Source organism: Microbulbifer sp. SH-1, from assembly GCF_011326135.1.
Lineage (GTDB): Bacteria > Pseudomonadota > Gammaproteobacteria > Pseudomonadales > Cellvibrionaceae > Microbulbifer > Microbulbifer harenosus.
Map to the genome: position 1 here is coordinate 55,972 of NZ_CP046948.1, position 115,343 is coordinate 171,314.

The 115,343-nt window shown below is 58.3% G+C and carries 100 protein-coding genes, 1 other RNA gene and 1 pseudogene (2 of these 102 only partly in view); 67 read left to right on the plus strand and 35 right to left on the minus strand.

Annotated features, from left to right (window positions below; all coding sequences use genetic code 11):
- A protein-coding gene (locus GNX18_RS00315) for a Yip1 family protein (protein WP_138235816.1) crosses the window boundary here: on the plus strand, positions 1-558 show its 3' portion. It extends 57 nt beyond the left edge of the window; only the last 558 of its 615 coding nucleotides appear in the window; its start codon lies off the left edge, out of view; its stop codon occupies positions 556-558.
- A gap of 118 nt (positions 559-676) precedes the next feature.
- Here GNX18_RS00315 and GNX18_RS00320 read toward each other — a convergent pair whose 3' ends face one another.
- Together GNX18_RS00320 and GNX18_RS00325 are read right to left on the minus strand one after the other, a co-directional pair.
- Positions 677-2,686, minus strand: coding sequence for a M48 family metallopeptidase (locus GNX18_RS00320; protein ID WP_166214724.1), 2,010 nt, complete (start codon positions 2,684-2,686; stop codon positions 677-679).
- Positions 2,687-2,700: 14 nt separating this feature from the next.
- A complete protein-coding gene (locus GNX18_RS00325; RefSeq protein ID WP_205828020.1) occupies positions 2,701-3,297 on the minus strand; it encodes a LemA family protein in 597 nt (198 codons plus the stop codon).
- 368 nt (positions 3,298-3,665) lie between these two features.
- On the opposite strand from GNX18_RS00325, the gene GNX18_RS00330 reads away from it, so the two are divergent.
- The gene (locus tag GNX18_RS00330; RefSeq protein ID WP_305792238.1) at positions 3,666-4,844 is read left to right on the plus strand and encodes an acetyl-CoA C-acyltransferase; all 1,179 of its coding nucleotides are present in this window, start codon (positions 3,666-3,668) and stop codon (positions 4,842-4,844) included.
- 80 nt (positions 4,845-4,924) lie between these two features.
- On the opposite strand, the gene GNX18_RS00335 is transcribed toward GNX18_RS00330, so the two are convergent.
- The 4 genes from GNX18_RS00335 to GNX18_RS00350 are packed head-to-tail and all read right to left on the minus strand — an operon-like array spanning position 4,925 to position 8,481.
- A complete protein-coding gene (locus GNX18_RS00335; protein WP_138235819.1) occupies positions 4,925-5,524 on the minus strand; it encodes a BON domain-containing protein in 600 nt (199 codons plus the stop codon).
- 3 nt (positions 5,525-5,527) lie between these two features.
- A complete protein-coding gene (locus tag GNX18_RS00340) occupies positions 5,528-6,121 on the minus strand; it encodes an SIS domain-containing protein (RefSeq protein WP_105101674.1) in 594 nt (197 codons plus the stop codon).
- 28 nt (positions 6,122-6,149) lie between these two features.
- The gene (locus GNX18_RS00345; RefSeq protein WP_166214728.1) at positions 6,150-6,509 is read right to left on the minus strand and encodes a YraN family protein; all 360 of its coding nucleotides are present in this window, start codon (positions 6,507-6,509) and stop codon (positions 6,150-6,152) included.
- 55 nt (positions 6,510-6,564) lie between these two features.
- A complete protein-coding gene (locus GNX18_RS00350; protein WP_166214730.1) occupies positions 6,565-8,481 on the minus strand; it encodes a penicillin-binding protein activator in 1,917 nt (638 codons plus the stop codon).
- Positions 8,482-8,516: 35 nt separating this feature from the next.
- On the opposite strand from GNX18_RS00350, the gene rsmI reads away from it, so the two are divergent.
- Both rsmI and rnpB read left to right on the plus strand, forming a co-directional pair.
- Positions 8,517-9,359, plus strand: coding sequence for a 16S rRNA (cytidine(1402)-2'-O)-methyltransferase (gene rsmI / locus GNX18_RS00355; RefSeq protein ID WP_166214732.1), 843 nt, complete (start codon positions 8,517-8,519; stop codon positions 9,357-9,359).
- Between the two features lie 57 nt (positions 9,360-9,416).
- Positions 9,417-9,795, plus strand: an RNA gene (rnpB, locus tag GNX18_RS00360) — RNase P RNA component class A.
- Between the two features lie 55 nt (positions 9,796-9,850).
- Here rnpB and GNX18_RS00365 read toward each other — a convergent pair.
- Positions 9,851-10,528 carry a phosphoadenosine phosphosulfate reductase family protein gene (locus GNX18_RS00365; protein ID WP_171018964.1) on the minus strand — a complete coding sequence of 226 codons (678 nt, stop codon included), beginning with the start codon at positions 10,526-10,528 and terminating at the stop codon, positions 9,851-9,853.
- A 550-nt stretch (positions 10,529-11,078) separates the two neighbouring features.
- Here GNX18_RS00365 and mraZ point away from each other — a divergent pair.
- The 19 genes from mraZ (at position 11,079) to mutT (ending at position 34,757) form a co-directional block, all read left to right on the plus strand.
- Positions 11,079-11,519, plus strand: coding sequence for a division/cell wall cluster transcriptional repressor MraZ (mraZ, locus tag GNX18_RS00370; protein ID WP_138235824.1), 441 nt, complete (start codon positions 11,079-11,081; stop codon positions 11,517-11,519).
- Positions 11,520-11,581: 62 nt separating this feature from the next.
- A complete protein-coding gene (gene rsmH, locus GNX18_RS00375) occupies positions 11,582-12,508 on the plus strand; it encodes a 16S rRNA (cytosine(1402)-N(4))-methyltransferase RsmH (protein ID WP_166220219.1) in 927 nt (308 codons plus the stop codon).
- Between the two features lie 4 nt (positions 12,509-12,512).
- On the plus strand, positions 12,513-12,788 hold the full coding sequence (ftsL, locus tag GNX18_RS00380; RefSeq protein WP_240914121.1) for a cell division protein FtsL: 276 nt from the start codon (positions 12,513-12,515) through the stop codon (positions 12,786-12,788).
- 102 nt (positions 12,789-12,890) lie between these two features.
- A complete protein-coding gene (locus GNX18_RS00385) occupies positions 12,891-14,651 on the plus strand; it encodes a penicillin-binding protein 2 (RefSeq protein ID WP_138235825.1) in 1,761 nt (586 codons plus the stop codon).
- Positions 14,648-16,186 (plus strand): UDP-N-acetylmuramoyl-L-alanyl-D-glutamate--2,6-diaminopimelate ligase, encoded by a 1,539-nt coding sequence (locus tag GNX18_RS00390; protein ID WP_205828021.1) that lies wholly within the window; start codon positions 14,648-14,650, stop codon positions 16,184-16,186. Before GNX18_RS00385 ends, GNX18_RS00390 begins: the two co-directional genes overlap by 4 nt.
- On the plus strand, positions 16,183-17,553 hold the full coding sequence (gene murF / locus GNX18_RS00395; RefSeq protein WP_166214734.1) for a UDP-N-acetylmuramoyl-tripeptide--D-alanyl-D-alanine ligase: 1,371 nt from the start codon (positions 16,183-16,185) through the stop codon (positions 17,551-17,553). The genes GNX18_RS00390 and murF overlap by 4 nt, the downstream gene beginning before the upstream one ends.
- An 11-nt stretch (positions 17,554-17,564) precedes the next feature.
- Complete coding sequence (mraY, locus tag GNX18_RS00400; RefSeq protein WP_166214736.1) at positions 17,565-18,650, plus strand: phospho-N-acetylmuramoyl-pentapeptide-transferase; 1,086 nt, start codon at positions 17,565-17,567, stop codon at positions 18,648-18,650.
- 35 nt (positions 18,651-18,685) lie between these two features.
- The gene (murD, locus tag GNX18_RS00405; RefSeq protein ID WP_166214738.1) at positions 18,686-20,080 is read left to right on the plus strand and encodes a UDP-N-acetylmuramoyl-L-alanine--D-glutamate ligase; all 1,395 of its coding nucleotides are present in this window, start codon (positions 18,686-18,688) and stop codon (positions 20,078-20,080) included.
- The gene (gene ftsW, locus GNX18_RS00410; protein WP_166214740.1) at positions 20,073-21,314 is read left to right on the plus strand and encodes a putative lipid II flippase FtsW; all 1,242 of its coding nucleotides are present in this window, start codon (positions 20,073-20,075) and stop codon (positions 21,312-21,314) included. The genes murD and ftsW overlap by 8 nt, the downstream gene beginning before the upstream one ends.
- Positions 21,314-22,411 carry an undecaprenyldiphospho-muramoylpentapeptide beta-N-acetylglucosaminyltransferase gene (murG, locus tag GNX18_RS00415; RefSeq protein ID WP_166220225.1) on the plus strand — a complete coding sequence of 366 codons (1,098 nt, stop codon included), beginning with the start codon at positions 21,314-21,316 and terminating at the stop codon, positions 22,409-22,411. Before ftsW ends, murG begins: the two co-directional genes overlap by 1 nt.
- Positions 22,412-22,454: 43 nt before the next feature.
- Positions 22,455-23,912, plus strand: a complete 1,458-nt coding sequence (gene murC, locus GNX18_RS00420; RefSeq protein ID WP_138235831.1) for a UDP-N-acetylmuramate--L-alanine ligase — start codon at positions 22,455-22,457, stop codon at positions 23,910-23,912.
- A 36-nt stretch (positions 23,913-23,948) separates the two neighbouring features.
- Positions 23,949-24,761 (plus strand): cell division protein FtsQ/DivIB, encoded by an 813-nt coding sequence (locus GNX18_RS00425; RefSeq protein ID WP_240914123.1) that lies wholly within the window; start codon positions 23,949-23,951, stop codon positions 24,759-24,761.
- Between the two features lie 239 nt (positions 24,762-25,000).
- Positions 25,001-26,239: a cell division protein FtsA gene (gene ftsA / locus GNX18_RS00430; protein ID WP_138235833.1), complete on the plus strand. Its 1,239-nt coding sequence runs from the start codon at positions 25,001-25,003 to the stop codon at positions 26,237-26,239.
- 76 nt (positions 26,240-26,315) lie between these two features.
- Positions 26,316-27,527, plus strand: a complete 1,212-nt coding sequence (ftsZ, locus tag GNX18_RS00435) for a cell division protein FtsZ (RefSeq protein WP_138235834.1) — start codon at positions 26,316-26,318, stop codon at positions 27,525-27,527.
- Between the two features lie 457 nt (positions 27,528-27,984).
- Positions 27,985-28,899, plus strand: a complete 915-nt coding sequence (gene lpxC / locus GNX18_RS00440) for a UDP-3-O-acyl-N-acetylglucosamine deacetylase (RefSeq protein WP_138235835.1) — start codon at positions 27,985-27,987, stop codon at positions 28,897-28,899.
- A gap of 262 nt (positions 28,900-29,161) precedes the next feature.
- Complete coding sequence (locus tag GNX18_RS00445; RefSeq protein ID WP_138235836.1) at positions 29,162-30,100, plus strand: M23 family metallopeptidase; 939 nt, start codon at positions 29,162-29,164, stop codon at positions 30,098-30,100.
- 168 nt (positions 30,101-30,268) lie between these two features.
- Positions 30,269-33,004, plus strand: coding sequence for a preprotein translocase subunit SecA (gene secA, locus GNX18_RS00450; RefSeq protein ID WP_166214742.1), 2,736 nt, complete (start codon positions 30,269-30,271; stop codon positions 33,002-33,004).
- A gap of 125 nt (positions 33,005-33,129) precedes the next feature.
- Positions 33,130-34,329 (plus strand): bifunctional glutamate N-acetyltransferase/amino-acid acetyltransferase ArgJ, encoded by a 1,200-nt coding sequence (gene argJ / locus GNX18_RS00455; protein ID WP_166214744.1) that lies wholly within the window; start codon positions 33,130-33,132, stop codon positions 34,327-34,329.
- On the plus strand, positions 34,329-34,757 hold the full coding sequence (gene mutT / locus GNX18_RS00460; RefSeq protein WP_138235839.1) for an 8-oxo-dGTP diphosphatase MutT: 429 nt from the start codon (positions 34,329-34,331) through the stop codon (positions 34,755-34,757). The genes argJ and mutT overlap by 1 nt, the downstream gene beginning before the upstream one ends.
- 391 nt (positions 34,758-35,148) lie before the next feature.
- Here the strand turns inward: mutT and nagX are convergent, their stop codons facing one another.
- The 5 genes from nagX to GNX18_RS00485 form a co-directional block, all read right to left on the minus strand.
- The gene (nagX, locus tag GNX18_RS00465) at positions 35,149-36,246 is read right to left on the minus strand and encodes a transmembrane glucosamine N-acetyltransferase NagX (protein ID WP_166214746.1); all 1,098 of its coding nucleotides are present in this window, start codon (positions 36,244-36,246) and stop codon (positions 35,149-35,151) included.
- A gap of 93 nt (positions 36,247-36,339) precedes the next feature.
- The gene (locus GNX18_RS00470; RefSeq protein ID WP_166214748.1) at positions 36,340-37,335 is read right to left on the minus strand and encodes a glycoside hydrolase family 16 protein; all 996 of its coding nucleotides are present in this window, start codon (positions 37,333-37,335) and stop codon (positions 36,340-36,342) included.
- Positions 37,336-37,532: 197 nt separating this feature from the next.
- On the minus strand, positions 37,533-40,640 hold the full coding sequence (locus GNX18_RS00475; RefSeq protein ID WP_166214750.1) for a chitinase C-terminal domain-containing protein: 3,108 nt from the start codon (positions 40,638-40,640) through the stop codon (positions 37,533-37,535).
- A gap of 261 nt (positions 40,641-40,901) precedes the next feature.
- Positions 40,902-41,360 (minus strand): hypothetical protein, encoded by a 459-nt coding sequence (locus tag GNX18_RS00480; protein WP_138235843.1) that lies wholly within the window; start codon positions 41,358-41,360, stop codon positions 40,902-40,904.
- Between the two features lie 217 nt (positions 41,361-41,577).
- Positions 41,578-42,720, minus strand: coding sequence for a fatty acid desaturase (locus tag GNX18_RS00485; protein WP_138235844.1), 1,143 nt, complete (start codon positions 42,718-42,720; stop codon positions 41,578-41,580).
- A gap of 536 nt (positions 42,721-43,256) precedes the next feature.
- Between GNX18_RS00485 and GNX18_RS00490 the strand changes: the two genes are divergently transcribed.
- Together GNX18_RS00490 and GNX18_RS00495 are read left to right on the plus strand one after the other, a co-directional pair.
- Positions 43,257-45,275, plus strand: coding sequence for a hybrid sensor histidine kinase/response regulator (locus GNX18_RS00490; RefSeq protein WP_240914124.1), 2,019 nt, complete (start codon positions 43,257-43,259; stop codon positions 45,273-45,275).
- A 117-nt stretch (positions 45,276-45,392) separates the two neighbouring features.
- Complete coding sequence (locus GNX18_RS00495; RefSeq protein WP_166214752.1) at positions 45,393-48,836, plus strand: EAL domain-containing protein; 3,444 nt, start codon at positions 45,393-45,395, stop codon at positions 48,834-48,836.
- A 40-nt stretch (positions 48,837-48,876) separates the two neighbouring features.
- Here the strand turns inward: GNX18_RS00495 and GNX18_RS00500 are convergent, their stop codons facing one another.
- Positions 48,877-49,680, minus strand: a complete 804-nt coding sequence (locus GNX18_RS00500; RefSeq protein WP_166214754.1) for an inositol monophosphatase family protein — start codon at positions 49,678-49,680, stop codon at positions 48,877-48,879.
- Positions 49,681-49,858: 178 nt separating this feature from the next.
- Here GNX18_RS00500 and trmJ point away from each other — a divergent pair, with 178 nt between their 5' ends.
- From trmJ to GNX18_RS00615, 23 genes are all read left to right on the plus strand, one after another.
- Positions 49,859-50,671: a tRNA (cytosine(32)/uridine(32)-2'-O)-methyltransferase TrmJ gene (gene trmJ / locus GNX18_RS00505; protein WP_240914125.1), complete on the plus strand. Its 813-nt coding sequence runs from the start codon at positions 49,859-49,861 to the stop codon at positions 50,669-50,671.
- Positions 50,672-50,873: 202 nt separating this feature from the next.
- Positions 50,874-51,365, plus strand: a complete 492-nt coding sequence (iscR, locus tag GNX18_RS00510; protein WP_138235847.1) for a Fe-S cluster assembly transcriptional regulator IscR — start codon at positions 50,874-50,876, stop codon at positions 51,363-51,365.
- Positions 51,366-51,479: 114 nt separating this feature from the next.
- Complete coding sequence (locus GNX18_RS00515) at positions 51,480-52,694, plus strand: IscS subfamily cysteine desulfurase (protein WP_138235848.1); 1,215 nt, start codon at positions 51,480-51,482, stop codon at positions 52,692-52,694.
- A gap of 46 nt (positions 52,695-52,740) precedes the next feature.
- Positions 52,741-53,145, plus strand: a complete 405-nt coding sequence (iscU, locus tag GNX18_RS00520) for a Fe-S cluster assembly scaffold IscU (protein ID WP_138235849.1) — start codon at positions 52,741-52,743, stop codon at positions 53,143-53,145.
- A 46-nt stretch (positions 53,146-53,191) separates the two neighbouring features.
- Entirely contained in the window at positions 53,192-53,515 is a 324-nt protein-coding gene (gene iscA, locus GNX18_RS00525; protein ID WP_166214756.1) for an iron-sulfur cluster assembly protein IscA, read from the plus strand.
- Positions 53,516-53,609: 94 nt separating this feature from the next.
- Positions 53,610-54,134 (plus strand): Fe-S protein assembly co-chaperone HscB, encoded by a 525-nt coding sequence (gene hscB / locus GNX18_RS00530; RefSeq protein WP_166214758.1) that lies wholly within the window; start codon positions 53,610-53,612, stop codon positions 54,132-54,134.
- Between the two features lie 25 nt (positions 54,135-54,159).
- Positions 54,160-56,040: a Fe-S protein assembly chaperone HscA gene (gene hscA / locus GNX18_RS00535; protein ID WP_166214760.1), complete on the plus strand. Its 1,881-nt coding sequence runs from the start codon at positions 54,160-54,162 to the stop codon at positions 56,038-56,040.
- Between the two features lie 49 nt (positions 56,041-56,089).
- Positions 56,090-56,428: an ISC system 2Fe-2S type ferredoxin gene (gene fdx / locus GNX18_RS00540; protein WP_138235852.1), complete on the plus strand. Its 339-nt coding sequence runs from the start codon at positions 56,090-56,092 to the stop codon at positions 56,426-56,428.
- A gap of 12 nt (positions 56,429-56,440) precedes the next feature.
- Positions 56,441-56,635 (plus strand): Fe-S cluster assembly protein IscX, encoded by a 195-nt coding sequence (gene iscX / locus GNX18_RS00545; protein ID WP_166214762.1) that lies wholly within the window; start codon positions 56,441-56,443, stop codon positions 56,633-56,635.
- Between the two features lie 260 nt (positions 56,636-56,895).
- Complete coding sequence (gene ndk / locus GNX18_RS00550; RefSeq protein ID WP_138235854.1) at positions 56,896-57,321, plus strand: nucleoside-diphosphate kinase; 426 nt, start codon at positions 56,896-56,898, stop codon at positions 57,319-57,321.
- A 143-nt stretch (positions 57,322-57,464) separates the two neighbouring features.
- Complete coding sequence (rlmN, locus tag GNX18_RS00555; protein WP_166214764.1) at positions 57,465-58,646, plus strand: 23S rRNA (adenine(2503)-C(2))-methyltransferase RlmN; 1,182 nt, start codon at positions 57,465-57,467, stop codon at positions 58,644-58,646.
- 31 nt (positions 58,647-58,677) lie between these two features.
- On the plus strand, positions 58,678-59,499 hold the full coding sequence (gene pilW / locus GNX18_RS00560; RefSeq protein ID WP_240914126.1) for a type IV pilus biogenesis/stability protein PilW: 822 nt from the start codon (positions 58,678-58,680) through the stop codon (positions 59,497-59,499).
- On the plus strand, positions 59,486-60,538 hold the full coding sequence (locus GNX18_RS00565; RefSeq protein ID WP_166214766.1) for a RodZ domain-containing protein: 1,053 nt from the start codon (positions 59,486-59,488) through the stop codon (positions 60,536-60,538). The genes pilW and GNX18_RS00565 overlap by 14 nt, the downstream gene beginning before the upstream one ends.
- Before the next feature lie 207 nt (positions 60,539-60,745).
- Entirely contained in the window at positions 60,746-61,867 is a 1,122-nt protein-coding gene (ispG, locus tag GNX18_RS00570; RefSeq protein ID WP_138235857.1) for a flavodoxin-dependent (E)-4-hydroxy-3-methylbut-2-enyl-diphosphate synthase, read from the plus strand.
- Between the two features lie 270 nt (positions 61,868-62,137).
- A complete protein-coding gene (hisS, locus tag GNX18_RS00575) occupies positions 62,138-63,400 on the plus strand; it encodes a histidine--tRNA ligase (protein ID WP_166214768.1) in 1,263 nt (420 codons plus the stop codon).
- A 47-nt stretch (positions 63,401-63,447) separates the two neighbouring features.
- On the plus strand, positions 63,448-64,209 hold the full coding sequence (locus tag GNX18_RS00580) for a tetratricopeptide repeat protein (protein ID WP_166214770.1): 762 nt from the start codon (positions 63,448-63,450) through the stop codon (positions 64,207-64,209).
- Positions 64,206-65,366, plus strand: a complete 1,161-nt coding sequence (bamB, locus tag GNX18_RS00585) for an outer membrane protein assembly factor BamB (protein WP_166214772.1) — start codon at positions 64,206-64,208, stop codon at positions 65,364-65,366. The genes GNX18_RS00580 and bamB overlap by 4 nt, the downstream gene beginning before the upstream one ends.
- Positions 65,367-65,537: 171 nt before the next feature.
- Positions 65,538-66,932, plus strand: coding sequence for a ribosome biogenesis GTPase Der (der, locus tag GNX18_RS00590; RefSeq protein WP_166214774.1), 1,395 nt, complete (start codon positions 65,538-65,540; stop codon positions 66,930-66,932).
- Between the two features lie 206 nt (positions 66,933-67,138).
- The gene (locus GNX18_RS00595) at positions 67,139-68,596 is read left to right on the plus strand and encodes an NAD-dependent succinate-semialdehyde dehydrogenase (RefSeq protein WP_166214776.1); all 1,458 of its coding nucleotides are present in this window, start codon (positions 67,139-67,141) and stop codon (positions 68,594-68,596) included.
- 349 nt (positions 68,597-68,945) lie between these two features.
- Positions 68,946-69,653: a tRNA (N6-threonylcarbamoyladenosine(37)-N6)-methyltransferase TrmO gene (gene tsaA / locus GNX18_RS00600; protein ID WP_166214778.1), complete on the plus strand. Its 708-nt coding sequence runs from the start codon at positions 68,946-68,948 to the stop codon at positions 69,651-69,653.
- On the plus strand, positions 69,650-70,147 hold the full coding sequence (locus tag GNX18_RS00605) for a protein disulfide oxidoreductase (RefSeq protein WP_166214780.1): 498 nt from the start codon (positions 69,650-69,652) through the stop codon (positions 70,145-70,147). The genes tsaA and GNX18_RS00605 overlap by 4 nt, the downstream gene beginning before the upstream one ends.
- A gap of 358 nt (positions 70,148-70,505) precedes the next feature.
- Positions 70,506-71,792 (plus strand): hypothetical protein, encoded by a 1,287-nt coding sequence (locus GNX18_RS00610; RefSeq protein ID WP_166214782.1) that lies wholly within the window; start codon positions 70,506-70,508, stop codon positions 71,790-71,792.
- A 24-nt stretch (positions 71,793-71,816) separates the two neighbouring features.
- Entirely contained in the window at positions 71,817-72,914 is a 1,098-nt protein-coding gene (locus tag GNX18_RS00615; protein ID WP_166214784.1) for a hypothetical protein, read from the plus strand.
- A gap of 37 nt (positions 72,915-72,951) precedes the next feature.
- Here the strand turns inward: GNX18_RS00615 and yacG are convergent, their stop codons facing one another.
- From yacG to pilB, 7 genes are all read right to left on the minus strand, one after another.
- Positions 72,952-73,173, minus strand: coding sequence for a DNA gyrase inhibitor YacG (gene yacG / locus GNX18_RS00620; RefSeq protein ID WP_166214786.1), 222 nt, complete (start codon positions 73,171-73,173; stop codon positions 72,952-72,954).
- Positions 73,174-73,187: 14 nt separating this feature from the next.
- Positions 73,188-73,811, minus strand: coding sequence for a dephospho-CoA kinase (gene coaE / locus GNX18_RS00625; protein WP_166220233.1), 624 nt, complete (start codon positions 73,809-73,811; stop codon positions 73,188-73,190).
- Between the two features lie 186 nt (positions 73,812-73,997).
- Positions 73,998-74,291, minus strand: a complete 294-nt coding sequence (locus tag GNX18_RS00630) for a HigA family addiction module antitoxin (protein WP_166214788.1) — start codon at positions 74,289-74,291, stop codon at positions 73,998-74,000.
- Positions 74,291-74,476 carry a type II toxin-antitoxin system RelE/ParE family toxin gene (locus GNX18_RS19490; protein WP_256367352.1) on the minus strand — a complete coding sequence of 62 codons (186 nt, stop codon included), beginning with the start codon at positions 74,474-74,476 and terminating at the stop codon, positions 74,291-74,293. Before GNX18_RS19490 ends, GNX18_RS00630 begins: the two co-directional genes overlap by 1 nt.
- A gap of 134 nt (positions 74,477-74,610) precedes the next feature.
- Entirely contained in the window at positions 74,611-75,495 is an 885-nt protein-coding gene (locus GNX18_RS00640) for an A24 family peptidase (protein WP_166214790.1), read from the minus strand.
- 13 nt (positions 75,496-75,508) lie between these two features.
- Entirely contained in the window at positions 75,509-76,723 is a 1,215-nt protein-coding gene (locus tag GNX18_RS00645) for a type II secretion system F family protein (RefSeq protein ID WP_166214792.1), read from the minus strand.
- A gap of 51 nt (positions 76,724-76,774) precedes the next feature.
- Positions 76,775-78,484 carry a type IV-A pilus assembly ATPase PilB gene (gene pilB / locus GNX18_RS00650; protein ID WP_166214794.1) on the minus strand — a complete coding sequence of 570 codons (1,710 nt, stop codon included), beginning with the start codon at positions 78,482-78,484 and terminating at the stop codon, positions 76,775-76,777.
- Between the two features lie 491 nt (positions 78,485-78,975).
- On the opposite strand from pilB, the gene GNX18_RS00655 reads away from it, so the two are divergent.
- Positions 78,976-79,416 (plus strand): pilin, encoded by a 441-nt coding sequence (locus tag GNX18_RS00655; RefSeq protein ID WP_205828022.1) that lies wholly within the window; start codon positions 78,976-78,978, stop codon positions 79,414-79,416.
- Between the two features lie 50 nt (positions 79,417-79,466).
- Positions 79,467-81,215 (plus strand): DCC1-like thiol-disulfide oxidoreductase family protein, encoded by a 1,749-nt coding sequence (locus GNX18_RS00660; protein ID WP_166214798.1) that lies wholly within the window; start codon positions 79,467-79,469, stop codon positions 81,213-81,215.
- A 92-nt stretch (positions 81,216-81,307) separates the two neighbouring features.
- Here GNX18_RS00660 and GNX18_RS00665 read toward each other — a convergent pair whose 3' ends face one another.
- Entirely contained in the window at positions 81,308-81,598 is a 291-nt protein-coding gene (locus GNX18_RS00665; protein ID WP_166214799.1) for a DUF86 domain-containing protein, read from the minus strand.
- A 171-nt stretch (positions 81,599-81,769) separates the two neighbouring features.
- Here GNX18_RS00665 and GNX18_RS00670 point away from each other — a divergent pair, with 171 nt between their 5' ends.
- The 5 genes from GNX18_RS00670 to GNX18_RS00690 all read left to right on the plus strand — a co-directional run bounded on the left by GNX18_RS00670 (position 81,770) and on the right by GNX18_RS00690 (position 84,132).
- Positions 81,770-81,943 carry a hypothetical protein gene (locus GNX18_RS00670; protein WP_166214801.1) on the plus strand — a complete coding sequence of 58 codons (174 nt, stop codon included), beginning with the start codon at positions 81,770-81,772 and terminating at the stop codon, positions 81,941-81,943.
- Between the two features lie 334 nt (positions 81,944-82,277).
- Positions 82,278-82,451, plus strand: a complete 174-nt coding sequence (locus tag GNX18_RS00675) for a hypothetical protein (protein ID WP_166214801.1) — start codon at positions 82,278-82,280, stop codon at positions 82,449-82,451.
- Between the two features lie 24 nt (positions 82,452-82,475).
- Complete coding sequence (locus GNX18_RS00680) at positions 82,476-82,706, plus strand: hypothetical protein (RefSeq protein WP_166214803.1); 231 nt, start codon at positions 82,476-82,478, stop codon at positions 82,704-82,706.
- A gap of 102 nt (positions 82,707-82,808) precedes the next feature.
- Complete coding sequence (locus GNX18_RS00685; protein ID WP_166214805.1) at positions 82,809-83,084, plus strand: hypothetical protein; 276 nt, start codon at positions 82,809-82,811, stop codon at positions 83,082-83,084.
- A 367-nt stretch (positions 83,085-83,451) separates the two neighbouring features.
- Positions 83,452-84,132: a hypothetical protein gene (locus tag GNX18_RS00690; RefSeq protein ID WP_166214807.1), complete on the plus strand. Its 681-nt coding sequence runs from the start codon at positions 83,452-83,454 to the stop codon at positions 84,130-84,132.
- Positions 84,133-84,645: 513 nt separating this feature from the next.
- Here GNX18_RS00690 and GNX18_RS19500 read toward each other — a convergent pair.
- The 7 genes from GNX18_RS19500 to GNX18_RS00725 form a co-directional block, all read right to left on the minus strand.
- Positions 84,646-84,876, minus strand: coding sequence for a hypothetical protein (locus tag GNX18_RS19500; protein WP_240914129.1), 231 nt, complete (start codon positions 84,874-84,876; stop codon positions 84,646-84,648).
- Positions 84,873-85,202 carry a winged helix-turn-helix domain-containing protein gene (locus GNX18_RS00700; RefSeq protein ID WP_166214809.1) on the minus strand — a complete coding sequence of 110 codons (330 nt, stop codon included), beginning with the start codon at positions 85,200-85,202 and terminating at the stop codon, positions 84,873-84,875. The genes GNX18_RS19500 and GNX18_RS00700 overlap by 4 nt, the downstream gene beginning before the upstream one ends.
- Before the next feature lie 313 nt (positions 85,203-85,515).
- Complete coding sequence (locus GNX18_RS00705; RefSeq protein ID WP_166214811.1) at positions 85,516-85,803, minus strand: type II toxin-antitoxin system RelE/ParE family toxin; 288 nt, start codon at positions 85,801-85,803, stop codon at positions 85,516-85,518.
- 3 nt (positions 85,804-85,806) lie between these two features.
- Complete coding sequence (locus tag GNX18_RS00710) at positions 85,807-86,037, minus strand: CopG family transcriptional regulator (RefSeq protein ID WP_166214813.1); 231 nt, start codon at positions 86,035-86,037, stop codon at positions 85,807-85,809.
- A 171-nt stretch (positions 86,038-86,208) separates the two neighbouring features.
- Entirely contained in the window at positions 86,209-87,564 is a 1,356-nt protein-coding gene (locus tag GNX18_RS00715) for a Fic family protein (protein ID WP_166214815.1), read from the minus strand.
- Positions 87,565-87,799: 235 nt separating this feature from the next.
- Complete coding sequence (locus GNX18_RS00720) at positions 87,800-88,213, minus strand: DUF86 domain-containing protein (protein WP_166214817.1); 414 nt, start codon at positions 88,211-88,213, stop codon at positions 87,800-87,802.
- A complete protein-coding gene (locus GNX18_RS00725; protein ID WP_138235878.1) occupies positions 88,210-88,647 on the minus strand; it encodes a nucleotidyltransferase domain-containing protein in 438 nt (145 codons plus the stop codon). Before GNX18_RS00725 ends, GNX18_RS00720 begins: the two co-directional genes overlap by 4 nt.
- A gap of 174 nt (positions 88,648-88,821) precedes the next feature.
- Here GNX18_RS00725 and GNX18_RS00730 point away from each other — a divergent pair, with 174 nt between their 5' ends.
- Complete coding sequence (locus GNX18_RS00730; RefSeq protein WP_138235879.1) at positions 88,822-89,067, plus strand: YdcH family protein; 246 nt, start codon at positions 88,822-88,824, stop codon at positions 89,065-89,067.
- A gap of 108 nt (positions 89,068-89,175) precedes the next feature.
- Positions 89,176-91,032 carry a sodium:proton antiporter gene (locus GNX18_RS00735; protein ID WP_166214819.1) on the plus strand — a complete coding sequence of 619 codons (1,857 nt, stop codon included), beginning with the start codon at positions 89,176-89,178 and terminating at the stop codon, positions 91,030-91,032.
- 52 nt (positions 91,033-91,084) lie between these two features.
- Here the strand turns inward: GNX18_RS00735 and GNX18_RS19505 are convergent, their stop codons facing one another.
- The 5 genes from GNX18_RS19505 to imuA form a co-directional block, all read right to left on the minus strand.
- The gene (locus GNX18_RS19505) at positions 91,085-92,614 is read right to left on the minus strand and encodes an exodeoxyribonuclease VII large subunit (protein ID WP_240914131.1); all 1,530 of its coding nucleotides are present in this window, start codon (positions 92,612-92,614) and stop codon (positions 91,085-91,087) included.
- Positions 92,611-94,299: a PHP domain-containing protein gene (locus tag GNX18_RS00745; protein WP_240914132.1), complete on the minus strand. Its 1,689-nt coding sequence runs from the start codon at positions 94,297-94,299 to the stop codon at positions 92,611-92,613. The genes GNX18_RS19505 and GNX18_RS00745 overlap by 4 nt, the downstream gene beginning before the upstream one ends.
- A 526-nt stretch (positions 94,300-94,825) precedes the next feature.
- Complete coding sequence (locus tag GNX18_RS00750) at positions 94,826-95,134, minus strand: GIY-YIG nuclease family protein (protein ID WP_138235882.1); 309 nt, start codon at positions 95,132-95,134, stop codon at positions 94,826-94,828.
- Positions 95,118-96,623: a DNA polymerase Y family protein gene (locus GNX18_RS00755; protein WP_166214821.1), complete on the minus strand. Its 1,506-nt coding sequence runs from the start codon at positions 96,621-96,623 to the stop codon at positions 95,118-95,120. Before GNX18_RS00755 ends, GNX18_RS00750 begins: the two co-directional genes overlap by 17 nt.
- Positions 96,624-96,732: 109 nt before the next feature.
- Positions 96,733-97,449, minus strand: a complete 717-nt coding sequence (gene imuA / locus GNX18_RS00760) for a translesion DNA synthesis-associated protein ImuA (RefSeq protein ID WP_166214823.1) — start codon at positions 97,447-97,449, stop codon at positions 96,733-96,735.
- Positions 97,450-97,670: 221 nt separating this feature from the next.
- Between imuA and dcd the strand changes: the two genes are divergently transcribed.
- From dcd to GNX18_RS00775, 3 genes are all read left to right on the plus strand, one after another.
- Entirely contained in the window at positions 97,671-98,240 is a 570-nt protein-coding gene (dcd, locus tag GNX18_RS00765; RefSeq protein WP_138235885.1) for a dCTP deaminase, read from the plus strand.
- Positions 98,241-98,252: 12 nt separating this feature from the next.
- Positions 98,253-99,449, plus strand: coding sequence for an NAD(P)/FAD-dependent oxidoreductase (locus GNX18_RS00770; protein WP_166214825.1), 1,197 nt, complete (start codon positions 98,253-98,255; stop codon positions 99,447-99,449).
- Positions 99,450-99,550: 101 nt separating this feature from the next.
- Positions 99,551-99,736 (plus strand): hypothetical protein, encoded by a 186-nt coding sequence (locus GNX18_RS00775; protein WP_138235887.1) that lies wholly within the window; start codon positions 99,551-99,553, stop codon positions 99,734-99,736.
- A 145-nt stretch (positions 99,737-99,881) separates the two neighbouring features.
- On the opposite strand, the gene GNX18_RS00780 is transcribed toward GNX18_RS00775, so the two are convergent.
- Positions 99,882-102,194: a S46 family peptidase gene (locus GNX18_RS00780; RefSeq protein ID WP_371808080.1), complete on the minus strand. Its 2,313-nt coding sequence runs from the start codon at positions 102,192-102,194 to the stop codon at positions 99,882-99,884.
- A gap of 205 nt (positions 102,195-102,399) precedes the next feature.
- On the opposite strand from GNX18_RS00780, the gene GNX18_RS00785 reads away from it, so the two are divergent.
- On the plus strand, positions 102,400-102,618 hold the full coding sequence (locus tag GNX18_RS00785) for a DUF3820 family protein (protein WP_371808081.1): 219 nt from the start codon (positions 102,400-102,402) through the stop codon (positions 102,616-102,618).
- Between the two features lie 53 nt (positions 102,619-102,671).
- On the opposite strand, the gene GNX18_RS00790 is transcribed toward GNX18_RS00785, so the two are convergent.
- On the minus strand, positions 102,672-102,941 hold the full coding sequence (locus tag GNX18_RS00790) for a glycine zipper domain-containing protein (protein ID WP_166214827.1): 270 nt from the start codon (positions 102,939-102,941) through the stop codon (positions 102,672-102,674).
- 240 nt (positions 102,942-103,181) lie between these two features.
- Here GNX18_RS00790 and GNX18_RS00795 point away from each other — a divergent pair, with 240 nt between their 5' ends.
- From GNX18_RS00795 to GNX18_RS19395, 6 genes and pseudogenes are all read left to right on the plus strand, one after another.
- The gene (locus tag GNX18_RS00795) at positions 103,182-103,817 is read left to right on the plus strand and encodes a TetR/AcrR family transcriptional regulator (RefSeq protein WP_166214829.1); all 636 of its coding nucleotides are present in this window, start codon (positions 103,182-103,184) and stop codon (positions 103,815-103,817) included.
- 292 nt (positions 103,818-104,109) lie between these two features.
- A complete protein-coding gene (locus GNX18_RS00800) occupies positions 104,110-104,937 on the plus strand; it encodes an alpha/beta fold hydrolase (RefSeq protein ID WP_166214831.1) in 828 nt (275 codons plus the stop codon).
- A 35-nt stretch (positions 104,938-104,972) separates the two neighbouring features.
- A complete protein-coding gene (locus tag GNX18_RS00805; RefSeq protein WP_205828023.1) occupies positions 104,973-107,267 on the plus strand; it encodes a TonB-dependent receptor in 2,295 nt (764 codons plus the stop codon).
- 25 nt (positions 107,268-107,292) lie between these two features.
- Positions 107,293-107,748, plus strand: a pseudogene (locus GNX18_RS19790) (AMP-binding protein); the annotation flags it as partial.
- Between the two features lie 303 nt (positions 107,749-108,051).
- Positions 108,052-109,800 carry a carboxylesterase/lipase family protein gene (locus GNX18_RS00810; RefSeq protein ID WP_371808094.1) on the plus strand — a complete coding sequence of 583 codons (1,749 nt, stop codon included), beginning with the start codon at positions 108,052-108,054 and terminating at the stop codon, positions 109,798-109,800.
- Between the two features lie 491 nt (positions 109,801-110,291).
- Positions 110,292-115,343 carry the 5' portion of a BapA/Bap/LapF family large adhesin gene (locus GNX18_RS19395; protein ID WP_205828024.1) on the plus strand. It continues 663 nt past the right edge of the window, so only the first 5,052 of its 5,715 coding nucleotides appear in the window; it begins with the start codon at positions 110,292-110,294; its stop codon lies beyond the right edge, outside the window.

A 115,343-nucleotide genomic window follows, 5' to 3' on the forward strand; every position in this document is an offset into this window, starting at 1 on the left:
GCCATTCGTGCCGACAAGCATTCATTCGTCCAGGTATTCCTGAGCCATGTGCCGATTCTCGCACTGATTCCCGCTGTCGCCGGGTATATCGGTGTCACCCGGGTAGGGTTTGAGCTCGGTGGGCATGTTGCGAAACTGACACCGGCAAGTGCCGCTGCGCTGGCGGTAATTACTTATCTGGCACTTCTGATCGGAATTTACCTGGTGGGTGAGTTCATCAACTGGATGGCTAAGGCCTATGGTGTGGAGGGCGATGAACCCACGCGTCACTATGAGGGTACCGCGCTCGCTGTGTTCGTCACCACTCCAGTACTGCTGGCGGGCATTGTGCTGTTCTATCCCCATCTCTGGCTGGTGGTTGCGGTGATGGGGCTGGCGGCGCTCTACTCGGTCTACCTGTTGTACGAGGGCATTCCGATCCTGATGAACATGAGTAAGGAGCGGGCCTTCTTGTACGCCAGTGCAGTGCTGACCATCGGCCTGGTGGGATTGGTTACCATAATGATCTGTTCTGTGATCATCTGGAGCATGGGTGTCGGGCCTGTGTATCAGCACTAGGAGAGAAAAAGGGCTCCTTGCGCAATTCTTTTACGTCTTCTGCAACAAAGCCGGCGGTATGCCGGCTTTGTTGCTTTCACCATTCCACTCTTGATCTGCCATATACCGGGCTCCCGGATCAGGAGGTCGCCGCCGCAGAGATGCTGCGCTCGTCATGCTGCAGCGTTGAAGCAGGGATGTCGACCAGTGGTGGCATAGGGCAATCGAGGCAGTCGGCGATGGCTCGCAGCAGTTCGATTTCCTGTGCGCGAATTTCGCCGTCGTGCGCCAGCGTGGTGGCGAGCGCTTTCAGCAATACCGGTTTTTTCAGCGGTGCGGTGTCGCGGGCGATGGCGAGGGCTTTGTCCAGTCGCTGCAGGCTGATATCCCCTGCCGCGGGCAGTGGCACCGGAGTCTGTCCCAGTGCCGTGAGCCCCGCCTCGTAGGCGCGTTTGGCGCTCAAGTAGTCGGTATTCCCGGCATGCGCCATGGCCGCCAGCAGGAAACGCTGGGCGTCCGTCCGCGCGCTGTCGCGGCTGCCCGCGGTCGTTTTGCGCTGCTGGTCCGGATTGGCCTCCAGGCTGTGGATCAGCACCCGGTACAGGGCCCATTCCCAGATCTCCACTCTGCCATCGGCGCGCAGCAGTTTGATCAGGTTGCGTTTGAAGATCTGGTACTGCTGTGGTGCCAGTGCCTTGAGCGCGGGCACACACAGATCCAACAGTGGTAGTCGACTGGTCGCGGGCAATGGCGCGAGCGACGGCTGCAACCGGTCGAACTCGCGCAACACCGCCGGATGTGCGGACTTCTCCAGCACCGCGCGCTGCAGCGCAAACTGGCTGGGCGCCATCAAGAGCCCGTAGACAAGGGCGCGCGCCGCGAAAGGGTCGTGCGCGGCGGCTTTCAGGTCTGCCGGAATTTGCGCCAGCAGTACGCTGCCCAGCGTCACCTGCGCGGCGGATGGTTGTGCGACATTGTTGTCCACCGCCGTCAGAACCCGGCCGAGGCGCGCGCGGTACTGGCTGCCGGGGGCGGAGTCGGGAGAGGGGTGTCCTGCCGCCGTGGCGGCTGGCTGAATGTTCGCTGAGTGGATACCGGAGATCTGTTCGCTGTGCGAATCTCCGGTGGTTTCTGTAGCGGCGTAGTCCCAGCCTTTCCACTGGGGGTCCAGGCGGCCGATACGCTCGGCGAGCGGCGGGTGGGTGGCAAACAGACCCAGGAAGGAGTGTTTCAGGCCGTTGGCGAAATACATATGGCTGAATTCGCTGGCGTTAACGGCGCGCAGGTGCGAGCCCTGCTGGCGACCGCCAATCTTCTTCAGTGCGCCGGCGATGCCCTGATTGCTGCGGGTAAACTGCACCGCTGAGGCATCGGCCAGATATTCCCGCTGGCGGCTTACTGCCGACTTGATCAGATTGCCGAAAAAGGTGCCGGTGTAACCGATGGCGACGAGTCCGACACCCACGCCGAATAATGCCGCGCGACCGCGGCTGTCGCGGCCGCTGCCCCAGTAACTGCCGCGCAGCAGCCAGCTACCCACCAGACCGATGATCAGGATGCCGTGCAGCAGGCCGACAATGCGGATATTGAGGCGCATGTCGCCGTTGAATATATGGCTGAATTCGTGCGCGACTACGCCCTGCAGTTCGTCGCGGCTCAACTGTTCAATACTGCCTCGGGTAAGGCCGATCACCGCGTCTGACGGCTGGTAACCGGCGGCGAACGCATTGATGGCGTCGTCGTCGAGTACATACACCTCGGGTACCGGGGTACCGGAGGCGAGCGCCATTTCCTCCACCACATTCAGTGCGCGCTGCTCCGCCAGATCCCGCGGGGCGACGTTGATCTTGCGCCCCCCGAGCGACTCCGCTACCGCGCGGCCGCCGGCTGCCAGTTGGTGCAGCCGGTAAAAGCTGGCGAGCGCGATGACCGCAGTGATGGTGATGGCAATTCCGGCAATCGTGTTCCATCCCAGTGCAGCGAGCATCCCGGTGAGACTGCTTTCCGGCCCCGCTGCGCCGGAGGCGCGGCTGATAAAGGCGAAGAACACCGTGGTAATGGCGATAAGCACGAGTACCGCTGCGGCAAACAGCGCCACCAGCAGGGTGGTGTTGCGGCGCGCCTTGTCCTGATATTCAAAGAAGTTCATGGGCGGGCATCAGATCAGAACTGCACTCGGGGCGCGGCCTGAAACGCCTCTGAGTCCGCGAACTCCAGCAGCTTGCCGTTCTCGCGATGGCCAAAGAAGCCGGCAAAAAACACCGGCGGGAAGCTCTGGCGGTAGATGTTGTAGGCGGTGACGCCATCGTTGAATGCCTGTCGCGCGAAGGCCACCTTGTTCTCGGTGCTGGTCAGTTCTTCCATCATCTGCTGGATAGTCTGGTTGGCCTTCAGGTCCGGGTAGGCTTCCATCACCACGTTCAGGCGGCCGAGAGCGCTGGTGAGCAGGCTTTCGGCATTGGCCAGGTCGGCGATGGCGGCGGCGGAGCCGGGATTGTTGGCGGCGGCTTTCAGACCGGCGAGAGCCGAATTGCGCGCACTGATCACCGCTTCCAGGGTTTCCCGCTCGTGCTTGAGATAGCTCTTGGCGGATTCCACCAGATTGGGAATCAGATCATAGCGGCGCTTCAGCTGCACTTCGATTTGCGCAAAGGCGTTCTCGTAGCGGTTCTTGAGGGAAACCAGGCGGTTGTAGATGCTGATGACGTAGAACACCAGTGCAGCGAGAACTACCAGCCAGACAATGGTCGAAATATCCATAAATGCGCACTCTCTTTGGTTGTGCAGTTGTGCTTTTGCGGATGAAGCTGTTGTGATCGGTCAGGGCGATTGGGCCGGATGGGTTCATCCGGCAGTTGCGCCAGATACTAACATGGCGGCTATCGCCTCGGGGGCACGGCGGCTATCGCCTCGGGGGCATGGCGGCGCCCGCCTTGGGGCGCAGTGGCAATCGTTCTGGAGCGTGGCGTTTTTCGCCTGGCACATGGCGACTACAACGAAGGGTGGATGGTATTGATTGCCGGAGTGTGAGGTATAATCCACCGCAAAATAAACAATCATCGCAATACCGGTCAGCCTGAGGCGGCGAATTCCGTTACAACTGGAGAGGATTCAGCATGAGTGAGCAAATTAAAGATCCGGTGGTCATTGTCGGTCTTTCCCGTACCCCTCTGGGCGCGATGCAGGGTGCGCTATCGGGTTTGAGTGCACCGGAGCTCGGAGCTGTTGCCATCCGCGCCGCCCTCGCCGATGCCGCTGTGGCGCCGGAGGATGTAGATGAAGTGCTGATGGGGTGTGTCCTGCCCGCGGGTCTCGGCCAGGCGCCGGCGCGCCAGGCGGCGCTGGGAGCCGGTATTCCCGAGGGCACACCCACGACCACCGTCAACAAGGTGTGCGGCTCAGGCATGAAAACCGTAATGATGGCCCGCGACGCACTGCTCGCCGGTGACGCCAAAGTGATCGTGGCCGGGGGTATGGAAAGTATGAGCAACGCGCCCTACCTGTTGCCAAAGGCTCGCGGCGGCATACGTCTGGGCCACGGCGAAGTGCTGGATCACATGTTTACCGACGGACTGGAAAACGCCTACGACGGCCAGTTGATGGGCAATTTTGCCGAGTGTACCGCGGACAAGTACAGCTTCACCCGCGAAGAGCAGGACAATTTTGCCCTGGAATCCCTGGCGCGGGCCAATACCGCGATTGAGACCGGAGCCTTCAAGCGGGAGATCGCTGCGGTGACCGTGTGCGGCCGCGGTGGAGAGGTGGAAGTGACCGTGGACGAGGGACCAGGCAATGCGCGCCCGGAAAAAATCCCGCAACTGCGTCCCGCCTTTCGCAAGGACGGCACGGTGACGGCTGCCAATGCCAGTTCCATTTCCGACGGTGCCGCGGCACTGGTGCTGATGCGTGAGAGCGAGGCCAAGGCGCGCGGCTTGAAAATACTGGCGGTACTGCGCGGTCAGAGCCAGTTTGCGCATGCGCCGGAGTGGTTTACCACCGCGCCGGTGTCCGCCATGGCCAGCCTGCTGAAGAAGGTCGGCTGGCAGGCGAGTGATGTGGACCTGTTTGAAATCAACGAGGCCTTTGCCGTGGTCACTATGGCGGCGATGAAGGAGCTGGATCTGCCCCGCGACAAGGTCAATGTGAATGGCGGGGCCTGCGCGCTCGGACATCCTCTGGGTGCCAGCGGTGCGCGGGTGATCGTCACACTGCTGGCGGCACTGGAAAACCGCGATCTGAAAAAAGGTGTTGCGAGCCTGTGTATCGGCGGTGGTGAGGCAACGGCAGTCGCGATCGAACGTCCCTGATCTGTTCTTTTCGCTAGGGAACACCAACAAAAAACGGAGGCTGCAGCCTCCGTTTTTTGTTGGTGGCGTGGATGATCAATCTAGTCGATATACTCCACGGCCTTCACCACTTTCTGCACGCCGCCCACCGTGCGTGCCACTTCCGCGGCGTTCTCCGCTTCCTGCCGGGTAAGCAGTCCCATCAGGTAGACCACACCATTTTCGGTGACCACCTTGATACGCCCGCTGTCGACTTCCTTATCTGCCATCAATACGCTCTTGACCTTGGTGGTCAGCCACGCGTCGCTGGTGCGTGCGAGCATGGAGGTGGAGCCGCGTACCTGAATCTCGTTGTAGACCTGGCGCACCGTGTGCACTTGCTGTGCGGTGCGCCCGGCGAGATCGCGCAGTTCATTGCTGGATACCTGACCAGTGAGCAGCACCACCCCGTTAAATGCCACTACATCGATATTTGCGGCTTTCAGGTCCGGATGCGCTTTTCCGATGTTCACCTTGGTGATGGTTTCCAGCCGCTGGTCGTCAATATAGGTGCCGAAGGTCCGCTCACCCGGATCCGGTTGTATCGGGCCGTCGTGGGTGGCATCCAGCACCGTGGCGCAGCCGGCGAGCGCAGAAATTACGCACGCGGCGACGGCGAGCTTGAGCGGGTTGAAAATTTTGGTTCCTGTTGTTGATTGCATGGTTCAGTCCTCGTATCCACCAAACAGGCTGCTGTCGATGAGATCGCACAGGCAGAACAGGGTGAGCATATGTACCTGATGTACCTCGGAGGGAACCTCGGAAGGCACATGCAGCTCAATATCGTGCACATCCAGCAGTGCCGTGCAGTCTCCCTCGCCCTCACCACCGGTCAGCGCGAGTACGCCCATATCGCGATCGTGAGCAGCGCGAATTGCTTGCACCAGGTTGGAGTCGCGGCCGTCGGTGCTGATAATTACCAGTAGGTCACCGGGATGGCCGAGTGCGCGAACCTGGCGCGCATAGGATTCGGCGCGGCCGTGATTGCGGGCCACGGTGCCAGTGGTGATGGCGTCGCCATTCAGGGCCAACGCTGGCAGCCCGGGGCGCTCGCGCTCGAATCCGCCCATCAGCTGCGCAGAGAAACTCTGCGCGAGCGCGCCGCTGAGCCCATTACCACAGATCAGTAGTTTGTTTTCAGCGAGCAGCGTGTGCACGATCATTTCGCTGGCTTCGGCAATCAAAGGTGCCAAAAGTTCACCGGCATTCATGGTGGCTTCAATGCTGCGGTGAAACAGGGTTACAACGCGCTGTTCCATCGTTTCTGTGGTTTCCTTTTGGGTAAGCCTATTGCCCGAAGGCATTTTTAATCCAGTCGATATTCAGTGTGCCGGCGATTTTATCCTGTTCGATGCTGATCACATCAAACCGGCAGGGGCAGTCGAGACGGCGATACTGCAGGTAGCCGCTGGCGGTGGCGAGCAGTTTCTTCTGCTTGCGATAGTCAACGGATACACCGGCGCCGCCAAAACTGCGGTTGCGCCGGAAACGCACTTCTACAAACACCAGCGTGGTGCCGTCGCGGGCGATAAGGTCTATTTCGCCAAAGCGACCGCGAAAACTCCGTTCGACGATGCGCAGGCCGGCTCCGGCAAGGTGCCTCTCCGCCAGCGCTTCCATCTGGTTTCCAATACTCGTGGTATCCATGAAATTCCCTTTCTATGGATTGTTGCGTCTACTGTTATGTCATTTCCCGCTGCGATCAATCAATGCGCGCGCTGCTATCGGAGATGGGGGTTCCGCTTGCAGACGTAGTGATTGGTACCGGCTTGCCGTCGTCGATTTTCGCCCAGATCTGCTCGCGCACTATGCGCCCATCGGCTGCCAGACTGAGCGAGCCGGTGAGCCCATACACTCGCTGGTTGGGGAACTGACGCAGCATCGGCAGGCGCGGATAGAGACGAAAGGCATCGGCACCCAGTGCGTACAGGCGCGCGAAGGCCGGTGACGGGTTTGCCTGTTTCACGATGTTGCGCTTGGTCTGGTTGTCGTCTTCAAACAGCCACGGCAGCGCGGTGAAGCGCACCCCGTTGATATCGCGGTCGCGCTGCGGGTCCACATTGCCGGCAAATACTTGCGAGGTGGAAAACACCGGCAGTGCACCAGCGTAGAAGAAAGACAGCATGGGTTTTATCTGGCGCGCCTGCTGCGGCTGGGCCAGCACGAACAGCATATCTACATCGCCGCGGCGGCGAGGTGTGAATTTGAGTGGGGCGGCGAGCTTGCGGCGCAACTCCGCTTCGCGATTTTTACTCTCCGGAATCAGCAGCGCGTCGCTCACCAACTGGGAAAAATTGCTGTTGTCGGTGTAATTGCGGCTAATACTGATGGTGCCGCCGAGACTGTTCCACTCTTCGGTAAATGCCTCGAGGCCGCGTTGCCCCCAGCTGGACTCGGGAGCCAGGATCATCGCCTGGCGGTGACCCAGGCGGTAGGCCTGCTGTGCAACCTGGCGCGCCTCGTCCTCAATGGCCAGGCCGAATTGCACCAGATCATCGGTGAGGCGGGCTGAGTCACCCCAGTCTCCGGCATAGTTCAGCGCCAGGGTGGGAACCGGCAGTTTTTCCGTGGCCAGCAGATTGGCCACCTTGTCCTTGTCCAGCGGACCGACAATGGCCTGGGCGCCATTGTTGATGGCGGTCTGATAGATCTCGTCAAACGGCTGCTCGGTTCCGGTGTCGTAGACCTGCACCTGTGGCGTGGGTGCGCCGGCGTCCAGCGCGCTGTAGTAGGCCGCCATGAATCCGTCGCGAATGGCGCGGCCGGCAGAGCCCAGCGGGCCCGACAGCGGCAGCAACAGGGCGACATTCTGTGCGCGTTGGGACGCCAAATGCTCGAGCAGCTGCAGGGCCTGGGGTGGGTGGCTGACCGCGGTGTGTCCGGGCCACTGCTGGCGCCAGCGGCTGAGCGCGGTGAGCTGGGTACTGATGTCTGCCTGAGTGTCGCGGCCGAGCAGCGCGAGCTGGTACCAGGCGCGCATTTTTGAGTCGAGGGAGTCGTCCGCGCGGTGGCGCAGCTCACTGGAGGGCAGCTGGGTCAGCAGTTGCCACAGGCCGTCGTTGTTGCGGCGGATGGCGTCGTCTTCCCGCGCCAGGGTGGCGATGCGCTGGCGCTCGGCGATACCGCTGTCGATGTCGCCCATCAGGTTCCACAAGTCCGCGCGCAGGTTGCGCAGCGGCAATGCGACTTCCGCGGGGATCTGGTACCAGACCTGCTCCAGTCGCGGGGCGCTGATCAGGTCGAGTGCTGTGAAAAATTCGTCGTCCGCCGCCAGTGCGCTGCCGTAGACATGGGCGTAGCGGGCATACTCGGCGTCCGTCAATTGCTCCGCGTCGATGGCGCTGGCCGCTTGCCGGGCCGTCGCGTTATCGCCCAGAGTGTATAGAATGGCGGCCGCCTGCAGCTGCGCCTGGTCCTTTGCCGGCGACGGCAGCTCGCGCGCACTGTTGAGCAGGCGTATGGCGTTCTGTCGGTTTGCGGTAGCGATATTGCCGCTATCGTTCGGGATCTGCGCGTTGCGCTCGCTGCTGGGTGTCTGGCAGCCGGCCACGGACAGCGCCAGGGCGCCGGCGGCGAGACTATGAATGATGAAGGGGATGCGCCGGTGCAGGGCGGACATATTCTTCTCCCACAAAACTTATTCTGGAGTGAACTATGGGGCTGGATAAAGCGGTGCTTTATATCGTCGCGACGCCCATTGGCAATTTGGCGGATATGGTACCGCGAGCCGTTGAAGTTCTACAATCCGCGGATCTGGTGGCCGCGGAGGACACCCGTCACAGTCAGAGACTTTTTTCGCACTTTTCCATCGATACTCCGCTGGTGGCGTACCACGACCACTCGGACGACCAGCGCACTGCGAAGATTCTCGAGCGTCTGGAACAGGGGCAGGTGGTGGCCCTCATTTCGGACGCCGGCACTCCGTTGATATCTGATCCCGGTTATCGCCTGGTGCGGGAAGCGCGCGAGCGCGGCTTTGCTGTTGTGCCCATTCCCGGGCCCTGCGCTTTCGTCGCGGCGCTGTCCGCCGCCGGCCTGCCCAGTGACCGCTTTACCTTTGAGGGTTTTCTGCCCGCCAAGCCGCTGGCGCGGGAAAAGGCCTTGCAGTCACTGGCGGGTGAGATCCGCACCATGGTGTTTTACGAAGCCCCGCATCGGGTGCTGGACACACTTGAGGCCATGCGCCAGATCTTCGGTGATACCCGCGAGGCGGTGATTGCCCGCGAGCTCACCAAGGCATTCGAGACCATTCAGCTGCTGCCGCTGGCGGAGCTGGTGGAGTGGGTGCGCGCCGACAGTAACCAGCAGCGGGGCGAGATTGTCCTGCTGGTAAGGGGGGCGGATGCTACCAAAGCCGCCGAACTGGATGCGGAATCGGAGCGGGTGATGAAGCTGCTGCTCGCTGAGCTGCCCCCCAAGCGCGCGGCGGCGGTGGCGGCGGAGATTACCGGGGTAAACAAGAAGTTGTTGTATAACTGGTCGCTGGAGCAAAAGTAGGGTTTGGCGCCGGTTTTAGTGCTTGCATCTGTGGTCAGCGCTCATTAACCTTCGCGCCGAGTCAGCCAGACAATCGCTGTCGTGCCGCTTTCGGGTGGTGTGGTGGAGGAAAGTCCGGGCTCCATAGGGTGGGGCGCCAGGTAACGCCTGGGGGGCGCGAGCCTACGGAAAGTGCAACAGAGAGCAGACCGCCGATGGCTTCCCTGAATTTCGGTTTGGGGGAGTACAGGTAAGGGTGAAAGGGTGCGGTAAGAGCGCACCGCGCGACTGGTAACAGTTCGTGGCACGGTAAACCCCGTTCGGAGCAAGACCAAATAGGCCCTCTATAGGTGTGACCCGCACTGAGGGCGGGTAGGTCGCTTGAGGTGTGTGGTGACACACATCCCAGATGAATGATTGTCCTCGACAGAACCCGGCTTATCGGTTGACTCACCTACTTCCAGATGGCCGGCAGCCGCGTCGCGGTTGCCGGCCATCCTCCAATCAAGCGCTTACTTCTGCAGCAACAATCCACACTCCCGGTGCTCTTCACCCTTGGTGGGGTCGAAGTACACATCGTTGTCCGGCAGGTCGTTCTCGTAGACGTATTCCTCCACATCGATTTCCTTTAAGTGGAACATCGGTGCCACGCGAATGGTGCCGTGGTTGCCTTTGGTGAACACGTCGAGGCCCTTGCGGTGGGCGTTCTGGTCGTGGCGGATACCGTTCAGCCACACATCCGGCTTCAGTTCCTGCATGGCGCGGTTAAAGGGCTCGAGTTTCACGGTGCGGGAGAAAAAGTCGTGCTCCGGGGTATCCAGGGGAGGAATACCGCCGTAGACCGCGTTGTAGTGGGCGGCGGACATTTTCGGTGAGTAGGTGTGCAGGTTCAGATCCAGCAGCTTGATGACCTTCTCGATATGGCGGTAGGTCTCCGGCGTGTTGTACCCGTGGTCTACCCAGATGACCGGTATGTCGGGTCTGGCCTGTGTTACCAGGTGCAGGAACGCCACGGCCAGTGGCCGGAAGTTGGTAAACACCACCGGGTTTTCCGCCTCGGCAACAGTGAACTGGATGATTTCACTGGGCTTGCTGGTGTTGAAACGCTGGTTGAGCGCATCCAGATCCGCCCCGTGGTGGAAGGTGCGGGAGAGGGGTGTCTGTGTGCTCAGTCCTGCTGAAAAGCCCATGGCCGGTTTCCTGCTGATTGTCGGATAGCGCAAAGCTACAGCGACTTTAACTCCATTAAAAATAATAAAAGCTGATTTTTATATGTCTCATCGTTCTATGTGGCTCGTGAGGCAGTGTGAGGAGCGCCCTGGGGTGTCGCGCTTTGTCCGCGTTGGGTGTCGGATTGCGGTGGTGCTCCTGAGTATCCACTCACCTTTCCTAAACCCTTTGCCCGCCAGCGGGCTTCCTTACAAAGTTAAAGTAACTTGTCAGCTTGCCAAAGTAAGTGCTTGCTTTGCTGTGCAGTTGCCCGCGGCTGCTGCTGTGTGAAATGTGAACACTCCGCCTGCAGCCCGCGAAATTACTGGGCTTTTTCCTCTCTTGCGCGGTGTATTTCCTTGACTTTACGCCGCTCAGATTTATAGTGTTCGGAGTGGGGAAAAGTGGAAAATTGTGGGTCTTGGTGGGTTAGATGTGGTTGTGAGTGGATAATCACCTACCGCCAGGGCAAAGCAAGCAGGTTTCACTCCGCGCAACAAAACACTGTCAGGGAAACCGAAGACCCGATCCATGTATCTGGGAAGTCACGCAATCAACATGGACGCCAAGGGGCGTCTGGCCATTCCGGCGCGAGTCAGGGACTCGCTGCTGGAAGATTGCGGCGGCCGTCTGGTGGTGACGGCGCATACGGAAGAGCGTTGCCTGCTCGTCTATCCTGAACCTCAGTGGCGCGAAATTTTACCGAAAATCGAGGCGCTCCCCAGCTTCAACAAGGTGGCGCGCCGCGCCCAGCGACTGCTGATCGGCTACGCCTGCGAACTGCAGGTGGACGCCAACGGGCGGGTGTTGATTCCGCCAACCCTGCGCGAATACGCGGGGCTCGAGAAGAAGTTGATGTTGGTTGGGCAGGGCAAGAAGCTGGAACTCTGGAGCGAGGACCGCTGGATGTCGTGGCTCGACGATGAGGGCGACGGCGATATGCCGGAGGAAATGGTTTCACTGTCCCTGTAACTGATTTGTGTCAGGGGCGGCAGGCCAGGAATGAATTTTTGACAATCACAGGAGGGCGCCGGGTGTCCCAGGAACTGCATCGCAGTGTGTTGTTACGCGAGGCTGTGGACGCCCTGGTGGTGGACCCCGACGGCTTTTATATCGATGGCACGTTTGGCCGTGGCGGCCACAGCGCGCTTGTGTTGGAGCTGCTCGGGAGCGGCGGCCATCTGTTGGCTATAGACAAAGACCCGCAGGCGGTTGAGTTTGCCCGCAGCCGCTTTCACGGGGAGTCGCGCTTTGAGATCTGGCACGGGTCGTTTGCGGATATGGACCTGGCTGCAGGAGATATGGCGGGCCGGGTGTCGGGTATTCTGCTGGACCTCGGCGTGTCCTCGCCGCAGCTGGATCAGCCTGAGCGCGGTTTCAGCTTTATGCAGGACGGCCCGCTGGACATGCGTATGGACACCAGTCGCGGCATCAGTGCCGCGGACTGGGTGAACAGTGAATCCGAGGCAGAGTTGGCGTGGGTGTTCAAGGAGTATGGTGAAGAGCGTTTTGCCCGACGCATAGCGGGCGCCATCGTGCGGCGCCGGGCGGAGAAGCCATTTGTGCGCACCCTGGATCTGGCGGAAGTGGTCAAGGCGGCGAACCCCGCCTGGGAAAAGGGGAAGCACCCGGCCACGCGCGTGTTCCAGGCAATCCGGATTCACGTGAATGGGGAGCTGGAAGACCTGCAGCAGGCGCTGGCGAAATCGCTGGCGCTGCTCAAGCCGGGCGGTCGTCTGGTAGTGATCAGCTTCCACTCGCTGGAGGATCGTATGGTGAAGCGGTTTATTCGCGAGCAGGAGAAGGGGCCGCAGTTGCCCCGCGGGCTGCCGGTAATGGACCGTCAGATCCAACGGACCCTGCGATCCGTGAGCAAGGCAGTCAAGGCCGAAGCGCAGGAAGTGGGTGAGAACGTGCGCTCCCGCAGTGCCGTTATGCGCATCGCCGAGCGGCTGGGGTAGTCCAGTGCGCGGAAACCGTTGGCTGTTGGTGTGTCTGTGGGGGCTGGTGATGCTGTCGTCTCTTGGCGTGGTGCACACCACCCAGCGGAGTCGAGCGCTGACCGCGCAGTTGGAGCAGGCTCAGCGATACCGCGATGAATTGCGTTACGAGCAGGAGCGCCTGCTGCTGGAGCGCGGCGCCTGGTCCGCCTACAGCCGTATTGAGCAGGTGGCGCGGGAGCGGTTGGACATGCGCGCGCCGACGCCCGGCGAACGGATATTGGTGCGCTCTGGGCGCTGATGCCGGGATTGATGGACAAAGACGAACGCGACAAAAACATAAGGTACCACCGCGCAGCGGGGTGCCAAACCGATAACAGCAGGGTAGGGAAAGGGATCTGCCATGGGCGCAGTGAAAAAGCAGCAACCGCAGCCGGGTATTGCCCGCTGGCGCTTCGCGCTGGTGGCCGGTTTGCTGTGCCTGCTCGCTGTGGCGCTGGTTGTGCACCTGGCCGGCCTGCAGGTGCTGCCGGAACAGGACAAGGGTTTCCGCTTCCTGCAGGACCAGGGGCGCGCCCGCACCATCCGAACGGAAGAAATCGCCGCCTACCGCGGTTCCATTGTTGATCGCAACGGCGAGCTGCTGGCCGTCAGCACCCCGGTTCAGACCATCTGGGCCAACCCGCAACTGCTGAAAGAAGCGTCCGAGTCTCAACTGCGCGCCCTGGCCGCTGCCCTGGGTGTACCGGCGGCCAGTCTCGCAAAGCGCCTGGAAAAGTACCGCAACAAGGGGTTTATGTACCTGCAGCGCCATATGACGCCGGAGCAGGCGCACAAGGTGCTGGCTCTGGATCTGGCCGGCGTTTACAGCAAGAAGGAGTACCGCCGTTTTTACCCCGCCGGTGAGGTCACCGCCCAGTTGCTGGGCTTTACTAATATTGACGATCGCGGTCAGGAAGGGCTCGAACTCGCCTATGAGCAGTCCCTTGCCGGCGAGCCGGGCAAGCGTCAGGTAGTGAAAGATCTCAAAGGGCGCACCGTGCAGGATTTGGCAGTGAAGCAGGAGGCGCGCCCGGGGCGCGACCTGCAGCTCACCATCGACATGCGCCTGCAGTACCTGGCCTATAGGGAGCTTAAGAAGGCGGTGGCTGAGAACGGTGCCGCTGCTGGTTATATGGTGATTTTGGACACTCGCAGTGGTGACGTGTTGGCGATGGCTAATCAGCCTTCCTTTAACCCCAACAATCGCCAGGGAGTAAAAGCTGCGGCGATGCGCAATCGCGCGTTGATCGACCAGTTTGAGCCGGGGTCCACCGTCAAGCCCCTGACCGCGCTGGCGGCGCTGGAGAGTGGACGCTACCAGCCGCACACACCGATCAACACCAGTCCGGGCTATATCCGCCTGCCGGGCAAAACCCTACTGGACCCGGTGAACTACGGCACGATCGACCTGACCAGAGTGATCACCAAGTCCAGTCAGGTGGGTATCACCAAGGTGGCGATGGATCTGGAACCGGAAACCCTGCGTGAACTTTTTTACCGCATGGGGCTCGGAGAAGCGGTTGGCACCGGATTCCCCGGGGAGGCCCCGGGGATACTGCCCAGCCGCACACGCTGGCATCCCATTGAGTTGGCCAACTTTGCCTTCGGCTACGGTTTGACAGTGAATGCTGTGCAGCTGGCCCAGGCCTACAGTGTGGTTGCCAACGCCGGGCTCAAACGCCCGGTTTCACTCATTATGGAACCGGGTAAAAAGGCTGCCGAGGCGGATCGTGTGGTGGAGCCGAAACTGGCGCGCCAGGTGACGACCATGCTGGAGACCGTGATCAGTTCTGTCGGTACCGGCAAGCGCGCCGCGGTGGAAGGCTACCGGGTGGCGGGTAAAACCGGCACCGTGCACAAGGTGGGCAGCGAAGGCTATGCCGACAGCCGCTATCGCTCGGTGTTTGCCGGGTTTGCACCCGCCGAGAACCCGCGCCTGGCGGCGGTCGTGGTGATAGAGGAGCCCAGTACCGTCAAATACTCCGGTGGCGAGGTTGCCGCGCCGGTGTTCGGAAAAGTAATGACCGGTGCCATGCGCCTCCTGCAGGTGCCGCCGGCAGAAATTGTGCCCGCTGAACAACAGCTGGCGACGCAGCTCGACGAGAGAGGTACAACGTCGTGACCCAGCGCAATTCCACGCAAAATCGCACCGCTACCCTGTCCGCTCTGTTGCCGGGCTACGCAGGCATTCCCAATATCGAAGTCACTGGTGTGGCTCTCGACAGCCGTCAGGTCAAGGCGGGTGATGTCTTTATGGCGCTGCGCGGCACTCAGGTCGACGGCCGCGAGTACATCGACGCCGCCATTGCGCGGGGCGCCGCCGCGGTGCTCGCCGACGGCGAAACCCTCGGCGCCGAGGAGCGCGGCGGTATCCAGGTGATGACCGTGCCCGGGCTCGCCGCGCGCGTAGGCGAAATTGCCGCGCGTTTTTACCAGCATCCCACCGAGTCCATGTATCTGGTGGGTGTGACCGGCACCAACGGTAAATCCACCTGTGCTTTCCTCACCTCTCAGCTACTGGCACGCCATTTTGGCAGCGCTGCGGTGATGGGCACCATTGGCAACGGCGTGTGGAAAGACGGTGCAATCCATCTTGAGGAAACCGGGCTGACCACCCCCGATCCGGTGCGACTGCAAGCGGACTACGCGGCCTTCTACGCCCAGGGAGCGCGCGCCGCGGCGATGGAAGTCTCCTCCCACTCCCTGTCACAGGGGCGGGTGCACGGGTTGGTATTCGATACCGCCGTATTTACCAATCTCACCCGCGACCATTTGGACTATCACGGCAATATGGCCGCCTATGGCGCCGCTAAGGAAAAGCTGTTCGGACTGCCAAAGCTGAAGCGCGGTGTCATCAATGTCGATGACCCCTTCGGCGCGCAGATGGTGGAGCGCTGCAAGTTGCGCGGCCTGAAAGTGATTACCTACGGTCTGCAAGCGGGCGATGTGCAGGTGCGCAATCTGAAGCGTCTCGACAGCGGCTTCTCGGTACACCTGATTACTCCGTGGGGGGAAGGTGAACTGCATGCGCCATTGATCGGTGACTTTAATATCCACAACGCACTCGCGGTAGTGGCGGCGGCTGCGGCGGCGGGAATGCCGCTGGCGGATATCCTTGCGGCCTTTCCGCATATCCAACCGGTGCCGGGGCGCATGGAGCGGGTCTCCAGCGGCAATGCCGATGAGGTCAGTGTGCTGGTGGACTACGCACATACGCCGGATGCCCTGCGCGCAGCGCTGGAGGCGGCGCGTCCATACTGTCGCGGTAAGTTGTGGTGTGTGTTCGGCTGCGGCGGCGACCGGGATACCGGTAAACGCGCTCCCATGGGGCGCATTGCCGCGGAGCTGGCCGATCACGTGGTTGTTACCAGTGACAACCCCCGCAGCGAAAATCCGCAGTCCATTATCGACGGCATTCTCGAGGGTATCGACGGTGGCGTGGATGGTGTTCGCTGCGTGGTAAATGTGGATCGCGCCGAGGCCATCCGCTACGCCATCAGCCAGGCCACCGCCGGTGACACCGTGCTGATTGCCGGCAAGGGCCATGAGGACTACCAGTTGATCGCGGGTGAAAAACTGCATTTCTGCGATCGTGAGCAGGCCGCCGCCGCACTGGCGCAGCGCGCCGCCGGAGAGGTGGAGGCCAGCCGCCCATGATCGCCCCCATTTCCCTGCAGCAATTACAGCAGCGTTTCGGCGGTGAGCTGATTAACGGCTCGGTGTCGTTTACCGCCGTGTGTACCGACACCCGCAAGCTGGACCCGGGCGCGCTGTTTGTGGCGCTGCGGGGGGAAACTTTCGATGCGCACGATTTTCTTGCTGACATCGACGGCAATGCGCTGGGCGTGGTGACGGAAAAAGTGATTGAGGGCTCGTCCCTGCCGCAGTGGCTGGTGGCTGACACCACCATTGCCCTGGGGCAGATCGGCCGTCTGTGTCGCGAACAATTTAACGGTCCGGTGATCGGCATTACCGGTTCCTGTGGCAAGACCACGGTGAAAGAAATGCTGGCGTCGATTTTCGGCCAGAGCCACCGGGTATGTGTGACCCGCGGCAACCTGAACAACCATTTCGGGGTGCCCATGACCCTGTTTTCCCTCGCGCCGGAACACCAGGTGCTGATCGTGGAAATGGGCGCGAGCGGGCCGAATGAAATCGGCTACCTGTGCGGCATCGCCAGGCCGGGAATTACCGCGGTCAACAACGTGATGCCAGCACATGTGGAGGGCTTTGGCTCAGTGGATGGCATCGCCACCGCCAAGGGGCAGATCTACACCAGCCTCGAGCCCGGTGCCATTGCGGTGCTGAACGCGGACGACAACTACGCAGATTACTGGCGCGGCGAAATGCCGGAAGGTGTGCACACCCTGGAAGTTGGTTTAGGTCACCAGTGCGCCGTGCATGCGGACAACATTGTAATAGACGCATTGGGCTGCGCGTCCTTCGATCTGGTGGTGGAAGGCGTAAGCCACCCGGTGCAGCTGCAACTGCTCGGCGAGCACAACGTGCACAACGCACTGGTCGCCGCCGGCTGCGCCTATGCGGCGGGAATACCGGTTGCGGAAATTGCCACCGGACTCAGCGCGCTGTCGGGCGTTGGCGGTCGCATGCAGTCCGTCGTAGGTAAACGCGGCGCGACGGTGATCGACGACAGCTACAACGCCAACCCGGGTTCTGTCAGCGCTGCCATCGAACTGCTGGCGCAGCGCGATGGCAAGAAGATCCTGGTGCTGGGAGATATGGCGGAGCTGGGGCCGGAGGCGGACAAGGCGCACCGCGATATGGGCCGGCTGGCGCGGGAGCGGGGCATCGATCAACTGTTTACCCTCGGCACTCTGAGTGCTGCGGCGAGTATTGAATTTGCCGCGGGTCGGCAACACGTTCAAAAGAATTTTTCCGAGCGCGAGGCCTTGATCCAGGCACTGGCGCCGGAACTGGATGGGAACACCACTGTGCTGGTGAAAGGTTCCCGCAGTGCGCGCATGGAACTGGTCGTGCAGGCACTCACCAACGGGAATCAATAAAAGGTAATCCAATGCTGCTTTGGTTGGCTGAACTTCTACAACAATACGTAAAAGGCTTTGCGGTCTTCGACTACCTCACCGTGCGTGCGATCCTGAGCGCGCTGACGGCGCTGGGTATTTCCCTGCTGGTGGGGCCGCGCATGATCACCTGGCTCAATCGTCTGCAGGTGGGGCAGGCGGTGCGCGACGACGGTCCGCAGTCGCACCTGAGCAAATCCGGCACGCCCACCATGGGTGGCACGCTGATTCTCGCCGCGATTTTTTCCTCATCACTGCTGTGGTCGGATCTCAGCAATCGCCTGGTGTGGGTCACCCTGCTGGTGACCTTCGTGTTCGGCGCGGTGGGCTTTGTGGACGACTACAAAAAAGTGGTGGAGAAAAATTCCCGCGGTCTGATCGCGCGCTGGAAATATTTCTGGCAGTCGGTCGCCGGCCTCGGTGCGGCGATCTATCTCTACATGAGCGCCACTTCCCCGGCGGAAACCCAGCTGTTCGTGCCTTTCTTCAAGGATGTGGCGATCAATCTGGGACCGGCCGCGTTCATTCTGCTCACCTATTTCGTGGTGGTGGGCTCCAGTAACGCGGTGAACCTCACGGATGGGCTCGACGGCCTCGCCATCATGCCGTCGGTGATGGTCGGCGGTGCTCTCGGCGTAATCGCGTACCTGGTGGGCCATGTGGAATTCGCCACTTACCTGCATATTCCGTCGATCTCCGGCGCAGGCGAACTGGCGGTGTTCTGCGCGGCACTGGGCGGTGCCGGGCTTGGGTTCCTGTGGTTCAACACCTATCCCGCGCAGGTCTTCATGGGTGACGTGGGCGCACTGGCACTGGGTGCCGCGCTCGGCATCATTGCGGTGATCACCCGCCATGAAATCGTACTGTTCATCATGGGTGGTGTGTTCGTAATGGAAACTGTTTCCGTGATCCTGCAGGTGGCGTCGTTCAAGCTGACTGGCAAACGCATATTCCGCATGGCGCCACTTCACCACCATTTTGAATTAAAGGGCTGGCCGGAGCCGCGAGTGATCGTGCGCTTCTGGATCATCACCGTGGTACTGGTGCTGGCGGGTCTCGCGACCCTGAAACTTCGCTGAGAAAAACAGAACGTCAAGAAAACAGAACAGATCGAATGAACCTCATCGCAACCTCAGAGAAAAAAGTGGTGATCGGACTGGGCGCTACCGGGCAATCGGTGGTGCGCTTTCTGCTGAGCCGAGGTATTTCTCCGGTTGTGGTGGACAGCCGTGAGGCACCGCCGGCGCTGGAAGCATTCCGCACGGAGTTTCCGGACGTGGCGGTAGAGTGTGGCCCGTTGAAGCGGGAAACCCTGCTCGCGGCAAGTGAAATTATCGCCAGTCCGGGTATCGGCGTGGCAGAACCCGCGATCGCCGCGGCGGTTGCCGCCGGTATTCCGGTGGTGGGTGATATCGAACTGTTTGCACGTGAGCTGGCCAAGGTAGAGCCGACACCGAAAGTGATTGCCATCACTGGCTCCAATGGCAAGAGCACGGTGACCACCTTGATGGGGCTGATGGCCGAGGCCGCCGGCGTAAATGTAAAAGTGGGCGGCAATATTGGTGTACCAGTGCTGGAATTTCTGGCGCCTGGGGCCGAGCTGCCGGAGCTGTTTGTACTTGAGCTCTCCAGCTTTCAACTGGAAACCACTTATTCCCTGGCGCCGGAAGTGGCGACGATCCTGAATATCAGCGCGGACCACATGGACCGCTATCCAAATCTTGGCGCCTACCACCGTGCCAAACAGCGCGTGTATCGCCACGCGCGCCAGATGGTGATCAACCGCGCCGATCCGCTGACTCGCGGCCCGCTGTCCCGCGACAGCATAGAGTGGAGTTTCGGCCTGGATACACCGGATCTGAAGCAGTTTGGCGTGATTAGTGAAGGCGGTCAGCAGTGGCTCACAAAGGGTCATGAAAAGCTGATGCCCGCGCGCGAAATGGCCATGGTGGGCAGCCACAACGTGGCCAATGCATTGGCGGCGCTGGCTCTTGGTCATGCGGTGGGGCTACCCATGGCGCCGATGCTCCAGGTGCTGCGCACTTTTGCCGGTCTTGCGCACCGTTGCGAGCGGGTGGCAGATCTGGATGGCATCACCTTTGTAAATGATTCCAAAGGTACCAATGTGGGCGCGACACGCGCGGCGCTGGATGGCCTTGCCGATGGCGAGCGCAAGATCGTATTGATTGCGGGTGGAGACGGCAAGGGCGCGGACTTTTCACCGCTGGCGCAAGCCGTGGGGACCTTGCGTGGGCTGGTTACCATCGGTGTCGATGGCCCGAAGATCGCCGCGGTATTTGAGGGGCTGGTGTCGCAACAGGCCGCAGGCAACATGGGCGATGCCATTGCCAAAGCCAAAGCACTGGCCAGCGACGGCGATTACGTGCTGCTGTCGCCCGCCTGCGCGAGCTTTGACATGTTCCGCAACTTTGAACACCGCGGCGAAGTGTTCCGCGCTGAAGTCGGTGCATTAGTGCAATCTTCCGACGATGGAGGTGCGCATGAGTAACGCACCATTGAAGTTGGCCGCGAACGAGCCGATAGATGAATTTGCCTGGGTGTTACCGTTCTGTGTGTTCGCGCTGGCGAGTATTGGTGTGGTAATGGTGGCGTCCGCGTCCATTGCGTTTGCCGCGGATGTGTACAGTGATCCCTGGTATTTCCTGAAGCGTCACCTAGTGTTTCTCGCCGCGGGTGCGTTTGGCGCGCTTCTGGTGAGCCGGATTTCCCTGGCGACCTGGTCCAACCTGTCGTGGACCTTGCTGTTCTTTGCTTTGGGCATGTTACTGGCGGTGCTGATTCCCGGAGTGGGGCGCTCGGTCAACGGCAGCATACGCTGGATTGCACTGGGTCCGATTACTGTCCAGCCCGCAGAGATCGCCAAGTTTTGCTGTCTGGTATTTTTTGCCAGTTTTCTCACCCGGCGCAATGAAAAACTGCGTCACTGGAGCAGTTTCATGATCCCCATTTCCGTACTGGGAGTGGTGGCCTTGCTGCTATTGCTGGAACCGGACTTCGGCTCCGTGGTGGTGATTTCCGGCACTGCGCTGGCGATGGTGTTTCTCGCCGGTGCGCGCCTGCCGCACACCTTTTTGCTGGTTGGTCTGGCGGCCTGCGGCCTGGTGATGATGGCGTTGATCAGCCCTTATCGACTGCAGCGTCTCACCACATTTCTCGATCCTTGGGGCGAGCAGTTTTCCGGCGGTTACCAGCTGACGCAATCGCTGATTGCTTTCGGCCGCGGCGAGTGGTTCGGCGTAGGGCTCGGGAACAGTGTGCAGAAATTGTTTTACCTGCCGGAGGCGCACACGGATTTCGTGTTCGCAATTCTGGCGGAAGAGTGGGGCATGCTTGGCGGCCTGGTGGTTATCGGCCTGTATGCCGCACTCACCTGGTCGCTGCTGCGACTGGTGCGCAAGGCGCTGGCGAAGCAGGCGTTTTTTACCGCGCTGCTGCTGTTTGGCATCGCGGTGCTATTGGCTGGGCAGGCATTTGTGAATATGGGGGTGGCCTCGGGACTTCTGCCCACCAAGGGGCTGACCCTGCCATTTGTCAGTTCCGGCGGTTCCAGCCTGGTGGTGTGCTTTGCATTATTTGCGCTCGCCTGGCGCGCGCAGAATGAATTGAACAGCGGGGTCGAGGCAGATGAAGACAGCCTCGGCAAAATCCGCCAGTTGCCGATCTTCAATCCTCTACAACTGGGCGATAGAAAAGGCGAGAGAAAAACCGGGGAGGCCGCGTGATGGAGCAGTCCGCCAACGCACAGCCCTTCGCGGGCAAGAAATTTTTGGTGATGGCCGGCGGCACCGGTGGTCATGTTTTCCCCGCGCTCGCGGTAGCGAAAGCACTGCAGGCGCAGGGCGCTTCGGTGGAATGGCTCGGCACCACGCGCGGTATCGAATCGCAATTGATTCCGGCGGCGGATATTCCGCTGCACTGCATTACCGTGGAAGGTGTGCGCGGCAAAGGTTCCGCGGCACTGCTGAAGGCTCCTCTGCAGATCAGCCGCGCCATTTGGCAGGCGCGCAATGTGGTGAAAGTGGTAAAGCCCGACGCGGTGCTGGGGTTTGGTGGTTTTGCTACAGGTCCGGGCGGTGTAGCGGCACGGCTCGGCGGCATACCGCTGATTATTCACGAGCAGAATGCTGTGGCGGGCACTACCAACCGCCTGCTGGCCAAAATAGCCAGCCGCGTACTGGAAGCTTTCCCTAGTGGATTGCCGTCGGCGCAGCAGGTGGGCAATCCGGTGCGCGCGGAAATTTCCGCACTGCCGGCGCCGGCGGAGCGGGTGGGCAAGCAGCAGCCGTTGCGGTTATTGGTACTGGGTGGAAGCCTGGGCGCTGTTGCCATCAATGAGCTGGTGCCGCAGGCGCTGGCCAAAATGGATCTGTCCAAACGTCCACAAGTGTTGCACCAGGCCGGTCAGCGCCATCTGGATGTAGCGAAAGAAGCGTACGAGCGCGCCGGTGTGGAAGCAGAAGTTGTGCCGTTTATTGCGGATATGGCGGCGGCCTACGGTCAGGCAGACTTGGTGATCTGTCGCTCCGGCGCACTGACGGTTTCGGAAATTGCAGCGGCCGGTGTGGGTGCCATCATGGTGCCTTTCCCTTTCGCCATCGACGATCACCAGACCAAAAATGGGGAGTGGTTACAACAGGCGGGTGCGGCAAAAGTGATTCAGCAGGACGCGCTGGACGCGGACCAGCTGGCAGCATTGCTGGAAGATTTGTTTGCCGCTCCGGAAAAATTATTGGCCATGGCAGAGGCCGCGCGCGGCGTCGCCCGGCCGGACGCCACCGACCGCGTGTTGGCGGTGTGTCGCGAACAGATGGGGTGTTGATATGTCTCGCGAAATCCAGAACCAAACCAGTGGCGGAAAGACGATGAGTGACCACGGCGACAGTAATTACCAGGTGCCGGCCATGCGCCGTATCCGCCGCATTCACTTTATCGGTGTAGGTGGTGCGGGCATGAGCGGCATCGCCGAAGTCTTGCAGAACCAGGGGTACGAGGTGTCAGGGTCGGACCTGCGCGAGAGCAAGGTTACCGAGCGTTTGCGCAGCCTAGGCGTCAAGGTGCAGATCGGCCATACCGCAGAGAACATTCGCGATGTGGATGTCGTGGTGAACTCTTCGGCGGTCTACGGCAATAACCCGGAACTGGTTGCGGCGCGGGAAAATCGTATTCCGGTGGTGCGCCGCGCGGAAATGCTGGGTGAACTGATGCGCTACCGCTATGGCATTGCGGTAGCGGGCACCCATGGCAAGACCACCACGACCAGCCTGATCGCCTCCATATTTGCCGCAGACGGCAAAGACCCAACGTTTGTTATCGGCGGGCTGGTGAACAGTGCCGGTGCCAATGCCGCGCTGGGAGAGGGCCGTTACCTGATCGCGGAGGCGGACGAGAGCGATGCTTCTTTCCTGCATCTGCAACCGATGGTCACGGTGGTGACGAATATTGATGCGGACCACATGGAAACCTATGGTGGTGATTTCGAGAAGGTAAAGCAGATCTTCATCGACTTTATTCACAACCTGCCGTTTTACGGCCTCGCGGTGGTGTGCGGTGACGATGCCAATGTGCAGTCAGTTATTCCGAAAATGGCGCGCCCGGTGACTACGTACGGTTTCGACGAAGGCAACGACTTCCGCATCAGCGATGTGCGTCAGGAGCCGCTGCGCAGTTTCTTCACTGTGCAGCGTCCCGATGGCAGCGCACTGGATGTTTGCGTCAACGTGCCCGGTATTCACAATGTGCTGAATGCCACTGCCGCCATCGCCGTGGCGAGCGAAGAAGGTATCAGCGATGCGGCCATCTGCGAGGGACTGAAAGGATTCCAGGGGGTTGGCCGCCGCTTCCAGATCTACGGTGAGTACCCGGTCAGCGATGACGCCGCCGCGGAAAAAGTCATGCTGGTGGACGACTACGGTCACCATCCGCGGGAAGTGGCCGCGACCATAAAAACCGTCCGCGACGGCTGGCCTGAGCGCCGTCTGGTCATGGTATACCAGCCGCACCGCTACACGCGTACCCGCGATCTGTTTGAGGACTTCGTTCAGGTTCTTTCTCAGGTCGACAAACTGGTGTTGCTGGATGTATATAGCGCGGGCGAAGCAGTGATTCCCGGCGCAGACGGCCGCACACTGGCGCGCAGTATTCGCAATCGCGGCCAGATCGATCCGATTTTTGTGGAAAAAGTGGATGAGGTGCCGCCGATTCTTGCGGACCTTCTGGAGCCTGGTGACATAGTGCTGACTCAAGGTGCTGGCAACGTGGGTGGACTCGCGCAGCAACTGGCGGAATGGCAGCTGGGCGATAAAGCCGGCTCTGGGAAATAACGCAGTCGAAACAATATTGTGGCCAGAGAAAAACCGTTGCAACGACAGAAACAGGCAAAAGGTAAGCCGGCACTGCGCGGCGCACGGGCACGGCCTGACCCGAATGCGGAGCCCCCCTTAAGACCGCTGCGCGTGGTACTGCTGGGGGTGGTTTTGCTGGCGGTGGCGGCGGGTGTCGGCTACAGCGCACGCTGGCTTTGGCAGCAGGTGCCCGCCGCGGAACTCAGCCGGGTGGATGCGCTGGAAAATGTGCGGGTGAAGGCCCCGTTCCGCGCGGTAACCGAGCAGGAAGTGGAAGATATATTGCTGCCGTATTTGCAGCGCGGTTTTTTTTCATTGGATATCGACGGTATGCGTGCCGCGCTGTTGAGTAATCCGTGGATCGTGAACGCGGCGGTGAGCCGGCGCTGGCCAAACGGTGTCGAGGTGGCGGTAGAGGAAGCCGAGCCACTGGCAATTTGGGGCGGAGATCAGTTGTTGATTGCGAGCGGCGAATTGCTGCCGCGACCTGAAAATTTAAAAAACCTGCGTTTGCCGGAGCTTGCCGGCGACGCGGAGCTGGTGGAACGCATTATGGCCCAGTACCAGGCGCTGGCCGGGCTTTTGACCACCAAGGATATGGAAGTGCGCCGCCTGTCATTCGACGATCTGTCGGGCTGGCAGCTGGAACTGGTAAGCGGTATTCGCTTGCAACTGGGGCACGACGAATTGCTGGAGCGGGTAGGCCGCTTCCTGCGTCTGACCCGCGGCGTACTGGCGCCGCATCTGCAGAAAGTTGCCGGGGTGGATACCCGTTACAACAATGCAGTTGCGGTGCAGTGGAAAGAAAAAGACAAAACAGAAAACTGACAACTGGGTGCCTCTAAAAATCGTAGCGAGCGGTTGGCTGGCGGTGGCCGCCGGAGCGGAGGCAGCGGAGTGTATAGCGCATACATGAGCATGCCGAGCACCGCCGGGCGCCGTCAGGCGAACGCGCAGTAGATTTTTAGATGTGCCCAATAAAACAGGTAGATAAAAAGGTGGGTTTTCCCCTGATCCGACATGGCATATGTGGATCGGAGTGACTGTCCAGCGAGGTTGAAAATTCAATGACACAAACAACGGAACCACGCATGGTCGTCGGTCTGGATATCGGTACATCCAAGGTCGTGGCGATTGTCGGTGAGGTGACCGGTAACGGCGAACTGAATATCGTCGGTATCGGCTCCCACCGCTCGACCGGTATGAAGCGGGGCGTGGTGGTGAATATCGAATCCACAGTGCAATCCATCCAGCGCGCGGTTGAGGAAGCGGAGCTGATGGCGGGATGCGAGATTCACTCTGTCTACGCCGGCATTGCCGGCAGCCATATCCGCAGTTTGAACAGCCACGGCATCGTGGCGATCAAGGATCGAGAAGTTACCCAGCAGGATCTGGATCGTGTAATAGACGCTGCGCGTGCGGTGGCTATTCCCGCGGATCAAAAGATCCTGCACACCCTGCCGCAGGAATACCTGATCGACAGTCAGGAAGGGGTGAAGGAGCCGTTGGGCATGTCTGGGGTGCGCCTGGAAGCCAAGGTGCATCTGGTCAGCGGTGCGGTCAATGCAGCGCAAAATATCGAGAAGTGCATTCGCCGCTGCGGTCTGGAAGTGGAAGACATCATCCTTGAGCAGCTGGCTTCGAGCTACGCGGTGTTGACGGATGATGAAAAAGAACTGGGTGTATGCATGGTGGACATCGGTGGTGGCACCACTGATATCGCGGTGTTTACCGGCGGCTCCATCCGCCACACCGGTGTTATCCCCATTGCCGGCGATCAGGTGACCAACGACATCGCCATGGCGTTGCGCACACCGACACCGCATGCGGAAGAACTGAAAATCAAGTATGCCTGTGCACTTGCCAAGCTGGCACGGGAAGGGGAAACCATCAAGGTGCCAAGCGTGGGCGACCGCGCACCGCGGGACCTGTCCCGCCAGGCGTTGGCGGAAGTGGTGGAACCCCGCTACGACGAGCTGTTCACATTGGTGCAGGCGGAACTGCGCCGCAGCGGTTTCGAAGACCTGTGTGCAGCGGGCATCGTGCTCACTGGCGGCTCATCGAAAATGGAAGGGGCTGTGGAACTGGCCGAGGAAATTTTTCATATGCCGGTGCGTCTCGCGGTACCCCAGGGCATTGCCGGTTTGACCGACATTGTCAGCAATCCGATTTATTCCACTGGCGTTGGTCTGCTGATGTATGCGCTGAAATCGGAAGAGAACAAACGCAGTCGCCCGCGCGGCGAAGTGCGCAATGAAAATCAGTGGTGGGACAAGGTGAAACACTGGTTCAGAGGCAATCTTTAACGCGATGCCTTTGGGCGGAAAATAATTACCGGGATCGATAATTAAATTTGGACATGAGCAAAAAAGGGGAACAGCAATGTTCGAACTCGTAGATAGCGTACAGGACAAGCCTGTCATCAAGGTGATCGGTGTGGGTGGCGGTGGCGGCAACGCCGTCAAGCACATGATCGCGTGCGATGTCGACGGTGTGGATTTTATCTGTGCTAACACCGACGCGCAGGCGCTGAAAGATGTGCAGGCGCACACCATTCTGCAACTGGGGAACACCATTACCCGCGGTCTGGGTGCCGGTGCCAACCCGGATGTGGGTCGCCAGTCCGCACTGGAAGATCGCGAGCGCATCGCCGAAGTGCTGACCGGTGCGGATATGGTTTTCATCACCGCCGGCATGGGCGGCGGCACCGGAACCGGCGGCGCTCCGATCGTGGCGGAAATTGCCAAGGATCTGGGCATCCTCACCGTTGCGGTGGTTACCCGTCCGTTCATGATCGAGGGCCGCAAACGCGCGACCGTGGCGGAAGAGGGCATCCTCGAGCTCCGCGACAAGGTGGACTCCCTGATCACCATTCCCAACGATCGCCTGCTGGAAGTACTCGGCAACAAGATCACCATGAAGGCCGCCTACAAGGAGGCGGACAATGTGCTGCTGGGCGCGGTCCAGGGGATCGCCGATCTGATGATCCGCCCGGGCATCATGAACGTGGACTTCGCCGATGTGCGCACCGTCATGTCCGAAATGGGGATGGCGATGATGGGTTCCGGCGCTGCCGTAGGTGAGAACCGCGCCCGCGAAGCGGCGGAGAAAGCGGTGCGCAGCCCGCTGCTGGACAACGTTAACCTGCAGGGCGCGCGCGGCATCCTGGTGAACATCATCACCGGTAGCGAGGAAGGCGGCTGTCAGGAGCTGACCCTGGGTGAATACTCAGAAGTTGGGCAGATTGTGCAGGAAATTGCCTCCGACGACGCCACCGTGGTGATCGGTACCGCAGTGGACGACAAGCTGGGCGACGAGATGCGCGTAACCGTGGTTGCCGCCGGTCTCGGCGAAGCGACCGCGCAGGTGGCTCGCCCCACCAAAGTGGTGGATAACACCAGCGCGCGCCGCGCGGAGACCCGCGAGACCATGCGTCCGGTAAGTAACGCGGAGCCAACCCGGGAAGTTCAGCAGGAGCTGCGCGCGAACCGTATGGACAGTGAGCGCAAGCCGCGTTCAATGCCGCCGCTGAACCCGGATCAGGACATGGAATACCTGGATATTCCCGCGTTTCTGCGCCGTCAGGCTGACTGATCCGCCCCGGGGAGTGGGGGCGGAACATCTGCTCATGTCTTCTCCCGGCCGCAAGGCCGGGTCTCCGCCCTCCTTTTCGGGTGCGGAACCGATCGCCCGGATAAACGGTTCCGCTGGGTCAGGAAGAAGTTATGCATGCAGGGAAGCTCAATGTTCAGGCGAAATTCAGGGGCGCCATGGAAAATACTCGGTGACTGGCAGGTTTTTTGGCAAAAGTTAACACTTGTTAACCTTCGGAAAACCGACAGACGCGTACAATAAATGACAGCTCAGCGCGCTGGTTTGGCGTTGCAGTCTTCGCGCTGGGCTATGCTTGTAAAATCAGAGGCGGATTCGCCTGGCCAGACCCCTGGATATGACTGAAGTTGTATCTGTGGTTTTGGCGGTAGTTTTCTGTTATTATTGCCGGCTCGCTGCGACCTGTGCGCAGTTTACCGACTTGGGAACCTGGATATAGATGATCAAACAGCGCACTCTCAAAAATGCCATTCGCGCCACTGGCGTTGGTCTGCACACCGGTAAAAAGGTTGTTCTGACTCTGAAGCCGGCGCCAGTCAATAGCGGCATCGTGTTCCGTCGGGTCGATCTGGATCCGGTAGTTGAGATTGAAGCGCGTGCTGAAAACGTGGGCGACACCCTGCTTTCCACCACGCTGGTGAAGGGCGACGTGCGCATCGCCACTGTTGAACATCTGTTGTCTGCGATGGCGGGGCTGGGTATCGACAATGCGATTGTCGAACTTTCTGCTCAGGAAGTACCGATCATGGACGGCAGTGCCGGTCCATTTGTTTTCCTTATCCAGTCTGCGGGTATTCAGGAGCAGGCCGCGCCAAAGAAATTCCTGCGGATCAAGAAGCCGGTTACCGTAGAAGAGGGGGACAAGGTTGCCAGCTTCCTGCCATTCAACGGCTTCAAGGTGTCTTTCACCATTGACTTCGACCACCCGGTGTTCCAGGGCCGCAATCTGACATCCTCCGTGGACTTTTCCAGCACCTCCTTCGTGAAGGAAGTGAGCCGCGCGCGCACCTTTGGCTTCATGCATGAAATCGAGTACCTGCGCTCCAAGGGTCTGGTCCAGGGTGGCAGTGTGGACAACGCGATCGTGATCGATCAGTACCGGATCCTCAACGAAGGCGGTCTGCGCTACGAAGACGAATTCGTAAAGCACAAGATTCTCGATGCCATCGGCGACCTGTACCTGCTGGGTACCAGTGTCATCGGTGAGTTCAAGGCGTTCAAATCCGGCCACGCGCTGAACAATAAGTCTCTGCGCACCCTGATGGCGCAGGAAGACGCCTGGGAAATGGTGACGTTTGAAGGCGAGCAGGAAGAGGCGCCAATCTCATACGTCAAACCGATCCTGGCGGTGTAAACAATCAGTAAAGCCGGCACCCAACTGCCGGCTTTTTTACACAATTATTTTTCGTACTTGCCGTGCAATGTGACCCTTGTGCGGAATTGTGCGTTTGTAAACTTTTTGTGTTGCCAATTGCTGTTACATTGGCGGCATCAGGCCAACAGGATGGCCAGGGGCGCAGCAGGACGCGACAGCCCGGCGCCGGATGGGGAGAACAGCCCGAATCCGGTGAGCAAGCAAGACAACAACAAAATGTCGCAGATCTAGCACGCCTGATATGAAAGTAATTCTGGTCAGTGAGCGCGGAGGAATCTCCCGCAGCTTCAATTTTGGTGGACTGAGCAAAGCCCTGCTCAGCCTCTGCCTGCTTGGTCTGCCCGTCGGCGCGCTGTGGATTGGCGTCAACTTGCCGGCGGCGGAGTCCGATGTCTTCGATTCCCGCGCAGTAAAAGCCTGGAACAAAGCCCTGCGCAAGCAACAGGAAGATATCAGCGAGGCCGACCGCCAGGCCCGCGAACAGCTCACTGCGCTGACCGTCAAACTGGCGGAAATGCAGGCGCGCCTTACCCGTCTCGATGCTCTCGGCGAGCGCCTCACCACTCTGGCCAAGATGGACGAAGGCGAGTTCCAGTTTGGCAGCACGCCTGCCGTGGGCGGTCCGGAAGATCCGGGTATTACCGGTGCCGGCGATCTGCCATACCAGCCTCCGGAATTCCTTGCGGCGATCGGCGAACTGTCGGATCAGATCGAAGACCGCCAGATGCAGCTCACCACCCTGGATACCCTGCTGTCGAACCGCCAGTTACAGGACGAGCAGTTTATTGCCGGTCGCCCCATTTCCCGCGGTTGGATGTCGTCCCGCTATGGCTATCGCACCGACCCGTTCAGTGGCCGCCGCTCCTGGCACAAGGGGGTGGATTTTGCCGGCAAGAGCGGCTCCGACGTCGTGTCCGTGGCCGCGGGTGTAGTGACCTGGGCGGAAGACCGCAACGGCTACGGCCAGCTGGTGGAAATCAACCACGGCAACGGCTACAAAACCCGCTATGGACACAACAGTGAACTCAAGGTGAAGTTGGGTGATGTGGTCAAGAAAGGCCAGGTTATCGCTCTGATGGGTTCCAGTGGCCGCTCCACTGGCCCGCATGTTCATTTCGAAGTCTACAAAAACAACCGCCCGGTAGACCCCGCCACCTATATCCGCCGCACCGGCAGATAACAACTATTCTCTATCATTGCGCGGCAGGAGGCTTGCAATCCTGCTTTGGCGCCCGCAGTTTCCTATACGGTTGCGGCGCCCGGCACCTTCCTGTTTACTTGCACCCTTTCACGCGGCCCCAAGCGCCGGGAGCGCGGGTACACTCAGCTTTAATGTGGTTTCTGAATAATGATTGGCAAACTGATAAAGACGGTCTTCGGCTCAAAAAATGACCGCGAACTCAAGCGTATGCGCAAGACCGTGGCGAAAATCAATGCGCTGGAAGAGGAATACAAAGGGCTCGACGACGCCGCGCTGAAAGCCAAGACCGATGAATTCAGAGCGCGTCTGGAGAAAGGCGAAACACTGGATCAGCTGCTTCCGGAGGCATTTTCCGCCGTGCGCGAGGCCAGCGCCCGTACCCTGGGACTGCGTCACTTCGACGTGCAGATGATCGGTGGTATGACCCTGCACGAAGGTCGCATCGCAGAAATGCGCACCGGTGAGGGTAAAACTCTGGTGGCGACCCTGCCTGCTTACCTCAACGCGCTGGAAGGTAAGGGCGTGCACATTGTGACCGTGAATGACTACCTCGCCAGTCGCGACGCCAACTGGATGCGCCCTGTATACGAGTTCCTCGGCCTCACTGTGGGTATCGTGGTGTCCCAGCAACATCCACTGGAGAAGCGTGCGGCCTACGAGGCGGACATCACTTACGGTACCAATAATGAATTCGGCTTCGACTACCTGCGCGACAACATGGTGCTGCGCAAGGAAGACCGGGTTCAGCGCCCGCAGAATTTCGCCATCGTCGATGAGGTGGACTCCATCCTGATCGACGAGGCGCGCACACCGCTGATCATTTCCGGTCAGGCGGAGGATTCCTCACACCTGTACAGGGCCATGAACAAGCTGGTGCCGCAGCTGCAGCGCGCGGAGGAAGGTGGTGAAGGTCACTACACCGTGGATGAGAAGAGCCGCCAGGTGGAAATGACCGAAGACGGGCACCAACTGGTCGAAGACCTGCTGGTGCGCAACGGCCTGCTGCGCGACGGTGAATCCCTGTATGCGCCGGGCAACCTGGGGCTTATGCACCACGTCAACGCCGCTCTGCGCGCCCATGTGCTGTTCAACAAGGATGTGGACTACATCGTGCAGAACGGTCAGGTGGTGCTGATCGACGAACACACCGGCCGTACCATGCCTGGCCGCCGCCTGTCCGAAGGCCTGCACCAGGCGCTGGAAGCGAAGGAAAACGTGCAGATCCAGAGCGAGAGCCAGACCCTGGCCTCCACTACCTTCCAGAACCTGTTCCGCTTCTATCCAAAACTCGCCGGTATGACCGGTACCGCGGATACCGAAGCTTTTGAATTCCGTCAGATCTACGGCCTCGACGTCGTAGTCATCCCCACCAATCGCGAAAAGCAGCGGCAGGACCTCAACGACCTGGTGTACCTCACCAAGGAAGAAAAGCTCGAGGCCATTATTGAGGACATCAAATACTGCCGCGAGAAAAACGCCCCGATACTGGTAGGCACCGCGTCCATTGAAACCTCCGAGGAAATGTCGCGCCTGCTGCAGAAGGCCAAGATCGAACACCAGGTGCTGAACGCCAAATACCACGAGCGTGAGGCGCACATCATCGCCCAGGCTGGTCGCCCGGGGACTGTGACCATCGCCACTAACATGGCCGGTCGCGGCACCGACATCGTACTCGGCGGCAACTGGGAAGCGGATGTTGAAGACCTGCAACAACGCGAAGGCCGTGAAGCCAGCGCCGAGGAAGTCGCGGCGATCAAGGCCGAGTGGCAGAAGCGTCACGATACCGTCATTGAGGCCGGTGGCCTGCACATCATCGGCACCGAACGGCACGAGTCCCGTCGTATCGACAACCAGCTGCGCGGCCGCGCTGGCCGTCAGGGCGACCCGGGGATGACCCGTTTCTACTTGTCTCTGGAAGACAACCTGATGCGCATCTTCGCCTCCGACCGGGTGAAGAACTTCATGCAGATGCTGGGGATGGAGCGCGGCGAGGCCATTGAGCACCGCATGGTTTCCAACGCCATCGAGAAGGCGCAGCGCCGGGTGGAAGGCCGCAACTTCGACATCCGCAAGCAACTGCTGGAGTACGACGACGTCGCCAACGACCAGCGCCAGGTCATCTACTCCCAGCGCAACGAGCTGCTGGAAGCAGAAAGCATCAGCGATACCGTCACCGCCATCCGCGAGGATGTGGTAAACGACCTTATCTCCACCTATGTGCCGCCACAGAGTGTGGAGGAGCAATGGGACATCCCCGCGCTGGAGCAACAGCTGGCGTCGGAGCTGGGTCTGCAACTGCCGGTCAAGCAGTGGCTTGACGAAGACCGCACCCTGCACGAGGAAAGCCTGCGGGAAAAAATTGTTACAGAAGCACAACAGGCCTACCAACAGAAGCTTGTGCGCATTGCCGAAAGTACCGGTGACGCCAACCTGATGCCAACAATCGAGCGCCAGGTCATGTTGCAGGTGCTGGACCAGTTGTGGAAAGACCATCTCTCCAGCATGGATCACCTGCGCGCCGGTATCGGCCTGCGCGCCTATGCCAACAAGAACCCTAAACAGGAATTCAAGCGCGAGTCCTTCCACCTGTTCCAGGGGCTGCTGGACAACCTCAAGCACGAAGTGGTGCGTGTGCTGGCCCACGTTGAGCCCATGACCCGCGAGCAGATGGAAGAAATGGAGCAGCGCCGCATCGAAGCCCAGCGCCGCCAGCAGCTGGAGCTGCAACACGCGCAGGCCTCTGCCATGCCGCAGGCGGAAGAGGCCACAGATGGCGAACCGGCCCGCCGCGGCCCGCGGGTCGGGCGCAACGATCCCTGCCCCTGTGGTTCCGGTAAAAAGTACAAGCAGTGCCACGGCAGGCTGACTTCTTCTGCTACCTGATGACGAGGTAGATGCGACAGTAAGCAGTGCAAAAAGGCCCGAGGAGATTTCCGCGGGCCTTTTTGTTTGGCGCATCCCGTTTATATAATTCCGCCCCGTTTGTTCAACTCACAAGGCCAACGATCATGGCGCAGCCACTTCCACAGATTCCCGGTGTCCGTCTTTCCGCCGTTCCCGCCAACATCAAAAACTGGCAGCGCGACGACGTCCTGTTGATCGAAATCGCCGAAGGCGCCAGCGTCTCCGCGACGTTCACCAAGAACGCCTTCTGCGCGGCACCGGTGCTGGTGGCGAAAGAGCATATCCGACGCGGCAATATCCGCGCCCTGTTGGTCAATGCCGGCAACGCCAACGCGGCCACCGGCGAGCGCGGCTTGCAGAACGCGCAGCAGTGCTGTGAGGGGGTGGCCGCTGTACTCGGTATCGACGCGGCACAGGTACTGCCGTTCAGCACCGGCGTGATCGGCGAGCACCTGCCAGTGCAGAAAATTCTCGACGCACTGCCCGCCGCTGCCGGCGGCCTGAAAGCCGAAGGCTGGGAAATGGCGTCGCGCGCCATCATGACCACCGACACCCGCCCGAAAACCGCGAGCCGCACCCTGGAAATCGCCGGTGAGACCATTTCCATCGTCGGCATCGCCAAGGGTGCCGGCATGATCCAGCCGAACATGGCCACCATGCTGGCTTACGTAGCCACCGACGCGGCTATCCCGCAGCCAATGCTGGACCAGTTGGTTAAAGAGGCGGTAGCGCAATCCTTCAACCGTATCAGCATTGACGGCGATACCTCCACCAACGACGCCTGCGTACTGATCGCCAGCGGCGCCACTGGTGAAGTGATCGGCGATACCCACAGCGACGCCTACGCGCGCCTGAAGGCGGCTATTGTCGAGGTGCATATTGAACTGGCCCAGGCCATCGTGCGCGACGGCGAGGGTGCGACGAAGTTCGTGACTGTGCAGGTGAAGAACGCTGCGAGTTCGGAAGAAGCGCTGCGTGTGGCGTTCGAGATCGGCGAATCGCCGCTGGTTAAGACAGCCATGTACGCCTCTGATCCCAACTGGGGGCGGCTGGTAATGGCAATTGGCAATGCGGGAGTGGAAAATCTGGACACCGGGAAGGTCAACGTGTTCCTGGACGATGTGCAGATCGTGGATGCCGGTGGTCGCGCAGAAGGGTACACGGAGGAGCAGGGGGGGCAGATTTTCCAGCAGTCGGATTTCACCATTACCGTGGATCTGCAGCGTGGAGACGTATCTGAACATATCTGGACCTGCGACTTCTCCCACGAGTATGTAACCATTAACGCGGAGTACCGCACCTGATGGCGGAGGCTGGCCTGAAGAAATGTGTACATGTTGCCGTGGGTGTAATCATCGGCGGTGACGGGCGCATTCTGCTGGCGAAGCGCCCGGACCATTTGCATATGGGCGGGCGCTGGGAATTTCCCGGTGGCAAGGTGGAAGACGGTGAGTCGATCCAGCAGGCAATGACGCGGGAGTTGCGTGAGGAGCTGGATATTGGCGTGCTGGCGATGGAGAAACTCATCGAGGTGCGCCATGACTACGGTGACAAGCAGGTGTTTCTCGATACCTGGTGTGTGACGGAATTTTCCGGTGAAGCGCGGGGTGTTGAGGGGCAGGCACTGGCCTGGGTCACGGCTTCTGATCTCGCCGATTACGAATTTCCGGATGCAAATCAGCCGATCGTGGTTGCGGTGCAACGATGGCTCGGAAAGTTCTGCACTTTGTAGGTATTCATTTCTTCTTAAGCTAGTCCGGTGGCGGCAAAGCACAGGGTGCGGGTTTTCAGGACCGCTGTGAACCCATCCCTGGGCGCTGCGGCGCAAACATCCTGTTTGCGACGCTCCTGAAAACCCGCACCCAGCACTTTGCCTTCGTGTCAAAGTATCCACTTCGTAGATATCAGGAAACGGTTGATCGCTGTCCGAACAGAGCTCAGAAATTGAATTTAAGGCGGAGTGCCGGGGATTCGTTTTCAAAAGCGTCGGCGACACGGACGTCGCCGACGCAGCGTACAGGGATGTATTGAAGGGGGGCGCCTAGCCCGGTTTTGAAAACGAATCCCCGGCGCTCCGCCGCCACCGGCCTAACTAAGCGGGACCACTGGACCCCAAAGAACGTTCAGGGACTGATAAAAATCCCACGCTTGTAGAGAAAGCGCAGTACCAGCCACTGCAGCAGAATCACTCCGACAGCAAGTGTCAGTGCACCAGCAGGCTCGGAAAGGGCAGCGGCAATCCCCCCAAACAGACTCTTACTGCTGTACTGCCAGTTCACCAGACTGGTACCGAGATACACCAGAATGGCATTGCAGCCGATCACCGAGAAAACGTAGGTGAAGGTTTTCCAGTGCCACATATCCACAACAAGGTAAAAAATTCCCAGCAGTAACAGGCTGCAGCCGCAGGTGATCAGTACAAAAGAACTGGTCCACAGTTCCTTATTGACCGGGTACACCCAGTGCCACAGGAAGCCCGCAACAAGGCAGATCACCGCACCGACAAACAGCCCCTTGAGGATCGCAATGTGATCCCCTGCGTGCTTAGCCAGCCAGCGGCCGGCAAACGCCCCGAACAGGGCGTTCACCACGGCCGGAATGGTGGAAAGCAAACCTTCCGGATCGTAGGCACGGTGTTGATAGGTGATGCCCGGTAAAAAGTGCTGGTCTACCCACGCATTTACAGAGCCCCCCGGAGTGAAATCGCCGGCGCTGGCTTGCAGCAGCCAGTAGCCTGCGAGAATACCCGCGGCAATCCCATACTGTGTTCGCACGCCAAAATGCCACACGATCATCGCCGCAAAAAACCACGCGAAACCGATCCGCGCCAGCACACTGGCATAGCGTATTTCACCGAGATCGGCGGGAATGCCTGTACCCCAGCCATGGTTGTAAACCACGCCCAGCAGAATCAACAGGACCAGACGCCTAACCGCCTTGCGGTAAACCGGTGCTCGCTGTGCCAGAGGCAGGCCGCTCAGGGATTTGTTGGCGAGACCGAGGGTAACGCCAGAGAGGAAAATGAACAGCGGGAAAATCAGGTCGTAAAAGCTGAATCCGTGCCAGACGCTATGCTGCATCTGCCCGTGACCGAAATGGAAAATGGACCAACCCGTAAGAGCGAACAGCGGCAGGAACAGTGCCTCGCCGCCGATGATCCAAAACATATCGAAGCCGCGCAGGGCGTCTACCGAAGCGAGTCGTTGTTTTTTACTGACCATGATTACTACTTCTGAATTCAGTCAACGTTAAAAAATGAGAAAACGCGGCGCGGCTGTGGCCGCTCCGCGAGTGGTGCATACATTTTTGAAATATCAGAGCCCGCAGGGGGATTCCAGTTTCGGGTTCCAGTCCGGCACCGTATCGGTAAATGCAACTTGCCCCGAGCGCAGACGGCGGACTTCTTCCTCGACCTGCTCCGGGCTCAGGACCTGATCAGCAATGTGGTAAACCCAGTCCACTTCCTGCTGGTAACTACGGAGCTCACTGGAGTCGATCAGCCCCTCCTGGGTGAACCACAGGTTGAAGTTGATCGACATCGGCTCCTCCGGGAACACGCGTTCACTGTGCTCGGCGAACGGTACGCCGTCAACGAAATAGCGGAGTTTGTTGTCTCCTGCCTGCAGCACCAGTGTGTGCCAGCCGGCAAAACTGCCGGGCTTGGTGGAGTGTTCGTTGTCCTTTACAAACGGATCCAGTTTGAAGGTTTCCCAACTGGTGGCGAAGAGCGCGTTATCGGGCTCGCCCCAGCCGCCATTGGCGAGGTATTCAAAATCCATCTCGCTGTAGTCGGGGTCCATGTCTGCTTTCAGCGGGCTGATGGTATAGAAGGTCTCGATGATCTGGTCGCCATCCGGTCCGGAGGTCGGTTCATCGCGGAAGAATACTCGCGCGGCGTAGGTGCCAGCGAGGTACTTGCGCTGGTGGCAGAACTGCGTGTGGTTGGTGTTTTCACCACTGCCATCGGTAGAGGAGGTCATGCGCAGCAGGGTATTGCCCGGGTTCTCCGCATCTGCCAGAAAACTGATGCCGTCGCCGGACCAGCGCGCGCCGCTTACGCCGGGGTGACCGGTTTCAGTGCGGGCCTTCCACTGGTTTTTGCCCATTTCCTCTAGTGACTGGTAAGAAAAATCGTCAAAAAATATCTTTGTCTCCGCTGTCTGCAGCACGACGTTTTCCAGATGTCCATTCGCCTCTTCTGTGGCAGTGGCCACATCGCGGCCATTACCGCTATCACCACAGCCACCCAACACAAGCGCGCTGATGGCCGCGGCGAGGTAACTGGTGCGAGGAGAAGAAAAACATTTCATGGGGATTTCCTTTTGTTTTTACCACTTCACTAAATGAAAAAAGCCCCGATCGAAACCGGGGCGAAGATAGGAGCATTTCCTGTACAGGAGTTTCCTATTGGTCACAACGCAGAGAGAATTTTAAAAATTACTGCTACCCATCCTGTGAGAGAGGGGACCGGCGCTGCGTCGCCGGCCGATGAATTTGTTTTTCAATGTCAGATTGAACAGACGAAAGACCAGCTACCGTCGGCGGTGCCGGGTACCGACTGGGTCCACCAATTGGCCTTGAACACACTGCCGTTGTGGATGATCTGGTCACCGCCCGCGGCGTGGTCACCGCGAGGCCACTCGGGATAGGTGACCAGCCCGGAGGTAGCGCCGCTGGCACAGCTCTGGCCACCGCCCGAGCTACCGCCACTGGAGCTGCCGCCGTCACCACCACCGAGCTCCGCCAGAGGCAGTTCCGGGTGCTCAAACGCCAGCGCGTAAGTGCTGCCGTTGACCGTGGCGGTGTAAGCCTGCGGACCGGAAACCGGGAGGTAGTAGTTCAGCGTCAGGTCCCAGCTGTCGCCGTCCGCCAGGTTCTGCCAGGCCGGGAGGCTGAAGCGGACGCGGTGGAACTCGTTTTCCAGCCCACCCACGTTGCCACCGCCGGCATTGGCACCATCCTCAATTACCTCCAGTCCCGCGCCGCTCTGGTCGGTGATGATATTGGAGGTGGAAGTGGGCATATCGAACTCGAACACAGTGCCGCCGGGGAGGGTGCCGCCGGTATTGTTGGTGATGACCAGTTTCGGATTCAGCGGGTAGTTCTGGTCGCCCAGCTTGAAGCCGGTGATCTCGATGCCGATATTCAGCGCTTCTGCAGGCACCGCGCGGTCGCTGCGCAGGTGGCGGTATTTACTCGCGCCGGCGAACTTGTCGTAAGCCAGGGTGGTAAGGGTGTCACCCATGAAGTACTCGCCTTTCGCCGCATCCCAGTCGTAGTCGCCGGCCAGTTCCCAGAACATGATGCCGCCCACACCCTGGTCGATGACATACTGCACCTTTGCGTCCATGGACTCTTCGTCTTCGGTGGAGATGAACACGCTCTTCTGCGCATTCCACAGCCATGGGGCCTCGGAGACGCTGTCGTAGTTGCGCACGTAAGTGCCCACGAGGGCGTCGTCCGGGTCGTTGGCCGGGTCCAGTCCGTAGTCACCCAGATAACTGCCGAGAATGCCCTGTTGCAGGTTCATGGCGTGCCACATGGGGTTGGAGCCGGCCCCCATTTCGTCGCCGACGCTGTTTTTGTCGTGCCACATGTTGTCGATGCCGATGGCGCCGTTGCCGCACTTGGCGGAGCCGCCGGTGCCTTCCGGACACTGGGATTGCGCAGGCAGTGCCGCGGAGCCACCGAGTCCGCTGGTGCCGCCGCTCACACCCTGCCAGCCGCGCGTGTAGTAGGGGATACCTACATTGATACGGCCGGCGGGCATGGAGCCGCGGAAGTATTTCACCGCCCAGTCGATATTCAGGTAACCGATACCGCCATACTGGGATGTGCTGTACACGCTTGCCGCCGCCAGTTCCGGGTCGTTGCCGTTGTCGAACAATGCGGAGTTGTGGCCCACATATTCATTCCACGCCCCGTGCAGGTCGTAGGTCATGATGTTGACGTAATCCAGGTACTGGGTGATCTGCATGGTTTCCATGCCGCGCAGCAGGTAACCGGAGGAGGGGGAAGCGATGGTCAGCAGGTAGTGGGTGCCGTCTGCTTCGCCCGCTGCATCCAGTTTTTCCCGCAGCACCCGCATCAGTTCCACATAGGACGCCATCAGGCCGCCGCGCAACGGGTTGGCGATGCCGAAGTCCAGCGGGTTGCCGGCGTCATTCATGGAGGTGGGGTATTCGTAGTCGATATCCACACCGTCGAATCCGTACTGGCGGATGAAGTCGACGGAGGAGTTGGCAAAGGCCTCGATGCCCGCGTGATTGATACTGCCGTCGGCATTGGTGGTCATGGTATAGAAACCACCGTCGGCCACGCGGTCGCCGTTCTCATTGAAGTGGCCACCGGTTTCGGCCCAGCCACCCACGGACACCAGGGTTTTCACCTCCGGATACTGTTCCTTGAATTTGGACAGCTGATTGAAGTGGCCTTTGTACGCGTAATCCGGGTCGGTTTCCGCGCCGGCAATACCCGGCCATTCCATACCGGTGGCGGGGTTGCCCGGATCACTGGTGTTGCCCACCGACACGGAATAGTCGCTGCCCACATGGGCGAAGGCATAGTTGATGTGGGTGATCTTGCCCCAGGGAATGTCTTTCACCAGGTAGCTGGGCTGGCCGTTGGCGCCGTTACGCCAGCTGGTGAAGTAGCCGATGATACGGCGCGGATGATCGGCACCCATATCTTCGCGGCCATCGGCGTCGTAGATGTCGCAGTAGTTGGGCGCGGTACCCGGGGTGGTGTAGAGCCCGTCAGGGCGGCAGGGGTGTTCGCCGATCACAACCGGCTCGTCGCTAACCTCGATATCCGCGCCGACGCTGGCGGTAAGCTCGTCGTTGTCGGTGGCGACGGCGGTTACGGTGTGGCCGCCGAGTGTGGCAATCCACTGGGTGCTGTAAGGCGCACTGGTATCGGTGGCGATCAGGTCGCCGTCCACGAAGAACTCCACTTTGCTCACGCTGCCGTCGCTGTCTGTGGCATTCGCACTGATGGTGAGACTGGTGCCGGTGGTGTGGCTGGAGCCATTCGCCGGGGACGTGAGGTTGATGGAGGGCGCTACCGGGCCCACGACCACGTCTTCGTCCACGGTGATGGACACCGGTGCTGTGGTGACGGAAAGGTTGTCGTTGTCGACGATACGCGCGGTGAATGTCGCGGGGCCGGCGGCAGCGGCGGTCCACGAAGACTCCCAGGGAGCCGAGGTATCGGTTGCAATCAGGCTGCCGTTGACGAAGAACTCTACGGTGGTGACTTGGCCGTCGGGGTCGCTGGCGGAGACGGATATGATAACGCTGTCATTTTGGGTCAAGACAGATCCGTTCAGGGGGGCGGAAATCGAGCCCTCGGGGGGCAGCTGCGGGTCTACGTCGCCCTCACAGGAGCCGAGCAGCGTCCACTCCTGGTATTGGCCAGAGTACTGTTCCGGATTCTGGTTCTGGGTCCACCAGTTGGCCCTGTAGGCGTTGTTGTTGTACTGGACTTCGGCGCCTCCGGAATAGGAGGGGCCGGCTTGCCATACGGGAAGGCCGGAGCAGTCCACGGCGGCAAAGCTGTGTCCAGCGGCGAGCATGGCGGCGGTCACGAGACCGAGCCGGAGCTTGTTGTTGATCATGTAATGTGCACCTTGCGGAAGATTATTTTTATTGGTGTACGGCGCTTCAACAAACGCACCGCTAAATGACATCGCTGTCAAAAATAGCAATGACATGCGGGGAAAAGCAATACCGCGATTTCACAAAGCCGTCATATTCAGAATTTTGTGCGCCAGTTTCGCCAATTTCCTTCGGATATTGGGTGTTTGATCACACAGACCGCGCCCGTTAGTGTTCGCGTATGGAACTTGTATCTGGCCCGGGGCGTTATTGCGGTGGGACTACATATCCCATAGAGAGTTAGTGGCCATGGACAGAGTGATCCGCTCCTTGTCCTGAATATGTTTGAGGTTTTCAAACACCTCCTTGACCTCTGCCGACTCGATGGAGCCGTAAACGGCGTGGTACAGATCGGAAAAATAGCGGTCGACTTCCTGTCCCAGTTGGTTGATTTCCTCGATGCTGGGTTTGTCGCTCAGATATTGGTTTTTCACCAGGTCGCCGGCGTTCTCCTCATGGGTGTACTGGAGCCAGGTCTGCATCACCTTCTGCTGGGCGACCGCGCCGTAGTTCTTCAGGTTGTTGGCCATGCGCAACTCGTGCTCGTGCAGGTGCTTCAACAGCAGCTGGGTGCGGTTGTCCTGGGCACTCACCAGCAACTGTTGGTAAACACCGGCCATATCCAGATGGAACTTCTGGGCGTTCTTGAGAATCTCGTGGGCCTGTTTGAACGTCTTCATCGCTGCGCCTTCTGGGTGATTGATTTCATTATGTTTTTGCCGGTAGATGCATCGGGGGCAAGAATTGTGTGTCTCCTGCTGCCTCTTCTTATGTTTATAGTGCATATCCGGCGGCGTTCAACTCTTCCATCAGAGAGGGATTCCAGTTCCGCTATTTATTACAGGTATAAAAAAAGCGGCCCTTGAGCCGCTTTGTTATTTCAGGATTGGGCATCCCTTACGCTGCCGCAGGCGCCAGATGGAACTGCTCCATCATGATCTGCAGGCGCTTGCGCTGCATTTTGAGGCTGTATTCCAGCTCTTTTACCCGGGTGCGGATAGCTGCGTTCTCCCACTTGCTCACTAAGCGCTCGCGGGCGTTTTCGTAGCGCTGCTGCTGCAGTTCCTTCCACTCGGCGAGAGCCGCGGAGAAATCCTGTGCTTCGCGTTCCAGCAGCTCTCTCCAGCTCTCTTTGTGCTTGGAGTTCTCCAGCTTCTGCTCGGCGCGTTTGAACTGCATGGACAGCATGGCGCGCTGGATGCGCATCGCCGGCACGGTTTTCAGATTGCGCGCCAGCCCCAGCCAGCTGGCGGTTTTGATCAGCCACTTGGTGGGATCCCACTGGTACCAGCGGATGCCATTGCGGTAGTCGGTTTGAAAAATATGGTGGTAGTTGTGGTAACCCTCGCCGAAGGTGAAAAACGCCAGCAGGTCGTTGTCGCGGGCGGTGTTCTCGTCGGTGTAGGGGCGGCGGCCCCAGATATGCGCCAGAGAATTAATGAAGAACGTAGTGTGGTGATTGACCACAATACGCAACACGCCCGCCAACAGCATCATGCCCAGCACGTCGCCGGTCAGCAGTCCCAGGACCAGAGGCACGCCAACGTTCATCGCCACGGTGATCGGGACATAGTGGTTGTGCTGCCACATTACGATCTTATCCCGCTGCAGATCCTTGGCGTTGTCGAAATCCACCTCGCCGCTGGGGTATTCACGCAACATCCAGCCAATATGGGAGAACCAGAAACCGCGCTTGGCGGAGTAGGGGTCCTGATCGTTGTCGTCGCAGTGACGGTGGTGGCGGCGGTGTCCGGAACACCAGATCAGGGCGCTGTTCTGCAGCGCGGCGGCGCCGAACAAGGCATAGAACAGACGCAGCGACCAATGCGCTTCATAAGTGCGGTGAGACCATAGGCGGTGATAGCCCGCGGTAATGGAAAATCCGCAGAAGGCGCCCAGAACGGCAAACGCCAGCCACTGGTACCAGTGATAGCCCACCAGGACACCGTACAGCGGAACCAGTACCAGGGCCGCGAGCGCGGTACTGGCAAACAGAATCGTGGTCAGCCAGATGCGGGGAGCTTCGGGAACAGCATTCATAGTTACAACCTTGTTAGAGCCAACAGCGCAGATGCTACCCCAGATACCCCGTACGAACACCTTTCGGAGAGGACCAGGTGATAAATTTTGAGAACAGTTAGTCAGTTAATGTCCAAATGAATGGTTTGTGCGCGTTTTTGGTGCGAAAAAGGAATTTTGCGTTCCGATTTGGGTCAAGCGCTGTCATTTTTTCGTAACAACGCCCCAATTAGCAAAATGCTATCAGCATCAGCCAGATTGAGTTGGATAATATTTGTTCGCAAACGGCCGTTGGAACAGGTTTTCACTGTTCATTTAAAAGTTGGCACGCCAATTGCTTTATCTAGTGTGTAGGCCACTTGGCCTGCGCTCCGGGAATCCATCACGGGTTATGGCATACGAAATAATGCGTGACTTCCCGTTTTCTCTCATCATCGCTATTTTGGGCCCCGCTTTGCGGGGCCTTTTTTTATCCGCCGATAAGTGATTCACTTGCCAGGGTGGTCCGCGATCCCAGCGGTGTCCGAATTTCCCAGTACAAGCCCGACGGCAACACGGTGTCCAACCCAGCATCTTCACAACCCACAGCGGTCGGCCTGAACCTCGCCACCCCCGGCGAGCTTGAAGGGTTACCGCCAGCGCAGGCGCTTACACAGGTGCAGTACCTGCACGGCCTGCTGTTAAGTGCCACTCGCGGTGTATGGGAGTGGCACCCGGCCAGTGGCGTGCAGCGGGCCACGGGTAATCTATGGTTGCAGTTGCACCGGGACCCGGAGGCCGCGCTTGCCGGCGTCTGGACCGGGGACCTGGCGCTGGTGCACTCAGATGACCGCGACAGCCTGCAGTCGTTGCGCCATCGCCTCTGCCTGCAGGGCAATTTTGTTGATACCACCATCCGCGCATTTGCTCACAACGGGCAGCCGCTCTGGTTGCGGTTGTGGGGCCGCGCCTTTACCGACTCCGCAGGTGAGCGCTTCTTTCTGGGCGGCTGTACCGATTACAGCGAGTCTTTTTCTCCCCGCTCTCTCTCGTATTTTTCCGGTGAGCGCATTCAATGTGCGCTGGATGCCGTTGGCGATGGCCTGTGGGAATGGGATCTGCGCGTGGACGAAGTGGTTCTCGATGCCGCCTGCTGGCGCATGTTGGGTTACACGCGAGGCCCGGAAGACTCGGATGCGCGCACGGCGCTGGCGCGCTGGAAGACCCACATGCAGCCGGACGACTACCCCGAAGTAAAGCAGGCGATGGAAGACAATGTGCGCGAGCAACTGCCACTGGACATAGAGTTTCGCCTGCGGCACCGGGAGGGCGGAGTCGTCTGGGTGCGCTGCCGGGGCAATGTTCAATGCAGCAGTGGGGGGCAACCGATCCGGGTAGTCGGTACGCTGCAGGACATCACCGCGGGCAAGAAAAAGCAACTCCGATTGGAAGAGGAGCTGCGTCGGCTCAAGCAGGAAAACAGCGAACGCAATACCCTGATCTCCAGCCTCAGCCACGAGCTGCGCACACCGCTGAACGCCATTCTCGGTTACAGTCAGATGGTGGAGCTGGATCAGAGCTTGAATCCTGACCAGCGATTGCGCCTGGGAGAAATCCGCAAGGCGGGGCAGCACATGCTGCACCTGGTGGGGGATGTACTGGACCTGGCGCGCATCGACAGCCGCCGTCTGGCACCGTCTATTGAACCGATACAGCCGGCCTCGCTGGTGGCGGATTGTCGCCAGTTGTTGGAGCCGCTGGCAGAGACCCGCAAGGTGAGCCTTACCTTTGAGGCGCTGGGCTGGGAGCGCGCCTATATCCTGGCGGATCGCGTGCGCTTCAAGCAGGTGGTGTTAAACCTGATGGGCAACGCCATTAAGTACAACCGGGAGAACGGGCGGGTCGTAATCAGTTTTGCGCCCCAGGCGGAAGGGTGGTTGCGGCTCAGTGTATTGGACACGGGGTGCGGTATCGCCGCCGACAAACAGGCGCAGGTGTTCGAGCCTTTCAATCGTCTCGGTGCCGAGCGCGGAAAAATCGAGGGCACCGGTGTGGGGCTCGCCATTGCCCGGCAGCTGACGGAAGCCATGGGCGGGCGCATCGGTTTTGACAGCGAAGAGGGGCAGGGCTCGGTATTCTGGATCGAATTCATGATGAACGACGCCCCTCATGAAGTATTGCAGATGGCGGCGCGTCCGGATTACGCACGGATGCTGCCGAGCTGCCGGGTGCTGTATGTCGCCGGCAGGACTTCTGCAGCCAGCCGCATGCGGTCAGTGTTGGCCTCGGTGCACCAGGTGGAAGTCCAGATCGCCACGGACGCCATGAAGGGTATCTTCGCGGCGCGCACTGTCCGCCCGGATGTTATTCTGCTGGACGGCGACCTGCCGGGGGTTTCCCTGCAGGACTTCGCTGCCATTATCCGCGGCGACAGCGCCACCGCGCATATACCGCTACTCGGTATTGTCGATCAGCGCTGCCGGCATGTAGACGTGTGTGTGCCCACTTCCTACGATCTGGCGTCGCTGTCTGAGGGATTGCGCTACAGCCTTTCCTCCAGGGATGCCGCAGGCGCTGGGGATCAGGAGAACAGGTGAAACCGGCGGTTTGTGTTGGATAATTTGTGTTGGAAAAAGAAATCAGGGCACCAGCGATCACATCGGACTGAGCCTGCCAGACAATAAAAACAAAGTTTCAACAGGAAGTTGTGCTCGATGTCCCTTCACGACGCAAGTGAAAACCTGAAGGCCGGCCGCGCAGCGGTGACCAGTCATCGGCGGGAAATGCCGCTGAGCCATGCGCTGCTACTGTTGGCGGGCAGCTTTTGTCTGGCCTATTTTTGCAAAAATTTCCTTTCCTTCAGCGATGGCGTCGCCATTATCTGGTTGGCGGATGCACTCGCCATTGCCGTGCTGTATCGGCATGAAGCGCGCACCTGGCCGTTGCTGCTGGCCGCGATTTTTAGCGGAAATCTGCTGGCGGCGTTGGCCAGCGGATTGGAACTGTTCATTGCACCGCTGTACTCCCTGGCCGGTGTCGCCGAAGTGACGGTCGCTGCCGGCATGCTGCGGTACTTCTGCGCGGATGGCGATTTCTTCGGCAGTCTGTGGCGCTGGATCAGGTTCATTTTTTTTGGTGCTTTTCTTTCGACGGTGGTGGGGGCGAGTATTGGCGCCGGCGTTGCAGCCTATTTCCGCAGTTTGCCGTTTGGAGAGGTGTTCCTGCTCTGGTATCTCGCAGATGCCATCGGCATCTGCATGTTTCTGCCACTGATCCATCTGCTTACCAGTGAGCCCAGCGCCAGGGCTTCGTTTGCCCGCGCTGATCTTCGTCTGCTGTCGGTGGGGGTGGGCGCTCTGGTCAGCATCCTGTTGCTGCTGTTGGTATTTCCGGATCCGTTCGTATTCATCACGCTTCCGCTGATATGGGCGGCCGCCCGCCTGGAATTGCCGCAGGCATTGCTGGTGATTTTCTCTGTGGCACTGATGCTACTGATGCTATTGATCAATGGTCCGCAATGGTTGCCGGAAAAATTGCGCAACGCGCGCAATATCCTGGATTTTCTGCCGTTGTATGTGGGATTGGTGCCGGCCTACGTGATGGCGGTTACCTCTGGTATCGAACGCAAGCGAAGCCAGCGGATTATTGAGGTGGAGAGCAGCTTTCGCGCGGCTATGGGGTCTTCCCGTATCGGAATGCTGCTGGTGTCGCTGGACAATCGCATCCTCCAGGCCAACCCAAGTTTCTGTCGCTTTATCGGTTATTCGGAAGTGGAATTGCGCGGGCTCAGTATTCGCGAAGTAGTCTGCTTCGCGGATTCTGCGACCAACCTGAACGGGACTGGCCTGCACAATCCGCTGATTGATGTTCAGTTGGGATTCGTGCAGGACGCCGAGTGGCGCTTCCTACGCAAGAGTGGCGAGCGGATCTGGGGCCATTGGTCCTGCAGTCTCGCCCGCGGCGCACGCAATGAGCCGCTGTATGCCGTGGTGCAGGTGGAAGACATCGACTGGAGAAAACACAGCGAGACCCAGTTGGCAAAGGCCGAGGAGCGCTGGAAATTTTCCCTTACGGTTACCGGTCAGGTCGTGTACGACTGGGATCTCATTAGCGGCAAAACCTTTTTTTCGGAGTGGCTCAGCAGTGGTGTGGGAATTGAGGCCGCGCATCTGACCAGCCGCCAGGACTGGATTGACCGGGTCAACCCTGAAGACCGCCAGCGGCTGTTGCAGGCTCAGCGCGAGCATTTTAGCGGGCTCGCTCGGGATATCGACTGTCAGTACCGGGTGCGCACGGATTCAGGTTCTGCGCGCTGGATTCACGAGGTTGCTCACGTCATGGAATCCGGTGAAGGTGGCGAACCGCTGCGCCTTATCGGTGTGCTGCGGGATATCACCGACAACAAAAATATGGCGCGCTCGCTGGAGGAGGAAAAAGAACATTTGCAGGTTACCCTGAATGCCATCGCCGACGCGGTGATTGCGACCGATCCACTGCAACAGATCACCTTCATGAACCCGGTGGCAGAGCAGCTCACCGGATGGCCGCTGGGAGAAGTGAAGGGCAAGACCGTCAGCGCGGTGCTGCAGATGGCCAACGGCCGTGACGGCGAACCGGTTTCCTGTCCCGTTACCGAGTGCCTCAGCAGCGTGATGCCGGTGTTCTCCTCCGAGGGTACGGTGCTGCATAACCGGCACGGCAACAGCTACGACGTGAAATGTTCCGCATCGCCCATGCGCACTGGAGGCGGACAGCTGCTCGGTGCGGTGCTGGTGTTCCAGGACGTGACCGAAACCCGCGAGTTGATCCGGCAGCTGCGCTACAAGGCGAGCCACGATGATCTCACCCGCCTGCCCAATCGCGAATCGTTCAAGCGGGATCTGATGGATGCGGTCGCCAGCGTACGCAATACCGAAACGGTGCATGTGCTCGCGTATATGGATCTCGACCGCTTCAAGGTCATCAATGACAGTGCCGGGCATCAGGCGGGTGATGCACTGTTGCGCAATGTGGCGCGATTTCTGCGTGGCGAGTTGCGGGAGAACGACAGCGTGGCGCGTCTCGGCGGCGACGAGTTCGGCATTCTGCTGCGCGATTGCAACAAAGAGCAGGCGCGGCGGCGCTGTGAACAACTGGTACGGAAAATCGTCGCGCTGCGTTTCCCCTGGGGCGGTCGTATTTTCGATGTGGGCGCCAGTGTGGGCGTAACCGAAATCCGCCGCGATAACAGCCAGATTGCCGACCTGATGAGCCAGGCGGATGTGGCTTGCTATTCCGCAAAACACGCCGGGCGCGGCGTGGTGATGTTGTACGAGACTGACAGCAGCGCCGCGGCGGATCAGCACCGCGAAATCCAAATGGCGTCGCGCATTCGCGAAGCACTGGATGAGAACCGTCTGCGCCTGTTTGCGCAGCCCATTGCCAGTGCCGCCGAGCCCGAAAATATCAGTCATTACGAACTGCTGGTACGCATGGTAGAGGCCGACGGCAGCCTGATTCCTCCAGGCGCGTTTATCCCTGCGGCGGAACGCTACGGACTGATGCTGCAAGTGGACAGCTGGGTGATGAATACGTTCCTGCGGGAGCAGGTAGCTGCCGTTGCGCGGAGCGGCCTGAGTTTTGCCATGAATCTGTCTGCCGAAGCCATCGGAGACAGCACTTTCCAGCAGAGCCTGTTTGCCCTACTGAAGGATTCCGCGCTGCCGTTTGATCGCCTGGGGATCGAAATTACTGAAACCGCGATGGTCAACCAGATGGAGAGCGCCAGCCGGTTTGTTGCCACTCTGCGGGAAATGGGCTGCAAGGTGGCGCTGGATGATTTTGGCAATGGCCTGAGTTCCTTCAACTACCTGAAAGCATTTGCCATTGATTACATCAAGATCGATGGCAGTTTCGTAAGGCAGGTGGAATCGAATTTTGTCGACCTGATGATCGTCGAGTCCATCAACCAGGTTGCGCACCGCCTGAAGGCGCGCACCATTGCCGAATATGTGGAAGACGCAGCCACCGCGGAAAGGCTCAACATAATCGGAGTGGATCTGCTGCAGGGCTATTACATCGGGCGACCACTGCCGCTTGAAGATTTGCTGGCGGAGAGCGCTGCGGAGTGTGATGTCAGCGAGTATGGGGAAGTCGTCAGGCTTGAGCTGGGGAGCTGAACCGGCCGGGGCCGGTTCAGTACAGGTGTGCGGTAGTTTACTAGCGGATCTTGCCCAGGTGCTTGCCCACGATCTGCAGTAGCGGCTTGAAGGTTTTAGGGGTGGCGCACACCAGATTGCCGCTGTCCAGGTAATCGTTGCCACCGCGGAAGTCGCTGATCAGGCCGCCGGCTTCTTTTACCAGCAGCGAACCCGCGGCGATATCCCAGGTGTTCAGGTACATTTCCCAGAAGCCGTCGAAGCGGCCCGCGGCTACATAGGCCAGGTCCAGCGCGGCGGCTCCGGGGCGGCGGATACCGGCGGTCTGACCGGCAATTTCTTTTAGGGTCGCGAGGTAAGGGTCGATGTTATCCAGCGCGTGACCATTGAATGGGATACCGGTGCCAATCAGCGCACCGTTTAACCCCTGGCGGTTGGATACGCGGATGCGACGGCCATTGAGTGCGGCGCCGCGACCGCGACTCGCGGTAAATTCTTCGCGCTTGATCGGATCCAGCACGACCGCGTGTTCGATCTGGCCGCGGTAGCGGCAGGCAATGGAAATGGCGAAGTGCGGGCAGCCGTGGATAAAGTTGGTGGTGCCGTCCAGCGGGTCGATGATCCACTCGTACTCCGGCTCAGCGCCCTCCTGCAGGCCGCTCTCCTCACCGCGAATACTGTGTTTGGGGAAGGCCTTGCGCAGATGGTAGATGATTTCCTGTTCGCTGGCCTTGTCCACTTCTGTCACGTAATCGTTGCGACCTTTCTCTTCAAACTTCATCAGGTCGCCGCGCTCCCAGGCACGTTCAATCAGTTCACCGGCCTTGCGCGCCGCGCGCAGGGCAATATTCAGCATGGGTTCCATAGGAATTCCGCGATCAGTTAGTGGATTCTAAAAAAGCAGCACCGGGCTTGCCGGGCGGGCGCGATTGTAGGGATTTCTGTGCAATTTTGCTACACTCCGCGCCCGTTTTGTAACACGCAAGTGTAGGCTCGGTAGTCGACCTGTGGCTACCCGACCCTGCCCGTATCCGGAAATCCCCATGGCGACCTCTCCCTCTGAAACCGCAGCTTCCACCGCTTCCCGTTCCGCGCTCGAGGCGCTGGACAATATCCGCGTGGTACTGGTGAACAGCGCCCACCCGGGCAATATCGGCGGCGCCGCTCGCGCGCTCAAAAATATGGGCCTGAGCCAGCTGTACCTGGTACAGCCGCGGGAGTTCCCCGCTGCCAACGCGGTGTGGCGCGCCGCCGGGGCCGCCGAGCTGCTGGACAGCGCGGTGGTGGTCGAAAGTCTGGAAGAGGCGGTGGCGGACTGCGGCCTGGTGGTGGCCACCAGCGCCCGCGAGCGCCGTATTCCGTGGCCGCTGCTCACCCCGCGGGAATGCGGAGTGCGCGCGGTGGCCGAAGCCAAAACCCACCCGGTGGCGCTGGTGTTCGGGCGCGAGGATCGCGGGCTCACTAACGAGGAGTTGCAGGCGTGCAATTTCCACGTGCACATCCCGTCCAACCCGGAGTACAGCTCGCTGAATCTGGCCACTGCCGTGCAGGTGCTGGTGTACGAGGCGCGCATGGCCGCGCTGGAAGACGAGCGCGGCGAGGCGCTCAGCTTCCACGACTGGGACCGCCCGCCGGCGAAAGCCTCGGATATGGAACTCTATTACGAACATCTGCAGCTGGCACTCGGCGAGCTGGGTTTTATCGATCCGGACAATCCCCGTCAGACCATGACCCGACTGCGTCGACTGTTCAGCCGAGTACGTCCAGATGATATGGAGTTGGGTATCCTGCGCGGCATGCTGACCGCGATCCAGAACCATATTTACCGCTCCGGTGGCAAGGGGCGACCCGACTGATTGGTGTCCAGGCGGGGGAATCGCCGGTGATATGCCACAGAGCGCGGCGAGGATAACTAATTGGTATAACTGCCCGCCAAATACCCGACCAGTTCGCTCGGCTATATACTTGACCAAGGTAGTGGGTTATTCCATACTCGCGCCCCGATTCAATGGTGCGGGCTTATCTGGATGTCCGCGGGCCTGAGTGACAGGAGGCGTTATGCGTTTGACAACCAAGGGGCGGTATGCGGTAACAGCCATGCTCGACCTGGCGTTGCACGCGGAGCGGGGGCCCATCAGCCTGGCAGACATTTCCAAGCGCCAGGATATTTCCCTGTCTTATCTGGAACAGCTGTTCTCCCGCCTGCGTCAGTCCGGACTGGTATGCAGTGTGCGCGGACCCGGCGGTGGCTACCGTCTGGCGCGGTCCGGCGCGGACATTTGCGTGGCGGAAATCATCGACGCGGTCAACGAATCTGTCGACGCCACCAGCTGTGGCGGCAACAGCGATTGTTCCGGCGGGGAGCAGTGCCTCACCCACTACCTGTGGACGGATCTCAGTCGTCAGATCCACGGCTTCCTCAACGGCATCAGCCTCGCGGATTTGGTGGAACGCTCGGAAGTACAGGAGGTGGCCCGCCGCCAGGATTGCCGCAACGGGGCAGACGGTACGATTGAACAGAAAGTAGCGATTATCGGCGGCTTGCAGTAAGGTGCCGGCCGCCCGGTCAGGCCAATGGGTACTGACCGGCGTTTTTTCGCAGAAAAAGCAGCAAGTGACAGCAGTATGGTGCCGGCAGCAACCGGCGAGTGGAGACGAGAGATTATGAAGCTTCCCATTTACCTGGATTATTCGGCAACCTGCCCGGTAGACCCGCGCGTCGCCAGTAAAATGGCGGAGCAGTTGACCATGGACGGCAACTTCGGCAATCCGGCCTCCCGCTCACACTTGTTCGGCTGGAAAGCCGAGGAAGCGGTGGAAGATGCGCGCCGCCAGGTAGCGGAACTGGTTAACGCCGACCCCCGTGAGATCGTGTGGACCAGCGGTGCCACCGAGTCCGACAATCTCGCCATTAAGGGTGCCGCCCACTTCTACCAGGGCAAGGGCAAGCACATCATCACCTCCAAGATCGAGCATAAAGCGGTGCTCGACACCTGCCGCCAGCTGGAGCGCGAAGGCTTTGAAGTCACCTACCTGAACCCGAAGGAAGACGGCATCGTCTATCCCGAGCAGGTCGCGGAAGCGCTGCGTGAAGACACCATTCTGGTGAGCCTGATGCACGTCAACAATGAAATCGGCGTGGTCAACGACATCGCCGCTATCGGTGAACTGTGCCGCGCGCACAAGGTGATTTTTCACGTGGACGCCGCCCAGAGCGCCGGCAAGATCGACATCGACCTGGAAAACACCAAGGTCGATCTGATGTCCTTCTCGGCCCACAAGGCATACGGGCCCAAGGGTATCGGAGCCCTGTACGTGCGCCGCAAGCCGCGCGTGCGCATTGAGGCGCAGATGCACGGCGGTGGCCACGAGCGCGGCATGCGTTCCGGCACCCTGCCGACCCACCAGATCGTGGGTATGGGAGAAGCCTTCCGTATTGCCAAAGAGGAAATGGCCGAAGAGGCCAAGCGTCTGCTGGCCCTGCGCGAGCGTTTCTGGGACCAGATCAAGGATATGGAAGAGGTGCACATCAACGGCTCCGTGGAGCAGCGTGTGCCGGGCAACCTGAATGTGAGCTTCGCGTTCGTAGAGGGTGAGAGCCTGATCATGTCCCTGAAGGATCTGGCGATTTCCTCCGGCTCCGCCTGTACTTCCGCCAGCCTCGAGCCCAGCTATGTGCTGCGCGCGCTGGGTGTGAACGACGAGCTGGCCCACAGCTCCCTGCGCTTCAGTTTCGGCCGTTTTACCACGGAACAGGACGTGGATACCGCGGCCAAAGAAGTAAGAAAGGCGGTGGAAAAACTGCGCGAGCTGTCCCCGTTGTGGGACATGTACAAAGATGGTGTTGATCTCAGCACCATCGAATGGGCGGCACACTGATTTGCTGCTCGAGGCGACATTGGAAACGAATTGAGAGGGTACAGTCATGGCCTACAGCGATAAAGTAATTGACCACTATGAACACCCCCGCAATGTCGGTCGCATGGACGACAAAGCGGACAACGTGGGCACCGGCATGGTCGGCGCGCCGGCTTGTGGCGACGTGATGCGTCTTCAGATCCAGGTGAACGACGCCGGCATCATTGAAGATGCCAAGTTCAAAACCTATGGTTGCGGATCCGCCATCGCCTCCAGCTCCCTGCTCACCGAGTGGGTGAAGGGCAAGACCCTGGACGAAGCGGTGCAGATCAAGAACACCCAGATCGCCGAAGAACTGGCGCTGCCGCCGGTGAAAATCCACTGTTCCGTGCTGGCGGAAGATGCCATCAAGGCGGCGGTGCGCAATATCCGCGAAAAACGCGGCGAGACGGTGGAAGAAGCCGCGGGTTAATCCCGGGTTTTCTGCGTTAACCTGGCGGTAAGGAGTAGCTGAGCATATGGCCATTACCATGACCGAAGCGGCCCAGGCACATGTTGCCAAACAGCTGGCCAGTCGCGGCAAGGGCATCGGCATCCGTGTCGGTGTGAAAACCGCCGGCTGCTCCGGTATGGCATATGTACTGGAGTTTGTAGATCGGGCCGAGGCGGAAGACGAAGTGTTTGAAGCCGGCGGCGTAAAACTGGTGGTCGACCCGAAAAGCCTCGCCTACCTCGACGGGACCGAACTGGATTTCGTCAAGGAAGGGTTGAACGAAGGCTTCGCCTTCAAGAACCCGAACGTCAAGAACGAGTGCGGCTGCGGCGAAAGCTTTCACGTTTAACGGAAAACTTTCTGGCAGCAGAAGGCCGGATGCCAAGGCGCATACCGGCCTTTTTGCTATAGAACCTTCGGCAAACTGAAATGAAACTTTCTTTATGAAGCTTCAGCAGAACCATTTCGAAATTTTCGGCCTGCCGCAGACCTATGAGGTGGACCGCCAGGCGTTGACCAAGCGCTACCGGGAGCTGCAGCAGGAGTTCCACCCGGACCGCTTCGCGGCGAAATCCGAGCGCGAGCAGATGCTGTCCATGCAGTATGCGGCGCAGATCAACGAGGCCAACAATACCCTCAAAGACCCGGTGGCGCGCGCGCAATACCTGCTGCAGCTGGCCGGTATCGAGATCTATCCCGAGCAGACCACCGCCGACGGCGAATTCCTGATGCAGCAGATGATCCTGCGCGAGCGCTTGGAAGACGTGCGCGATGCCGGCGACCCGGAAGCGGAGCTGGAAGAGTTAGGCAGTGATGCCGACGAGCTCTTCCGTGCACAGGAGCAGGCTTTTTCCGCGAGCCTGGGAAATCAGGCACTGGATGCGGCCAGCGCCGCGCTGCTGAAAATGCAGTTTCTCGCCAAGTTGCGCCGGCAGATCGACGCGCTTGAAGAAGAACTACTGGACTGAACGTATATAAGTTGTTGAAAGCACTATGGCACTACTGCAGATTTCCGAACCCGGCCAGACCCCCGAACCCCACCAGCGCAAGCGCGCGGTAGGTATCGACCTCGGCACCACCAACTCTCTGGTGGCCACGGTGCGCAGTGGGACGGCGGAAGCTCTGCCGGCAGAAGACGGGCGCGTGATACTGCCCTCTGCTGTTCGCTACCGCGAAGACGGCGTGGAAGTTGGCTACGGCGCGCGCGCCGCCGCCGGTGACGACCCTTACAACACCCTGATTTCCATCAAGCGCTTTATGGGGCGCGGCCTCGCCGATATCAAACATTTCGGAGAGCAGTTGCCCTACAATTTCGCCGCGGACATGGCGGGCATGCCCTCCATTGAGACCGTGGCCGGTGCGGTGAACCCGGTGCAGGTGTCTGCGGAAATTCTCAAGGTGCTCGCCCAGCGTGGTGCCGAATCCCTCGGCGGCCCGCTCGATGGCGCGGTGATCACCGTGCCCGCGTATTTTGATGAGGCCCAGCGCCAGGCCACCAAAGACGCCGCAAAACTGGCCGGCCTCAAGGTGCTGCGACTGTTGAACGAGCCCACCGCCGCGGCCGTGGCCTACGGCCTCGACAAGGCAGAAGAGGGCGGCGACGTGGCGGACAAGACCATCGCCGTGTACGACCTCGGCGGCGGCACGTTTGATATATCCATCCTGCGCTTGTCCAAAGGCGTGTTTGAAGTGCTCGCCACCGGTGGTGACAGCGCTCTTGGCGGAGACGACTTCGACCGGGCGGTGGCGGAGTGGATAGCGGTGGAGGCCGGCCTCGGCACCGATCTCAATGCCGCCACCCAGCGCAAACTGTTGGACATTGCCTGCGCGGCCAAGGAAGCCCTTGCCGCGGAAACCTCGGTGCCGGTGGCTTACGACCACTGGTCCGGCGCACTGACCCGCGACGGGTTGGCCGAATTGATCGACCCGCTGATCGGCAAAACCCTGCGCGCCTGCAAGCGCGCGCTGCGGGATGCGGGCCTCGATACCGCCGATGTGGAAGAAGTGGTACTGGTAGGCGGGTCCACAAGAACCCTGCGGGTGCGGGAAAAGGTACAGGAGTTTTTCGGTCGCGAGCCCCACGCGGACATCGATCCGGATCAGGTGGTGGCCATCGGTGCCGCGATCCAGGCGGATGTGCTGGTGGGCAACAAATCCCGCGAGGACCTGCTGCTGCTGGATGTGATCCCGCTGTCCCTGGGTATCGAGACCATGGGTGGGCTCACGGAGAAACTGATCCACCGCAACACCACCATTCCGGTGGCCAAGGCCCAGGAGTTCACCACCTTCAAGGACGGCCAGACGGCTATGGCCATCCACGTGGTGCAGGGTGAACGCGAGCTGGTGAAAGACTGCCGCTCACTGGCGCGCTTCGAACTGCGCGGTATTCCGCCGATGGTGGCGGGTGCGGCGCATATCCGCGTGACCTTTCAGGTGGATGCGGACGGTCTGCTGGCGGTCAGTGCCGTGGAGAAAAGCAGCGGTGTGGCCGCGGAAATCACCGTCAAGCCGTCCTACGGTCTTGAGGATTCCGACATTACCCGCATGTTGCAGGACTCTTACGCCAACGCCGAGGAAGACATCGCCGCGCGCGCCCTGCGCGAGGCTCAGGTCGAGGCGGAGCGCACCCTGGAAGCTATGTTGGTCGCCTTGCAGGAAGACGGCGCGGAACTGCTGGACGAGCGCGAACTCGGCGAGCTGGAGCGTGCCATGGAAGCGCTGCGCCTCGCGCACAACGGCGGCACGCCGGAGGAAATCCGCAACCGCATCGACGCGTTGAACACGCTGTCCGAGCCTTACGCCGCCCGCCGCATGGACAAGTCCATCAAGCGCGCCATGCAGGGCCACAGCCTGGATGAATTTGATAAGCCCTGAGGGCCATTTGATAAGCCCTGAGGGCGGTGACTGAGTGAGAGTTTGAGTTATGCCGAAGATCGTATTCCTGCCGCATCCGGAGCTGTGCCCGGAAGGCAAGGTCATTGAAGTGGAACCGGGCATCACCGTGTGCGACGCCGCGCTGCAGAATGGTGTGGAGATTGAGCACGCCTGCGAAAAGTCCTGCGCCTGTACCACCTGTCACGTGATTGTGCGCGAGGGTTTTGACTCCCTCGGTGAGCCGGACGAGCTGGAAGAAGACCTGCTGGACAAGGCCTGGGGCCTGGAGCCGGAGTCGCGCCTGTCCTGTCAGGCGGTGGTGGATAAGGAAGATCTGGTGGTCGAGATTCCCAAATACACCATCAACCAGGTTTCCGAGCGCCATTAAGGGGACACACCGATGAAATGGACGGATATTCACGATATCGCCATCGAACTCGCGGACAACTATCCGGACGTGGACCCGCTTGCGGCCAACTTCGTCGACCTGCGCAAATGGGTGATGGAGCTGCCGGATTTTGATGACGATCCCAACCGCTGTGGCGAGAAGATCCTGGAGGCCATTCAGGCGGCCTGGATCGAGGAAAACGAATAAGCCTCATTTTGCGCGCCGCCTCTTGTAGGAGCCTGCTTGCGAGTTCGCCTGCAAGGCAGGCTCCTACAGGTCGCTCAGCGGCCAAATCAAACAGTACAAACTTCACCCCACTACGCGTATAATCCGCCCTCCGCGAACCGGGATTGGTTAAATAATCGTCAGTTCGCCGTGAGAGAGAATTCAGGGAAGAGCAACTCCGGTTGCTCTTTTCGTATCTGTTGAAAACGTAATTATCTATAAACCTGAAATTGGAGAAAAACATGGCCCTGGAACGCACCCTGTCCATTATCAAGCCGGACGCCGTAGCCAAGAACGTCATCGGTGAAATCGAGAGCCGCTTTGAGAAAGCCGGTCTGCGCATTGTTGCCATGAAGATGGTTCAGCTGTCCCGCGAGAAGGCCGAAGGTTTCTACGCCGAGCACAAAGAGCGTCCTTTCTTCAAGGATCTGGTGGATTTCATGACTTCCGGCCCGGTTGTTGTACAGGTTCTGGAAGGCGAGAACGCGGTGAAAGCCAACCGCGACCTGATGGGCGCCACCAACCCGAAAGAAGCCGAAGCCGGCACCATCCGCGCTGACTTTGCCGAGAGCATCGACGCCAACGCGGTACACGGTTCCGACTCCACCACTTCCGCCGAGCGCGAAGTGAGCTACTTCTTCTCTGCAGAAGAAATCTGCGCGCGTTAATTGCTTGCGGGTTTTCGGACCCAAAAGTTGTCATCCCGGCGCAGGCCGGGATCCAGGGTTCTGGGCGCCGGCCTGCGCCGGTGCGACGAGAATGTGATAGTGCACCGAATTTTTTCGCACCGGATCCGGTGCAAGGTGAATCCATGAGCGACGTACAGACAGTGCAAGCTTCTACCGAAAGCGCCGAACAAACCGAAAAAGTAAATCTGCTGGGCCTGTCCGTCGACAAGCTCGCCGCATTCTTTGACGGTCTCGGCGAAAAGCGCTTCCGCGCGGTGCAGGTGCTGAAGTGGATTCACCAGAACGGCGCCGACGATTTCGAGCAGATGACCAATGTCAGCAAGGCGCTGCGCGCAAAGCTGGCGGAAGTGGCCGAGATTCGCGCCCCCAAAGTCCTGAAGCAGATGGATTCCGCCGACGGCACCCGCAAATGGCTGATCGAAGTCACCGGCGGCAATGTGATCGAGACCGTATTCATTCCCGACGGTGAGCGCGGCACCTTGTGCGTGTCCTCCCAGGTGGGTTGTTCCCTCGACTGCAGCTTCTGCGCCACCGGCAAGCAGGGCTTCAACCGCGACCTGACGGCGGCCGAGATCATCGGCCAGGTGTGGATCGCGTGTAAGTCCTTCGGGCAGTTGCAGCCGCCCGTGAAGAAACAAGAGCGCCCGCGCAAGGTGACCAACGTGGTGATGATGGGCATGGGTGAACCCCTGCTCAACTTCGATAACGTGGTCGATGCGATGAACCTGATGATGGAAGACAACGCCTACGGCATCTCCAAGCGCAGAGTGACCCTGAGTACCTCCGGCGTGGTTCCGGCACTGGACCGCCTCGCGGAAGTGACCGATGTGAGCCTGGCCATCTCCCTGCATGCGCCCAACGACGAGCTGCGCAACGAGCTGGTGCCGATCAACAAGAAATACCCCATCGCCATGCTGCTCGACAGCGCCAAGCGCTATATCGAGAGCATGCCCGACAATCATCGCAAGATGACCATCGAGTACACCATGATCCGGGACGTGAACGACCGCCCCGAGCACGCCGAACAACTGGGCGAGCTGCTGCGTGATGTGCCGGTAAAGATAAATCTGATACCCTTCAATCCGTTCGAGCTGTCCGACTATCAACGGGTCAGCAATAACGCTTTGCGACGTTTTCAACAGATTTTGTTGGACAAAGGCTATACCGTAACCGTGCGTACCACCCGGGGCGACGACATCGCCGCGGCCTGTGGCCAGCTGGCCGGCCAGGTGAATGACCGCACCCGTCGCTCGGAGCGCTACCGCAACGCGGAGCGCCCGGTGCGGATCGTCGGGCAGGCCTGATATTTGCATTGCCGGAAATCGGCGTGCGCCCGTGGTAAACGCACCCGATAACGACAAGGTGAAGCTCGTGTTTGCAAGAATTTCCAGCCCGGCAGTATTGGCCGGACTCCTCCTCAGCCTGTTGCTGGGCGGCTGTGTCAGCTCTGGCCCCGGCAAGTCCGTGGATCTCGACAAGGCGCGGGAGACCCATATCCAGTTGGGGCTGCGCTATCTGCAGAGCGGCAGTGAAAACCGGGAACTGGCCCGCCATCACTTCCAGAAAGCGCTCGAACTGGGCCGGAAAGATCCGCAGGCGCACCATGGCCTGGCGCTGCTGTATCAGGCCGACAAGGAAAATGCCGTGGCGGAGTCCCATTTCAAGAAGGCGCTGCGCTACGACAGCAAGTTTTCCATGGCACGGGTGAACTACGGCGCCTTTCTGTACCAGCAGGAGCGCTACCGCGATGCCAAAGCGCAGTTTCAGGTCGCCTCCGAAGATCTCACCTACAATCGCCGCTCCTATGCGCTCGCCAACCTCGGCCGCGCCGAGTTGCGGTTGGGAGAGAGTGACGCCGCCGAGGCGGCCTTCATGAAGGCGCTTTCTCTCAGCCCCAATATGTCTTTGGCGCAACTGGAGCTGGCGGAGCTCAAGTTTGCGAAGGGCGATTACGCACAGGCAAAGCAGTATCTCGACCGCTACAGCGACAAGAATCGTCAGGTGCCGCAGTCCCTATGGTTGGGGATTCGCATCGAGAAAATTTTTGGCAATCGGGACAAGGAAAGGAGTTACGCCCTGGCGCTGAAAAACCTCTTTCCCTATTCAGCGGAAACGCTGAAGTACCAGCAGATGATGGCCGAAAATGAGCAGCAGTAACCAGATCTCAGACCCGCAGGAAACAACCTCCACCGATACGCCCGCGATCACTGTGGGTATTATGCTCCGGGAGGCGCGCGACAAGGCCGGGTTCACCCGCGACGAACTCGCCCGCCGCCTGTGCATGACCCCGGACAAACTGGAGGCCCTTGAGCAGGACGCCTTCGAGCGTTTTGCCGGCACCACCTATGTGCGCGGCTATATCCGCAACCTGTGCAAAGAGCTGGGGCTCGATGCCACCGTGGTGATGGAGGCTTTTGCCCGGCAGATGCCGGTGGAGGTCGCCGCGGAGCCTGCGCGCGCACCGGTGGGTGCGGTGTTATCCAGTCGCCGGGAAAGGCGTCGCGGTTCCTTGTCAGCTCCACTCATACTGGTACTTGCGCTGGCTGCAGGTGGTGGTTTCTGGTGGTTCGATCAGCAGGCGGGGGACGGAAGCCAACTGGTGCGTGTGGATGGCGCCCAGGATCGCGATGACAGTGAGCTGTTGGCGACCGCGTCGCGCTACAGTGCGGAAGTCGATATCAGCGAAGAGGCTGCCGAGGTGGCGTTCCCCACGGTTCAGTCTGTCGAAACGTCCGAAGCATTGACTGACATAAACGAAGAGCGCGCCGCCGCGCCGGAAGTCGATGACGGGGCGCCCGAGACCGATGCTGAGCTCGCAGATGTTGTTCCGCCAGATGTGGAAAACTCTGCCGCTGAAGCGCTGCACCCTGTTGCGGAGCGCTCGGCGGAGGTACCCTCCGGGGTAGCGCCGGTTGCCGCGGCTGAAACTGTGGAGGCTCCGTCAGAAGCCGGCACTGCGCCGCGTCTGGTGATTTCCTTTCAGGGGGAGTCCTGGCTGGAAGTGACCGATGCAACTGGCTACAAAATGATCGCCAAGTTGCAGCCTGCGGGCTCTACTGTGGAACTGAATGGCCGGGCTCCGTTCAGTGTGATGCTGGGTAATGCCGCAGCGGCCACCATCACCTTTGACGGTCAGGTGGTCGACAGTGCGCCCATCGGCAATCGCCGCACCCGCAAACTCAGCGTGGGTGGCTGATCCGGTCTCCGAACGGCAGGGTAGGAGCCTGCTTGCAGGCGAACAGGGCAGGGCTCTGCCTCATTCGCCTGCAAGCAGGCTCCTACAGGGCGATACAGGTCGGTAGATTTCAAGTCGTGGCCTGTAGGTTTGCGCCCAATCTCTCTATAATCCTCCCCGTTTTTCACCATTGCTCCCACCCGCTCAATAGCCAACGCAGGTTCTGTTATGCAGTTCGAGTCACCCATAGTTCGCCGCGTGTCACGCCAGATCATGGTGGGCAATGTGCCGGTCGGCGGCGGTGCGCCCATTTCCGTGCAGAGCATGACCAATACCGAAACCTGCGATGTGGCCGCCACCGTGGAGCAGATCCAGCGGCTGGAGAAGGCCGGTGCGGATATCGTGCGGGTTTCCGTGCCTTCCATGGAGGCCGCGGAGGCTTTCGGCGAGATCAAAAAGCAGGTGAATGTGCCGCTGGTGGCGGATATCCACTTCGACTACCGCATTGCGCTGCGTGTGGCGGATCTCGGCGTAGACTGCCTGCGCATCAACCCCGGCAATATCGGCCGCGAGCACCGCATCCGCGCGGTGGTGGACAAGGCGCGGGACCTGAATATTCCGATCCGCATCGGCGTTAACGCCGGTTCCCTGGAAAAGGATCTGCAGAAGAAATACGGCGAGCCCACCCCGGATGCGCTGGTGGAATCCGCCCTGCGTCATGTGGACATCCTCGACAGCCTGGATTTCCAGAACTTCAAAGTGAGCGTGAAGGCGTCCGACATCTTCATGGCCACCGCCGCCTACCGCAAGCTGGCGGCCCAGATCGATCAGCCCCTGCACCTCGGCATCACCGAAGCCGGTGGCCTGCGTGCGGGCACGGTGAAGTCCGCCATCGGCCTCGGCGCGCTGCTGCTGGACGGCATCGGCGATACCCTGCGGGTGTCCCTGGCGGCGGACCCGGTGGAAGAGGTGAAAGTGGGCTGGGATCTGCTGAAGAGCTTGCGCCTGCGCACCAAGGGCATCAATTTTATCGCCTGCCCCAGCTGCTCGCGCCAGAACTTCGACGTGGTGAAAACCATGAACGAGCTGGAGACCCGCCTGGAAGACATCACCACGCCGCTGGATGTGGCGGTGATCGGCTGTATCGTCAACGGCCCGGGAGAAGCAAAAGAGGCGGACATCGGCCTCGCCGGCGGTACCCCGAGCCACGCGATTTACGTCGACGGCCAGCCGGACCGCAAATTCAAGAACGACAACCTGGTGGATGACCTGGAAAAACTGATCCGCGAAAAGGCCGCGGCCAAGGCAGCACAGGAAGCGAGCATCATCGCCCGGGAAACCACTGAGTAATTTAGATATCCCGGCCTTGCGCCGTGATCCAGCGTCGGAACTGGATACCGGTCTGCGCCGGTATGACGATAAGGCAGAATTTTAAGATACACCGTCATCCCGGACCTGATCCGGGATCCAGCCTCGGAACTGGATACCGGCCTGCGCCGGTATGACGATAAGGCAGAATTTTAAGATACACCGTCATCCCGGACTTGATCCGGGATCCAGCCTCGGAACTGGATACCGGTCTGCGCCGGTATGACGCTTGCAAAATGTTAAGGACTTCCGTTGAAAGAACTTCGCGCCATCCGCGGCATGAACGACCTGCAGCCCACCCAGTCGCCGGTGTGGCAGTACGTGGAAAGTACCCTAAGCGAGCTGTTCGCCCGCTACGGCTACAGTGAGATCCGCACCCCGATCCTGGAAGCGACCCAGCTGTTCGCCCGCGCCGTGGGTGAGGGTACCGACATCGTCGAGAAGGAGATGTACACCTTCGACGACAAGGGCGGCGACAGCGTCACCCTGCGCCCGGAAGGTACCGCCGGCACTGTGCGTGCGGCAATTCAGAACGGCCTGCTGAACCAGCCCCAGCGCCTGTGGTATTTCGGTCCCATGTTCCGCTACGAGCGCCCGCAGAAGGGCCGTCTGCGCCAGTTCCACCAGTTCGGGGTGGAAGTGTTCGGTATCGAGGGCCCGGATATCGACGCCGAGATCCTGATGATGACCGCGCGTCTGTGGAAACAGCTGGGTGTGTCCGAGCATGTCACCCTGCAACTCAACTCCCTGGGCAACAGCGAGAGCCGCGCTGCGTTCCGCGACGCGCTGGTGGAATACCTGTCGGCACGCAAGGACCAGCTGGACGAAGACAGCCAGCGCCGCCTCGACAAGAACCCGCTGCGAATTCTCGACAGCAAGAACCCGGACACCCAGGCACTGTTGGAAGACGCACCCTGCCTGCTGGACTACCTCGACGACGAGTCCCGCACGCACTTTGACCAGCTGCGCACCTTCCTCGACGCCGCCGGTGTGGCCTACGAAGTGAACCCCCGTCTGGTGCGCGGTCTCGATTACTACGGCAAAACCGTATTCGAGTGGGTGACCGACAGCCTCGGCGCCCAGGGCACTGTGTGTGCCGGTGGCCGCTACGACGGTCTCGTCGAGCAGATGGGCGGCAAATCCACTCCGGCCGTGGGCTTCGGTCTCGGCGTTGAGCGGCTGGTGCTGTTGCTGGAAACCCTGGAAGTGCTCCCGGATACCCTGGACCAGCAGATAGACGCCTATCTGGTGGCCGTAGGTGATGTACAATCCGCAGCCCTGGCGGCGGCGGAGACGCTGCGCACCGAACTGCCGTGGCTGCGCCTGCAGACGCACTGCGGCGGCGGCAGCTTCAAGAGCCAGATGAAAAAGGCCGACAAGAGCAATGCGGAATACGCATTGATTATCGGCGAAGACGAAGCGGCGGCGGGGCAGGTGACGGTCAAATCCCTGCGTGCAGATGCCGAGCAGCAAACCGTGGCGCTGGCCGACCTGCCGAAAATTCTGCAGGCCTGAGTCAAAGTTTCTCCCTGATCAAGACGTTAAAAAATAAGGCAATAACAATGGCTGACCATTTGACCGAAGAAGAACAGATTGAATCGCTCAAACGTTGGTGGAAAGAAAACGGCACTGGCATCGTCACCGGTGTGGTGCTGGCACTGGCGGCCTACTTTGGTTGGCAGTGGTGGCAGGGCAAACAGCGCGCGGAAGCGGAAGCAGCCTCCAACGTCTATCAGGGCTTTGTCGAGGCGGTGAGCGCCAATGAAGGCCAGCCGGACAACAAACAGCTGACCACCGCCCAATCGCTGGCGCGCGAGCTGAAAGACAACTTCGCCAACCGCATTTACGCGAGCCAGGCGGCACTGCAACTGGCAGCACTGGCGGTGGAGAAAAACGACCTTGAAGAAGCGACCAAGCAACTGCAGTGGGCTCTGGATAACACCAGCGAAGACGCGCTGAAGTTCGTTGCCAAACGCCGCCTGGCAGCGGTGAAGGCCGCCCGCGGTGAAACCGGCGAGGCGCTGAAACTGCTGGAAGGTGATGTGCCCGCTGCCTTCGCTGCACTGTTTGCGGAAACCCGCGGTGACATCCTGGTTCAGCAGGGCGATAACGACGCCGCCCGCACCGCCTACCAGCAGGCCCGCGCGCAACTGCTGCCGGAGCAGGCCGCCGGTTCCCGCCTGCTCGACCTGAAAATCGAGAGTCTGGGTGGCGCAGAAGAGCAGACCGATGAAACTCAGGAAGAGCCGCCGGTGTCAGAGTCTGACTCAGACTCTCAGTCAGACAATGCAACCGAAGCAGCAACGGAGAAGGATGCACAATGATCGGCACACACAAGGCACTCAACCGGATAATTGCTGTGGCCCTGGCCGCGGTGCTCGGAGCCTGTGCTTCCAACGAAGAAAAGGAAGACACAGATCCCGTAGAACTGACGGAAATTCAGGAGAGCGTCCGGCTGCGTGAAGTGTGGTCGAACAATATCGGCGATATCGACGCGCTGCGCTATGCGATGCTGAAACCCGGCATCATCGACGGCAAGGTGATCGCCGCCAACAGCGAAGGCGATGTCTACGCCTTCGACCGCACCAGCGGCAAACGCGTATGGCGCACAAACATTGAGCAGTCCATCAGTGGCGGTGTCGGTGTCGGCCTCGGCATGGCCGTGGTGGCGGATTACCGCGGTCGCGTGGTGGCACTGGATTTGAACGACGGCAGCCAGCGCTGGTCCACCCAGTTGAGCGGCGAAGTGGTTTCCACCCCCGCAGTGGGTGCCGGCATGGTGGTGGTGCAGACCGTCGACGGCAAGCTGTTGGGACTGGATGCGAGCACCGGCGAGCAGCGCTGGCGCCACAATACCGTGTTGCCGGTGCTGACCCTGCGCGGCACGGCCAGCCCGGTAATTTCCGCCGGTGTGGTCTTTGCCGGCCTGGATAACGGCAAGTTGATTGCGCTCAGCGCCAGCGACGGTATCAGTCGCTGGGAGCAGCGCGTGGCCATACCCCAGGGTTCCGCGGAACTTGAGCGGGTAGTGGATATTGACGGCGCCCCGCTGGTGCGCGGTGAACTGGTGTTTGCCGCCAGCTATCAGGGCCGCGTGGTGGCACTGTCCCGCGAAGACGGCCGCGGCCTGTGGGCGCGCGATGCCTCAACCAACCACAGTGTGACCGTAGGTGCTGGCCAGGTATTCCTGAGCGGCGCCGACGGCAGCGTGCACGCCTACAATGTGGGTAATGGGCAGATCCAGTGGAGCAACAACGAACTGTTGCGTCGCGAGTTGAGTGGCCCGGCCTATTTTGGTGATGTGGTGGTAGTTGGCGACCTGGAGGGTTATCTCCACGCACTGGATCCGAATACCGGCCGCTTTGTGGGCCGCACCCGGATCGACCGCGACCCGGTGCGCATTCCGCTGCTGGCGGATGGTGACCTGCTATTCGCGCTGTCGGACGACGGCGAACTGGTCGCGCTGCGCCTGGAGCGCTGATCTGGATTAGTACATGGGCTTCTGTAGGAGCCTGCTTGCAGGCGAACGGTTCAACGCTCTGTTCTGTTCGCCTGCAAGCAGGCTCCTACAAAAGCGAACCAAGACCGCCCGCGTTCTCGCGGGCGTTCGTATTTCTGGCAAAACCATTTTTGCTTTACGTAGACCCGAATTATGTTGCCTGTAATCGCCCTGGTCGGGCGCCCCAATGTGGGCAAATCCACCCTGTTCAACCGCCTTACCAAAACCCGCGACGCGCTGGTTGCGAACTATGCGGGCCTCACCCGCGACCGCAAATACGGCGAAGCGGAATTTGAAGGCCGCAAAATGATTCTCGTCGATACCGGTGGTATCAGCGGCGGGGAAGAGGGCATCGACGCCGCCATGGCCCAGCAATCCATGCAGGCCATCGAAGAGGCGGACTTTGTCCTGTTCATGGTGGACTGCCGCGCCGGCCTCACCCCTGCGGATGAAATGATCGCCGAGCGCCTGCGCGTGCGGTCCAAGCCCACCATCCTCGTCGCCAACAAGGTGGACGGGGTAAACCCGGATATCGCATTGTCGCCGTTCTATGAACTCGGCATCGGCGAACTCTTCCCCACCACCGCCACCCACGGCCGCGGCGTGCGTGCGCTGATGGAGCGCCTGATCGAGGGCCTGCCGGCACCGGAGGAAGAGGAGGAGAAGGAAGAAGCCAAGGGCATCAAGATCGGTATCGTCGGCCGTCCCAATGTGGGCAAGTCCACCCTGGTGAACCGCCTGCTGGGTGAAGACCGCGTGGTGGTCTTCGATCAGCCCGGCACCACCCGCGACAGCGTGTACATCAACTACACCCGCGACGACAAGCCCTACACCATCATCGATACCGCCGGTATTCGCCGCCGCAAGAACGTCAAGGAATCGGTGGAGAAATTCTCCATCGTCAAAACCCTGCAGGCGGTGGAAGACTCCAACGTGGTGGTGCTGGTGATCGATGCCAGCGAAGGCCTTGTCGACCAGGATCTGCACCTGATGGGCAGCGTGATCCAGGCCGGCCGCGCGCTGGTGGTGGCGCTGAACAAATGGGACGGTCTCGACCCGGACCACCGCGACTTCATCAAGACCGAATTGGAGCGCCGCCTGCGCTTTGTGGACTTTGCGGATATCCACTTTATCTCCGCTCTGCACGGCACCGGTGTCGGCAACCTGTACCAGTCCATCGAGGCCGCCTACCAGTCTGCCACCGATAAACTTTCCACCAACCATCTCACGCGGATTCTGCAATGGGCGGTAAGTGAGCACCAACCGCCGCTGGTGAACGGCAACCGCATCAAACTGCGCTATGCCCACGCCGGCGGCAAGAACCCGCCGATTATCGTGATCCATGGCAACCAGACCGACGAAGTGCCGGGCCACTATGTGCGCTACCTGGAAAAGACCTTCCGCCAGGCGCTGGGATTACACGGGACCCCGGTGAAGATCGAATTCCGCACCGGCAAAAACCCCTACGAGGGCAAAAAGAACAAACTCAGCGACCGTCAGAAAGCCAAGAAGCGCCGCCTGATGAAGTTCGTGAAAAAGAAAAAATAAGTACAGGGATTCACACGGGGCGGCGCAATACCCGTGAAGTAAAGGCGTTGAATTACGCACAGGACTAAACTTGCCAGGAAAATATCCTGTAGGAGCCTGCCTGCAGGCGAACCCCCACCGGATGCGGAGCTGGAGCTCCGCACTCCCGTCGAGCCCAATGTAGGAGCCTGCCTTGCAGGCGAACACCCACAGAAAATGGAGTTCCCGTGCTGAATCTCAATAATCCCAACCTCCTGCGCAAACAGTCCTACATCAATGGCGAGTGGCGCGATGCCGACAGCGGCAATACCCTCGACGTCATCAACCCCGCCACTGGCGAAATCGTCGCTACCATTGCCAGCTGCGGCGCCGATGACACCCGCCGCGCCATCGAAGCCGCCGACAAAGCCTGGCCCGCCTGGCGCAATCGCACGGTAAAGGAACGCGCAAAAATCCTGAGGGACTGGTACAACCTCATCGTCGACAATGTCGACGACCTGGCAAAAATCCTCACCGCCGAGCAGGGCAAGCCCCTCTCCGAAGCCAGAACCGAAATCATCTACGGCGCCAACTATCTCGAATGGTTTGCCGAAGAGGCCAAGCGTGCCTACGGCGATGTGATCGCGCCGCCATCGAAAGACAAGCGCATTGTGGTCATCAAGCAGCCGGTGGGCGTCACCGCCTCTATCACACCGTGGAATTTCCCCAGTGCCATGATCGCGCGCAAGCTTGCCCCGGCACTCGCCGCCGGTTGCACGTTCGTCGCCAAACCCGCCTCCGAAACCCCTCTCTCCGCCCTCGCCCTCGCGGTACTGGCGGAGCAGGCCGGCGTTCCCAAAGGCGTGTTCAACGTGGTGGTGGGCAAAAGCTCGCGGGAAATCGGCAAGGAAATGACCAGCAACCCGCTGGTGCGCAAATTCACCTTCACCGGCTCCACTGCCGTGGGCAAGCAGCTGCAGGCCCAGTGTGCGGAAACCATGAAAAAAACGTCGATGGAGCTCGGCGGCAACGCGCCATTTATCGTGTTTGACGATGCGGATATCGACGAAGCCGTCAAAGGCGCGATCATCTGCAAATACCGCAACGCCGGCCAGACCTGCGTCTGCGCCAACCGCATTTTGGTGCAGGCGGGCGTGTACGAAGTATTCGCCAAAAAATTCACTGCCGCGGTACAAGCGTTGAACGTCGGCAATGGCTTTGACGAGGGCACCGACGTCGGCCCCATGATCAACCCCGGCGCGGTAAAAGACGTAAAAGAACTGGTGGAAGACGCCCTGAGCAAAGGTGCGAAAGCCCTGAGCGAAGGCGGCCCCAGCGACCTGGGTGAGTGCTTCTTTACCCCCACGGTGTTGGCAGATGCCAACGACACCATGCGCCTGTTCAAGGAAGAAATTTTTGGCCCGGTGGCGCCGCTGTTCAAATTCGACAGCGAGGAAGAGGCCATCCGCATGGCCAACGACACCGAATTCGGCCTCGCCTCCTATTTTTATGCCCGCGACATCGGCCGTATCTGGCGCGTGGCGGAAGGGCTGGAGTACGGCATGGTGGGCATCAATGAAGGCATCATCTCCAACGAAATGGCCCCCTTCGGTGGTATCAAGGAATCCGGCAGCGGCCGCGAGGGTTCCAAATACGGTATCGACGATTACCTGGAAATCAAATACCTCTGTATGGGCGGAATCTGATCCACTTCGTCATGCCAGAACGGCTCATACCTTCGTCATGCCAGAGCGGCTCATACCTTCGTCATGCCAGAGCGGCTCATACCTTCGTCATGCCAGAGCGGCTCATATCTTCGTCATGCCGGCGCAGGCCGGCATCCAGTAAACTGGCACGCTGCCATCCGTAACCCCGCAACTGGATCCCGGGTCAAGCCCGGGATGACGGACCCGAATACATGACCATAATCCCCATCGCCACCACCAAGCAATCTCGTCATGCCGGCGCAGGCCGGCATCCAGTAAACTGGCACGCTGCCATCCGTAACCCCGCAACTGGACCCCGGGTCAAGCCCGGGATGACGGACCCGAATACATGACCATAATCCCCATCGCCACCACCCATTCATGTTTCAAGGAAAAATTCGGCATCCCCCGCCAGCCCCTGCTGGCGGACGCCAGCCGCGCATCCATTGAATTGCTGCCACCATTCGACGATCCCGAAGCGGTTTCCGGCCTTGAGCAACACAGCCACCTCTGGCTCACCTGGCACTTCCATGACGTCGCCGGCCAGTGGTCTCCCAAAGTGCGTCCGCCGCGCCTCGGCGGCAACAAAAAGCTCGGTGTCTTCGCCACCCGCTCGCCATTTCGCCCTAACAATATCGGCCTGTCCGTAGTGCGTCTGATCGAAGTGCGCACGACACCCAACGTAGAACTGATCGTCGCCGGTGCAGACCTGCTTGACGGCACACCGATTCTCGATATCAAACCCTATATTCCCTACGCCGATGCCGTGACCGATGCCCACAGCGAACTCGCCGAAGCCGCACCGGCATCCATTGCGGTCAATATCCCCGAAGCAGTACTGGCAGTGGCGCGGGACTACCGGGATGACTGGGGCACCGATCTGTCGGAATTGATCAGACAGGTACTGGCCCAGGATCCCAAACCCGCCTACCAGCAGCCGGACCCGGAACGGATTTACGGCATGGCACTGTGCGGTTTCAACCTGCAGTGGCGCTACGTAAACGGGGGGATTGAAGTGCTCGGTTTGAATACGCTGAACCCGGAGACTCAACCGTGAAATGGCGTCGCGGACTTTGGTCGCTGGTCAAATTCGTGCTGTTCGCGGCGGCCATCGTCAGCGTCGTATCCTGGTACCACAGCCGCAATATGCCCAAGGGCACGGCTCCGGCCCTGGTTGCACCGGATATCAACGGCCTGCCAATAAATTTACAGGCGATGACCAGCAAGGGCCCGGTGCTGGTGTATTTCTGGGCCACCTGGTGTGGCTACTGCCGGGTAGTGTCACCGGCGGTTTCCGAGCTGGCCGAGGATCACCAGGTCATCACCATCGCCCTGCAATCCGGCACCCCGGAAGAAGTGGCCACTTACCAGCAACAACACAATCTCAATTTTCGCACCATCAACGATCCACAGGGTGCACTCAGTGCAAGCTGGGGCCTGCAGGTAACACCCACCGTCGCCATCATCGACCGCGAGGGCAGGGTAAGCGCCGTAACCTCCGGCATGTCATCCAAGTGGGGCCTCAAAGCCCGTTTGTGGCTCGCGGACTAAAGCCATAAAACCCTCGTCATACCCGCGAACAAGTCATGCCGGACTCGATCCGGTACGGTATCCAGTCGCTCCGCTCTCCGTCATACCGGCGCACACGTCATGCCGGACTTGATCCGGTACGGTATCCAGCCCCCTCCGCTCTCCGTCATACCGGCGAAGGCCGGTATCCAGCCCCCTCCGGACCTGCTCGCTTTGTATTCATCAGATCAAACTGAGGAGCGTCTTCATCAATCAACCTGGAACCACCGTACCCCAACTATTTTTGCCAGCGTTTTAACGCATTTGTTAATCTTCGGCGAACGCCGGAAATACCGGCTCCAAATCAGTGGAACAACCCCGTTCGCAGAAGGAATTTGCCATGGGACAACTACCAGCCGCCCAAACATCCAACACCCTCCAGGCCTGGGGCAAACGCGACTCCGGCCGAGCTATCTTCGCCAACGGCAGCCAGCGCCAGATACTCGACAACTTCCGCCAGCTCAGCACCCAGCAGAGCAGTGCTGGCTACCATGCCCAGGCCCTGATCAAAGCCGTCGACAGCCTCCGCGGCGCCGCCAGCCCCGTCAACAGCATGCTCAAACCCAATCACCCCACTCGCCGTTTGCTGGTAGCCGGAGGATTTGAGATTGAGTATGAGCTGAACAGTTACTACGGGGATTGCCAGACGGATGTGGAGATTGTGGCGATTCGGATGGTGGTGGGTGACGCTAAAGGCAGGAACCGAACTGCCTTATGGCAAATAGCGCCAAATGAACAAGGACCGTTCACTTTCCCGACCAAACCCAGCCCGCAACTGAAACCAACCGCTACCCAGTCGGGAAGCGCCTCTGCACCGATCAAGGTGGGCATCAATGGTCACATCGGTGAGGCAGAAAAATCTGTAGCAATATTGGCGGAACACATTGGTAGAGGTGACAAAGCCAAACTTACTGCCTTGCGCAAATCCGGCTTTCAGTTTCTTTACATACCGCCAGAGAGCAATGCCTGGATCTCCGGCTGGCGTACGTTAAAGTCGCTCGGTAATCAGGGCTCGGAGCAGCAACAGAAGGCCGCACGCATTCTCGCCCAGCACATGCTCGAAGCTCATCAGCAGGGTTTGCATGTGGAATGGACCAGCCAGGGCGAGGGAGCCTGGGTACTGATCGAGGCTATGGAGCTCTTAGGGCCGCGGCAGATTGACCTACAGCAGCGGCAGAAGATCTTCCTCAGCGACCACACCCGCAATCGTTTCACAGCCGATCGTGCGCGCCGGAAACTGAATATGGACACTCAGGATGATAAATGGCACAACGCGGCACCGGGTTTGAAGCAGACCATTGGCGGCGAACAGTTGGGTTTGGCTCCACTGCTCAGCGTGGGCAGTGATCTGCTCTATCACACCCCCCGGGAGGAGCGCTTGGGCAAGAGTGTAAGCCTAGCGTGGCAGACCGGTGACTACCTGATTAAGAAGTGGGGGATGACTGGCATGGCAGCTGGACTGGCTGCTTCAACCGGCGGTTCAGCAGCTCTGGCCGCTGCGGTGGTTAAAGCGTTGCACAAACTGACACCAACGGTCGTGGCCTCACTGCCTGGTGCATGCAATCATTACTTTAAGAGTACCGGGGATCAGCTACAGCAGTTGATCAATAAATCCAACAAGCCTTAATCCATAGGGTTACAGGAAAGCATTATGTGGCTTGGCAATGAGCAAAACCCCAAAGGGCCTAGCTGGCGCAGGGCGCGCTCGGTGAGAAAAAATGTATCCGGAACACAGATACGTCTGCAGGCGCCGCCGGTACGCCCAAACAAATCAACTCTGCGCGCTTGGTATCTCGAAACCGAGCCTGATCATTTCGACCTGGCCTCGACGGATACTCTGGAGCCAATTGACTATCAAAGCGTAAAGCCTGCAGGCAGTGAACGGGCGGACCGCAGAGTTACTATCTGGAGTAGTGGCTGGAGCTTCAGCGGACGCCCGCTTCTGGATGGAGGTTCGTTAGGAGAACTACGCGTAAATTTGGTTGTGGAGGAGGTGGGTGACCTTCCAGTCAACTGCAGCCTTTTTCGTCGTGAAGATCTGCTGCGTTACGCGCGAGGGTATTTCAGTGAGGGTTGGTTGGGCAGTTACCACGAAGGTTACGGTGAAGAGCAGGACACTTTTGACATTACCGAATATCACTGGCCATGTTTCCTCGCACCGCTGAACGCTCAGTGGCTTGAGCGCAATGATCAATACTGGCTCTATTTCGAAGCTCAGCCTTTGAGGATAGGCCCAGATGAATTTTACTGGTTGTACCCCATCGGCCATCGTCGTTGCTTGCGAGTTTCGTTTGCTGTGTCACGTTGGTTATCCAATGCGGGCAACCCATATCGTAAGCAGCGCTCTCCACTTACCAATTACCTCCGCTTGATGGAAAACATCATGTCCACCATTGTGGTGGAGCTATCCGAGTCCGCAGCGCGGGAAAAGGCCTCCATTCACAATTCGGGGGATCACTTCCCACTGTTTCACTGCTCGGAAGCGCAGGTCAATGACGCTAAGCATACGTTGTATATGTGGAGTGGCGCAGAGTACCGCGACAAATCCCAACCCAAAGAAGGTGGCGACCACCGCGCCCCCAAGGAAGACGTAGCTGCCTTTATCGACGAGCGGATCAAGCCCAGGCCACTGCCGGGCTGCCTGGCGATTGGTCCCGCGTTTATTGAAAATGACAACTTCGGAGAGCTAGGTTCGGAAGCCGCTGTTGAAATTGCCACTCCTCTCGCGCGGGCAGGAAACCAGCACTGATTGTCGAACTGGAGCCCAGGGCTCCTGATGTCAGATGTCAGTGCCGAGTTTTGGTCGGGTCCAAATCGTCACTCAGCACATCGTCGTACACCGGTTGCCCCGGAATCTTGTGGCCCTCACTGGCCCATTCCCCAAGATCAATCAGCTTGCAGCGTTCACTGCAGAATGGGCGGTGTGGAAACTTCTCGCTCCACTCGATGGGCTTCTTGCAGGTCGGGCAGGCGAGTGTCGGGGTATCGGAAGAAGAGTGGTCAGACATGGGAATTACAACAATCAGGATTGGGAAGCCAGCTGCACGTACTTCGCGTGAAGTGCATCCACCTGGGCATTCAGGGACTCGAGCGAGCCGCTATTATCCAGAATATCGTCCGCCATTGCACACCGTGCCTCCCGTGAAAGTTGCGCCGCCATGATCTTGCGGATCTGCTCCAGGGTATTGGCATCCCGTGCACTGGCCCGCGCCAGCTGCATCGCCTCTGGCAGGTCCACCACGCAGATACGCTGCACCAGCTCCGACTGGCCGGATTCGATCAGCAGCGGGGATTCCAGGATTGCATAGGGTGCAGAGTGCGTTTGCGCACTGGCCGCCAGAGACGTGACGATTTCCTCGCGGATCAGCGGGTGCGTCAGCTGCTCCAGCCAACGCCGCTCGGCGGGGTTGTCAAACACCAGCTTGCGCAGCGCCGCCCGGTCGAGCGAGCCATCCGCCTGAATCACGGAAGGGCCGAAGTGTTCTGCAATAGCGACGAGAGCCGGCCGCCCGGGCTCAACCACCACTCGTGCCGCCCAATCCGCATCTACCACATTCACCCCGTGGTGCCGAAAGCGCGCCGCTGCCGCAGACTTGCCACTGCCAATGCCGCCAGTGAGGCCAACGGTAAACCTGGGCGTACTAATCTTCTGTCACCTGCTTTTTAAGGGGCTGAGAGGGGATGGTTTGTAAGTAATCGCGCCTTGACGCTATCCCAATCCGAGCCAGGATTGTTGTCTACTTCGTATGCGGCCAGCCGTGCCTCCAGATCTGTTCTCAGGGACGATACCAGTTCCGTTTCCCTCTGTTCCGGCACTGCACTGTCCTGAGTTTTATGCCGCATCGAGCTCAAGCCTTTGAACTTTGTTCAACTGAACATGCTTTCTTGCTTGCCATAAGTCATAGGCATCCTGCATCGCCAACCAGCTTTCCGGGCTGCGTCCGAGGGCCTTGGAGAGCCGTAGCGCCATTTCTGGGCTTACACCACTTTGGCCTTTTAGCACCCGATTCAGCGTTGAGGCCGCCACATCAAGCTTTACGGCTAAAAAGCGACAGCTGATGCCGAAGGGCTCCATATAGGTAAATTGGATGAATTCGCCGGGGTGGGGAGGGTTGTGCATGGTCATCAGTGATAATCCTCATAGTTCAGGATATAGACATTGCCATCACGAAACTCAAAGGTCAGTCGCCAATTACCATTTACGGTGATTGACCAAATACCTTTTCTTTGTCCTTTTAATGGATGTAGCCGATAGCCGGGAATGTTCAAATCGTCAATGCTTACAGCGGTATCCAGCGCCACCAGTTGCATCCGAAGTTTTGGGGCGCGCTAGGCTTGAATACCAGATTTCACGCCACTCCGATAAAAGCGCTCTATACCTTTATGCTTGAATGACTTGATCATGTGAACGATTGTGGCGTGGTGCGCAACACGCGGCAATGCCGTCAGCCACTCAGCCCGGATATACGGAAATACCACCCCACAATCTGCTCCCCCCACAGCATGGCAATCCACGCTGCGCCGGCCAGATAGGGCCCGAAGGCGATGGGCAGATTCTTGTCCCGCCCGGAAACCAGCGTCCAGGTAATGCCCACCAGCGCGCCCACCGCGGCGGAGAGCGGGATCACCAACAGCACCGACTGCCAACCAAACCAGGCGCCAATGGCCGCGAGAATTTTGAAATCCCCCGCACCCATACCCTCTTTACCGGTCACCAGCTTGAACAGATGGAACACCGCCCACAGAGACAGGTAGCCAACAATCGCCCCGATTACCGCGTCCTGCAGCGGGACAAACACCCCCCAGATATTGATCAGCAGCCCCGCCCACAGCAGTGGCAGGGTGATGTTGTCTGGCAACAGCTGCTTGTCGAAATCAATCCCCGTCAATGCCACCAGTGCCCAGGTGAAAAACACCCCCGCCAGCGCCTGCCAGGTAAAGCCCAGTTGCCATACAACAATGGCCGTCAGAATACCGGTCACCAGCTCCACCAGCGGGTAGCGCTTGGAAATTGCGGTACCGCAGTGGCCGCATTTGCCGCGCAGCCACAGGTAACTGACGATGGGGATGTTTTCCCACGGTTTGATTACCGTGTTGCACTTTGGGCAGTGGGAGTGTGGCAGCACCAGATTGTAGGTTTCGGAAAGTTGCTTCTGTTCTTCGGCAGAAGGCGTCTTTTCAAAATAGCTGTAGAAGTCCCGCTGGTATTCCCGTTCCATCATGATGGGGAGACGGTGAATGACGACATTGAGGAAGCTGCCGATCAGCAGGCCTAAAACAAAAGCGCTGCTAATAAGCAGCGCTGGATGGGAAGAAAAATACTCGAACATTTTGAATCTTTATTTACACGACCTGGCCGAGTTGGAAGATGGGGAGGTACATGGCGATCATCAAACCACCAACAAGAATACCCAAGACGGCCATGATCATGGGTTCCATTAGTGTAGTCAGGTTGTCCACCAAATTGTCGACAGCCTCCTCGTAAAAGTCGGCAGCTTTGGCCAGCATTTCATCCAGCGCGCCGGATTCCTCGCCGATCGCAGCCATTTGTACAAGCATCGAGGGGTACAATCCAGATACACGCATGGCGCCGTTTAACGGTATACCAGTTGCCACGGAATCGCGAATTTTAAGGGTCGCCTCTTCGTACACCACATTGCCGGTAGCTCCGGCAACGGATTTCAGTGCGTCGATTAGTGGGACACCGGCGGCGAAAGTGGTGGAAAGTGTGCGGGCAAAGCGAGCGGCAATGGAGTTGTAGGTGATCTGGCCAAGAATAGGCAACTTGAGCATCAGCTTGTCAAAGAAATTGGCCACATTTTTATTACGCTTTTTGACTTCTATGGTACCGCCGATGCCGACAACCACACCCAGAAAAGCATAGAACCAGTTAGCCTGCATCCATTCGGAAATGCCCAAAACAAACAGAGTGAATGCGGGAAGGTCTGCTCCAAAACTGGAAAAGGTTTCGGCAAACTGGGGGACAACTTTTACCAGTAGGATTGCAGTGACCACAACGGCAACAACAACTACCGCTATAGGATAGGTCATAGCCTTTTTGATTTTTTTCTTCAGTGACTCGGTTTTTTCCTTGTAGGTTGCTATGCGGTCGAGCATGGTTTCCAGTGCACCTGACTGCTCGCCGGAGGCCACCAGGTTGCAGAATAGATCATCAAAATACAGTGAGTGTCTACGCAGGGAGTCAGCAAAAGCTGTGCCTGAAGCAACATCATCGCGAATCTTGAATATCAGCTCTTTCATGCCAGCATTTTCGAGACCATCCGCCACAATCTCAAAACTCTGTACTAGTGGCACGCCGGCCTTCATCATGGTAGCCATCTGGCGAGTGAAGATGGCGATATCACCCGGTTTGATTTTTTTGTTGCCACCAAACAACGGGGTGGCTTTTTTCTGTACTTTGTTGGCGATGATTCCCTGGCGGCGCAACTGGGCCTTGATCAATGCCGGATTGGTTGAGTTGATTTCTCCTTCAACCTTGTTCCCTTTGGCATCCACGCCTTTGTATATGTAAGCAACTGCAACGGCGGCTTTGGCCATGGTGGTATTCCCGATCTTCTTATCAGTTGTTCAGGCAGCAGGCCTGTAATTTTAATCTTTGGTGACCCGGTTGGCTTCTTCCAGACTGGTCACCCCCATCACCACCTTGCGCAGAGCGGAGATGCGCAGGTTATTGAAGCCTTCCTTTTTGGCCTGATCGGCAATCTGAATGGAATTGCCGCCCTCCATTATAATGCGCGAAATTCCGTCGGTGATGCGAACCACTTCATACACGCCCACGCGCCCCTTGTAGCCCTTGGAGCAGTGCTCGCAGCCCACCGGCTGGTATATCTTCCAATCGGATTTTGGGATAGTGACGGTATCGAAGCCTTCTTCTTTTAGTACTTCTTCCGGCAATTCAGCAGGTTTCTTGCACTCCCCGCACAGCCGTCGCGCGAGCCGCTGGGCAATGATTACGCTTACCGACGTGGCGATGTTGAAGGTGGGAACCCCCATATTCATCAGGCGGGTGAGGGTCTCGGGTGCTGAATTGGTGTGCAGGGTGGAGAGCACCAGGTGTCCGGTTTGTGCCGCCTTGATGGCGATTTCCGCGGTTTCCAGATCCCGGATCTCTCCCACCATCACAATGTCAGGGTCCTGGCGCAGGAAGGAGCGCAGCGCCTCGGCAAAATTCAGCCCCACCTTGTTGGAGACGTTGACCTGGTTAATGCCCTCCAGGTTGATCTCCACCGGGTCTTCTGCGGTGGAGATATTGCGCTCAGGGGTATTCAGGATATTCAGGCCGGTATACAGGGATACGGTTTTGCCGGAGCCGGTGGGCCCGGTAACCAGAATCATACCCTGAGGCTGGGCCAGGGCATCCATATAGATCTTTTTTTGGAATTCCTCGTAACCGAGAGCGTCGATACCGAGTTTGGCGGATGACGGGTCCAGAATCCGCAGTACGATTTTTTCTCCCCACAGGGTGGGCAGGCTGTTCACGCGGAAGTCGATGGCCTTGGTCTTCGACAGTTTCATTTTTATGCGGCCATCCTGCGGTACGCGGCGCTCGGAAATGTCCATCTTTGACATCACCTTCAAGCGCGCGGAGATGCGGGTGGCCAGCTGGATCGGTGGACGCGCTACCTCGTGCAAAATTCCATCTGTGCGCAGTCGAACCCGGTAGAGCTTTTCATAGGGTTCGAAGTGTATATCCGAGGCGCCGGTGCGGATTGCGTCCAGCAGTACCTTATTCACAAAGCGCACCACAGGTGCCTCGTCTCCGCCGGGATCACTTTCGTCCTCGCGACGTGTCTCCCCGGATTCCACATCGAGACCGTCGAGACTTTCGTCGTCAAGCCCCTCTAAGCCGCCACCTACGTCGCTGTTATTCAGGTAGTTTTCAATGGCCTTGGAGAGTTTATCTGCTTCTACCAGCACCGCATCGGTGTTGAGGCCGGTGTTGAAGTTGATCTCGTCCAGTCCCGCCAGGTTGGTGGGGTCCGCTACCGCCACAAACAGGCGGTTGCCGCGCTTGTACAAAGGCAGGGCAAAATGTTTGCTGATCAGTTTTTCGTCGACAATATCTTTGGGCAGCAGATCGAAGTTGTAGCTGGAGAGATCAAATAGCGGCGAGCCAAACGCGGTAGAGGCGATAGTTGCCAGCTCGCGGCTCTTGATCAGCTTGGATTCCACCGCATGTTGGGCAAAGCTCTGCCGCTCTCGTTTGGCGGCCTGTACCGCGGATTGGGCGGTAGCTTCGTCGATGGCGTTATCGATGACCAGCCGTTTGGCCAGGCCGCTGAGGGGAGTGCTGCTCATGGAAGTGTGGTTACCGTGCGCCGGGAAGCTTGTTACTTTTGTTTGTTTACTGGGCGTATACCTCTGGCCGCGTCGGGGAAGGCACTACCAGCGGGCCCGTCAATATAGCGAATATAAAAGCACCCGCCAATGATCTAAAGAGTGGGAGAGTTAACCTGTGACCTGGGTAGTCTTTTAACTCGAGTAGCCTTAATGAGCATGTCCCCTGAAGATGCATTCCTTTGGATGGCTGTTCTCATGCCGGCGATCATGTGGGGAAATTCAACTGATGTTGGCCCCTTGCTGACAATTTGCGTCACAGGGTTTTACTTGCTGGATTATTTTTGAACTCGTTGTTTGATTTTTGTTCTTTTGGTGGGTGGGCTTCCTTCCTAGCAGCCACTTTATGACCTTTTTCCCGCTTGCGCGATTTACCTCATTACGAGTATTGTAAATCCCGATTTCCTCACGGGATTCATCCAAAAACAACAGTCTGTATGGAGACGGTTACAATGAAAAAGCAACAGGGTTTTACTCTTATCGAATTGATGATCGTGGTAGCGATTATTGGTATTCTGGCTGCGGTAGCGTTGCCTGCGTATCAGGATTACACTATTCGCGCACGCGTTTCCGAAGGCTTAAGCCTTGCATCAGGCGCAAAAGCTACTGTCGCTGAGAATATCGCGAATAATGGCGGCACCATCGCGGCTGGGGCATGTCAAGGAGTAAATGTATTTACTACGGCAGTTGGTAGTGTTGCGTCTTTGGGGTGTACTGATACTACAGGTGTTATCCGGGTGACTATGGGGGCTAATGCCGCTAACGTTGCATTGGATCTGACACCTGGCTCCACTCAGGGCGGATCTGGTGTGACCTGGGGCTGTGCTGTAACTTCTGCTGCTAACAACAAGTATGTACCATCCGAATGCCGTGCTGCTGCTGCGGGTAACTAATCGTTACGGTTGGATAAGTTGTAATTGACTTATGGAGAAGGGCACATTTTGTGCCCTTTTTTAATGTTTGTATGCAAGTTTTCTATGATGGGGAATGTCCGCTTTGTTCTCAATATACTATTAAGTTGGGGCTGGAGAAGGCGGTTGGATTAGTTGAGCTTATTAATTTAAGAGAGCGCCCCGAAATGTTGGCATGGTTAAAGTCAAAAGGGGTTGACCCAGATCTTGGGATGGTGGTTTTTCACGCTAACCGCTTATATCACGGCGCTGACGCGATGCGCCTGCTCGCTAGATTAAGTTCAGCACCTAATGTAATTGTATATTTTTTTAATATGCTGCTTTCCAATAGCGTGATATCTGCTGTGTTGTATCCTTTCTTACGCATTGGGCGAAATTTATTATTGCTTTTGCTGGGGCATACCTCGCTATCTCGGAGCGAGGTTGCATCTTTAAGTGGGGATAGGGTTTTATTTTTTATCTTTGGTTTTTTCGCATTCTTGCACCTATTAGTGTACGAATTTCAGTTTGGGGCCAAGATATATTGGTCGACATATTTGATAGCTATATTGGGTTTGGCGCTTTTTTGGGGCATTAAAGCGCGTTTCTCTTTCATGCTGTTAGTTGCTGTCATGGCGTTTGATAGTATTGCCCAGATGCCATCCCTTTCAAATCATACAATTTTAAAAAATTTTTTTCTTTCGGCAATTGTGATTTCTGGAGTTGCTAGAGCGCTAAGGGGGCATACATGGAATCAGTTTTGGAGTGATATATTACCTGTGGGGAGAACCCTTTTAGTCATAATGTATTTCTTTGGGGTTTTTCATAAGATTAACCAAGATTTTTTAAACCCTCAGGTGAGTTGTGCACTAGCTTTATGGGATATGATGCCAGGGATATTGCCATCATTTCGTGGCGAATACCTTGACTATGTTTATATATATGGCACATTTACTGTTGAGGGTGCCTTGTTGGTTTTATTGTTTGTTCCCCAGTTGCGACATATAGGTATATCGTTGGGGATGGCGTTCCATATGCTTTTAGCATTGAGCGCTTACGCTATGTACGCCCCATTTTCTGTTCTTTCGATTTTTCTCCATGCTTGCTTTTTGTCACCGGATGCATCAAGGAACATTGTAAGGTCTATCGAGTGGAAATATGTCGAAGATTTCCTAAAGAGCCCGTTGGGAATTTTTGCCATGGTTTTGACCCTCCTGCTGCTATACTTGAGTGCTTGGCTGGGCCGGTATTCAGATGTGGCTATTGTCTCATTTCTTATTGTCTTCCCAGTTTGCTATTTGATTATTCGATATGGTCGTGATGACAGGTCCAGCGGCCTAGATTATTTTTTGCCGAAGAACCGTTGGTTAACACTTATTGGGATACTATTCTTTTTTAATTGTATTACTCCTTATTTGGGGCTGAAAACAGCTCAGTCAATGAACATGTTTGCTAACTTGAGGTTGGAAAAGGGTAGTAACCACCTTTTGCTGGGTCGAGTGAGTCCTTTTGAATATCTAAATGATGTGGTCTTACCGATTAAGTCGACGGGCTCAAGAAAGTTTGAGTACATTCAAACACAAGGGGTAGCTTTAACGTATTACTCTTTGCTTGATGAGTTGGAACGGAACCGAAATGCTACTGTCAGCTTTTGGCGTGGGGGTCGATTATTTGAAGGTGCCAGATATGATTCTCTAAAACAGGATGCAGAGGCGATTCTTCACCCGAGGTGGTTCAGGGCTTGGTTTCACTTTTCTCCTGTGGACTTGAAGTCGCCTAAAATATGCGCATTGGATCGATAGCCGGCATACGAATGTATATTAAAGGTGAACCGCCCCAGGTTGCGCGGAGGATGACGAACTTCAGGTGTTGGCGGGCAGGGGTTAGTCAGAGGTTAGTCGCGGAGTAAAAGTTGGCAGCAGTGCCTGACAAATTGTTCGAGCTTCAGGTATTTTCCCGCACTGATCACTTCCTGTATCAGCTCCCAGTCCAGATTCAGATAGTCGTGGACGATGGCATTGCGCATATCTACGGCGCCTTTCATTTCCTTCGCGGTTACATCAACAATCGGTTGGTTTTCCAGCAGCTGGATAATACTGCTGGCGGCGTCGGTGCGCTCCGGAAGTTTGAGTTTTCTATTGGTATGCTTGGCTGCGCCAATTGCGGCTTCTACGAGAATTTGCATGAAGGGTTAGGGGTCAAATCTTGACATAAAAGTATTGTTTTATCCTCGTTTCCCCTGCAATTTCCTCCCAATAGAAATATCGTCCTCAGATGTGACGATGGTGCCAATTTTTTTTTTTCCGTATTGGTATACCGTTGCCCAAATTTCCATCAGATGTGCAAGGAGCGCGTGATGATTCCGTTGAATTTGAGTACTCGACAAAAGTCTGAGGTACAGAAGGCCACCGACATCGTTCTGGAGAACGAGAGCGCCAATGTTGACGTGATTTTGGTTGGCCTGCTCAAGGGGGATGAGGCCTCCTGGAGGCGCTTTCTTTCCGGTGTTTACAATCACCCTGTTACCTGATGGGTCGGGATAATCCAGCTTCAAATGCAATTGGGGCTGTGGGGTACTCGCCATCGTTCGGATGCGTCTGTTCGCGCGAATGTTTTGCTTCGTGTCAGTGAGCCTATCCAGCGTGAAATGGCGGGGCTGGTTGAGGGGCAGTCTGCACCGTTTCTTCGATTTTAGGGTTAGGGGTCAAATCTTGACATAACAGTATTGTTTTATCCTCGTTTCCCCTGCAATTTCCTCCCAATGGAAATATCGTCCTCAGATGTGACGATGGTGCCAATTTTTCTTTTTTTTCGTATTGGTATACCGTTGCCCAAATTTCCATCAGATGTGCAAGGAGCGCGTGATGATTCCGTTGAATTTGAGTACTCGACAAAAGTCTGAGGTACAGAAGGCCACCGACATCGTTCTGGAGAACGAGAGCGCCAATGTTGACGTGATTTTGGTTGGCCTGCTCAAGGGGGATGAGGCCTCCTGGAGGCGCTTTCTTTCCGGTGTTTACAATCACCCTGTTACCTGATGGGTCGGGATAATCCAGCTTCAAATGCAATTGGGGCTGTGGGGTACTCGCCATCGTTCGGATGCGTCTGTTCGCGCGAATGTTTTGCTTCGTGTCAGTGAGCCTATCCAGCGTGAAATGGCGGGGCTGGTTGAGGGGCAGTCTGCACCGATTCTTCGATTTTTGCTTCACTACAACATGAAGTACCGCAAGACGGATATTCTTGGGGGGCTTACAGGTGGTGCATTTACTAACTTTGCCAGTACTGGTGGTTGATATGGAAATGGGCGATTATCCGCGGGTTCTAAACGGTTGCGTGCCTTCACTAATTTCGGCATAGCCAGTTATGGAGCGGCGATTAAAGCGATCGCGTTAGGTATGAGCAGCTATGAAGCAATTTTTCAGTCTGTATTGACGGGGCGCCCGGAACACGCACCAAAATTCGTTGAATTTACTGGAGTGGATCATTTGTCCAGCGATGAAATCCGTGTGATGCATAGTATGAATCAGGCTTTTCTGGAGATTACTTCGCTCGCAGAGTTTGCTCCAGCTTCGGTGTCATTAGCGGAGTTTCGTGCCAGGGCAGGCCTGAAAATGCATCTCTTAGAGCATTATGAATGTGACAAACTGGAGAGGTGTCGGGAATTTCTGTAAATTTTTGGCTTCTGAGTTTTTGAGTCAGGCTGTATCCGCCACATTACTGTTTTTGGCGGTATGTGTCGGGTTGTATTTTTCATCGATGGTTGCTGGTATAGCCGTATTGATTGGTGGATTTTTTATCTGGGGGCTATTACACCGAATGCTCAGAAAAAAGGCAGAGAAAGTGAGGTAGGGGGAGAATCTTTACCCGCTTGTTGAAAAAAGTCATTCACGGCTTTTTTCAATCCGGGTTTGCGCTATATGCACGCAAGCCCGCTACGAAAAACTAAGTGCTTATAAGCTTAATTTCCGGTCGGGCCATTCTTGACCCATTTTAACAGGCTGTTTCTCAACAGTCTGTTAAGTTTGAAAGGAGTAGGGCATGTCAGTGGAATTCGAACAAGCTCAACCTGATAGCAATAGCCGGCGGTTGCTGGGATTGAGTTTGGGAGCTGTGTCGCAGAGGTTGAGAAGAGTTTTTAGCGGTTCGAGTTGCCGCTACCCAGAGGATCACAGCGTTGCGGCTCTATTTCACAGTGTGTGTCCAATTGTTCGTCAGTTAGTTCCGGCGATCTGTGTTTTTGGATTCATGGCAATAATACCTTTAGGAGAATTAGAAAAGGTGTTTATTGCCACTATCCAGGAATTTGTCGCACTGTACGCATTTGCTTTCTCGCTCGTTTTTGTGGCGTTGTTTTCTGGGTTGAGGATTGCCTTGCATGGTACAGATAACTTTTGCTCCAGATTTATTCGTCGGTGTGAAAGCTACTGGGCGAATTTTTCAATGTCGCTTGCGGCTGGTATTCTCGCACTATTCTTAGGGTTGTTCATCCCCATGATTGTCACTGATGGGGTAGTTGGAGCTTTCATCCGCGTCATGGGTGGGGTTGCTGTATCGTGCGCTTTTGGTGCGTTCACTTATCTATTTACTTGGACGTCATCTGCTCAAAACTTGGGGGCTTTTGAGAGAGTACGTTGGATGCTCGGGTTGGGTTTCATCGTTGTTGGTGCTGTGCTGGCAATCGCATTTGGTAACCAATTGTTATTGAATTCACATGGCTGATCTTTGTCAATGCGTGAGAGGGTAGGGGGCAGGGGCAGGAGTCAAATCTTGACATAACAGTATTCGGGGCTGCTTTTACCTCATGCGCTGCTTGGTGAATCAGATTGCCGTTGCACTGGGCAGGGGTCAAGGGCAGAGTTTAGGGGGCAAATCTTGACATAACAGTATTCCACCCGGTTCCGCGAAAAAGCCTCAAGATTGGCTTGCGAGTGCGCTTCTGAACTCTTTGAAAACTTCTGAATATCCCTCATTTTCGAGCCATCTTTTTATCTCATCCCATTGAACGGGATGATGCTTGGCGACAAGAATTGCCTGTCGCAGTCCCTGAGAATCATTCCAAAAACAGTAGTGGCTCAATCTGTCCTTCACGCAATCAGTCGGGCTGAGCAGCCTAAGGCATCCGGCTTTGGTGGAAACTTGTGCTGTTTGGGATCGGTCAATCTGTTCGCTGCCGATGGCAAGCGGTGCGCTCGGAAATTCGATGGCATATGGCGACTGCTCTGATTCGAAATATCACCGTCCTGGTTTCGGCGGCTTGAATCCAAGTCTAGCCAATGTGTCTTTGATCTGTTTGCTGCTCGCGTAACTGGTATCTATGAAATCCAGATCGTGGGAGACATATTGCTCTACGGAATAAATCGATACACACGACCCACCGGTAAGTACAATCTGTATTCCATCATCTTCGAGTGCCTGACAAACATACGCTGCAAGTTCCTGGCGGGTCAGTTCGGAAATATTCATAACGGCTTCCCTGTCCTGCGGGGGCGACGTCGATTCATCAACAGATTTTCTTTGGTTTGGTCTGGGAGCTGGGTCAATACGGCACGGAGCAGTGATCTGGTCTCCACTAAAAATGGGAATCTGGGATTGAACGAGAATACGCGGGTTTTCCCGATTTGTTGGCTGATCAAAAGTCCGCCTGCTTCCATACGATAGAGATGTTTTTGTATGGCACTCAGGCTGATACCAAATGTCTCACTAATTTCTCGTGCATACCCGGAATCTCTGGCTTCTATAAAAAGTAAAGTACGTTCAGCACCTTCGGATCCCACTAGCGCTTCAATCATTTAGACAACCTCTTTTTGTGGTCATATGACCGCTATTTTAGGTCGATTGTGATGCGTCTGCAATCAAGGTTCCAGGGGGGCAGGGACGGCAGGGACAGATAAGGAGAGATAGAGGTCAAATCTTGACATAACCGTATTCGGGGCTGCTTTTACCTCATGCGCTGCTTGGTGAATCAGATTGCCGTTGCACTGGGCAGGGGTCAAGGGCAGGGGCAAATCTTGATATGACAGCATTCCTGTTTACCTTTATTCCATGAGCAGACCTTTACGACTGGAATACTCCGGCAGCTCCTGCAGAAAATTGCATGGTGAATTAAAGCCATTCGTTAATGTTCTGGCCGCCCAGGATCGCCATGATCTCTACCGTTGAGTCGTTGATTTTGAAGTAGATACTGTCTGATCTGTAGGTACAGCGGCGGTAACCGGGACGGATGTGGTCTACCGACTGATATAGATAAGGGTTTTCTGTGATTTTCTCAAAACAGGCGAAAAAGCCGTGAAAATAACTGTCTGCCTGCTCCTCGCCAAATTCTCTGAAACCGAAATTATAAATTCGCTGCAGGTCATTTTTGGCGGCCGCAGAGAGCTTGTAGCCAGGCATAACTTATTTTTTCAGGTCGGATTTGAATTCTGCCAACATATTGGCAGCCGTTTGGGTGACAAATCCGCTGGATTCGGCATTGATGAGTTTTGAATTGATGGCTTCCGCTCGTCGCGCTTGGCGAATAAGATCGTTGATCAGTTCGCTTTTGTTGGCGTAATCCTGGATGTCTTCAACGTGACTTTTAAGCCACGCGTCATTTTGTTCTGTCAGGGTAATACTTTGTCTTGCCATAACTTAAATTCTCAGTATTGGTGCGAATTTGGTGCAATTATACACCAGGGGTGGGCTGCTGCAAGAGAATCTAGGGGTCAAATCTTGACATAACAATATTTACCCTGTTGTCTGAAAGCAGGCTTCATTTGGCCGTAGAATACTTCTTTCGTTGGCGCACTGAATGGCAGCTCAGCTCTTACGCTGAATCGACAACCACTCGCTTAGTTGTTGTCTGGTTATTCCCAGGCCCGCGATTCTTTGCGGGGCAAGCTCGCGTATATCTTCTTGAATATCTTCAAGGAATGCATCGCGATCTTTTTGGGCGGTTATCAGTGCTGCTTTTTCTGCAATGAAATTTTGCAAATCATCACCTGTCAGGCCTTTGGTAATGGCCGTACGGATGATTTCGCGGCGAAATTCTCGGTATCGTACACGTACTTCATCAAAGCCAATGGCTTCCGCCGTCGCATTGTACTCATGGCAACTTCTGATGTACGAGTCGCGGTAGAGTTCTGCCAGCGGTTTTGTATCGTTCAGCTCATAGATTGCAATCATGGCTGAAGCGTAATCATCTTTCTCTATGGCATTGAAAGAGAGCGGGACGAGGTTGTGCAGCAACAGCGGTATATTTGCGCTGAGTCGGGCGGTGCGTTTGTTTACATCGGTAAACGCTTGCAAGTAAGCGACATGTATCAACAGGAAAAAGCTTTGCTCATGAGGGGCCTGGATGGCCGCTGCCTTTTCGGCAATTTCATTTAATATTTGGTTCAGAGTCCGTGGGTTTTCCAGTGGAATATACGTGGATGCGCCGACGCGTACGCCGTGATCGCGTACCTTCCCTGAGTACTTGGCGGGTATCAGGCCGTCGGAAAGCAGATAATGCAGGGTACATATTTCATCGTAACTGACGGCGATTCTCGGCATCCCTTCGATCAAGTGACGAATAGCCTCTTTGTGGTTGAGGATCATCACTTTTTCTTCATTCAATTTTCCTTCGACCCCTCTGCCTTCCAGCAGTAGTCGTTCTGTATCGTTCAGGGAGTAGGTGTTGCCTTCCAATCGGGATGAGTTGTAGGAGAGGTCGATTAAAAGGCGGTTGTAAATTTTTCGGGCATAAGTTCCAGCCGGTTCTTGTGCTGGTGTTCGCTTGCCCTCTCTGGCGAGTTCTTTGATTTGCTGGAGCTGGAGATAACTGCTGTGGTTGGGTTGATAACTTTCGAGCCAGGCCCGGTTGTATGTAACGGGCTTTCTTTTAAAAAGAGGTTGCCTGACGTAGTTGATCGCGTTCTGAGCCGCCTCGCTGAACACGGCGCTGTTGGAATGCTTTGTGTCTGGATATGAGAGCGTCAGATATTGGTAGCGAGTACCGCGCTTTTGTCCGGTTTTTTTGACTTCGCCATTCTCTACAAATTGGCTGACCCAGCGCCGAACGGAGCGCTCGCTGAACCCAGATGGCAGCCTCTCCAGCAGCTCGGGAAGTGAGATGGCTTCTGACGAGCTCTTTAAAGCCTCCAATACGGCCATTTTTTTCGCGTTTTCGGACATTTTTACGGCCATTCTCAGTTGAATACGGCCATTTTAGTGAGCTATACGGCCATTCTGCAAGAGTGAACGGTCTTTCGGGGATTCGGGGATCGGGGTCAAATCTTGACATAACACACATTACAGCAAATCGCTCGGCTGTTTGGTGGAATCCACTACAGTGCGGTTTCCCAGGCCGTTCGCCGTATAAAGACTCGGATGGCGGAAGATGAGGAGCTGCAGTTGCTGGTAGATCGGGTTAGTCGCGGAGTAATAGTTCGCTGCAATGCCTGACGAACTGCCCGAGCTTCAGGTACTTCTTCTCAGTGAGCACGTCCTGTATCAGCTCCCAGTCCAGGTTCAGATAGTCGTGGACAATGGCATTGCGCATGCCTACGGCGCCTTTCATTTCTTGAGGGGTTACGTCGTCTAGTGGTTGGTTTTCCAGTAACTGAATAATGCTGCTGGCAGCGTCGGTGCGTTCCGGGAGCTTGAGCTTTCTGCTGGTATGCTTGGCGGCACCAATGGCGGCTTCTACAAGAATTTGCAGGCTGCGTTCGGCAGCGGTGCGTTCCAGGAGCCCGAGGGTCTGTTTTTCACTGATCTGCTTTAGCAGCCTTGAGTGGATATCCACCTGTTCATTTATTGCATCGCAATAGGCTTGGTAGTTCATGCCTGCTTTTCCTTGTGCGTTTCCGCCTTATGCCAGCAGTGATCGTTCCAGAGTCCGTAAATTCGGTTGGTTTCCCGGCAGTAACGCAATTCATCCTTGATCAACACGGGATGGCCATCTTCGAGAATATTGATGGCGAGGGGGATCGGGGCAAGGCTGATATCGACTACTTGCACGGGGTGCCCCAGTTGCGCGGTAAGGTCTTGTGCCATGATTTCTGGCAGTAGGCGGCGTTCTGAGTAAGTTTTTTCGAAATTGTTGAGGGCGACGGCAATGTCAATATCGCTGTCGTCTCTGTATTCGCCGCGGGCCCGGGAACCGTAAAGCCAGGCTGCGGCGAGGCCGTCTTGTTGCGACAGGAATCGGCGGATTTGTTCCAGGTATTCGTGCTGTCTGTCCCCGGTGCCTGTGGTCATATTGGCTGAGTCTTTCATGGGTGGTGTTAGGGTGTTCTAGGGTATTTGACCGTGCGGGTCAAGTCGAAAGGTGGTGGTCAAACTCTACCTCTGCCGTTTATTGCGTGTATTGAGCGGCTTTATCTTGTGGTTGCTTGGTACCCGGAGACTACAATTCGTCGATGAAGCACCAATCACGAGGAGCTGCAGTCCATGGCCATCCCCTCCCGCACTCTGGAAACCGAGTTTCCCGATCTCGCCGACAGTATCCGCCATCTGATTCAGGACAGTATTCAGTTCAAGAATAACCGCGATGTTTACCACCGGCTGGATAAGGCTATCCGTGGGCTTGAGGAGCGCGGTGTGGCTACCGATGATGAGCATTTCCGCGAGCTGAAAACCCAGCGTGCGCGCTTGAAAGACCAGCTATATAGGCAGGCCAAGAATCATCGGCATTAGTTGGACCGGGATCGACAACACGGGTCTATAAAGTAGAGCCCGGCTTGCCGGGCGGTTTGCCAGCCTATAACCTGCCAGAGCATTTTTTACCGCACCTGGCGCCTTTTTATGGAAATAATTTTCTCGGACCCGATGGCACTGCTGGTGCTGGTGGGGATTGCCTCAATTGCCTGCCAGTACCTTGCCTACAAGCTCAAGCTTCCCGCGATTCTCCCGCTGCTGTTGACCGGCCTCGCCTTGGGGCCTGTTGCCGGGGTGCTGGACCCGGATGCGCTGTTTGGAGATCTGCTGTTCCCGCTGGTGTCTCTGGCGGTGGCGGTCATCCTGTTTGAGGGGGCGCTGACACTCAAGTTTTCCGATATTGCCGGGCACGGCAGCATGGTGCGCAATCTTTGCTCGGTCGGTGTTCTTGTGACCTGGATGATCGCCACACCCGCCGCTCACTATGCGCTGGGGATGCCGCTGCATCTGGCGGCGCTGTTCGGGGCGATTGTCACGGTGACTGGGCCTACGGTGATTGTGCCGATGCTGCGCTCGGTGCGCCCGAATGCGCGCATTTCCAATATCCTGCGCTGGGAGGGGATCGTGATTGATCCTGTGGGCGCGCTGCTGGCGGTACTGGTTTATGAGTACATCGTCGCGACCCACGGTGCGTTCGAGCATGCGTTGCTCACTTTCTTGAAGGTGGTGGCGATTGGCTTCGGGCTCGGGTCGCTGATGGGCTATTTCCTGGGGGCGCTGCTCAGGAAAAACTGGGTTCCGCACTACCTGCGCAATACGGCGGTGCTGACCCTGATGCTCGGTGCCTATGCCGCGTCCAACCTGATGACGGAAGAATCGGGCCTGCTCACGGTGACGGTGATGGGCATCTGGATGGCGAATATGAAGAACCTGGATGTGGACGACATTCTGGAGTTCAAGGAAACCCTGAGTGTGCTGCTGATTTCCGCACTGTTTATCCTGCTGGCGGCGCGGCTCGAGTTTTTCACGCTTGCGCAGCTGGGTTGGGGGGCGCTGGTGGTGTTGGCGGCGATTATATTTGTGGCGAGGCCTGTGGGGGTTTTCCTGTCGTCGCCCGGCTCCGGTCTGAGCTGGCGCGAGTTGGCGCTGCTCAGTTGGATTGCACCGCGGGGTATCGTGGCCGCGGCGGTTTCTGCGCTGTTTGCGCTGAAGCTCGATACGCTCGGCCTGCCGAAATCCGAGTTGCTGGTGCCGCTGGTTTTTCTGGTAATTATTTCCACGGTTGTCCTGCAGAGCCTGACGTCCAAAACGGTAGCGAAGTTGCTTGGGGTGCGTGCGCCGTTCCCCAGTGGATACCTTATTTTTGGCGGCAGCAAGTTTGCGCGCATGTTGGCGAAAGACCTGCTGGACAAAGGGGTTCCGGTCAGGATTGCGGATACCAACTGGGATGCCATTCGCGAGGCGCGCATGGACAATATCCCCACCTATTACGGCAACCCGGCTTCGGAGCACGCGAGCCTGACGATGGATATTTCCACGGTTGGCAAAGTGCTGGTGCTGTCGCCCTACCGGCAGCTCAATCCGCTGGTGACGTTCCATTTCGAGCATGTGCTGGGTAAGGATTCTGTGCTCGGTTTGCATGAGGGCGTGCAGGAGGAGCGGGCCAGTCATCGGATGTCGGATGAGTACGCGGAAAAACTCTCGCTGTTTTCCGAGCACGCGACCTATGGACGCCTTGCCTGTCTGGTGGCGAAAGGCGCGGTTATCCGCACCACGCATCTGACAGAAACATTCACCCTTGACGATTACACCCACACCTACGGCAACCGCGCCACGCGCCTTTACGCGGTAGACCCGCAGGGGAAGATCCATATCTGTACAACTTCCCATGAGTTTGCCCCCAAGGCCGACTGGCGGATTGTCAGCCTGATTGCGCCGGAGGCCGAGCTGACGTCGCCCGAAAGCAGTGTGCCGCCGGCATTGAATGAAGCTGCCACCGGGTGACCTGTATTTCTGGCAGTGTGTGGCGAGTGATAGGGCTTGGAATGCGCTGCCGTTAATGAAAATTTCTGATGCTCTGGATGTCTTCCCACGCCAGGCAGCGTAATTTCTGCCCCACAAGATGGATCACCGAAAGCTGTTGTTCTCCCGGGCTGGTACTGATCTGCAGACGGCCTTCTACCAATAGAATATTTCCTCCTTTGATCTCCGCTCTGTAGCGTTTCTGCACCTGCTCCCAGAGCACCACGTTCACTACACCGGTCTCATCCTCCAGGGTCAGAAACATGACCCCCGATGCGCTGCCGGGCCTCTGCCGGCAGGTGGTGAGGCCGAGGATTTTCACTGGCTGGCCATCCCTGCAGCTGGGCAGGTCGCAGGCCCTGATGAGATTGCGGTACTGGTGTTGTCTGCGCAGCAGGGCGATGGGGTGTTCGTTTAAGGTAAGCCCGGTGCTCTGGTAGTCGCTGTAGGTGTTGTCTTCGAGGCTGACCTCTGCGGGGAGGCTGTGTGCTGCCAACTGGTCCAACTGTTGGCTGAGGGTATCCCAGGTGGTGTGCTGACGGTTTTGCGAGAGCCCCTGAAATGCATTGGCGCTGGCGAGAGCGGTGCGCTGTTCGGGATGCATGGGGGCACGTTTGTGAAAGTCTTCCATGCTGGTGAACGGGGATTGTTCACGTGTGCAGGCGATGATTTCCGCGGTGGCTTCCTGCAATGCGGATATGAGGCGCATACCCAGGCGCAGGTTTGGTATCCCCTCATCGTCATACCGGCGTATGCCGAGACGCATGTTTGGTGTCCCTTCATCGTCATACCGGCGCATGCCGGTATCCAGAGGGTGGACCGGGGATTGGGGGCTGGATCCCGGCGTTCGCCGGGATGACGATGGGGGACGTGTCGGGGCTGGTGGGGAGAATTCCAGGCTGTGGTGCCAGTGGCTGTGGCGCACATCGATGGGCAACACTTTGACGTGGTGGCGCTGTGCGTCGTACACCAGTTGTGCGGGGGCGTAGAAACCCATGGGCTGGCTGTTCAGCAGTCCGCAGTAGAAGGCGGCCGGGTGGTGTTGTTTGATCCACGCGGAGAAGTAGGCGAGCAGGGCGAAGCTGGCGGAGTGGGATTCCGGGAAGCCGTAGGCACCGAAACCTTTCATCTGCTCGAACAGCTGTTCCGCCAGGCTGCGGTCGTAGCCGTTGGCGAGCATGCCGTTGACCAGTTTCTCGCGGAATACCAGCAGGTTGCCATTCTTGCCCCAACTGGCCATGGCCCGGCGCAGTTCGTCTGCCTCACCGCCGCTGAAGCCGGCGGCGATCATGGAGAGCTTAATGACCTGCTCTTGAAAAATCGGCACGCCGAGGGTGCGTTCCAGCACTGGCTTCAGGCTTTCATGGGGATAGCGCACGGGTTCCAGTTGCTGCTTGCGGCGCAGGTAGGGGTGCACCATCCCCCCCTGGATCGGACCCGGGCGGACAATGGCGATTTCAATCACCAGCTCGTAAAAGGTCTGCGGCTGCAGGCGCGGCAGCATACTCATCTGTGCGCGGGATTCGATCTGGAATACACCGACGGTGTCGGCGCGGCACATCATGTCATAGGTTGCTTTGCAGTCTGGGGGATGTCCTGCAGCGTCATTTTCTGGCCGTACAGGGCCATATAAGTGAGGGACTTGCGCAGAGCGGTGAGCATACCGAGGGCGAGAATGTCCACCTTCATCAGCTTCAGGTCTTCGATATCTTCCTTGTCCCACTGGATGATGGTGCGGTCTTCCATGGCGGCATTTTCCAGTGGTACGAGTTCGCTGAGCGGCTGCTGGGTGATGACGAAGCCGCCCACATGCTGGGACAGGTGCCGCGGGAAACCGTGAATCTGCTGCAGCAGGACGGGCAGCATTCTGCCCGCGGTGCCGGCAGGATCGACACCGGCTTTCTGCATCTGTGCGGGGAAGTCGTCCAGTGTGTCCCACCAGGTGCGTTCCGCCTGTAAGCGCTCGATGGTGGCGGCATTCAACCCCAAGGCTTTGCCGATATCCCGCAGGGCGCTTTTGAAACGGTAGGTGATTTTGGTGGCAGTGAGGCCGGCGCGCGCGCGGCCGTACTTCCGGTAAATGTACTGGATGACTTCCTCGCGCCGCTCGTGTTCGAAATCCACATCGATATCCGGTGGTTCGTTGCGCTCGCGGGAAATGAAACGCTCGAACAGCAGGCCGATTTTGTGTGGGTCGATCTCGGTGATAAACAGGCAGTAACACACCACCGAATTGGCGGCGGAGCCTCGCCCCTGGTAGAGAATGTGCTGGCTGCGGGCGTATTGAATGATGTCGTGAATGGTGAGGAAGTAGTGCTCGTAGCGCAGGTCTGCGATCAGTGCGAGTTCGGTCGCGATCTGTTGCTGGATATGGGGGGCGGGGCCGTTGGGCCAGCGTATGTTAATGCCTTTTTCTACCAGTTCGCGCAGATACGCGCTGGCATTTTTTCCGGCGGGAAGTACTTCCGCGGGGTATTGGTAGCGCAGTTCCGATAGGCTGAAGTTGCAGCGCCCGGCAATGGCGGCGGTGTTGGCGATAGCCTCTCTCGGATACAGATTGGAGATTTCTTCCAACGAGTGCAGGTAGCGTTCGGCATTCTGTTCCAACCGGTAGCCCAGCGCATCCAGCGTACAGTTATGGTAATTGGCGTTGAGGACATCCTGTAGCGGTTTGCGGCTGCGGCTGTGCATCAGCACGGCATTGGTGGCGACCAGTGGCAGATTCTGAGCGTGAGCAAATTCGACCAGCTGCTGTTGTCGCAGGTTCTGTTGCGGCTGCAGACGGTTGTTGAGGGCGATGTAGAGTCGCTCATGGAAGTGCGCTTTCAGTGTCTGTGGAATTTCCAACGGCGTGGTGGATGGCAGCCACAGGCATAGGGTGTGTTTGCTGTGATTGAGTATGTCGTCGAGGCCAGTGTGGTATTGCCCTTTTTCCGCCCGCAGGCGCGAGGTGCTGATCAGCTGGCAGATTTCGCTGTAGGCGGCTTTGTCGGGCGCGAGCAGGACCAGTTGTTGACCGCCCTCTGCAAGCCGAAAGAAGCTGCCGCAGATAAGCTTTAGCCGGCTGCCTTCTGTCTCCAGCTTTTGCAGTTCGGTGTAGGCGCGCACTACGCCGGACATGGAGCACTCATCGGTAATGGCGATTGCCTGGTAACCGAGTGCATGGGCGGTGGCAATCAGCTCCTGTGGGTGGGAGGCACCCTGGAGGAAGGAGAAATTGCTTTGACAGAAGAGTTCGGTGTACTGCATTACCGTTGAATATCTGAGTCGTCATACTGGCAAGTGTGTGTCATACCGGCGCAAGCCGGTATCCAGTGGCTGGTGCTGTGGCTTCGTTGGCCTCTGTTGCTGGATCCCGGGTCGGGCCCGGGATGACGGTGGTCGAGTATTTGAGCCGTCATAGTGGCGGATGTCCGTCATACCGGCGCAGGCCGGTATCCAGTGGTTGGTGCTGTGGCTTCGTTGGCCTCCATTGCTGGATCCCGGGTCGAGCCCGGGATGACGGTGGTCGAGTATTTGAGCCGTCATAGTGGCGGATGTCCGTCATACCGGCGCAGGCCGGTATCCAGTGGTTGGTGTTGTGGCTTCGTTGGCCTCCATTGCTGGATCCCGGGTCGAGCCCGGGATGACGGTGGTCGAGTATTTGAGCCGTCATAGTGGCGGATGTCCGTCATACCGGCGCAGGCCGGTATCCAGTGGCTGGTGCTGTGGCTTCGTTGGCCTCCATTGCTGGATCCCGGGTCGGGCCCGGGATGACGGTGGTGAGTAGTGCGCGCTAAATAATGTCGTAGTAGATGTCTCTCCAATCCGGGTTTTGGCTCTCTATCAGGTTTAACTTCCAGCTTCGGCGCCAGTTCTTAATGGCCTTTTCTCTCCGGATAGCTTCTTCCATAGAACTGTGCATCTCAAACCAGACCAGAGTTTTGACTCCATATTTCAGGGTAAATCCCTCTACAAATCCTTCTTTGTGTTGCCAGATGCGCTGTATCAAATTCGATGTGACACCGGTATAGAGCGTGCCATTACGCTGGCTGGCAAGCAGGTAGACGCAGGGCTGCTTGGCCTGGTTATGAATAAACCCCATGCAGAAACCAGTCCTCCGACGTCAGATCCTGAAACACCCAGTACAAGCTCCCCTGGGGGCCGCGGGCGATGTAGTAGTCGCGGGCGTGGCGGTGGTGTTGCCACCAGTAGCCGTCGATGCGCTCGGGGCCTTGCAGCAGTTGCAGCTCGCCGTCGTAAAACAGGCTGTGATCCCGCTGCTGGATTCGGTCGGGCCGCGACAGCAGCCAGTTGGGGCGGGGAGCATTGATTGGATGCAGCTGGTGCCCGCGCGGTTTGCTCTGTAGGTTGAGACTGTCGGCGCTGGCCCAGGCTTGCTCCGGCAGGTAGCTTTCCTTGAGGGTGACGCCGGAAAGGGCCTGGTGGCCGAGGCGGGCCTTGAGTTTGTCGATCAGCTGGTAACTCTCGTGCTGGTTGCCGCTCTCCTCAAAAAAATCCTCCCGCAACATCGTTGTTTCCAGTGGGCGCAGCTGTTTGCAGCGCAGTGCCAATGCCTGCACCGGCTCCTTCAGTTCTACCCGCTCCAGTTGCAGTTTGGTCAGCGCAATCAGCCGTTGGGGATCGAACAGCGGACGCGAAAGTTCCACGTTGACTACCTCGGCTCCGCGGCTGCCGTAGTCCAGTACCCAGTACAGGGTCGGGCTGTACAGCTGGCGCCGCTGTAGCTGCCGGCAGAGTTCCCGCACCAGGCGGCCGGCGGGGAACAGCAGCTGCTCGCTATTATCCAGTGGGCTTGGGAAAAAGAGTTCGCTGTGAAATTCTGCGGGCGGCTGGTAGCCGGGCACCGGGTCCGGGCGCGAGCCGTTGAGGCGGGCGAGGTAGTCGATAAAGTCGCGTCCGAAGCGGTTGCCTACTTCCGAGAGGGGAATGGCGAGCAGTTGGCTGACCCGTTTTATGCCGCAGGCATAGAGTTTGGCGATGGCCTTGTTGCTACAGTCGAGCAGTTTGCTGGGGGCGAAGCTGATCCACTGCTTCCATTGCTGGGGGCTGGGTGGAGTGCGGGTCTCCGCCAGCCACTGGCGGTGCTCCGGCAGCTGGCTGAGCAGGTGCGCGGCACTGGGGCTGTGGCCGAGGCCCATCTGATGGCTGATGCGCATTTTGTGCAGTTCCTTGCCGAGCTGTTGCAGCAGGGGGGCGAGGCCGCCCTGGGCCTTGAGACTGCCACCGAGTTCCAGGAACAGGCAGGCAGGGCCTTCGCTCAGGGCCTTGCTGTCGGAATTGCCAATACGGGGGGATACCACGGGAGTAAAACCGTAGGCCCACTGGGCCAATTGCTGCAGCAGCTGGGCCTCCCGCTCGGTATCCCGCTCCAGCAGCTGCAGGCCCGGGCAATAGGCACAGGCGGTGGCGATGCTGAGTCCCGGTTCTATGTTGAGGGCGTGGGCGGCGAGGTTGGCTTCTATGATGAGGTTGCTCTGGGATACGGCCACGGGTGCCGTGTCACCGGCGCGGTGGGCGCGGGTGAGGGCCTCGAGGGAGAGTTTGGGCAGTTGGATGCAGAGCCAGAGCATTGTCGATTCCTGATTCTTGCCTGTAGGAGCCTGCTTGCAGGCGAAGGGCTACTGCGTACTTCTCTTGTTCGCCTGCAAGGCAGGCTCCTACGGGTGGTTGGCGGTTCTGTCAGTGCAACGGTTGGTCCCGGCGGGTCAGATCCGGGTTGCGGGCCAGGTGCAGGCGCTGGCCGGATTTGCCATTCAGTTGCTTCAGCAGCTGCAGGGCCAGCTGTTCGCCGTCGCTGTGCAATTGCAGGCGCAGAGCGGCGGGTGAGGGTGTGCTGGCGCTGGAGCCGGGGCGGAAGTGGAAGTGCAGGCCGCTCCCCTCCCGGGCGGCGAGCTGCAGGCGGCGCAGGTCTTTGTCGGCTAACGTCTCCCGGCCCTGCCAGCTGACCAGCGCACCACAGGCACCGGACTGCAAGGCCTGTTCTGCCGCCCACAGCTGATCCCGCTGCCCCCGGGGGTGAAGCAGCAGCAGTTTTTCCAACTGTACCCCGGCCTGTGCCAGTGCCGGCGCATAGGGGATGTGGGGTGGGTTGAGCAGAATCACCAGGCGATTCTGCCGGGTCATTTCCGCCAACGCTGGCAGGATCAGGCTGACCTCGCCGATACCGGCCTTGTCGACCAACAGCTCAGTACTGGCGCCGCGGGGCCATCCGTGGCTGGCGAGCAGTGCGTCGAGACCGCGGTAGCCGGTGCTGATACCGGTGCGGGGTTGGCGCTGGCGGCTGGCCAGCTGCCAGATATCCGGCCGGGTCAGCAGCTGTTGCAACGGTTGTGCTGGGTGAGCGGCGGTCTGCTCACTTAACGGCTTGTTTTGCATGAAGTTTTCGGCGTTGTTCACGATCGGCTCGCTCCGCGCTGGCTGTTCAATCCTGGGTTACTGGTTGTCCATACAGTGAATGCTGTCAATTTATACAGTAGTTGTTCGGGGGCGGCAAGTGGGGATAGCAGGAGGAATACCGGGGGCGGTTGCAATGGCTGACACTTTTTTGCACAGGGCAAAACGGCTATGATTCGGCCTCTTTTTTATGACCAGACATTTGTGCAAATCGAGGGGGCAGGGTGAGTATCAAATCCGACAAGTGGATTCGCCGTATGGCTGAAAGCGAGGGCATGATTGAGCCCTTTGAACCGGGTCAGGTTCGCCACGGGACATCCGGAGACCGGCTGATCTCCTACGGCACGTCCAGTTACGGTTACGATGTACGCTGCGCCAACGAATTCAAGATTTTCACCAACGTACACTCCGCTACTGTCGATCCGAAGGCATTCGACCAGGACAGCTTTGTGGATGTGGAAGGCGATTACTGCATCATCCCTCCGAACTCCTTCGCTCTGGCCCGCACCGTGGAGTACTTCCGTATCCCGCGTTCGGTACTGACCATCTGCCTGGGTAAGTCCACCTACGCGCGCTGCGGTATCATCGTGAACGTGACCCCGCTGGAGCCTGAGTGGGAAGGGCATGTGACCCTGGAGTTCTCGAATACCACCAACCTGCCGGCGAAGATCTACGCTAACGAAGGCGTGGCGCAGATGCTGTTCTTCGAATCCGACGAGATCTGCGATGTGTCCTACAAGGACCGCGGCGGCAAGTACCAGGGCCAGCGCGGCGTGACCCTGCCAAAGACCTGATCTTAAAATTCCATGACCGACTTCCCCACCCAGGCCGATGTACTGATCATCGGCGCCGGCGCCGCCGGCCTGATGTGCGCTTCGGTGGCGGGCAAGCGCGGCCGCAGTGTGCTGGTGCTGGACCACGCCAACAAGGTCGGCAAGAAAATCCTGATGTCCGGTGGCGGCCGCTGCAATTTCACCAATCTGTATACCGCGCCGGACAACTTCTACAGTGCAAACCCCCACTTCTGTAAATCCGCCCTGGCCCGCTATACCCAGTGGGACTTTATCGCGCTGGTGGAAAAACACGGAATTCCCTATCACGAGAAAACCCTCGGCCAGCTGTTCTGCGACAACAAGTCCCGCGACATCGTCGACTTGCTACTCGCAGAGTGCCGCGAGGCGAAAGCACAGATCCGTACCCGCTGTGAGATACAGCGTATTGAACCACTGCAGACGACGGGGTTCGAAGTGCACACCTCGCTTGGCAAAGTGGTGTGCGAATCCCTGGTGATTGCCACCGGCGGCCTGTCGATCCCCACCATGGGTGCCACCGGTTTTGGCTACGAGGTTGCCCGCCAGTTCGGCCACAGCATTGTTCCCACCCGCGCGGCGCTGGTGCCGTTTACCCTGAACAAACGTTCATTGGAGCGGCAGCAGGAATTGCCGGGTACTTCACTGGCAGTCACCGCCCGTTGTGGCGCAGGCAGTTTTCACGAGCAGATGCTGTTTACCCACAAGGGGCTCTCGGGGCCTTCTGTATTGCAGATTTCCAGCCATTGGAAAGAGGGGATGCCCGTGGCGTTCGACCTGGTACCGGGGTTGGATTTGTCCGAGTGGCTCATGGAACAGCGCGGTAAAAAGCAGGAGAGCTTTTTGCATACAGTACTGAGCGAGTTCTGGAGCAAAAAGCTGGTGCAGTTCTTCCTGCTGAGAAATGGCCTGCAGAGCAAACCGCTGAAGCACTACGGTGACAGTGAATTGCGTGCGGTGGGGGAGAAACTCCAGACCTGGACATTGATTCCCGAGGGTACCGAAGGCTACCGCACCGCGGAGGTAACTCTGGGGGGGGTAGATACCAATGAGGTGTCGTCGCGCAGCATGGAAAGCATGAAACAACCGGGACTGTATTTCATCGGCGAAGTGCTCGATGTGACTGGTTGGCTCGGCGGTTTCAATTTCCAGTGGGCCTGGGCTTCCGCCCATGCGGCTGGTGGTGAAGTATAAATTCGGTTTGGTAGAAGCCTGCTTGCGGGTAAATATTGTCGGAGCTCGATGGGTTCGCTTGCAAGCAGGTTCCCAGAAAAGCTCGTAACGGGAATCCGGGTATGGGTGATGTCATTCCTTTCAAAAAGAAAACGGCGTGGGAGAAGCACAAAGGCAGTAGCCTGTGTCGCGACGGTTTCCATAAATGGAAGGTGGTGACCGAGCGTAAGTTCGATGTGAAACAGGGAAAGCTGGTAACGGAATACCGCTGTCAGCGGTGTGGACAAACCAAGACCAAATTACTCTAGACTTCCCGTCATACCGGCGCAGGCCGGTATCCAGTAATGTAATAGGGCAGAAAGCATCGAGATCTTTCTGCCGCTGGATCCCGGATCAGATCCGGGATGACGGGGAATTTTCTACACAGGTTTTGAGCGCCGTTTACGCGTTCGTTTACTGAGTGTTATTTTCCTTCGGCGCGGCAACGCTCATTTCTTCAAGCAGATTATCTGCGTGGTCCACCTTCTCCATCACCCACAGCATATATGCCACGTCCACATGGATGGCGCGGGTGTTGTCGTTGAAGTCCCAGTCGGCATTGATACTGTCGTAGGTGCCGTCGAATACCAGGCCGATCAGTTCACCTTTACCATTCATGGTGGCGGAGCCCGAATTGCCACCGGTGATGTCCACGGTGCTGAGGAAGTTCACCGGTACCGAGTTCAGGCTCTCTTTGTAGAATCGGCCGTAATCCTGGTTCTTGATGGCATCCAGCAGTGCCTGGGGAGCATCGAACGGGTCTTCGCCAGTGTACTTAGCCTCGATGCCGCGCAGGGTGGTGAAGGGCACAAAGCTGTCTTTACCGTCATTGCCATCGGCGGGGCCTTTAATGGTGCCAGCGGGTGGGGTGTAACCTTTTACCAGGCCGTAAGTGAGACGTAGGGAGCTGTTGGCATCCGGGTATACCGGTTTTCCCTGCTCGTTATAGTAGGCGATCAGGAGGTCCATATATTTCGGGCGAACTTCGGCAAACTCTCCATCCATCGCCTTGGTACGCTGTTCGATCGCATAGCGTTCGTCGTAAGTGGCGACTGCCAGCTTGATGAACGGATCGTCGCTCGCGCGAAACTCCTCCGGTGATTTTTTCATCCACGCCAGACGGGTTTTGGTGTCCGTAAGGCCGGTTTTTTCGTACATGGCTGCGAGCTTCTGTTGCAGTGCATCACCGCTCAGGTCGCCAGCGAAATACTCATCGAAACTCTTCAGACGCTGATCCTGCGGCAGCGCGTTGTAACGATCGATAAAATAGGTCCAGATGACCTGATCCACCGCCGGTGTAAAGTTGCGTTCGATACGCTGAAGGCTTTCGGTAAAGCGCGTCATATCGCGATCCTGGTATCCCGGCTCTCGCTCCATATCCGGTTTCTGCTTCTCCAGGCTCAGACGGTACAAACGCTGTGCGGTGCTGAGCATGGCGGAGCGATTCATGTAACCGAGTAGCAGGTCGCGCTCTTGTGTCGACTGCTCTTCGTTGATCAGCTTTTTCAGATCGCTGATAACGGAAGCGTATTTTTTCTTCGCTTCCGGGTTGGCTTCGATCCACGCCTGCAGATCTTTTTCCAGCTGTTGCTTGCGGGCGAGAAGATCGCTGCGGTTATAACCCTCCATCATACCGGTGAAGTTTTTGGCGTAGTTATTCAGACCCGCCACCAGGCTTGCATATTTAAGCGCGGCATCCTTGTCGTTCTCGGTGGTTTTGCTTATCACTTCCGACCATTCCGCCAGTACTTTCTGCATGGTGGGGTAGTACCAGCTGAAGTTGTTGCTGACTTCTTCCGCGGTGCGGTAGCGGTTGGTGCTGCCCGGGTAACCGGCCACCATCACAAAATCGCCTTCATCCGGCCCCTTGGTGGCCACTTTCAGGAAATGTTTCGGCTTGTAGGGCACGTTGTCTTTGGAAAAGTCCGCAGGTTTGCCTTCCGGACTGACATAGGCGCGCAGGAAGGAGTAGTCGCCGGTATGACGGGGCCACATCCAGTTGTCGATATCGCCACCGAACTTACCGATGGACGCCGCCGGCGCGTGTACCAGGCGCACGTCGCGAATCGCCAGTTGCTTGATCAGGTAATAGCTGGCGCCGCCGTAGTAGCTGTATACCTCGCAGCGGTGGCCCGGGTCGGATTCGCAATCGGCCACCAGGGCTTTCTGTGCGTCTTCAATGGCCTTGAAGCGGGTGGCGCCGTCCATGTCGTCGCTGAGTTTGCTGTTGATCTTATCGGTGACTTCATTCATGTCCACGGTGACATAAACACGGGAGCCGGGGGCCGCGGGCAGTTCCTCCTCCAGTGTCTTGGCGAGGAAGCCGTTGGTTAGCAGATCGTTGTCTTCGGTGGAGTTATAGGAAATGGAGCCGTAGGCGCAGTGGTGGTTAGTGGCCACCAGGCCCTGCGGCGAAACGAAGGATGCGGAACAGCCGCCGAGGCTCACCACGGCATTCATCGGGAACTGGGTGAGATCCGTCATGGTTTTGGGATCGAGTTCCAGTCCGAGGCTTTGCAGCTTATCGCCGAGTTCTGGCAACTGGCGGGGCATCCACATGCCCTCGGTAGATACGTTGTCTGGTGTACTGGCGACCGTGCTTTCTGTTGCGGTAGAGGGAGTGGAACCGCGGGATGACGTGTCGTTGTCCGCGGGTTTGCCACAGGCGGCCAGCAGGGCGATGCTGAGAGCCAGCCCGAGTTTGTGGGTGATTTTGTTGTCTGTCACGGTGATTCCTTCGCTGTAGGCGGGATTAAACGTGTTGCGTTCAAAAAATGTATGGCCGAAACTTGCGACCATGTATCCAGGATGCTGCCACAGAAATTACTGTGTAAGAATCCTTGTTGAGATTGGAGGTGAACTCAACGGGATAAGTCATCAGCCCACAGTGTAGAATGTGTACCGAGTTGTGGTGAGAAACGCGGGGAGCGGAATGATGTTCGAAAAGCAGGATTTACTGGATATCGCCCGTACGCCCATGCCATTTGGCAAATACTCCGGACGTCCCCTGATCGACCTGCCGGAAGAATATCTGCTGTGGTTTGCGAAAAAAGGCTTTCCTGGCGGGAGGCTCGGTCATCTGATGGCGATGACGCTGGAAGTCAAAATCGAGGGGTTGGAAGGATTGATCAAACCCCTTAAGGTCCAGTGAGTAGATGTGCAGTGAGCCCGTCACGCGGGCCCACTGCTGACAGTACTGAACGCCTAGCGTTCGTAAACGCGGCGACCGCGGCTGTCGTAGTAATAGCGTTTTTTCTTCTCGCGGTCATACAGCCAACCGCCCACACCACCCAGTGCCGCACCCACGGCGGTACCACCGGGACTACCAGAGATCAGCGCACCGGTCACGGCGCCGATGCCAATACCAGTGCCCACTCGGCGGTCGGTATCACTCATATTGGCACAGCCAACACCGGTGAGACTGGTCGCCAGTACCGTCACCAGTCCCAAGCGTTTGATTGATTGCATCTGCATAAATACCCCTTCACTGCGATCATTTGAGGACCAGCGAGAATGGTCTTCGACCACTCTTCAGTCTGATCGACTGACGTTAGTCGGAATCAGTGTATGGTCGCGTTTTCGCCACCACAAAAATCTTTGCGGTAGATATTTAGCGTATGTCGCGTGGCGACGATGGGGTAAGCTCGCCCATGCCGGGCCCGGGCGGGGCTTGGAAATGTAGTGAAACGTTGTCGGGAAGGATGGAAAAACGCTATGTCGCAACCTGATTTCACGCTTGTACAGGTGCCAGAGCCGAGCCAGGTTCGCAGCCGCCAGGCCCTGGAAAGGCTGTTGATGGCCGGTGAAGAGCTGCTTGCCACCAATCAGTTTGAAGAAGCCAGTGTGGCGGAAATTGCGACCCGGGCGGAGTCTTCTGTAGGGACTTTTTACCGGCTGCTGGGCGACAAAGACACTCTCTCACAGCTGTTGCTGCAACGATTCATGCAGCGGCTTGCGGATGCCACCGCGTCACTGCGCGGAGCCGGCGCAGACTGCCGTGACCTTGCCGAGGCAGTGCGTCTGCTGACAGACACCTATATTGATGTCTATACCGGGCGCCGCGGAGTGCTGCGTGCGGTCATATTACGGGCCTCCCGCAGCGCGGCTTTTCGCGACCGGGTACATCAACTCAATACTCATATTTCTTCGATGGCCTGCGATTGCCTCGCGCCGTTCATGGATCAGGTGCTGCACGACAATCCCCGCCAGGCCGTGGCCTCCGGCGTGCAAATGGTGCTGGGGGCGCTGAACCAGCATACCGTAACCGGGACTCTTGGCGAATTGCCGGCGGAATCTCTGCGGCGGGAAATCGCCCGGCTGCTGCTGGGCTATCTGCGCGGCCCGCGCTAACGCTTTACCCGCGTCTTTTATTGATCCGGCAAGACATGTCGCCGGATTAACGTGGCAGGCGCAAATCTCCACCTTTGATGAATTGCTCCCGCTTGCATAGGGCGAGCCGGTGGAGTAATCTTTCGGTATCGGAATTCGTATTCCGATTTCGTTTTTGGGATGACCTTAAATGAATAGCCCCAGCGAGAGGAGGCCACCGCGGCCATCGGTCGAAACGAAGCGCTACAGGCGAGACATGGCCGGGGCACACAAGCCTCGTATAAGAATAACAACCGTGATGTGAGACCAATCCATGCCGTATTTTTTCCGTGACGGTCGCAAGCTGCAGTTCTCCGACACCAGGGGGCAGGGCGAGCCCCTGCTGTTGCTGCATGGTCTGGGTTCCAGAGGCTCTGACTGGCAGCCGCAAATAGCAAGCCTTGCCAGTGAGTTCCGCATACTGACCCTCGACTTTCCCGGGCACGGTGAAAGTACCCCCGCGGCGGGACCTGTCACCATGGAGGTTCTCGCCGCCGATGTGCTGGCACTGCTGGATCATCTCGCTGTTGATCGCGCCCATGTGGCCGGGCTCTCCCTCGGTGGCATGGTGACGCTGCAACTGGTGGCCAGCCACCCGCACCGTCTGCGCACGGTAACCGTAATCAACTCCGGGCCCGGCATGAAATCCGGGCGCTGGCGGCTGTGGCTGCTGATAGCGCTGCGCGCCTTGCTGATCCGCAGCTGCGGATTGACGGCGCTGGCGAAACGCATCGCACCGAAACTGTTTCCCAACCCCGCGCAGCAGGCGCTGCGGGAAGCGTTCCTGCAGAGTATTGCCGTCGCTGACAGAGGCACCTATCTCAAGATCCTGCGAGCGATCGGGCGTTTCAACGTCTGGCCGGGCATAGCCGGCAGTTCGGTACCTGCTTTGATTCTGTCGGCAGACCGGGATTACACACCGATTTCCTACAAGGCTGCCTACACCGCCACGATGGGAAATGCGCAACTTACCGTTATCGAAAATTCCGGCCACGCCTCACCGATGGATGCACCGGACCAGTGCAATCTGAACATCCGCACATTTCTGCGCACACACACCGCGAAGGAGGGCACTGTGATAGCGCAGGTGACCGCCAACTGATTTCAATCATAAAAATAGCGAGAGAGGAATTGGGTATGACTGATAAAAATAATGCAGTACCTGGATTTCAAAGAAACGTGCTGCCCCTGGCCATTGCCGGCCTCGGCTGTATTAGTGCGATGGGCGCTCCTCAGGTCTCGGCTCAGAGCGGCCTTGATACGCAGAAGAATGTACAGGCAATCGAGGAGATCGTGGTCTCCGCGCGCCGGCGCGATGAATCTCTACAGGAAGTGCCTCAGGCCGTCAGCGCCATCAGTGGCAGCGACATGCTGATAGCCGGAATTTCCGACCTGACTGACCTGCAATCCCAGGTGCCGGGACTTACCGTCTATCCGGCCCGCGCCACCAGCTCCACGGTAACAGCATATATTCGCGGCGTAGGACAGTCTGACCCCCTTTGGGGAGTCGAACCCGGGGTGGGAATTTACGTGGATGACGTCTACCTGGCGCGCCCTCAGGGAGCACTGCTGGAAATGTTGGACGTAGAGCGCGTGGAAGTTCTGCGCGGTCCCCAGGGTACGCTTTACGGTCGCAATACCATCGGCGGCGCTATCAAATATGTCAGCCGTCCCATTGGTGAGGACACGGAATTTGCGTTGCGGACGGCACTCGGCAGCTATAACCAGCGGGATATTGCCGCGTCAGTCAGTACACCGGTGACAGAAACGCTTTACGCAAGCCTGGCAGTGGGATCATTCGAGCGCGACGGATTTGGCAAAAACCATCTCACCGGTGCCGAAGTTTCCGACAAGCAGCTGTATGCCGGTCGCGCGGTGCTGGAGTGGCGTCCCGACGCACACTGGTCTGTGAACCTGGCTCACGACGTGGTCTATGATCGTTCTGCGGTACCCGGCGCCCAGCGCATGCTGGCGAATGGCATTGAGTCTTTCTTCAGTGGTGAAGCGCCGCTGCCGGTCAGCGATCATCGTTACGATGTGGATAACGGCTTCGCGAATCAGAGTAATGATACCGACAATTCCGGGACCGCAGTGACCGTCAGTTGGCAGGGCAACGACCGCTGGTCATTTAAATCCATCACCGCGTACCGCGAAGGTGAATTCAAACAGGCCATAGATTTTGACCTGGGCCCCTATCCAATCGCCGATGTGGATGGGGAACAACGCGACGATCAGCTGAGTCAGGAATTCCAGTGGCAATACAGCAACGACGGCCTGAGTGGAGTGTTCGGGCTCTATCTGCTGGATGCCTCTGCCGGTGGTGAAATCCGCAATCGCTTCGGGTTGCCAACCGTACTGGTCGCACCGGGATTTGAGTCCATCCTCGGGCCGACCGTCGCGCTCTACGGTGCCAGTGGCGGCAATGTGGACACAGACGCGGCAGCGTTGTTCGGAGACCTCAGCTATGACCTGACCGACAGCACTGCACTCAATCTGGGGGGACGCTTCAACCGCGAGAAGAAGCGGGCGGTAGTGCTCAACCAGAATATGGCGGATGCAGACTTCACCACTCCCAACGGACAGGTCACTGCAGATTTCGACGCGGCAGAAACCTGGACGGATTTTTCTCCGCGCATCGGTCTGGACCACCAGTTAAACGAAACTACGCTGGTTTACGCCAGCTACAGTGAGGGGTTCAAGAGCGGTGGTTTCAATATCCGTGCGAACACCGCACAGGTGCCAGACTCAAAAAATCCCTATAAGCCGGAGGAGGTCGCCAGTTATGAGTTCGGTATCAAAGCCGATATCAGCGAATCCCTGCGTGTGAACGCCGCGGCCTTTTATAGCGATTACGAGAATATTCAGCTCAGTATCTTTACTGGAGTGGATACCACCGGTGACGGTAACAAAGACAGCTTTTTCGGCGATTTTACCAATGCCGGCGCCGGTGTGATCCGCGGTGCGGAACTGGAATACCAATGGGTACCGAGTAGCTATTTTGCCCTGAGTGGCAACGCCACCTGGCTGGATGCCTATTACCAGGAATACATTTCCGCGGACGTGAACGTGGCCGATGAACAGAAGTTTACCAACACCCCCGAACTCGCCTACACAATCAATGGTGACTTCAGCTTTGCCGTCACCACGTGGGGAAACATCGACGCACGCTTGAGCTACAGCTACCGCGATGACGTCTATCCGACCACGGATCTCAGCGACATGGTATTTCAGAAAGCTTACGGGCTCTGGAACGCGACGGTGGTATTTACTCCCGTGTCGGAAGGCTGGCAACTCGCCCTTGAGGGCCGAAACCTGAGCGACGAGGAATATCTCAATACCGGTTACGACCTGCGGCCTTCGGGCTTCCCCATCGTGAGTGGTTTCTACGGTGACCCTCGGGTGTGGGCGCTGCGCCTGAGCATCGACCTCTGACACTATCCCCGGACCCGCGCAGGTCATGGGGGCGAAACTGGTATTGCCAGGAGCGAAAATGGGGTGTGGCGAAACCCTGTGCACCTTGATTCGTGAAGAGCAGGTTAATGCGGCCGCAGGAGTGCCGACAGTTTGGTTGGCGCTGCTGCAGTACCTGCGCGAAACCGGTCTGGACATTCCGAGCCTGCAGCGTGTCATTGTTGGCGGTGCGGCATGTCCATGGTTGATCATGCAGGAGTTTGAAGAGCGGCATGGAGTCTATACCCATCACGCCTGGGGTATGACGGAAACAAGCCCAGTGGGCACTTTCAATGGCCGTCTGCCAGAAAGTACTCCGTCGAGCGAGCAAAAAAAGCGGCGGCTCAAGCAGGGGTGGGCCGCTTTCGGGGTGGAAATGCGAATTGTCGACGACCATGGTCAGCTTTTGCCCCATGACGGCGAGTCTTTCGGCGCGTTGCAGGTAAGAGGTCCGTGGATCTGCGAGCGTTATTTCAAATCGGAAGTTTCCGCACTCACCGCCGACGACTGGTTTGATACGGGCGATGTGGCCACCATTGATCCCGATAGTTACCTTGGAATTACCGACAGAACCAAGGATGTTATCAAGTGCCCGCATAGACGCGTCCATATCCAATCAACCAGTGGTCATCTGACAACGTGTTGCCCGATGCCCGCATCACTTCTGCGAGAAAAGCACCAGGCAACTTTCGGAATTTTCTGCCGTCGCAGGGAAATCGAAACGAGGAAAAGAATAATGAATACCTTCCCAGTTGCACCTCAATGGATGTATCGCTTGACCTTACGAATGATAAAGGCACTTACATTCATTGGTTTATTTTATGGCAACAGCCAAATAGTCAATGCTGCAGACAGTCAGGCTTTATTGCGCGATATTTCCTCCTTGGGCGGCGCCCAGGTTCAGGGCGTTGCCGATGAACACAATACCCAGTCCTGGCGGGGAATCCCATTTGCTCAGGCGCCAACAGGGAACTTGCGCTGGCGCGCACCGAGAGACCCCGTTCCCTGGAGTGACGTTCGCGACGCGGGCCAGTTCGGCAGTCTATGCCCGCAGCTCGGCAGTTTCTTCGGCGACCCGGATCCTGGAACCTTTGACCAGCCAATTGGCAGCGAGGATTGTCTCTACCTCAACATATGGCGGCCGAAAAGCAGCGCCGACAATCTACCGGTACTGTTCTGGATTCACGGTGGTTCCAACCGATTTGGTGCCGGATCCGAGGTGCTCTATCACGGTGCCAGTTTTGCACAAAAGGCCAATGCGGTGGTGGTTACCATCAATTATCGGGTTGGCAGTCTCGGTTGGTTCTACAACAGCGCACTGGCGGAAGGGAACCCGAAGGACGACTCGGGCAATTTCACCACGCTGGACTTGATCAAGGGGCTGGAGTGGGTTCGCGACAATATCGAGGAATTTGGCGGCAATCCGAACAGCGTCACAATTGCCGGTCAGTCTGCCGGATGCATCAATGCCTGGGGGTTGTTGCAATCGCCGCTGGCCGATGCACTGGTGGATCGCATGCTTTGCATGTCCGGCTTACCAAACGCCTACCCGAAAGCGTTGGGACAAGTGCAATCCAACGATGTGATTGACCGGCTGCTCATAGAGAATGGATACGCGGTGGACAAGTCGTCTGCTGTACAGTTTCGTCTGCTCCAGAGTGATGCCTGGATTCGGGAATTTCTTCGCAGTCTGCCGGCAGAAGCCGTTGTGCGGCATACACCAAGCCCAGTGGTGATGGGGCATTTCACCGATGGGCATGTAATTCCGTGGGCCGGTTATGCGGATCTGATCGCCGGCGGCTACCACAAGGTACCCATGATCCTCGGCACGACCGGCGATGAGGGAACGCTGTTTGCGGGCGCACTCGCCGGCTATCTGAAACCCTCGCTGGCAGAACTCTGGGACATGGCTATTTACCAGAATCCGGAAAACCTAACGGTAACGGATATTATCGAGCCTGATCTCTACCCCACGTATTATCCGGTCCATCGCACCCTGAGCCTGGCGGTCGATCTGACTATCGACAATATCTGCCGCTATCTGCGCTTGATGCAGGGCGATATCTACCGTTACAACTTTGAATGGGACGACGCGCCGCCGCCATGGAAAGAGAGTTTCGGTGCCATTCATGGCATGGATCTTCCGTTCCTGTTTGGCAATTTTCCCGGTCCCGATCAACCCGACTTTATGCGCTATATGATCACCGCTGAAAATCAGGCGCAAAGACAGCAGCTATCCGATAAATTCATCCGCTACATTGCCCAGTTCATGCGAACCGGGAATCCAAACAAATGGTTTGATGGGCTGCCTGAATGGTATGACTGGTCCAACTTCTGGATTTACCAGAAACGTCTGATTCTCGACAACAACTTGCATACGAATTCTCACGATTTTTGGCTCTCCGAGGTAAACAATGCGCTAAACGAGCTTGGTCAGGCCGAGCGGCAGCAGGCTGAGAGTCTGATGTCACATTTCCAGGTACAACTGGAAGAAGCGAACGTAACTTACCAATAGGGCAGTTGCCGGAAATTTCATGACCTTCTCCGGGCTAGAGAGCTTGCCCATGGCCCGGAGCTATTGGGAGATTGGAGCTGAAGTTCCTATTTCCTCAAGAAGGGCGCCGAGCGCCATTCATTCCCATCCCCAAATATTCCAGACAACATATTTATCTTCGATCTTAATTTCACCATTCAAAAGACGACAGAGCATGATAAAAGCGTCATTCACCACATAAATACATCCCTCATAAAAAAATACTTACTAACCTAGATGTGATTTTCTCCCAAGAAAGGCATCGTTAAGTCTATTTCTGTCATGTTTTTCATTGGAACGGGTTTTTAAGGTGGTTGATGTGCCAGCCGAGGCTTCGGTTGACGGACTGCCGGACGGTTCAACTGAAAATGTACTGGAAATGCATTGCGTTGGCGTGGGCTTTTCTAAAGTCGTACCTATTTCAGGTGAAGTAAGAAACATTCAAATAGTGAGGTGTGAGATCGGTGAGCAGGATGCAAGCCCATTACATTGAAAAGGCCAGTGGTGAATTTGTTTCTATAGACGCAAACAACATTGTATTGAATTCGCCCGGGCTGATTAAGTTGCCACTCTCAAAGGAAGAGATAGAAGTCTTCTTTCGCTCCGGAGATGATCTGGTCATTTACCTTGAGTCTGGTGAAGAAATAACCATCGCAAACTTCTTTTCGACAAGTGACGCTGGGTTAAGAAGCGACTTGTTTCTAGAAGATCCCCAGACCGGAGAGCTACAACTTGCGAGTTACTCCGCAGACGGAACTGTCTTCTCACTGGCCCAGGCCAGTGGCGCAGACATTGCCAATACCCTCACTCAGGAAGAAGAGGAAGACGATGATCCCTTAATCCCATTCTGGCTTTGGGGAGGATTATCGGCCCTCGGAATTTACGGAATTAAGGAAGCTGTCGACGACGATTCATCCAGTGCACCACCTTTTGAACCTTACATACCTCCACCTGAACCTATTGATCCACCTCCAGCGCCGCCTCCCGTAGACGGTGACGCGGATGCAGATTCCGACGCCGACGCTGACGCGGATACTGACGCCGATGCGGATGCGGATGCGGATGCGGATGCCGACGCGGATGCCGACGCGGATGCCGATGCGGACGCGGATGCGGACGCCGACGCCGACGCCGACGCGGATGCTGACGCCGACGCCGACGCCGATGCTGACGCCGATGCCGATGCGGATGCCGATGCCGACGCTGACGCCGATGCGGATGCCGATGCCGACGCGGATGCTGACGCGGATGCGGATGCGGATGCGGATGCCGACGCTGACGCCGATGCGGATGCCGATGCGGATGCCGATGCCGACGCTGACGCCGATGCCGATGCCGATGCCGACGCCGACGCGGATGCGGACGCCGATGCGGATGCTGACGCGGATGCCGATGCGGACGCCGATGCTGACGCGGATGCGGATGCGGATGCTGACGCCGATGCCGATGCCGATGCCGATGCCGATGCCGATGCCGACGCTGATGCCGATGCGGACGCCGATGCGGACGCCGATGCTGACGCGGATGCGGATGCTGACGCTGATGCCGACGCTGACGCGGATGCTGACGCGGATGCTGACGCGGATGCCGATGCCGATGCCGATGCCGACGCCGATGCTGACGCGGATGCCGATGCCGACGCTGACGCGGATGCGGATGCGGATGCCGATGCCGACGCGGATGCCGATGCCGACGCAGATGCCGATGCCGATGCCGACGCGGATGCCGATGCTGACGCCGACGCCGACGCCGACGCCGACGCCGACGCCGATGCCGATGCGGATGCCGATGCGGATGCCGACGCCGATGCGGATGCGGATGCTGACGCGGATGCCGATGCCGATGCCGACGCTGACGCGGATGCGGATGCGGATGCGGATGCCGACGCTGACGCGGATGCCGATGCCGATGCCGATGCCGACGCGGATGCCGATGCCGACGCCGACGCCGACGCCGACGCTGACGCGGATGCCGACGCTGACGCCGATGCCGATGCCGACGCAGATGCGGATGCTGACGCGGATGCCGACGCTGACGCGGATGCCGATGCTGACGCGGATGCCGATGCTGACGCAGATGCCGATGCCGACGCCGATGCCGATGCCGATGCGGACGCCGACGCCGATGCCGACGCCGATGCCGACGCCGATGCTGACGCAGATGCTGATGCCGATGCGGATGCGGATGCGGATGCCGACGCTGACGCCGATGCGGATGCCGATGCGGATGCCGACGCTGACGCCGATGCCGATGCCGATGCCGATGCCGATGCCGATGCCGACGCCGACGCGGATGCGGACGCCGATGCGGATGCTGACGCGGATGCCGATGCGGACGCCGATGCGGACGCCGATGCTGACGCGGATGCGGATGCGGATGCGGATGCGGATGCGGATGCTGACGCCGATGCCGATGCCGATGCCGATGCCGATGCCGACGCTGATGCCGATGCGGACGCCGATGCGGACGCCGATGCTGACGCGGATGCGGATGCTGACGCTGATGCCGACGCTGACGCGGATGCCGACGCGGACGCCGATGCGGATGCCGACGCGGATGCCGACGCCGATGCGGATGCTGACGCCGATGCGGACGCGGATGCCGACGCTGACGCCGATGCCGATGCCGATGCCGACGCCGATGCCGACGCCGATGCGGATGCCGACGCCGACGCCGATGCCGATGCCGACGCTGACGCGGATGCTGACGCGGATGCCGACGCGGATGCGGATGCGGATGCGGATGCGGATGCCGACGCTGACGCGGATGCCGATGCCGACGCCGACGCCGACGCGGATGCCGACGCCGATGCTGACGCGGATGCCGACGCGGATGCCGATGCCGACGCCGATGCGGATGCCGATGCCGACGCGGATGCCGACGCAGATGCCGATGCCGACGCAGATGCCGACGCTGACGCTGACGCCGACGCCGACGCCGACGCGGATGCCGATGCGGACGCCGACGCCGACGCCGATGCCGACGCCGATGCCGATGCCGATGCCGACGCTGACGCGGACGCCGACGCGGACGCCGATGCCGATGCCGACGCGGATGCCGATGCCGACGCGGATGCCGATGCCGACGCTGACGCCGATGCGGATGCAGATGCGGATGCCGACGCTGACGCGGATGCCGATGCCGACGCCGATGCGGATGCCGACGCGGATGCCGATGCCGACGCCGATGCGGATGCCGACGCTGACGCCGATGCCGATGCCGATGCGGATGCCGACGCCGATGCGGATGCTGACGCGGATGCCGACGCGGACGCCGATGCGGATGCCGACGCGGATGCCGACGCCGATGCTGACGCGGATGCCGATGCGGACGCCGATGCGGATGCCGACGCCGACGCCGATGCGGATGCCGATGCCGACGCTGACGCCGATGCGGATGCGGACGCGGATGCCGACGCCGACGCCGATGCCGACGCCGACGCCGATGCCGACGCCGATGCCGACGCTGACGCGGATGCCGATGCGGACGCCGATGCCGATGCCGATGCGGACGCTGACGCGGATGCCGACGCTGACGCGGACGCCGATGCCGATGCCGATGCGGACGCTGACGCGGACGCGGACGCCGATGCCGATGCCGACGCGGATGCCGATGCCGACGCGGATGCCGATGCCGATGCGGATGCGGATGCCGATGCCGATGCCGATGCTGACGCGGATGCGGATGCGGATGCCGATGCCGACGCCGACGCGGATGCCGATGCCGATGCGGATGCCGATGCGGATGCCGATGCGGATGCCGACGCCGACGCCGATGCGGATGCCGATGCCGATGCTGACGCCGATGCTGACGCCGACGCCGATGCCGATGCTGATGCAGATGCTGATGCAGATGCTGATGCAGATGCGGATGCGGATGCGGATGCGGATGCGGATGCCGACGCGGATGCCGATGCCGATGCCGATGCCGATACCGATGCCGATGCCGACGCCGACGCCGACGCCGACGCTGACGCGGATGCCGATGCCGATGCCGACGCGGATGCCGATGCCGATGCCGATGCCGACGCCGATGCGGATGCCGACGCGGATGCGGATGCCGATGCGGACGCGGATGCTGATGCGGATGCGGATGCGGATGCCGATGCGGATGCCGATGCCGACGCCGATGCGGACGCTGACGCGGATGCCGATGCCGATGCCGACGCAGATGTCGATGCATTCGATGACTTAGCCACGGCGATAGTCAATCTCATTCCGACTTCGACGAGTGTCGATCACGGCAGTGTTGAGTATCTACTCGGAGCTGGTGTTTCCCTTGCAAGCCTGGATCTGCAGGCTACCGTGCTGGGAACAAATTCGCTCAGCTTTGAAGTGGTCCCGGGGCACGAGCAGGATCTGACGTTCACATTCGATGCATTACTTGATGTCAGTCTGCTGGGCGATTACCAGGTCGTTGTTCAGAAGTGGGACGAACAAGCAAATGAATGGACCACGATTGATGGTTCCTCACCTGGGGCGACAGTTCTGTCGATCGGTGTTCTGGATGACGATTCGTTCGGTGTTGAACAAGAGCTGGACGCTGGGCTGTACCGCGCCTTCCTGACGTATGAAGGGGTTGGAGTCTCGGTATTGAGTTCCTTGTCAGTCGCGGGAACGGATTACAACTACACGGAAATCGCAGGTTATGAAACCGAGGTGGCAGCCGGAAATGTGATTACCGATGTAAACCCCGACGGTGAAGTGGATGTCGTCACCCCGAATACGGTAGTTCAGAGTGTCAACGGAACCAATGTGACGGGCGATGCGACCAACATTGTTGGACTTTATGGAACTCTCAGTATTGATCCAGACGGCGACTACATCTACACACCAAATGAGAGTGCGGATGGTATCGGTCAGGTGGATCAGTTCGAGTACACGCTGTATGACCCGGACAGTGACACTACCGCTACGGCGACTCTTTATGTCAGGATCGATAGTGAAAGTGTGGAGCTGACCTGGGACGAGGTCGAGTGGCGTGATCCGGCTACGGTACAGTTCTCAGTTGTCGATGATTCTTCCTCCGCAAGTATCGAGTGGCAGAATGTTACCGATGACGAGTACTTTGACGAGACTGGCTCGTTGCTGCTCAGTGGTGGTCTGGGGCAAACAAGCACCTACACCAGTGATAGCTTCGAAATCACGGATGACATGTTGGTTGCCGGTAGCATTGATGTATCCGTCCTGCTCGCGGCGCTATCAAATGGTGAGGTCTTCCTGGAAAGGGAGGTCAGCCCTGGAAACTGGGAAGTAGTAGCCAGTGATAGTTTCAACATCATCGTTGGCGGTCTCGGGGTGGTGGCTTCAATTGATTTGTCAAATGTCGCCTTCACCGTAGGTACTTATCAGGTTCGGGCGACGTTAAGTGGTACGCTTGTTAACGTCTCGGCCGATGTCATAACAAACGTTGATGTTACCTACCTCGATGAGTATGTGGTCACTGATACAACGTCCTCTGAAGGCAACCTGCTGGTAAATGATGAACTCGGGTCTCCATTCACCATACTGCAAGTTTCCGAAGAT

Excerpts from the sequence above, each read along its gene's own strand:
- GNX18_RS00800 (WP_166214831.1), top strand. The coding sequence starts at position 104,110 with ATGCCGTATTTTTTCCGTGACGGTCGCAAGCTGCAGTTCTCCGACACC.
- GNX18_RS19490 (WP_256367352.1), bottom strand. The coding sequence starts at position 74,476 with ATGCAACTGGTGGCGCTGGATACCGCTGTAAGCATTGACGATTTGAAC.
- bamB (WP_166214772.1), top strand. The coding sequence starts at position 64,206 with ATGATCGGCACACACAAGGCACTCAACCGGATAATTGCTGTGGCCCTG.
- GNX18_RS00365 (WP_171018964.1), bottom strand. The coding sequence starts at position 10,528 with ATGGGCTTTTCAGCAGGACTGAGCACACAGACACCCCTCTCCCGCACC.
- GNX18_RS00475 (WP_166214750.1), bottom strand. The coding sequence starts at position 40,640 with ATGATCAACAACAAGCTCCGGCTCGGTCTCGTGACCGCCGCCATGCTC.
- fdx (WP_138235852.1), top strand. The coding sequence starts at position 56,090 with ATGCCGAAGATCGTATTCCTGCCGCATCCGGAGCTGTGCCCGGAAGGC.
- argJ (WP_166214744.1), top strand. The coding sequence starts at position 33,130 with ATGGCGCAGCCACTTCCACAGATTCCCGGTGTCCGTCTTTCCGCCGTT.
- murC (WP_138235831.1), top strand. The coding sequence starts at position 22,455 with ATGAGTGACCACGGCGACAGTAATTACCAGGTGCCGGCCATGCGCCGT.
- GNX18_RS00470 (WP_166214748.1), bottom strand. The coding sequence starts at position 37,335 with ATGAAATGTTTTTCTTCTCCTCGCACCAGTTACCTCGCCGCGGCCATC.
- GNX18_RS00680 (WP_166214803.1), top strand. The coding sequence starts at position 82,476 with ATGCAATTGGGGCTGTGGGGTACTCGCCATCGTTCGGATGCGTCTGTT.
- hscA (WP_166214760.1), top strand. The coding sequence starts at position 54,160 with ATGGCACTACTGCAGATTTCCGAACCCGGCCAGACCCCCGAACCCCAC.
- GNX18_RS00630 (WP_166214788.1), bottom strand. The coding sequence starts at position 74,291 with ATGACCATGCACAACCCTCCCCACCCCGGCGAATTCATCCAATTTACC.
- GNX18_RS00665 (WP_166214799.1), bottom strand. The coding sequence starts at position 81,598 with ATGCAAATTCTCGTAGAAGCCGCAATTGGCGCAGCCAAGCATACCAAT.
- GNX18_RS00795 (WP_166214829.1), top strand. The coding sequence starts at position 103,182 with ATGTCGCAACCTGATTTCACGCTTGTACAGGTGCCAGAGCCGAGCCAG.
- GNX18_RS00320 (WP_166214724.1), bottom strand. The coding sequence starts at position 2,686 with ATGAACTTCTTTGAATATCAGGACAAGGCGCGCCGCAACACCACCCTG.
- GNX18_RS00670 (WP_166214801.1), top strand. The coding sequence starts at position 81,770 with ATGATTCCGTTGAATTTGAGTACTCGACAAAAGTCTGAGGTACAGAAG.
- GNX18_RS00615 (WP_166214784.1), top strand. The coding sequence starts at position 71,817 with ATGTGGCTTGGCAATGAGCAAAACCCCAAAGGGCCTAGCTGGCGCAGG.
- GNX18_RS00485 (WP_138235844.1), bottom strand. The coding sequence starts at position 42,720 with ATGAATGCTGTTCCCGAAGCTCCCCGCATCTGGCTGACCACGATTCTG.
- GNX18_RS00340 (WP_105101674.1), bottom strand. The coding sequence starts at position 6,121 with ATGGAACAGCGCGTTGTAACCCTGTTTCACCGCAGCATTGAAGCCACC.
- hscB (WP_166214758.1), top strand. The coding sequence starts at position 53,610 with ATGAAGCTTCAGCAGAACCATTTCGAAATTTTCGGCCTGCCGCAGACC.
- rsmI (WP_166214732.1), top strand. The coding sequence starts at position 8,517 with ATGGGGCTGGATAAAGCGGTGCTTTATATCGTCGCGACGCCCATTGGC.
- ftsW (WP_166214740.1), top strand. The coding sequence starts at position 20,073 with ATGAGTAACGCACCATTGAAGTTGGCCGCGAACGAGCCGATAGATGAA.
- GNX18_RS00790 (WP_166214827.1), bottom strand. The coding sequence starts at position 102,941 with ATGCAGATGCAATCAATCAAACGCTTGGGACTGGTGACGGTACTGGCG.
- GNX18_RS00750 (WP_138235882.1), bottom strand. The coding sequence starts at position 95,134 with ATGGGGTTTATTCATAACCAGGCCAAGCAGCCCTGCGTCTACCTGCTT.
- GNX18_RS00645 (WP_166214792.1), bottom strand. The coding sequence starts at position 76,723 with ATGGCCAAAGCCGCCGTTGCAGTTGCTTACATATACAAAGGCGTGGAT.
- murF (WP_166214734.1), top strand. The coding sequence starts at position 16,183 with ATGATCGCCCCCATTTCCCTGCAGCAATTACAGCAGCGTTTCGGCGGT.
- GNX18_RS19505 (WP_240914131.1), bottom strand. The coding sequence starts at position 92,614 with ATGATGTGCCGCGCCGACACCGTCGGTGTATTCCAGATCGAATCCCGC.
- iscR (WP_138235847.1), top strand. The coding sequence starts at position 50,874 with ATGCGTTTGACAACCAAGGGGCGGTATGCGGTAACAGCCATGCTCGAC.
- GNX18_RS00705 (WP_166214811.1), bottom strand. The coding sequence starts at position 85,803 with ATGCCTGGCTACAAGCTCTCTGCGGCCGCCAAAAATGACCTGCAGCGA.
- GNX18_RS00770 (WP_166214825.1), top strand. The coding sequence starts at position 98,253 with ATGACCGACTTCCCCACCCAGGCCGATGTACTGATCATCGGCGCCGGC.
- GNX18_RS00725 (WP_138235878.1), bottom strand. The coding sequence starts at position 88,647 with ATGAAAGACTCAGCCAATATGACCACAGGCACCGGGGACAGACAGCAC.
- yacG (WP_166214786.1), bottom strand. The coding sequence starts at position 73,173 with ATGTCTGACCACTCTTCTTCCGATACCCCGACACTCGCCTGCCCGACC.
- GNX18_RS00580 (WP_166214770.1), top strand. The coding sequence starts at position 63,448 with ATGGCTGACCATTTGACCGAAGAAGAACAGATTGAATCGCTCAAACGT.
- ispG (WP_138235857.1), top strand. The coding sequence starts at position 60,746 with ATGCAGTTCGAGTCACCCATAGTTCGCCGCGTGTCACGCCAGATCATG.
- GNX18_RS19500 (WP_240914129.1), bottom strand. The coding sequence starts at position 84,876 with ATGAATATTTCCGAACTGACCCGCCAGGAACTTGCAGCGTATGTTTGT.
- GNX18_RS00610 (WP_166214782.1), top strand. The coding sequence starts at position 70,506 with ATGGGACAACTACCAGCCGCCCAAACATCCAACACCCTCCAGGCCTGG.
- mraZ (WP_138235824.1), top strand. The coding sequence starts at position 11,079 with ATGTATCTGGGAAGTCACGCAATCAACATGGACGCCAAGGGGCGTCTG.
- GNX18_RS00690 (WP_166214807.1), top strand. The coding sequence starts at position 83,452 with ATGTCAGTGGAATTCGAACAAGCTCAACCTGATAGCAATAGCCGGCGG.
- GNX18_RS00655 (WP_205828022.1), top strand. The coding sequence starts at position 78,976 with ATGAAAAAGCAACAGGGTTTTACTCTTATCGAATTGATGATCGTGGTA.
- GNX18_RS00495 (WP_166214752.1), top strand. The coding sequence starts at position 45,393 with ATGTCCCTTCACGACGCAAGTGAAAACCTGAAGGCCGGCCGCGCAGCG.
- trmJ (WP_240914125.1), top strand. The coding sequence starts at position 49,859 with ATGGCGACCTCTCCCTCTGAAACCGCAGCTTCCACCGCTTCCCGTTCC.
- GNX18_RS00565 (WP_166214766.1), top strand. The coding sequence starts at position 59,486 with ATGAGCAGCAGTAACCAGATCTCAGACCCGCAGGAAACAACCTCCACC.
- rlmN (WP_166214764.1), top strand. The coding sequence starts at position 57,465 with ATGAGCGACGTACAGACAGTGCAAGCTTCTACCGAAAGCGCCGAACAA.
- iscX (WP_166214762.1), top strand. The coding sequence starts at position 56,441 with ATGAAATGGACGGATATTCACGATATCGCCATCGAACTCGCGGACAAC.
- GNX18_RS00710 (WP_166214813.1), bottom strand. The coding sequence starts at position 86,037 with ATGGCAAGACAAAGTATTACCCTGACAGAACAAAATGACGCGTGGCTT.
- GNX18_RS00775 (WP_138235887.1), top strand. The coding sequence starts at position 99,551 with ATGGGTGATGTCATTCCTTTCAAAAAGAAAACGGCGTGGGAGAAGCAC.
- murD (WP_166214738.1), top strand. The coding sequence starts at position 18,686 with ATGAACCTCATCGCAACCTCAGAGAAAAAAGTGGTGATCGGACTGGGC.
- GNX18_RS00515 (WP_138235848.1), top strand. The coding sequence starts at position 51,480 with ATGAAGCTTCCCATTTACCTGGATTATTCGGCAACCTGCCCGGTAGAC.
- mutT (WP_138235839.1), top strand. The coding sequence starts at position 34,329 with ATGGCGGAGGCTGGCCTGAAGAAATGTGTACATGTTGCCGTGGGTGTA.
- GNX18_RS00385 (WP_138235825.1), top strand. The coding sequence starts at position 12,891 with ATGGGCGCAGTGAAAAAGCAGCAACCGCAGCCGGGTATTGCCCGCTGG.
- GNX18_RS00445 (WP_138235836.1), top strand. The coding sequence starts at position 29,162 with ATGAAAGTAATTCTGGTCAGTGAGCGCGGAGGAATCTCCCGCAGCTTC.
- secA (WP_166214742.1), top strand. The coding sequence starts at position 30,269 with ATGATTGGCAAACTGATAAAGACGGTCTTCGGCTCAAAAAATGACCGC.
- ftsZ (WP_138235834.1), top strand. The coding sequence starts at position 26,316 with ATGTTCGAACTCGTAGATAGCGTACAGGACAAGCCTGTCATCAAGGTG.
- GNX18_RS00500 (WP_166214754.1), bottom strand. The coding sequence starts at position 49,680 with ATGGAACCCATGCTGAATATTGCCCTGCGCGCGGCGCGCAAGGCCGGT.
- GNX18_RS00480 (WP_138235843.1), bottom strand. The coding sequence starts at position 41,360 with ATGAAGACGTTCAAACAGGCCCACGAGATTCTCAAGAACGCCCAGAAG.
- der (WP_166214774.1), top strand. The coding sequence starts at position 65,538 with ATGTTGCCTGTAATCGCCCTGGTCGGGCGCCCCAATGTGGGCAAATCC.
- GNX18_RS00685 (WP_166214805.1), top strand. The coding sequence starts at position 82,809 with ATGAGCAGCTATGAAGCAATTTTTCAGTCTGTATTGACGGGGCGCCCG.
- tsaA (WP_166214778.1), top strand. The coding sequence starts at position 68,946 with ATGACCATAATCCCCATCGCCACCACCCATTCATGTTTCAAGGAAAAA.
- ndk (WP_138235854.1), top strand. The coding sequence starts at position 56,896 with ATGGCCCTGGAACGCACCCTGTCCATTATCAAGCCGGACGCCGTAGCC.
- GNX18_RS00715 (WP_166214815.1), bottom strand. The coding sequence starts at position 87,564 with ATGTCCGAAAACGCGAAAAAAATGGCCGTATTGGAGGCTTTAAAGAGC.
- murG (WP_166220225.1), top strand. The coding sequence starts at position 21,314 with ATGGAGCAGTCCGCCAACGCACAGCCCTTCGCGGGCAAGAAATTTTTG.
- iscA (WP_166214756.1), top strand. The coding sequence starts at position 53,192 with ATGGCCATTACCATGACCGAAGCGGCCCAGGCACATGTTGCCAAACAG.
- GNX18_RS00755 (WP_166214821.1), bottom strand. The coding sequence starts at position 96,623 with ATGCTCTGGCTCTGCATCCAACTGCCCAAACTCTCCCTCGAGGCCCTC.
- GNX18_RS00735 (WP_166214819.1), top strand. The coding sequence starts at position 89,176 with ATGGAAATAATTTTCTCGGACCCGATGGCACTGCTGGTGCTGGTGGGG.
- nagX (WP_166214746.1), bottom strand. The coding sequence starts at position 36,246 with ATGGTCAGTAAAAAACAACGACTCGCTTCGGTAGACGCCCTGCGCGGC.
- GNX18_RS00745 (WP_240914132.1), bottom strand. The coding sequence starts at position 94,299 with ATGCAGTACACCGAACTCTTCTGTCAAAGCAATTTCTCCTTCCTCCAG.
- GNX18_RS00325 (WP_205828020.1), bottom strand. The coding sequence starts at position 3,297 with ATGGATATTTCGACCATTGTCTGGCTGGTAGTTCTCGCTGCACTGGTG.
- GNX18_RS00640 (WP_166214790.1), bottom strand. The coding sequence starts at position 75,495 with ATGTTCGAGTATTTTTCTTCCCATCCAGCGCTGCTTATTAGCAGCGCT.
- GNX18_RS00335 (WP_138235819.1), bottom strand. The coding sequence starts at position 5,524 with ATGCAATCAACAACAGGAACCAAAATTTTCAACCCGCTCAAGCTCGCC.
- GNX18_RS00730 (WP_138235879.1), top strand. The coding sequence starts at position 88,822 with ATGGCCATCCCCTCCCGCACTCTGGAAACCGAGTTTCCCGATCTCGCC.
- GNX18_RS00700 (WP_166214809.1), bottom strand. The coding sequence starts at position 85,202 with ATGATTGAAGCGCTAGTGGGATCCGAAGGTGCTGAACGTACTTTACTT.
- ftsA (WP_138235833.1), top strand. The coding sequence starts at position 25,001 with ATGACACAAACAACGGAACCACGCATGGTCGTCGGTCTGGATATCGGT.
- GNX18_RS00720 (WP_166214817.1), bottom strand. The coding sequence starts at position 88,213 with ATGAACTACCAAGCCTATTGCGATGCAATAAATGAACAGGTGGATATC.
- GNX18_RS00810 (WP_371808094.1), top strand. The coding sequence starts at position 108,052 with ATGTATCGCTTGACCTTACGAATGATAAAGGCACTTACATTCATTGGT.
- GNX18_RS00805 (WP_205828023.1), top strand. The coding sequence starts at position 104,973 with ATGACTGATAAAAATAATGCAGTACCTGGATTTCAAAGAAACGTGCTG.
- GNX18_RS00345 (WP_166214728.1), bottom strand. The coding sequence starts at position 6,509 with ATGGATACCACGAGTATTGGAAACCAGATGGAAGCGCTGGCGGAGAGG.
- mraY (WP_166214736.1), top strand. The coding sequence starts at position 17,565 with ATGCTGCTTTGGTTGGCTGAACTTCTACAACAATACGTAAAAGGCTTT.
- lpxC (WP_138235835.1), top strand. The coding sequence starts at position 27,985 with ATGATCAAACAGCGCACTCTCAAAAATGCCATTCGCGCCACTGGCGTT.
- pilB (WP_166214794.1), bottom strand. The coding sequence starts at position 78,484 with ATGAGCAGCACTCCCCTCAGCGGCCTGGCCAAACGGCTGGTCATCGAT.
- iscU (WP_138235849.1), top strand. The coding sequence starts at position 52,741 with ATGGCCTACAGCGATAAAGTAATTGACCACTATGAACACCCCCGCAAT.
- GNX18_RS00675 (WP_166214801.1), top strand. The coding sequence starts at position 82,278 with ATGATTCCGTTGAATTTGAGTACTCGACAAAAGTCTGAGGTACAGAAG.
- GNX18_RS00785 (WP_371808081.1), top strand. The coding sequence starts at position 102,400 with ATGATGTTCGAAAAGCAGGATTTACTGGATATCGCCCGTACGCCCATG.
- GNX18_RS00350 (WP_166214730.1), bottom strand. The coding sequence starts at position 8,481 with ATGTCCGCCCTGCACCGGCGCATCCCCTTCATCATTCATAGTCTCGCC.